General features: G+C 55.6%; 93 protein-coding genes, 1 tRNA gene and 1 pseudogene. 38 read left to right on the top strand and 57 right to left on the bottom strand.

Annotated elements, in window-relative coordinates:
* Window positions 1-216 precede the first annotated feature (216 nt).
* Window positions 217-990 (top strand): 1-(5-phosphoribosyl)-5-[(5-phosphoribosylamino)methylideneamino]imidazole-4-carboxamide isomerase, encoded by a 774-nt coding sequence (gene hisA, locus LEP6406_RS0204085; protein ID WP_008309558.1) that lies wholly within the window; start codon window positions 217-219, stop codon window positions 988-990.
* Between the two features lie 331 nt (window positions 991-1,321).
* On the opposite strand, the gene LEP6406_RS0204080 is transcribed toward hisA, so the two are convergent.
* From LEP6406_RS0204080 to LEP6406_RS0204070, 3 genes and pseudogenes are all read right to left on the bottom strand, one after another.
* Window positions 1,322-2,503: a D-Ala-D-Ala carboxypeptidase family metallohydrolase gene (locus LEP6406_RS0204080; protein WP_036029237.1), complete on the bottom strand. Its 1,182-nt coding sequence runs from the start codon at window positions 2,501-2,503 to the stop codon at window positions 1,322-1,324.
* A 284-nt stretch (window positions 2,504-2,787) separates the two neighbouring features.
* Window positions 2,788-3,126: pseudogene (locus LEP6406_RS26500) on the bottom strand (DUF1818 family protein); the annotation flags it as partial.
* Window positions 3,127-3,156: 30 nt separating this feature from the next.
* Window positions 3,157-3,384, bottom strand: a complete 228-nt coding sequence (locus LEP6406_RS0204070) for a DNA-directed RNA polymerase subunit omega (protein WP_202807566.1) — start codon at window positions 3,382-3,384, stop codon at window positions 3,157-3,159.
* A gap of 357 nt (window positions 3,385-3,741) precedes the next feature.
* On the opposite strand from LEP6406_RS0204070, the gene LEP6406_RS0204065 reads away from it, so the two are divergent.
* Window positions 3,742-4,434 carry a GDSL-type esterase/lipase family protein gene (locus tag LEP6406_RS0204065; RefSeq protein ID WP_036028143.1) on the top strand — a complete coding sequence of 231 codons (693 nt, stop codon included), beginning with the start codon at window positions 3,742-3,744 and terminating at the stop codon, window positions 4,432-4,434.
* A 3-nt stretch (window positions 4,435-4,437) separates the two neighbouring features.
* Here the strand turns inward: LEP6406_RS0204065 and thiL are convergent, their stop codons facing one another.
* Entirely contained in the window at window positions 4,438-5,439 is a 1,002-nt protein-coding gene (thiL, locus tag LEP6406_RS0204060) for a thiamine-phosphate kinase (RefSeq protein ID WP_008309569.1), read from the bottom strand.
* A 9-nt stretch (window positions 5,440-5,448) separates the two neighbouring features.
* Window positions 5,449-6,579, bottom strand: a complete 1,131-nt coding sequence (locus LEP6406_RS0204055; protein ID WP_008309571.1) for a peptidylprolyl isomerase — start codon at window positions 6,577-6,579, stop codon at window positions 5,449-5,451.
* A 244-nt stretch (window positions 6,580-6,823) separates the two neighbouring features.
* On the opposite strand from LEP6406_RS0204055, the gene efp reads away from it, so the two are divergent.
* Together efp and accB are read left to right on the top strand one after the other, a co-directional pair.
* Window positions 6,824-7,381 carry an elongation factor P gene (gene efp / locus LEP6406_RS0204050; protein WP_008309572.1) on the top strand — a complete coding sequence of 186 codons (558 nt, stop codon included), beginning with the start codon at window positions 6,824-6,826 and terminating at the stop codon, window positions 7,379-7,381.
* A gap of 108 nt (window positions 7,382-7,489) precedes the next feature.
* Window positions 7,490-7,969, top strand: coding sequence for an acetyl-CoA carboxylase biotin carboxyl carrier protein (gene accB / locus LEP6406_RS0204045; protein ID WP_008309574.1), 480 nt, complete (start codon window positions 7,490-7,492; stop codon window positions 7,967-7,969).
* Between the two features lie 327 nt (window positions 7,970-8,296).
* Here the strand turns inward: accB and LEP6406_RS0204040 are convergent, their stop codons facing one another.
* The 4 genes from LEP6406_RS0204040 to LEP6406_RS0204025 all read right to left on the bottom strand — a co-directional run bounded on the left by LEP6406_RS0204040 (window position 8,297) and on the right by LEP6406_RS0204025 (window position 10,419).
* On the bottom strand, window positions 8,297-8,761 hold the full coding sequence (locus tag LEP6406_RS0204040; RefSeq protein WP_008310383.1) for a GNAT family N-acetyltransferase: 465 nt from the start codon (window positions 8,759-8,761) through the stop codon (window positions 8,297-8,299).
* 121 nt (window positions 8,762-8,882) lie between these two features.
* Window positions 8,883-9,206 carry a DUF190 domain-containing protein gene (locus tag LEP6406_RS0204035; protein WP_008310384.1) on the bottom strand — a complete coding sequence of 108 codons (324 nt, stop codon included), beginning with the start codon at window positions 9,204-9,206 and terminating at the stop codon, window positions 8,883-8,885.
* A 155-nt stretch (window positions 9,207-9,361) separates the two neighbouring features.
* Complete coding sequence (locus LEP6406_RS0204030; protein ID WP_008310387.1) at window positions 9,362-9,691, bottom strand: AzlD domain-containing protein; 330 nt, start codon at window positions 9,689-9,691, stop codon at window positions 9,362-9,364.
* A complete protein-coding gene (locus tag LEP6406_RS0204025) occupies window positions 9,688-10,419 on the bottom strand; it encodes an AzlC family ABC transporter permease (protein ID WP_008310389.1) in 732 nt (243 codons plus the stop codon). The genes LEP6406_RS0204030 and LEP6406_RS0204025 overlap by 4 nt, the downstream gene beginning before the upstream one ends.
* A 303-nt stretch (window positions 10,420-10,722) precedes the next feature.
* On the opposite strand from LEP6406_RS0204025, the gene LEP6406_RS0204020 reads away from it, so the two are divergent.
* The gene (locus LEP6406_RS0204020; protein WP_008310392.1) at window positions 10,723-13,389 is read left to right on the top strand and encodes a DUF3536 domain-containing protein; all 2,667 of its coding nucleotides are present in this window, start codon (window positions 10,723-10,725) and stop codon (window positions 13,387-13,389) included.
* Between the two features lie 573 nt (window positions 13,390-13,962).
* On the opposite strand, the gene LEP6406_RS0204015 is transcribed toward LEP6406_RS0204020, so the two are convergent.
* From LEP6406_RS0204015 to LEP6406_RS0203995, 5 genes are all read right to left on the bottom strand, one after another.
* On the bottom strand, window positions 13,963-14,199 hold the full coding sequence (locus LEP6406_RS0204015) for a helix-turn-helix domain-containing protein (protein ID WP_008310394.1): 237 nt from the start codon (window positions 14,197-14,199) through the stop codon (window positions 13,963-13,965).
* A gap of 48 nt (window positions 14,200-14,247) precedes the next feature.
* Window positions 14,248-14,769 carry a 2TM domain-containing protein gene (locus LEP6406_RS0204010; protein ID WP_008310395.1) on the bottom strand — a complete coding sequence of 174 codons (522 nt, stop codon included), beginning with the start codon at window positions 14,767-14,769 and terminating at the stop codon, window positions 14,248-14,250.
* Window positions 14,770-14,939: 170 nt separating this feature from the next.
* Window positions 14,940-16,004, bottom strand: a complete 1,065-nt coding sequence (gene dusB, locus LEP6406_RS0204005) for a tRNA dihydrouridine synthase DusB (protein ID WP_051463613.1) — start codon at window positions 16,002-16,004, stop codon at window positions 14,940-14,942.
* Between the two features lie 37 nt (window positions 16,005-16,041).
* On the bottom strand, window positions 16,042-18,495 hold the full coding sequence (locus LEP6406_RS29935) for a diguanylate cyclase domain-containing protein (RefSeq protein ID WP_008310400.1): 2,454 nt from the start codon (window positions 18,493-18,495) through the stop codon (window positions 16,042-16,044).
* A gap of 126 nt (window positions 18,496-18,621) precedes the next feature.
* Window positions 18,622-20,133 carry an adenylate/guanylate cyclase domain-containing protein gene (locus LEP6406_RS0203995; RefSeq protein WP_008310402.1) on the bottom strand — a complete coding sequence of 504 codons (1,512 nt, stop codon included), beginning with the start codon at window positions 20,131-20,133 and terminating at the stop codon, window positions 18,622-18,624.
* Between the two features lie 111 nt (window positions 20,134-20,244).
* Between LEP6406_RS0203995 and LEP6406_RS0203990 the strand changes: the two genes are divergently transcribed.
* Window positions 20,245-20,850: a ParA family protein gene (locus LEP6406_RS0203990; protein WP_008310404.1), complete on the top strand. Its 606-nt coding sequence runs from the start codon at window positions 20,245-20,247 to the stop codon at window positions 20,848-20,850.
* On the opposite strand, the gene LEP6406_RS0203985 is transcribed toward LEP6406_RS0203990, so the two are convergent.
* From LEP6406_RS0203985 to LEP6406_RS0203970, 4 genes are read right to left on the bottom strand one after another with little or no spacing between them, the layout of a single operon-like run.
* Window positions 20,847-21,131 carry a DUF3288 family protein gene (locus tag LEP6406_RS0203985; RefSeq protein WP_008310406.1) on the bottom strand — a complete coding sequence of 95 codons (285 nt, stop codon included), beginning with the start codon at window positions 21,129-21,131 and terminating at the stop codon, window positions 20,847-20,849. The two genes, LEP6406_RS0203990 and LEP6406_RS0203985, sit on opposite strands and share 4 nt — an antisense overlap.
* Before the next feature lie 49 nt (window positions 21,132-21,180).
* The gene (locus tag LEP6406_RS0203980) at window positions 21,181-22,026 is read right to left on the bottom strand and encodes a class I SAM-dependent methyltransferase (protein WP_008310407.1); all 846 of its coding nucleotides are present in this window, start codon (window positions 22,024-22,026) and stop codon (window positions 21,181-21,183) included.
* Window positions 22,027-22,042: 16 nt separating this feature from the next.
* Window positions 22,043-22,669 carry an ExbD/TolR family protein gene (locus LEP6406_RS0203975; RefSeq protein WP_008310408.1) on the bottom strand — a complete coding sequence of 209 codons (627 nt, stop codon included), beginning with the start codon at window positions 22,667-22,669 and terminating at the stop codon, window positions 22,043-22,045.
* Window positions 22,666-23,346 (bottom strand): MotA/TolQ/ExbB proton channel family protein, encoded by a 681-nt coding sequence (locus tag LEP6406_RS0203970; RefSeq protein WP_008310409.1) that lies wholly within the window; start codon window positions 23,344-23,346, stop codon window positions 22,666-22,668. Before LEP6406_RS0203970 ends, LEP6406_RS0203975 begins: the two co-directional genes overlap by 4 nt.
* 358 nt (window positions 23,347-23,704) lie before the next feature.
* Between LEP6406_RS0203970 and LEP6406_RS34660 the strand changes: the two genes are divergently transcribed.
* Window positions 23,705-23,872, top strand: a complete 168-nt coding sequence (locus LEP6406_RS34660) for a hypothetical protein (RefSeq protein ID WP_263971125.1) — start codon at window positions 23,705-23,707, stop codon at window positions 23,870-23,872.
* A gap of 24 nt (window positions 23,873-23,896) precedes the next feature.
* On the opposite strand, the gene LEP6406_RS0203960 is transcribed toward LEP6406_RS34660, so the two are convergent.
* From LEP6406_RS0203960 to rlmD, 4 genes are all read right to left on the bottom strand, one after another.
* Window positions 23,897-25,486 (bottom strand): glycoside hydrolase family 57 protein, encoded by a 1,590-nt coding sequence (locus LEP6406_RS0203960; protein WP_008310411.1) that lies wholly within the window; start codon window positions 25,484-25,486, stop codon window positions 23,897-23,899.
* Between the two features lie 560 nt (window positions 25,487-26,046).
* A complete protein-coding gene (lpxD, locus tag LEP6406_RS0203950; protein WP_008311031.1) occupies window positions 26,047-27,102 on the bottom strand; it encodes a UDP-3-O-(3-hydroxymyristoyl)glucosamine N-acyltransferase in 1,056 nt (351 codons plus the stop codon).
* Window positions 27,103-27,201: 99 nt separating this feature from the next.
* Window positions 27,202-28,281 (bottom strand): UDP-3-O-(3-hydroxymyristoyl)glucosamine N-acyltransferase, encoded by a 1,080-nt coding sequence (gene lpxD, locus LEP6406_RS0203945; protein ID WP_008311029.1) that lies wholly within the window; start codon window positions 28,279-28,281, stop codon window positions 27,202-27,204.
* Window positions 28,282-28,307: 26 nt separating this feature from the next.
* On the bottom strand, window positions 28,308-29,675 hold the full coding sequence (rlmD, locus tag LEP6406_RS0203940; RefSeq protein ID WP_008311026.1) for a 23S rRNA (uracil(1939)-C(5))-methyltransferase RlmD: 1,368 nt from the start codon (window positions 29,673-29,675) through the stop codon (window positions 28,308-28,310).
* 476 nt (window positions 29,676-30,151) lie between these two features.
* Between rlmD and LEP6406_RS0203935 the strand changes: the two genes are divergently transcribed.
* Window positions 30,152-31,285, top strand: coding sequence for a PP2C family protein-serine/threonine phosphatase (locus LEP6406_RS0203935; RefSeq protein ID WP_027268823.1), 1,134 nt, complete (start codon window positions 30,152-30,154; stop codon window positions 31,283-31,285).
* A gap of 115 nt (window positions 31,286-31,400) precedes the next feature.
* Here the strand turns inward: LEP6406_RS0203935 and LEP6406_RS0203930 are convergent, their stop codons facing one another.
* The 6 genes from LEP6406_RS0203930 to LEP6406_RS0203905 form a co-directional block, all read right to left on the bottom strand.
* Window positions 31,401-31,736, bottom strand: a complete 336-nt coding sequence (locus tag LEP6406_RS0203930; RefSeq protein ID WP_008311021.1) for an STAS domain-containing protein — start codon at window positions 31,734-31,736, stop codon at window positions 31,401-31,403.
* 316 nt (window positions 31,737-32,052) lie between these two features.
* Window positions 32,053-33,765, bottom strand: a complete 1,713-nt coding sequence (locus tag LEP6406_RS0203925; RefSeq protein WP_008311018.1) for a DUF3352 domain-containing protein — start codon at window positions 33,763-33,765, stop codon at window positions 32,053-32,055.
* Between the two features lie 101 nt (window positions 33,766-33,866).
* Entirely contained in the window at window positions 33,867-34,469 is a 603-nt protein-coding gene (lexA, locus tag LEP6406_RS0203920) for a transcriptional repressor LexA (protein WP_008311016.1), read from the bottom strand.
* Between the two features lie 288 nt (window positions 34,470-34,757).
* Entirely contained in the window at window positions 34,758-35,876 is a 1,119-nt protein-coding gene (gene rpoD, locus LEP6406_RS0203915; protein ID WP_008311014.1) for an RNA polymerase sigma factor RpoD, read from the bottom strand.
* A gap of 570 nt (window positions 35,877-36,446) precedes the next feature.
* The gene (gene mtnB / locus LEP6406_RS0203910; RefSeq protein WP_008311013.1) at window positions 36,447-37,067 is read right to left on the bottom strand and encodes a methylthioribulose 1-phosphate dehydratase; all 621 of its coding nucleotides are present in this window, start codon (window positions 37,065-37,067) and stop codon (window positions 36,447-36,449) included.
* Between the two features lie 29 nt (window positions 37,068-37,096).
* Window positions 37,097-37,618, bottom strand: coding sequence for a hypothetical protein (locus LEP6406_RS0203905; protein ID WP_008311010.1), 522 nt, complete (start codon window positions 37,616-37,618; stop codon window positions 37,097-37,099).
* 292 nt (window positions 37,619-37,910) lie between these two features.
* Between LEP6406_RS0203905 and LEP6406_RS0203900 the strand changes: the two genes are divergently transcribed.
* Complete coding sequence (locus tag LEP6406_RS0203900; protein ID WP_008311008.1) at window positions 37,911-39,623, top strand: ABC-ATPase domain-containing protein; 1,713 nt, start codon at window positions 37,911-37,913, stop codon at window positions 39,621-39,623.
* 12 nt (window positions 39,624-39,635) lie between these two features.
* On the opposite strand, the gene LEP6406_RS0203895 is transcribed toward LEP6406_RS0203900, so the two are convergent.
* Both LEP6406_RS0203895 and LEP6406_RS26485 read right to left on the bottom strand, forming a co-directional pair.
* Window positions 39,636-40,247 carry a DUF3318 domain-containing protein gene (locus tag LEP6406_RS0203895; protein ID WP_304607861.1) on the bottom strand — a complete coding sequence of 204 codons (612 nt, stop codon included), beginning with the start codon at window positions 40,245-40,247 and terminating at the stop codon, window positions 39,636-39,638.
* 213 nt (window positions 40,248-40,460) lie between these two features.
* On the bottom strand, window positions 40,461-41,525 hold the full coding sequence (locus LEP6406_RS26485; RefSeq protein WP_051463612.1) for a GGDEF domain-containing protein: 1,065 nt from the start codon (window positions 41,523-41,525) through the stop codon (window positions 40,461-40,463).
* Between the two features lie 694 nt (window positions 41,526-42,219).
* On the opposite strand from LEP6406_RS26485, the gene alaS reads away from it, so the two are divergent.
* Window positions 42,220-44,859, top strand: a complete 2,640-nt coding sequence (alaS, locus tag LEP6406_RS0203885) for an alanine--tRNA ligase (RefSeq protein WP_008311001.1) — start codon at window positions 42,220-42,222, stop codon at window positions 44,857-44,859.
* A gap of 295 nt (window positions 44,860-45,154) precedes the next feature.
* On the opposite strand, the gene LEP6406_RS0203880 is transcribed toward alaS, so the two are convergent.
* Both LEP6406_RS0203880 and LEP6406_RS0203875 read right to left on the bottom strand, forming a co-directional pair.
* Window positions 45,155-45,760, bottom strand: a complete 606-nt coding sequence (locus tag LEP6406_RS0203880) for a transposase (protein WP_027268821.1) — start codon at window positions 45,758-45,760, stop codon at window positions 45,155-45,157.
* A 17-nt stretch (window positions 45,761-45,777) separates the two neighbouring features.
* Entirely contained in the window at window positions 45,778-46,356 is a 579-nt protein-coding gene (locus LEP6406_RS0203875) for a helix-turn-helix domain-containing protein (RefSeq protein WP_027268720.1), read from the bottom strand.
* A 454-nt stretch (window positions 46,357-46,810) separates the two neighbouring features.
* Between LEP6406_RS0203875 and LEP6406_RS0203870 the strand changes: the two genes are divergently transcribed.
* Window positions 46,811-47,764 (top strand): RNA polymerase sigma factor, RpoD/SigA family, encoded by a 954-nt coding sequence (locus tag LEP6406_RS0203870; RefSeq protein WP_008313776.1) that lies wholly within the window; start codon window positions 46,811-46,813, stop codon window positions 47,762-47,764.
* A 181-nt stretch (window positions 47,765-47,945) separates the two neighbouring features.
* On the opposite strand, the gene LEP6406_RS32615 is transcribed toward LEP6406_RS0203870, so the two are convergent.
* From LEP6406_RS32615 to LEP6406_RS0203855, 3 genes are all read right to left on the bottom strand, one after another.
* Complete coding sequence (locus LEP6406_RS32615) at window positions 47,946-48,086, bottom strand: hypothetical protein (RefSeq protein ID WP_008313777.1); 141 nt, start codon at window positions 48,084-48,086, stop codon at window positions 47,946-47,948.
* 199 nt (window positions 48,087-48,285) lie between these two features.
* Complete coding sequence (gene dnaK, locus LEP6406_RS0203860) at window positions 48,286-50,187, bottom strand: molecular chaperone DnaK (RefSeq protein ID WP_008313778.1); 1,902 nt, start codon at window positions 50,185-50,187, stop codon at window positions 48,286-48,288.
* A gap of 246 nt (window positions 50,188-50,433) precedes the next feature.
* Window positions 50,434-51,897, bottom strand: coding sequence for a glycosyltransferase family 2 protein (locus tag LEP6406_RS0203855; protein ID WP_008313779.1), 1,464 nt, complete (start codon window positions 51,895-51,897; stop codon window positions 50,434-50,436).
* 1,479 nt (window positions 51,898-53,376) lie between these two features.
* Here LEP6406_RS0203855 and LEP6406_RS0203850 point away from each other — a divergent pair.
* Entirely contained in the window at window positions 53,377-54,525 is a 1,149-nt protein-coding gene (locus LEP6406_RS0203850) for a hypothetical protein (RefSeq protein WP_263971237.1), read from the top strand.
* A 15-nt stretch (window positions 54,526-54,540) separates the two neighbouring features.
* On the opposite strand, the gene LEP6406_RS0203845 is transcribed toward LEP6406_RS0203850, so the two are convergent.
* Window positions 54,541-54,612, bottom strand: a tRNA-Met gene (locus tag LEP6406_RS0203845).
* A gap of 249 nt (window positions 54,613-54,861) precedes the next feature.
* Here LEP6406_RS0203845 and LEP6406_RS0203840 point away from each other — a divergent pair.
* Window positions 54,862-56,466 (top strand): DEAD/DEAH box helicase, encoded by a 1,605-nt coding sequence (locus tag LEP6406_RS0203840; RefSeq protein WP_008313781.1) that lies wholly within the window; start codon window positions 54,862-54,864, stop codon window positions 56,464-56,466.
* Between the two features lie 26 nt (window positions 56,467-56,492).
* On the opposite strand, the gene LEP6406_RS0203835 is transcribed toward LEP6406_RS0203840, so the two are convergent.
* Window positions 56,493-57,929 carry an FAD-binding domain-containing protein gene (locus LEP6406_RS0203835; protein WP_008313788.1) on the bottom strand — a complete coding sequence of 479 codons (1,437 nt, stop codon included), beginning with the start codon at window positions 57,927-57,929 and terminating at the stop codon, window positions 56,493-56,495.
* 304 nt (window positions 57,930-58,233) lie between these two features.
* On the opposite strand from LEP6406_RS0203835, the gene LEP6406_RS33295 reads away from it, so the two are divergent.
* The gene (locus LEP6406_RS33295) at window positions 58,234-58,422 is read left to right on the top strand and encodes a DUF4278 domain-containing protein (protein WP_008313791.1); all 189 of its coding nucleotides are present in this window, start codon (window positions 58,234-58,236) and stop codon (window positions 58,420-58,422) included.
* A 206-nt stretch (window positions 58,423-58,628) separates the two neighbouring features.
* Here LEP6406_RS33295 and LEP6406_RS0203825 read toward each other — a convergent pair whose 3' ends face one another.
* Both LEP6406_RS0203825 and thrC read right to left on the bottom strand, forming a co-directional pair.
* Window positions 58,629-58,904, bottom strand: a complete 276-nt coding sequence (locus tag LEP6406_RS0203825) for a ubiquitin-like small modifier protein 1 (protein ID WP_008313792.1) — start codon at window positions 58,902-58,904, stop codon at window positions 58,629-58,631.
* A 40-nt stretch (window positions 58,905-58,944) separates the two neighbouring features.
* The gene (gene thrC / locus LEP6406_RS0203820; RefSeq protein WP_008313794.1) at window positions 58,945-60,264 is read right to left on the bottom strand and encodes a threonine synthase; all 1,320 of its coding nucleotides are present in this window, start codon (window positions 60,262-60,264) and stop codon (window positions 58,945-58,947) included.
* 174 nt (window positions 60,265-60,438) lie between these two features.
* Here thrC and LEP6406_RS32610 point away from each other — a divergent pair, with 174 nt between their 5' ends.
* The 5 genes from LEP6406_RS32610 (at window position 60,439) to LEP6406_RS0203795 (ending at window position 64,696) form a co-directional block, all read left to right on the top strand.
* Window positions 60,439-60,606: a hypothetical protein gene (locus LEP6406_RS32610; RefSeq protein WP_155834624.1), complete on the top strand. Its 168-nt coding sequence runs from the start codon at window positions 60,439-60,441 to the stop codon at window positions 60,604-60,606.
* 243 nt (window positions 60,607-60,849) lie between these two features.
* Entirely contained in the window at window positions 60,850-61,521 is a 672-nt protein-coding gene (gene ntcA, locus LEP6406_RS0203810) for a global nitrogen regulator NtcA (RefSeq protein ID WP_008313797.1), read from the top strand.
* 329 nt (window positions 61,522-61,850) lie between these two features.
* A complete protein-coding gene (locus LEP6406_RS0203805) occupies window positions 61,851-63,248 on the top strand; it encodes a DUF3084 domain-containing protein (RefSeq protein WP_008313799.1) in 1,398 nt (465 codons plus the stop codon).
* A gap of 443 nt (window positions 63,249-63,691) precedes the next feature.
* Window positions 63,692-64,093, top strand: coding sequence for a PadR family transcriptional regulator (locus LEP6406_RS0203800; protein WP_008313801.1), 402 nt, complete (start codon window positions 63,692-63,694; stop codon window positions 64,091-64,093).
* Between the two features lie 60 nt (window positions 64,094-64,153).
* Window positions 64,154-64,696: a cofactor assembly of complex C subunit B gene (locus LEP6406_RS0203795; protein WP_008313802.1), complete on the top strand. Its 543-nt coding sequence runs from the start codon at window positions 64,154-64,156 to the stop codon at window positions 64,694-64,696.
* Window positions 64,697-64,742: 46 nt separating this feature from the next.
* Here LEP6406_RS0203795 and LEP6406_RS0203790 read toward each other — a convergent pair whose 3' ends face one another.
* A complete protein-coding gene (locus LEP6406_RS0203790; protein WP_008313803.1) occupies window positions 64,743-65,060 on the bottom strand; it encodes a DUF3155 domain-containing protein in 318 nt (105 codons plus the stop codon).
* Window positions 65,061-65,345: 285 nt separating this feature from the next.
* Between LEP6406_RS0203790 and LEP6406_RS26480 the strand changes: the two genes are divergently transcribed.
* Entirely contained in the window at window positions 65,346-66,815 is a 1,470-nt protein-coding gene (locus LEP6406_RS26480; protein WP_008313804.1) for a sensor histidine kinase, read from the top strand.
* 35 nt (window positions 66,816-66,850) lie between these two features.
* Here the strand turns inward: LEP6406_RS26480 and LEP6406_RS0203780 are convergent, their stop codons facing one another.
* From LEP6406_RS0203780 to LEP6406_RS0203760, 5 genes are all read right to left on the bottom strand, one after another.
* Entirely contained in the window at window positions 66,851-67,594 is a 744-nt protein-coding gene (locus LEP6406_RS0203780; protein WP_155834623.1) for a hypothetical protein, read from the bottom strand.
* A 249-nt stretch (window positions 67,595-67,843) separates the two neighbouring features.
* Window positions 67,844-69,316 carry a hypothetical protein gene (locus LEP6406_RS0203775; protein ID WP_008313806.1) on the bottom strand — a complete coding sequence of 491 codons (1,473 nt, stop codon included), beginning with the start codon at window positions 69,314-69,316 and terminating at the stop codon, window positions 67,844-67,846.
* A 163-nt stretch (window positions 69,317-69,479) separates the two neighbouring features.
* A complete protein-coding gene (locus LEP6406_RS0203770; protein WP_008313807.1) occupies window positions 69,480-69,926 on the bottom strand; it encodes a ferredoxin in 447 nt (148 codons plus the stop codon).
* A gap of 21 nt (window positions 69,927-69,947) precedes the next feature.
* On the bottom strand, window positions 69,948-70,340 hold the full coding sequence (locus tag LEP6406_RS0203765; protein ID WP_008313808.1) for a DUF1257 domain-containing protein: 393 nt from the start codon (window positions 70,338-70,340) through the stop codon (window positions 69,948-69,950).
* Window positions 70,341-70,366: 26 nt separating this feature from the next.
* Window positions 70,367-70,585 (bottom strand): DUF2997 domain-containing protein, encoded by a 219-nt coding sequence (locus tag LEP6406_RS0203760; RefSeq protein ID WP_008313812.1) that lies wholly within the window; start codon window positions 70,583-70,585, stop codon window positions 70,367-70,369.
* Window positions 70,586-71,094: 509 nt separating this feature from the next.
* Here LEP6406_RS0203760 and LEP6406_RS0203755 point away from each other — a divergent pair.
* Together LEP6406_RS0203755 and LEP6406_RS0203750 are read left to right on the top strand one after the other, a co-directional pair.
* Window positions 71,095-72,132, top strand: coding sequence for a (S)-8-amino-7-oxononanoate synthase BioU (locus tag LEP6406_RS0203755; RefSeq protein WP_008313814.1), 1,038 nt, complete (start codon window positions 71,095-71,097; stop codon window positions 72,130-72,132).
* 58 nt (window positions 72,133-72,190) lie between these two features.
* Window positions 72,191-72,646, top strand: a complete 456-nt coding sequence (locus LEP6406_RS0203750; RefSeq protein WP_008313816.1) for a nitrate reductase associated protein — start codon at window positions 72,191-72,193, stop codon at window positions 72,644-72,646.
* 89 nt (window positions 72,647-72,735) lie between these two features.
* Here the strand turns inward: LEP6406_RS0203750 and LEP6406_RS0203745 are convergent, their stop codons facing one another.
* Window positions 72,736-74,013, bottom strand: a complete 1,278-nt coding sequence (locus tag LEP6406_RS0203745) for a cyclic nucleotide-binding domain-containing protein (RefSeq protein WP_008313818.1) — start codon at window positions 74,011-74,013, stop codon at window positions 72,736-72,738.
* A gap of 269 nt (window positions 74,014-74,282) precedes the next feature.
* Here LEP6406_RS0203745 and LEP6406_RS0203735 point away from each other — a divergent pair, with 269 nt between their 5' ends.
* Entirely contained in the window at window positions 74,283-74,849 is a 567-nt protein-coding gene (locus LEP6406_RS0203735) for a hypothetical protein (protein WP_008313822.1), read from the top strand.
* Window positions 74,850-74,887: 38 nt separating this feature from the next.
* Here LEP6406_RS0203735 and gatC read toward each other — a convergent pair whose 3' ends face one another.
* From gatC to psb30, 4 genes are all read right to left on the bottom strand, one after another.
* Window positions 74,888-75,178 (bottom strand): Asp-tRNA(Asn)/Glu-tRNA(Gln) amidotransferase subunit GatC, encoded by a 291-nt coding sequence (gatC, locus tag LEP6406_RS0203730; protein WP_008313824.1) that lies wholly within the window; start codon window positions 75,176-75,178, stop codon window positions 74,888-74,890.
* 199 nt (window positions 75,179-75,377) lie between these two features.
* The gene (locus LEP6406_RS0203725; RefSeq protein WP_008313827.1) at window positions 75,378-75,899 is read right to left on the bottom strand and encodes a photosystem I assembly protein Ycf3; all 522 of its coding nucleotides are present in this window, start codon (window positions 75,897-75,899) and stop codon (window positions 75,378-75,380) included.
* Between the two features lie 97 nt (window positions 75,900-75,996).
* On the bottom strand, window positions 75,997-76,458 hold the full coding sequence (locus LEP6406_RS0203720) for a hypothetical protein (RefSeq protein ID WP_008313829.1): 462 nt from the start codon (window positions 76,456-76,458) through the stop codon (window positions 75,997-75,999).
* Between the two features lie 147 nt (window positions 76,459-76,605).
* Window positions 76,606-76,737, bottom strand: a complete 132-nt coding sequence (gene psb30 / locus LEP6406_RS0203715) for a photosystem II reaction center protein Ycf12/Psb30 (protein WP_008313832.1) — start codon at window positions 76,735-76,737, stop codon at window positions 76,606-76,608.
* Window positions 76,738-76,890: 153 nt separating this feature from the next.
* Here psb30 and LEP6406_RS26475 point away from each other — a divergent pair, with 153 nt between their 5' ends.
* From LEP6406_RS26475 to LEP6406_RS0203700, 3 genes are read left to right on the top strand one after another with little or no spacing between them, the layout of a single operon-like run.
* A complete protein-coding gene (locus LEP6406_RS26475) occupies window positions 76,891-77,325 on the top strand; it encodes a YkgJ family cysteine cluster protein (RefSeq protein WP_008313840.1) in 435 nt (144 codons plus the stop codon).
* Window positions 77,326-77,384: 59 nt separating this feature from the next.
* A complete protein-coding gene (locus LEP6406_RS26470; RefSeq protein ID WP_071992193.1) occupies window positions 77,385-77,831 on the top strand; it encodes a TMEM165/GDT1 family protein in 447 nt (148 codons plus the stop codon).
* A gap of 4 nt (window positions 77,832-77,835) precedes the next feature.
* Window positions 77,836-78,147: a TMEM165/GDT1 family protein gene (locus LEP6406_RS0203700; protein WP_008313846.1), complete on the top strand. Its 312-nt coding sequence runs from the start codon at window positions 77,836-77,838 to the stop codon at window positions 78,145-78,147.
* A 128-nt stretch (window positions 78,148-78,275) separates the two neighbouring features.
* Here the strand turns inward: LEP6406_RS0203700 and LEP6406_RS26465 are convergent, their stop codons facing one another.
* Window positions 78,276-80,003, bottom strand: coding sequence for a mechanosensitive ion channel family protein (locus LEP6406_RS26465; protein WP_008313848.1), 1,728 nt, complete (start codon window positions 80,001-80,003; stop codon window positions 78,276-78,278).
* Between the two features lie 418 nt (window positions 80,004-80,421).
* Here LEP6406_RS26465 and LEP6406_RS0203690 point away from each other — a divergent pair, with 418 nt between their 5' ends.
* Window positions 80,422-81,657, top strand: coding sequence for an ISL3 family transposase (locus tag LEP6406_RS0203690; RefSeq protein WP_027268755.1), 1,236 nt, complete (start codon window positions 80,422-80,424; stop codon window positions 81,655-81,657).
* Window positions 81,658-81,712: 55 nt separating this feature from the next.
* Here the strand turns inward: LEP6406_RS0203690 and LEP6406_RS0203685 are convergent, their stop codons facing one another.
* Window positions 81,713-83,080, bottom strand: coding sequence for a four-carbon acid sugar kinase family protein (locus LEP6406_RS0203685; RefSeq protein ID WP_027268816.1), 1,368 nt, complete (start codon window positions 83,078-83,080; stop codon window positions 81,713-81,715).
* Between the two features lie 35 nt (window positions 83,081-83,115).
* On the opposite strand from LEP6406_RS0203685, the gene LEP6406_RS0203680 reads away from it, so the two are divergent.
* The 5 genes from LEP6406_RS0203680 (at window position 83,116) to LEP6406_RS0203660 (ending at window position 86,202) form a co-directional block, all read left to right on the top strand.
* Window positions 83,116-84,006: an ion transporter gene (locus tag LEP6406_RS0203680; protein ID WP_008310912.1), complete on the top strand. Its 891-nt coding sequence runs from the start codon at window positions 83,116-83,118 to the stop codon at window positions 84,004-84,006.
* Window positions 84,007-84,226: 220 nt separating this feature from the next.
* Entirely contained in the window at window positions 84,227-84,823 is a 597-nt protein-coding gene (locus LEP6406_RS0203675) for a biotin transporter BioY (RefSeq protein WP_008310910.1), read from the top strand.
* Between the two features lie 20 nt (window positions 84,824-84,843).
* Window positions 84,844-85,344 carry a signal peptidase II gene (gene lspA, locus LEP6406_RS0203670; protein WP_008310908.1) on the top strand — a complete coding sequence of 167 codons (501 nt, stop codon included), beginning with the start codon at window positions 84,844-84,846 and terminating at the stop codon, window positions 85,342-85,344.
* A 178-nt stretch (window positions 85,345-85,522) separates the two neighbouring features.
* The gene (gene ureA, locus LEP6406_RS0203665) at window positions 85,523-85,825 is read left to right on the top strand and encodes an urease subunit gamma (protein WP_008310906.1); all 303 of its coding nucleotides are present in this window, start codon (window positions 85,523-85,525) and stop codon (window positions 85,823-85,825) included.
* Window positions 85,826-85,890: 65 nt separating this feature from the next.
* Window positions 85,891-86,202: an urease subunit beta gene (locus tag LEP6406_RS0203660; RefSeq protein ID WP_008310905.1), complete on the top strand. Its 312-nt coding sequence runs from the start codon at window positions 85,891-85,893 to the stop codon at window positions 86,200-86,202.
* A 66-nt stretch (window positions 86,203-86,268) separates the two neighbouring features.
* On the opposite strand, the gene LEP6406_RS0203655 is transcribed toward LEP6406_RS0203660, so the two are convergent.
* Both LEP6406_RS0203655 and grxC read right to left on the bottom strand, forming a co-directional pair.
* Window positions 86,269-87,453 carry a GNAT family N-acetyltransferase gene (locus LEP6406_RS0203655; protein ID WP_008310903.1) on the bottom strand — a complete coding sequence of 395 codons (1,185 nt, stop codon included), beginning with the start codon at window positions 87,451-87,453 and terminating at the stop codon, window positions 86,269-86,271.
* 814 nt (window positions 87,454-88,267) lie between these two features.
* Entirely contained in the window at window positions 88,268-88,540 is a 273-nt protein-coding gene (gene grxC, locus LEP6406_RS0203650) for a glutaredoxin 3 (protein ID WP_008310899.1), read from the bottom strand.
* Between the two features lie 160 nt (window positions 88,541-88,700).
* Here grxC and LEP6406_RS0203645 point away from each other — a divergent pair, with 160 nt between their 5' ends.
* The 4 genes from LEP6406_RS0203645 (at window position 88,701) to arsJ (ending at window position 94,249) form a co-directional block, all read left to right on the top strand.
* Window positions 88,701-89,474, top strand: coding sequence for a phosphonate ABC transporter ATP-binding protein (locus LEP6406_RS0203645; RefSeq protein WP_263971124.1), 774 nt, complete (start codon window positions 88,701-88,703; stop codon window positions 89,472-89,474).
* Between the two features lie 157 nt (window positions 89,475-89,631).
* A complete protein-coding gene (locus LEP6406_RS0203640) occupies window positions 89,632-91,290 on the top strand; it encodes a PhnE/PtxC family ABC transporter permease (protein ID WP_008310895.1) in 1,659 nt (552 codons plus the stop codon).
* A gap of 239 nt (window positions 91,291-91,529) precedes the next feature.
* The gene (locus tag LEP6406_RS0203635) at window positions 91,530-92,540 is read left to right on the top strand and encodes an ArsJ-associated glyceraldehyde-3-phosphate dehydrogenase (RefSeq protein WP_008310892.1); all 1,011 of its coding nucleotides are present in this window, start codon (window positions 91,530-91,532) and stop codon (window positions 92,538-92,540) included.
* Window positions 92,541-92,998: 458 nt separating this feature from the next.
* Window positions 92,999-94,249, top strand: a complete 1,251-nt coding sequence (gene arsJ, locus LEP6406_RS0203630; RefSeq protein ID WP_008310889.1) for an organoarsenical effux MFS transporter ArsJ — start codon at window positions 92,999-93,001, stop codon at window positions 94,247-94,249.
* Here arsJ and LEP6406_RS0203625 read toward each other — a convergent pair.
* The gene (locus LEP6406_RS0203625) at window positions 94,246-97,524 is read right to left on the bottom strand and encodes a DEAD/DEAH box helicase (RefSeq protein WP_008310887.1); all 3,279 of its coding nucleotides are present in this window, start codon (window positions 97,522-97,524) and stop codon (window positions 94,246-94,248) included. The two genes, arsJ and LEP6406_RS0203625, sit on opposite strands and share 4 nt — an antisense overlap.
* A 71-nt stretch (window positions 97,525-97,595) precedes the next feature.
* Between LEP6406_RS0203625 and LEP6406_RS0203620 the strand changes: the two genes are divergently transcribed.
* Both LEP6406_RS0203620 and LEP6406_RS0203615 read left to right on the top strand, forming a co-directional pair.
* Window positions 97,596-98,165, top strand: a complete 570-nt coding sequence (locus tag LEP6406_RS0203620) for a GNAT family N-acetyltransferase (RefSeq protein ID WP_008310885.1) — start codon at window positions 97,596-97,598, stop codon at window positions 98,163-98,165.
* Between the two features lie 11 nt (window positions 98,166-98,176).
* Window positions 98,177-99,910, top strand: coding sequence for an RluA family pseudouridine synthase (locus tag LEP6406_RS0203615; protein WP_008310883.1), 1,734 nt, complete (start codon window positions 98,177-98,179; stop codon window positions 99,908-99,910).
* Between the two features lie 315 nt (window positions 99,911-100,225).
* Here the strand turns inward: LEP6406_RS0203615 and LEP6406_RS0203610 are convergent, their stop codons facing one another.
* Entirely contained in the window at window positions 100,226-100,510 is a 285-nt protein-coding gene (locus LEP6406_RS0203610; protein ID WP_008310882.1) for a DUF427 domain-containing protein, read from the bottom strand.
* Window positions 100,511-100,901: 391 nt separating this feature from the next.
* Window positions 100,902-104,255, bottom strand: a 3,354-nt coding sequence (gene cobN, locus LEP6406_RS33760) for a cobaltochelatase subunit CobN (RefSeq protein ID WP_051463610.1), incomplete at its 5' end; no start/stop codon positions are given.

Here is a 104,255-nt window from a genome sequence, read left to right as displayed (position 1 = left end):
GAGGGGGTGTGGGGGTGGGTAATAGGAATTAAGTTTTGAATTTTGAATTTTGAATGTCCGGTAGGGGCGCGGTTTCCGCGCCCAATGCAGGATGTCGCCGTGGGGGCGTGGTTTCCCTGTCCGATGCAGGATGTTGGGGTGGGGGCGCGGTTTCCGCGCCCAATGCAGGATCCGCGCCCAATGCAGGATGTCGCTTTGGAGGAGAAATTTTGAACTATGGAAATCATCCCGGCTATTGATCTACTAGAGGGTCGCTGTGTGCGGCTCTATCAGGGTGACTATGACCAGTCCCAGGTGTACAACGAAAATCCGGTGGAGGTGGCGCGGCAGTGGGCCGACCAGGGGGCGACGCGGCTGCATCTGGTGGATTTAGATGGCGCTAAGGCGGGGAAGCCGGAAAATGGGCGGGCGATCGAGGCCATCGCTCGGGCCGTGGATATTCCCATTGAGGTGGGGGGCGGACTGCGCGATCGCGATCGCGTTTCTGCCCTATTTGATCTGGGGGTGCGCTACGCCATTCTGGGCACCGCAGCGGTGGAAAATCCTGACTTGGTGAGTGAGCTGAGCACTGAGTTTCCAGGGCGAATCATCGTGGGCATTGATGCTCGTGATGGCTGGGTGGCCACCCGAGGCTGGCTGGAAACCTCCCAGGTGCAGGCGGTTGCCCTGGCGCAGGATATGGCCCAGCGGGGAGCCGCCGCCATCATTTACACCGACATCCAGCGGGACGGCACCCTGCAAGGGCCAAATCTCCCGGCTCTGCGAGAATTGGCCCAGGCCATTGAGATCCCGGTGATCGCCTCTGGGGGCGTTAGTTCCGTGGTGGATGTGCTGAGCCTCCTAGCCCTGGCTCCGGTGGGGGTCAGTGGCGTCATCATCGGTAAGGCGCTCTACACGGGAGATATTGTGCTGAAGGAGGCGATCCGCGCCGCTGGCCCCGGTCGCTGGCAGGATGTGCCTCCGACCTTGGGCCAGTCTACCTTTGGTTAATCTGGTTAATCGTTAACCTGACCTCAACCTGGGGTTGGGGCCATTCAACCTTGGGTGAAATTATGGGCTATGGAGAACTGGGCTTAACCTGAGTTCGACAAGGAGTAGAGGGCTAAAAAACGTCAATTCGGTATCAGCGCTGTCACCCCGCCGGGAGTTCAAAATTCCCGGCTAACAGGCTCTAGTCCATTTTTAATGGCCATTAAAAATGAACTGGGAGCTGGGCTGGAGATAGGGGGGCAAGTCCGTTTTAACGGACTTCTGCCCATCCGCCAAGGCAATTTATTCCCTGGCGGATGGGCAGCGAAGCTTAAGTCGAACTCAGGTGGGCTTAGAAGCCGTAGGACCAGCGGGCACGGTAGCCCCGAGAATCGATGTGGGTGAAGACCGTAGCACTGGCTAAGCCGCCCTTGCTGCCCCACCAGCGGTCTAGCTCCGCGAACACGTCGTAGGGGTGATAGCCCCCAATCACAAAGTCCACCGCATCCCCCACGATGTGTCGGGAGGCGCTGGCTCCCCCCACCCTGGCATTGGTGGCGGGATCGCGATACCACGAGTTGACCCGCACGGGGCGATTGCCGAAAATCTTGCGGATTTCCTCCATGGCCTTGGCAATCCGCAGCATTCCGTAGACTACATCGGCACTGACGGGAATGCGGCTGCCGCCATGGGTGGCCTCCCCCCAGGTGAAGCGTCCTCCGGTTAGGATCGGATTATTGGTGTAATACACCCCGGAGAACCCAGGAAACCGCAGGGCTTTGCCGGGATCTGTCGGCTGGGCCGGATTGGTGTCCTTGGGCTTGTTATTGGTTTCCGTCCCGTCAATTTGAATATCGGGGCCAAAGGCATACCAGGTATTGCGCTTATCGGGACCGAGGAAGGCTCCAGACAGAGCCACCCGGACGTGGTTGCCCTCTGACTGACTGTAGGATTGCAGTTCAAAGGTGGTCTTGTTGCGGACAAATATTTTCTCGTTGTCCGCAAGTTGACTAGAGAGGACGGGCTTGCCCTTAAACAGGGTGTCGCTGATCACCCGCAGGTCAATCTTTTGGCCATCGATCTTGATGTCGGGATTGTAGGCGTACCAGGTATTGCGGTTTTGGGGACCGAGGAAGGCATTTGCGATCGCAACCCGCACATGGTTACCGTCGGCGGGCAAAAAGGATTGCACCTCAAACTGGGTCCCGTTTTTCACAAAAACCTTTTCCTCATCCGCCAGTTCACTAGAGAGGACAGGGCGCAGCTTAAACAGGGTGTCACTGGTCACGGTTAGTTTCACCGGAGAGCCGGTTACCTGGAGGTCTGGCTTGTAGGCATACCAGGTAAAGGTAGGGGGATTGCCTAGAACCGCATTGGCCAGTTCTAGCTGGAGGTGATTACCTTCCACTTCGGTGTAGAACTCAATCTCAAACTCCGTCCCATTTTTGACAAAAACCTTTTCCGCCTCACTCAGCTCACTAGAGAGCTTGGGGGCCAGTTTGAAAAGTGTGTCGCTGGTGACTTTGATGCGCATGGTGATAATGCATCCCCCTGTGAGGAATCGGTACTGCCCCTTGCCCACAGACAATGAATCTTCCAGGTTGAAACCTAGGGGCCAATGTACCGCTGATTATGCCCTATACCCTTTGGGATGACGTAATTTTCTTAAAAGACTTTATCCCAAGAAATCCTAGGGCGTGTGGAAAAGTAACGGGGAAACCCTTGCGGGGTAGGCATGATCACGCCCGCCCTACTGAATCAAGCTAGGGGCTGTAACCACCCCATAACCAGGAATCTGGCTTTGATTGTCCATAGCCCCTAGAAGACCTGCAAACTGGGAATGGCCTGCAAGAGCCCCGGCACCGCAGCCGGGAACCAAGTCCCTTCTCCTCGTCGCCCCGTCAGGAGAATCAACCGCAAACCATAGGACTGAGGATAACCCTCCACTTCTAGCCACAGATGGGCACTCTCTGCTTCGCAGGTAATGCGCTCTTCTGCCATCAGTTCCGTCGCCATGGTTTCCATGGTGGCGGCTAGTTGTAACCCTAGACGACAGAAATCTTGAAATTCCGCAGAACTTAGCTCCAGTGCCCAATGTTCTCCTGCTACTAGGCCCGGAAAGTCAGTGGCGTCTGGGTTCCAACCCAGACGCCACCCAGACCCTTCTTTAAGATGACGAACCGTGGCCTATTCCCCCAGAATTTCGGGCTGGGTCAGCTCGTCGGACATTTCGATGATGGCCCGCAAAACGGGCTTCATGCGGGATTCATCTAGGGATTCAAAGTCTTCGTAGCGCCGCCGCTGGGCACGATTGGCGACCTGCACCGTGATCCGATACCGATTGGAGGCGGCCTGCACTAAATCTTCGGTGCGTCGCATCAATTGCTGGTTGTCAAAGGGGGAGAAGGGCTGCAACATACTACTCACTTTTCCGGACTGGCCGGAATCTTGGAAAACCAGACGCAAAAGTCGTCTGTCTCTAAGCATAGCAGTCGAGTTGGGGGGGCACCTCAGGGACTGTCCACTCCCTCACCTCCTCTGGCCCCAGTACTGATCAGAATGGGGAACATCTCGACCTGTACGAAACCTGTAAGAAACCTGTACGAATCTACCTGCACGAAAATTTAGAAGTCTTACCTCAAGTAAAAAATTGAAAAGCATCCTTGGGAGTGATACAGTCCCATGCAGATACCTCCCTGTAACGACACCAAGGCTCCGCAGCAGTCTGACTTGCTCAGATCCGTTTGCGATAGAGCCCCTATCGAGTCTTCTATGGCGGCTACCCTTTCCCATCCTCAAGTCTCTTCTCCTCAGGTTGCGATCGCGCAGCCCCGGCGCATTGTCGCCATTGGCGACAGCCTGATCTACGGCTACGGCGATCCAGAGGGGGGGGGTTGGGTAGAGCGACTGCGCCGCCGTTGGTTTTGCCCTGAGACCCCCGGCCACGTTCTCTATAACCTGGGGGTACGGGGAGACGGCGTGCAGCGGGTGAGTCAGCGCCTGAATTATGAATTCTCTCGTCGGGGAGAACTACGGAATCGCCTCCCTGACCTCGTTATCCTCTCGGTGGGGGTCAATGACTCTGCCCGCGTGGGTAAGCCGAATGGTCGTCACCATACTGATTTTGCAGTTTTTCAAGCCCAGATGGCAGACCTGCTAGACCAAGCTCAGGATCTGGGGCCAGTACTCTTTGTGGGCATGGTGCCAGTGCTGCCGGAGCGGATGCCCTTTGCCGAAGTGCTGTACTACAACCACACTGATCAAGGGCGCTATCGGGATATCACCGCCGCTGCCTGTGATCAGCGCCAGATTCCCTACCTGGATGTGCTGGATCTCTGGCTGGGTCGGGGGGATGCCTGGTGGCGACCGCGCCTCTCTGGCGATGGCCTACACCCCAATGTGGAGGGCTACCGCGCCCTGTTGGAAGACATTACCCAATGGTCTGCCTTTCAACACCTGCTGTAGGACTTAAAAATGGCGGAAACTGTTTTCCCAGGGCAGGGGCTGGCCATCCCCATCCTCCGCCTGCTCCAGTAGAATCACCCCCTCACCAGCCTCTACGGTGCCGATGATCGCGGCTTCAGGGCCAAGGGACTGGGTGAGAGCTAAGGCAATCTCCGGCGGCAGAGCCAGCACCAGCTCGAAGTCTTCTCCCCCGTACAGGGTCCAGTCCAAGGCCGTTTCGGGACCGACCCAGGACAATAAGCCTGGGGGAAAGGGCAAGTGCGATCGCACCAAGCGTGCCCCCACCCCACTGGCCTGACACAGGTGCAACACCGCATTGGCCAGCCCATCACTGCTGTCCATCGCCGCCACCGGCAGCGCTGTCCCCTTTCCAGAGGGAAAACAGTGGTGCAGGGCGGCCACAGCATCAAAGCGGGGCCGGGGGCGCTGGTGGGACCGGATAAAGCGATCCCGCATTCCCGATACCAGCCCCACCCCCGATTCAGGTTGGAGCAACAGTTCCAAACCCGCCCGCGAGGCTCCATGGGCACCCGTGGCGACGATTACCTGCCCCGGCTGTGCGCGATCGCGGTACAGCATCCGGGCAGGATCCCCTTGCCCCAGAGCGGTGATGGCCAGAGACACCTGGGAAGATCGCACCACATCCCCCCCCAGAATGTCACCCCCATAGTCCCCTAAACAGGCCAGCATACCTCGGTACACCGCCTCCACCCAGGCCACGGCCACCGTTCCCGGCAGGGCCAAGCCCACAGTAATCCCCAGAGGCACCGCCCCCATCGCCGCTAGGTCCGATAAATTCGCCGCCACCGCCCGCCAACCCACATCCTCCGGTGCAGTAGTGCGATCGCTAAAATGCACCCCCTCCACCAAGACATCAGTGGTCACCACCAAACTTGCCTCGGGCCGGGGCAACACCGCCCCATCATCCCCAATGCCCTGGCAAAAGGGCTGGAGCCGCCGAAGCAACTCCAGTTCCCCAATATCCCCAACGGTTTCCAACACCATGCCCTAGGGCTACACCCCTTGGGGTTGCACCAGGTTTTCTAACCCTGTCACCACACGGGCCGACTCAATTGAATCCTCCTGGCTTAGCTTCTCCAGTACCTCCTTGCCCTCCACCACATAGCCAAATACGGCATAGCGGCCATCCAGCAGGTTTAACCCAGCAGGGGTCAGCTCCGGCTCAAAGAGGAAGAAGAAAAACTGGGAAGAGCCACCATTGGGCTCACTCTCAGGTCGCGCCATACCCAGGGCACCAAAGGCAGAGAAGGGCAGCACAGGCTGTTCCAAATAGCGGCCCAAAGACTCCAAGGTGTTGCCATAGACGGGTTCGGTCTCCCCTTTGACCAAAATCTCTAGAGGAATAGAACGGTATTCACCAGTTTTGGGATCGATGAACCCCTCGTCTGGTCCCACCGGATCCCCGGTTTGCAGCACATAATTGTCTTCGGCTCGGATGAAGGGCAGGTGGTCATAGAAGCCGCGCTGCACTAAATCCACAAAGTTACCCGCAGTGACGGGGGCACTGTAGCCATCCACGATGGCGGTGACCGTACCCTTTGTGGTTTCAAAGGCCACGGTGGCTCGACCCTTGAGTTGGGGCAGCATGCTATATTCCGCTGGCACCTCAAAGGGAAACTCCGCCACCATTAACGCCTCTAAAGATCCAATGGTCTGGAGTAAAGATTTCCGCAACCGCTGTACTGCTGACTTATCGCGATTTTCGATAGCCTCAAACATGGGGATCAATCCAGCCTGGAGATCGTCCAGAAGAGTGCTGGCGCGATCTCGATCCGCAGCGGATACCGTGTCTAAAATGGCCTCCCGGCGACGGCTTAGCAGCCGATCCACCTTTTGCACATCTCCCCGCATCGGTGCCCAGCGTTTGCTGCGGAGCCACTGGGACAATCCCTCCAGATCTTCCTGGATTTTGCGCAGGTCTTTACTGTCAATGGGCAGGGAATAACGCAGCAGGGCTTGGCCGTCAGTAATGGCATTGCCGGGGGGCAGGTAGGCCACAAGGGCCTGATCTAGGGTGGTGGCCCCAGCGGTCCCAGGATGGATTCCGACCTCTCCGGCGATGAGGCCCAGCCAGAGGAGGGTGGCGAGGAGGGGAGGGGTCAGCCAGTGCTTGAGTAGTTGCATGGGGGTGAATATCGGTGAATATTATCGATGGGGACAGCGATGCCCACGGCATCCTGCCGCTTTGATCTTGCCATAGGGCGGTTCATCTCCATAGGGCAGGTGAGATTCCGGCGAGGTGGGTAACTGATTATGGGGGTGGAATAACTGCCGATCAAACGTGGGGAAATTCCGACTGGGCGGTAAAATGAATTGCCGATTATGCAGATAATTTGCCGATTATGCAAACCTTTAAGTATCCAGGGCCATGATTTCCAGTAATGACTTTAGAACCGGCGTCACTATTGAGTTGGACGGATCGGTGTGGCGGGTTGTGGAATTCTTGCACGTCAAACCGGGTAAGGGCTCTGCCTTTGTCCGCACCAAGCTCAAAAATGCTCAAAATGGCAGCGTTGTAGAGCGGACCTTCCGGGCTGGGGAATCAGTGCCCCAGGCCACCCTGGAGAAGCGAAATATGCAGCACACCTACCGAGAGGGTGAGGATCTGGTGTTTATGGACATGGAGACCTATGAAGAGGTCCGCATGGTCAGCAGCCAGATCGGCGATCGCGTCAAGTACCTCAAGGAAGAGATGGAGGTCAGCGTGGTGTCCTGGGATGGCCGAATTCTAGATGTGGAGCTGCCCAACACGATTGTTCTGGAGGTGACGGAAACCGATCCCGGCGTGAAGGGAGACACTGCTACCGGGGGCACGAAGCCCGCCATTGTGGAGACGGGAGCCCAAGTGATGGTGCCCTTATTTATTGCTCAGGGTGAGCGCATCAAAATTGATACTCGAACTGACTCCTATATGGGGCGCGAATAGGGGAGTCGGGAATAGGGGTTACGAATCATTTTTGGGTGGGTGTCGCCCCAAAGCGCCCCTGGGAAAGAAAGGTGGCAATCACCGCTGTGTTGGTAGGGAGTGGATTTGGTGGAACTCAATTTTCAGGAGCTACGGGAGCTGGTTGCGGCACTGAACCAGACCGACATTTCAGAGCTGATCCTCAAAAGTGCAGAGTTTGAACTAACACTGCGGAAGCCGGGATCGGTTCCGCTGGCGACGGCGGCTCCCATGTCCTCAGCGGCTCCTAGCCCTGCTCCCGCTGCCCCACCCCCACCAGCGGTGGAGCCCGTCTCACCACCACCGTCGTTGGTGGTGGACAGCAGCTTGATAGACATTACCTCGCCGATGGTGGGCACTTTCTATCGCTCCCCTGGGCCAGATGAGTCTCCCTATGTGGAGGTTGGCGATCGCATCCAGACGGGGCAAACGGTCTGCATTATTGAGGCGATGAAGCTGATGAATGAGCTGGAGGCGGAGGTCTCGGGTGAGGTGATGGAAATTTTGGTGGAAAATGGCCAGCCTGTCGAGTTTGGCCAGCCCCTCCTGCGACTCCGCGCTAGCAAGTAGGCCACAGATAATTCTGTTGAGTTAAATCCTGTGATGGCTGCTAGGGACTAGTGCTGCTTGGCGGAAATAAGCTTACGATTCTGCCGCACTAGTACTCTGCGGCGCAAGTCCTGTAACCATTTCCCCTAGGCGTTGCCTTTCTGCGGTGCATTGCTTCGCGTGGGCGAAGCCGCGCCTTAGCGCTATGCACCCTACGAAACCCTGAAAATCAAACTTGTGCTCTATCAGCCCAATATTTTCCGGTCCCCTCTCCCCGTGGGAGAGGGCTAGGGTGAGGGGCCGAGGTTTGCCACGATAGAACGGTTAGGCTATTTACGCCGCCCAGTACTAGAGCTTTTTTGTCATAAATACACTATTCGGGTCGTCAATGTAGTCTGCGAAAGGGCCTCGGTACTGGAACCCATAGCGAAGGTACAAAGCTCGGGCCGGAGCAAACTCTGCTTGAGCCCCTGTTTCTAAATGCAGGTGATGGTACCTCCGCTGTTGGGCTGTGGTAATGATGTGGTTCAGAATTTTCGAGGCTACCCCCCTACCACGATGGGCCTTGGCAGTACGCATAGATTTGATTTCACCACTGCTTGCATCCAGTTCCTTCAGTGCCCCGCACCCGAGTAATTCATCGCCTGCCCAAGCCGACCAGAAGGTAATATTGCGCGATCGCAATGCCTCTAAGTCAAGGGCATGAACGCTTTCCGGCGGTGTAATCTCCTTCATATCTTCGAGGTGCTCCCGAAGAAAGTCAGTAATCTTGCTACCCGTTAGATCATCTTCGCGAATCTGCAATCGGCTCATCTCCTTAACATCGCCAGGAAATTCCAATTGATCCTGTAGCGGTTTTCACTCGGGCTAAGGACAGGCAAGGGGCTTAAGCCCCTTGTTCACCTAGGGAACCGCTATATCCTCGGGCGGCGGCTTACACCGTCGGGTATTGGGCCATTTCCATATCCTCCAGGGTGACAATGCAGGTCTTGAGCATTTCCGACTGGTCCGCTAGAAAGCCCTCCACCGATGCCTCTTGCCCCAGTAGGCGCACCTCAATGGGGAGATCCGAGGGGAAAGCCATACGATTAGCGGTGGGGATCGCCAGTTGGGGGCCAAAGCCCTCCATGCTTTTAAAGGCCATGGCGCTGTAGATGCCTTGCTCTAGGGCCGTGGCGATAACCGCCTCGTGCAGCGGTCGCGTTCCCCAGCGGCTGGCTTCACTGGTATAGATGCTGAGTTTTTTCCAGGTCGTCATAGCCGTGTGTGATCTTTTGATCTCTCTGTAGATTTGATCTCTGAAAATGAGTCGGTCTGCTGGAGTTTTACCGCAAGATGTGGTCGGATAAACCGATGGTGTATTAACTCATTACCCATCGGTTTGTCTCTTGACATTTTCCCTTAGCTTTGCCGCTAGGGGAGTAAACTTTGCCCCAGCCAGAAAACCCCCATGCCGATGGCGATGGTGAACAATAGATTTTGACGCCAGAGGCCCATTGCGATCGCAGCTAATGCCCCTAACAACCGAGGATTGAGGGGGCTGATCCATAGATCCCCATCCACCACTACGACAGCGGGAACTGCGATCGCCGTTAGCACCGCCGGAGGCACGTACTGGAGCGCCTGGAGCAACCGGGGTGGCAGGGTAAGACGACCGCTGACGGCGAGGAGCGGATAACGGATCAAAAAGGTAATCAGGGCCATAGCGGCGATCAGTCCCGTTTCTGCCAGAGGAGAAATCATGACTGCGGTCCTGGATGGGGCCAGCGGCTCTCTGCCGCCATGCCTGCACCAATCCCCGCGATCGCGGCTACCATCAGCCCCAATTGGTGGGGCAACCCTTGCGCCAGGAGTGCCGTTCCCCCTGCCACTACGCAGGTCAAGACCATGGGGCGGTTGATCAGGTAGGGCAGCACCATACCAATGAAAGTTACCACCATGGCAAAGTCTAGCCCCCAGGCCGCTGCGTTGGGAATGTGTTGCCCTACCGTTAGCCCCAATAGGGTGCAGAGTTGCCAGTTTCCATACATAGACAGAGCCGAACCCAAGTGGTACCAATGTTTGTAGGGGGTCTCATCGATCTGACGATACCGGCGGATGACCACCATAAAGGTTTCATCGGTAAGCCAAAACCCTAACGCTGCCTTCCACCCCTGGGGCAATTGCTTTACATAGGGTACTAGCCCCACTGCATAGAGCAGATGACGCAAGTTCACCACAAAGGTGGTGAGTACAATCACCAGAATCGGTGTTCCGGCACTCAGCAGCCCTAGGGCAATGAATTGCGATGATCCCGCAAAGACCATGGCAGAAAGTGCGATCGCACCGCCAAAGGAAAACCCACTACTTTGGGCCAGGGTGCCAAAGATGAGGCCAAAGGGGATGGCCCCCACAATCAGGGGCAGGGTATCCCGCGCTCCCAGGTAAAACTCTTGCCAGGGCGATCGCCCCGACTCCGCTACTACTGTCATATCCCGCCTGTCCCTAGGGATTGAATTCTGGAATTTTGGGCGTCTTCTATATATCTTGATATTTTGGATAGATCTGACTTGGGCAGATCTGAATCTTTCGCCAAGTTTTCATACATTTCCCCCGCCTTCTTCTACATTTATGAACCTAAAAATGGGGATCACGCTAGGATGCCTAAGCCAGGTTATGGTGATCTTTAGGCAAATTGTCCTGATTGCCAACGATAATCCCTGCCCCGACCCAGTCCAGACGTTAGATTCCGGTTCTGACTGGTGATCCCTCGCCGACATTCTTCGTCATTTTTTATGCACCCATCCTCCCTGCGGTCCCAGACCGTTGAGTCCCTGAGGGCGATTTCCACTCACCCCAGTCGCCCTTCCGCTTGTAGTACGGGGGTGTCAGTGTGCATCCACGGCCACTTTTATCAGCCCCCGCGCGAAAATCCCTATCTGGGCACTATCGAGCGGCAGCCCAGCGCCAACCCCTTCCACGATTGGAATGAGCGCATCCATGGCGAATGTTATCGCCCCAATGCCTTTGCCCGCGTTCTCAACCATCGGGGCGAAGTGATCGACATTGTCAATAACTACGCCTACATCAGCTTCAACATTGGCGCGACCCTCTTTCGTTGGCTAGAACGTCACGATCCCGAAACCTACCAGCGCATCCTCGAAGCAGATCGCCAAAGTTGCGATCGCTTAGATGGCCATGGCAATGCCATTGCCCAAGCCTACAACCACATCATCCTGCCCCTCGCCAACGAGCGAGACAAGCGCACCCAGCTCCGCTGGGGCAAGGCAGACTTTGTCTCGCGATTTGGCCGAGAGCCAGAGGGCATCTGGCTGGCGGAAACCGCCATTGACTACCCCACCCTCGAAGCCCTGGCAGATGAAGGGTTTAAATTCACCATCTTAGCTCCCTCCCAAGCCCAGCGCTGTCGGCCCATTGCTCCTGGAGATCAGGGCGAAAACCCCTGGCATGAAGTCGGTGGGGGCCAGATTGATCCCACCCGGCCCTACCGCTGTTTCTTACCCAGTCGCCACCCAGACGGATCCCAACGCTACGTGGATCTGTTTTTCTACGATGGCCCCATTTCCCGAGACATGGGCTTCAACGATGTGCTGAGCGCATCGGAGCACTTTACCGGACGCCTAGGTCAGGCGGTGCGGGGAGATCATCGCCCCAGTCAGCTTATTGCCGTGGCCACCGATGGCGAAACCTTTGGCCACCATCGGGGAGGGGCAGAAAAAACCCTGGCCTATGCGGTGACCCAGTCCTTTCCTCGGCAGGGCTGGACCGTAACCAATTTCTCCCATTACCTCCACTGCCATCCCCCCGACTGGGAGGTAGTCCTCAAACCCGTCACTGCCTGGAGTTGCTCCCATGGGGTCGATCGCTGGCAGGATGACTGCGGCTGCGGTGGGGGTGGGATCTGGCACCAGCGCTGGCGGCGACCTCTACGGAATGCCCTAGACTGGCTGCGAGATCAGGTAATAGAGGTTTTTGAAACCCTTGGCCCTCAGTTTTTTGCTGATCCCTGGGCCGCACGGGATGCCTATGTGCAGGTGATTAGCGATCGCAGCGAAGCTAGTGTAAAACGCTTCTTTTCCGTCCACCAGAGCCGCAAGCTGACCCGAAGCGATCGCGTTGATGCCCTACGGCTGCTGGAAATGCAGTACCATGCCCTGCTCATGTACACGAGCTGCGGCTGGTTTTTTGAAGAGATCTCTCGCCCCGAGGGAACTCAAATTTTGCGCTATGCCGCTCGGGCGATGGAACTGGCGGGAGAAGTTGCCGGGGTTGAACTAGAGTCCACCTTCATTCAGAAACTGGAACAAGCCCCCAGCAACGTTCCTGAATTTGGCACCGGGGCCGGGATTTATCGCCAGTTGGTAATCCCCTCCCAGGTCAGTCTGGAGCAGGTGGCGGCCCACTATGCCATGGGGTCTCTGTTTACCACCTTCCATCGGGAGCAGTCCCTCTATTGCTACACCGTCCACCAGCAGGACTACCAGATCCAGCGCATGGGCTCCCTGAGTTTGGTGGTTGGCCAGGTGCAGATTACTTCCACGGTGACGGGGGAAAACACAGAACTCAGCTTCGCGGTACTCCACCTCGGGGGCTGGGATTTCCACTGTTGCATTCAAACTTTCCGCCGCCGACTGGCCTACCAGCGGGCTAAGGAGGCGGTGTTTGCTGCTATGACCCAGGCCAGTGCGGCCCAAACCATGTTGGCTATTAGCCGCGAGTTTGGGGAGCGAGCTTATAGTCTGCAAACCTTGCTGGCGGAGGAACGCCACCGGATTATGCAGGTTTTGAGCCAGGATACCCTCCAACGCCTAGACCAGCTCTATACCCAGGTCTACCGCGACAACTATGGTCTGCTGCGGGCCTTTCATCGTGATGGCATTGCGGTACCAATGGAGCTCCAGATGGCGGCTCAGGTTGCCATCGGTCACCGCGCTCTAGAGCGGCTTCGGGCTTTAGAACGAGACACCAGTGATCTCGATGTGCCGCCCCTGCACAAGGGGCTGAATCATCTCGCTGAACTGGAGGCCATCGCCCAGGAGGCTCGTCAGCTCAACTGTCCCCTGTCCCTTCCCGATGCTCCTGGTATTCTGGAACCCTTGATTCGCCGCGCCCTGTGGCAGGTTCTCACCCACCCCAATCTGGATACCCTTGCTGCTGATAGTGAGTGGATTGGTCGTCTGATTGGCCTCAGTACTGACCTAGGGCTGAACCTATCTCTAGCTCAGGTTCAGGAGCTCTACTGGCGACAGATTCACCCATGGCTAGCGCTGTTGGATACACTGGAGCCTGCTCAGGCTGTCCAAGCCATGAAGCCCCTAGCTAAGTTGGGAGAACAGTTGGCTATCGATATCCCGGCGTTATTGCAGGCAAATCTGCGATGTTTAGAGACCGGCCTAAATGGGCTATTGCACCCGGCTCTAGCCTCAGTATCGACAGGTTAAAATCCCTGCCCTAAAACCCGCTAAGGGACTCGCAGGAAAATAACTCCCTATCCGTAGGGGGTGGAGTGTTGGGGTGTTGGGGGAGTTTTGAATTAAATATTCCGTAGGGGCAATCCCTTGCCTGTCCTGTTCGCGTAGCGGCTCCGGAGGAGCAACGAAGCCGAAGGGTGGTTGCCCTTGTTGTCGGGTGACCCGTGGTGAGGGTGTGAGGTGTTGGGGTAAATCCCGTAGGGGCGGGTTTAGCTCGTGTCTACTGGGAAATCCCAAATGGGAGGCTCAAAAACCGCCCTACCCAGTGACGGGTGACCGATATTAATCTGGATCCGTAGGGGCAATCCCTTGCCTGTCCTAAGCGGGTCGTATAGCCCTTCGGGCATGGCTCACGCTAGGGCGGAGCCTGCCCGGAGGGAATAGGATGGTTGCCCTTGTTACCAGGTAACCCGTGGTGGCGTGGATAGCCTAACGGCATTCAAGAAAGGCGTTGGTGAAGCCACTCCCAGGAAGTTAGCCTGCCCGTTGGCGATGAGCCTGCCTAATGACAGGCTTCCCTCTGTTTCTTCCGTAGCCCCTAGACTACAGCTCATTCAAGATAGGGATTAGATAGAGGGCAATAAAGGCTTTAGCGGCGCTGGGGTCCAATTGGTTGAGCCCCCGCACGATTTCCACGATAGTTTCTCCGGTGGGATCCACTAATTCATGGACCCAGCGGTAGACTACAGTTCGCTCCATGCCCATTGTGACCGCCAGTTTGTTCTGGCTGAGGGCATAGGTATCTAGGGTTTCTTTGAGCGCACGGCCAGCTCTGCCCATAGGGTGCAGGGAAAAGGGGAATTGGGAAAGTCCCTTAACGGTAAACCCTCAGGTACCCAGGAGCCAATCAATGGCCCGTCGAAAGGATCGCTTGAGCTGTTGCTGGCGTCGCCATTTTTCAAATTCTTCGGCGTAACGATAGTCCGTTGGGCGAAAGGTATGCCAACCGTGAAGCGCGATCGCAAGTCCCCAGATCAGTGCTAAATACAGGGACCAAGATAGCCGATCAGCCGCCATATAGTTCAGTGCCATGGCAAAGCCATTGACCACGGTGTAGCGAATCAGGTGGTGTTGAAACCGCTGCTGTCGAAATTGGTCAAAGACCTGTCGCTCTGCCTGCTCCACTTGGCGCACCTGCCATTCTTGTTCCGCAGCAGCCAAGGTGTCCGAGGAAATACCCAGTTCTGCCGCGATTTCCAGCAGTTGTCCCCGACTCATCTCGCCACTCTCCGTTTCTCGGGCGATGGCTAGTTGCAAAATCGCCTGGGCATCTTCTGCCCCGTAGAGATCACACCTATCCTCAAACAGCGCGTCGGACGGCATTTCAGTCATGACTGGCGTTGGCGACATGCAGTGCTCAAACCTTCTCTATCTCTAAGTTATAGAAAATTTTTGCCTACTCCGCCCTGTTATTTTGCATTGCTTGATAAAAATAATTCCGTGGCATCAGCGCCCTCATCCCCTCCTGGTCTCCTCCTAAATTGACCGTGGATCCTGCATTGGACACGGAAACCGCGCCCTTACCCCATCACCCTAATATTAGGGTCACCCGCCCACCGGGCAACGGTTTCGCCGAGGGACTCTAAATGTGCGATCGCACTTTGCAGCAGTGCCTCCCCCTCTGCGACGGATTCAATGCGGCACAGTTGATCCCGCAGGGCGGCGGCACCAGAGAATCCAGTGGCGTACCAGGTCATGTGTTTACGGGCTTGGCAGATGCCACGATAGCCCTTGTACTCGGCGATTCCTCGTAGATGGTCCTGGGCGCATAGGAGCCGATCGATCAGCGTGGCCTGGGGAGTGCGCTGTCCGGTTTTGAGAAAATGATCGATTTCTCCCACCAGAAAGGGATTGCCCAGAGTTCCCCTGGAGCACATGACGCCATCGGCTCCAGTTTGCTCTAGGCAGGCCACCGCTGTGTCAATGGAAGTAATATCTCCATTGGCGATGACGGGAATGGAGAGGGCTGCCTTGACGCGGGCAATCCAGTCCCAGCGGGCAGGTCCGGTGTAGCCCTGAGCGCGGGTACGGGCGTGGAGAGTCAGCATTTGGGCTCCAGCGGCCTCCATGCGGCGGGCAAACTCCACCGCGTTGATGTGGTCGTCGTCCCAGCCGATACGGGTTTTGACGGAGACGGGTACCGCTACTGCGGCGACTACCGCCGCCACGATCGCCTCAGCGGTGGCGGGATCCTTCAGCAGCGAAGAGCCGCCCCCCTTGCGGGTGATTTTGTTGACGGGACAGCCCATATTGAGGTCAATGGTGTCGGCCCCTTCTGCCACCGCCCGCTGCGCCGCCACCGCCAGAAAGTCAGGGCGGCAGTCAAAGAGTTGAATACTGATGGGATGTTCCCCTGGATCTACTGCCATGATCTGGGGCAGGGTATCTACATGGCACACCCCCGCCGCGTGGACCATCTCGGTGTACAACATGGCGGTGGGGGCATAGCGGCGCACCAGTCGCCGAAAGACAAGGTCTGTTACGCCGGAGAGCGGAGACTGGAACACCCGACTGTGGAGGGTGACCGTTCCAACTTGGAGTGGTTCCACAAGACGGGTCTGGAGTAGGGGGGAAAGCGTTGTCATAGGACTATCCAGTATCCCATTCCGCCAGCCTGTTTCCCTATTCCCTGTCCTTGGCTTGGGCATCTAGAGCCTCCTTCGACTGGGTAGATAGGGTGACAAATTGATTGCGCCCCTGATCTTTAGCGACATAGAGGGCCGCATCAGCATGGGTAATCAGGGTTACGGGGCTACTCTTGAGGTCAGGTACTAGGGTGGCAACCCCTAGACTGAGGCTGAGGTGAGGGCTAATGGGGGAATCGGGATGGGGCAGGGCCGCAGTTGCGATCGCAGTTTGCACCTGCTCCGCCAAATAGCACGCCCCTTCATTGGGGGTATGGGGCAAGATCAAGGCAAACTCTTCCCCACCATAGCGGGCCACCAGATCGGCGGGACGATTGATCACCTCGGTCAAAATCTGGGCCACCTGTTTAAGGCAATCATCTCCCTTGAGATGTCCCCAGCAATCGTTATAGCGCTTGAAATAGTCCACATCACAGAGCACCAAACTTAGAGGCTGTTGCTCTCGCCGCTGCTGCGCCCAGATATAGGCTAAATAGTCATCAAAGCGACGACGATTAGCCACCTGGGTAAGGCCATCCAAATTAGCCAACCGCTCCAGAGTGCGATTGGCGTCTCGGACCTGCTGGTATAACTCCGCCTGTCGTAGGGCCACCGCCAACTGATCCGCTACCTCCCGCAGCAGCAACTTATCATCATCGTTCCAATGGCGTGGGCCATCACACTGCTGAACGCATAGGATTCCCTGGGCCTTGCCCTCTGAGCGAATGGCAATCGACAGCATCGCCTCAATGGCACAGACCTTAGCCAGGGGCCGCATAGACTCCATCAGGGGGTGATCCTGAACCGACCCCACCGCTATAGGCTCATTACCACTAAGAATCGCCAAAGCATGAGGATTTCCCTGGAGCGGGATCTGCCTTACCGCTAAGGGCGGCACCCCTGGTGCACTGGCTACGACGTTGTGCTGGAAGTATTCGTCCGTTTCTTGACACAGCACAATCAAAGCCCGACTGCTATTGAAGGCAGTTTGTATAGCCTGAGCGGTGTGCTGCAAAATTAATTCTGGATCCAGACTTTCACGCACAGCATCAAGAATCTGGTTGAGCAGCACCTCTCGGGAGGCTTGACGAGATAACTGTTCATAGAGTTGAGCCCGCTGGAGAGCCACCGCCAACTGGGCTGCAAGCTGCTGCATCAGCTCTTTAACCCAAGTGCCCCAGGGGTGGGGGCCATCGCAGTGGTGGGCAATCAGTAGCCCCCAAAGCTTTCGTCCTGTTTCAGGACGCTGTAAAAGGATTGGGACAATCAACTTGGCCCGGACCTGAAAGCGCCTCAGCATTTTGAGATAACAGGGTTTTAGATGACTGGCTTCAACATCGCCTAGTCCCTGGATCCGTCCGTTTAGGTAGGGCAAGTGCCATTTGTGTTCAAAGCAGGGGTCATGGATGACCTCGCCCAGAATAGAGAGTTCAGGCCGAATGATAGATTCAGCAGTGATTTCGCCGCTCCAGTCTTGGTTAAAGCGGTACACCACTACCCGATCCACCTGCACGAGTCGTCGCACCCCTTCCACAGCAGCCTCTAAGATGTCCTGAACATGAAGAGACTGGTGAATAGTCTCGGTGATGCTAGCCAATAGTCGCTCCCGACCCGCCTGACGGGTCGCGTTGAACTCCAGACTCCGCTGCTGGGTTATGTCCCGAATGACCGCCAGCACTTCCTTGTCCCCAAAGGCGGTGAGGCGAGCTTCCTGGTGCCGGATCTGTCCCTGGTCGGCATTGATGTAGTCAATCGTGACCACAGCCCCCGTAGTCAGGGCCTCGTCCACAGCTGACACCACCATGTCATGGGCGGTAAAGGGCCAGGGTGGGTCTAAGACTGTCGGTTCACTGGGTTCACTGGGTTCACTGGGTTCACTGGATAGAGCGGTTGGGGCCGCAGGCAGGCTGTTGTCGGCCCAGGAATCTCCCAGAATTGTGCCATCGGGCCACAAATGGAGGATGCGATCCGGAATGGCCCGGAGGATAGTAGTGAGGGTTTGGTTTTGGCGGGCTAAGGTAGCCTCAATCTCTTGCCGTTCGGTGATTTCCTGTTGGAGCGATCGCTGCTGGCGCAAAATCTGTTCTTGATGGCGAATGCGGGCCAGAACCTCTGTGGCGGCAAAGGGCTTGGTGATGTAATCACTGCCGCCAGCTTGGAATGCCTGGAGCTTACCCTGAACATCATCGAGGGCACTCAGAAAAAGAACGGGAATGCCGCTATGGAAAGGGTCGGCCTTAAGCTTGCGGCAGAGTTCATAGCCATCCATGCCCGCCATGGAAATATCCAGCAAGATTAGATCAGGGGATTCTACCGCCACGGTATCGAGGGCTGTTTGGCCGCTAAGAGCCTTACGCACACGGTAGCCCTGTCCGGTTAAGAGTGCCGACAGTGTGCGGAGGTTGTCGAGTTGATCATCAACGATCAGGATAGTAAAGGGGGCAGAGGTCATTACCTAGAATGCAATGCATAGTCAACTAAATCAGGACTTCTGTAGAACCCCGTATGAAGCGCCACTGGGTCTCTAGAATACGCGATCGCAACCCTTCAGACCCCTGGGTACCTGTCCTGAAGAGGGTCAGCGGCGACCCACTAACCAGTAGGTTTCAACCAATCCCCCTCCCTTTACAGATATTGTCCCCCGAGATTCAAAAATAAACCGCTGTTTGAGACGGTTGTATACCGCCGTGGTAACTTGGATCCGGCCTGCTTCCCCCGTCGTTTCCATCCGGCTGGCCATATTCACCGTATCGCCCCAGAGATCATAGGCAAACTTCCGCATCCCAATCACTCCGGCTATAACCGGGCCGAGGTTAATACCAATCCGCAGCCGAAAGGGAGTGCCGTCAGGGCGGATAAAGTGCTCCATCGCCTGCTGCATGTCTAGAGCCATTAACGCCACCGCATCGGCATGGTCGGGGATCATCACGGGTAGCCCCCCCGCCGCCATATAGGCATCGCCAATAGTTTTGATTTTCTCAAGCTGATAGCGCTCCGCAAGGCGATCGAAGGTAGAAAACACGTGATTTAAAAGACTGACGAGTTCCTTAGGCTGCATCTGTCCCGAGGCAGCAGTAAACTCTACCAGATCAGCAAACAGCACCGTCACATCATCAAAACTTTCAGCAATAGTGCGAGTTCCCGACTTCAGGCGCTGGGCAATCTGATAGGGCAGAATATTCACCAGCAGGCGATCCGCCTGTTGGCGCTGCTGGCGCAGTTCCATGTCAATCAGTCGTCGCTCAGTGATGTCATGGACAATTCCCTCGTAGTACAAAAATTTGTTTTCAGCATCACTAACCTCACGAATGGTTTCGCTGACCCAGATGTGACTACCGTCCCGGCGCACCATCTCTGACTCGGCACCGACAATCTTGCTGAACTGCTGGAGATATACCATCAGTTCCTCACGGCGTTTGGGCTGGGCATAGAGTTGGCGGCCTACATCGGTGACAGCAGCAATCATCTCCTCCGGAGAGTCATAGCCAAAGATTTGGGCCAGAGCCGGGTTTACCCGCAGATAACGCCCCGCTTCAGTAGTTTGAAAGATACCTTCATTGGCGTTTTCAAAGATACTGCGATATTTCTCCTCTGCCTGTCGCAGAGCCTGTTCTATCTGCTTGCGTTCACGCACCTCCTGGAGCAGCATGGCGTTTTGCTGACTCATGTGCTGCCGCCGCCGATAGAGGATGAGCTGGTGATTGACCCGAGCAATTAACTCAGAGGGGTGGCAGGGCCAGTAGAGGTATTCGTTAGCTCCGGCTTCAAAGGCGTGGGCTGCTTCGGTCCCGTCAGGATCGGTCCCACTGCCAAGGATCAGGATCGGAACATCTTTCACCCGACGTACAGCTTTGAGACGATGACACAGATCAAAACTGTTGACCTCTGGCAGTTGGGCGGATAGCAGAACCAAATCTGCTCCACCGTCCTGAAGCAGATCTTGCAGGTGATGGGCAGAGGCGGGGACAATGACGTGGTCGAGATCGCGCAACACCTCAGTTAGAGTCGCTACGATATCCCCATCGCCATGGACAATGAGCAAGGTACTGGGGGACTGGGGCAATCTGTAGGTGTTGGCAGCCGTAGCCATAACGTCACTAAATTTGAGAGGGGTTGAAACCTTACCTTCCCCCTGCCGAGGGGAGCACGGGCAAATCCGGAACGATCATGGTCATTGTGCCCCCATTTCCCACTTCAAGTCATGATTATTACCGTTGCCAGCTTTAAGGGGGGGGTGGGTAAAACCACAACAGCAATTCATCTTGCCGCCTTTTTGCAGGGGCAGGCCAAAACTCTGTTGATTGATGCAGACCCCAATCGGTCGGCCCTCAGTTGGGCGCAGCGCGGGGAGTTACCGTTTCCCGTAGTAGATGAGTGGCAGGTGGATCAGCTTCATAACCATTATCACCATGTTGTGATTGATACCCAAGCTCGTCCCACCCAAGCGGATCTGGCCACATTAGTAAGCCACTGTCATCTGCTCGTCTTACCCACAACGCCCGATATCTTAGCCCTAGATGCTTTAGTGCTAACGGTAAACCATCTCCAGCAGTTGCCCGCACCCCAATACCAAATTCTGTTGACCGCGATTCCTCCCCATCCCAGTCGGGCCGGAGATGAGGTGCGATCGCTGTTGCAGTCGGCCCATTTGCCGACCTTTGCCCGAGGCATTCGCCGATATGCTGCGTTTCAGAAGGCAGCCCAAGCTGGCGTTCCCGTCTACGGCATACAGGATCCAAAGGCGGAGGCAGCTTGGCAAGACTACAAAGCCGTAGGACAAGAAATTCTGACCCGGCTGCATCCCTAGCTCCAATCCTCACGATTGCGCCCCAGATTTTGGTATACCGTTCCCGTCTGGTGGATGACCTGGGTCTTGGCGTAAAGTTCCGCCTCGGTCAAGCCCCAGAGGTTCAAAACCTTTTGTAGATCTGTTTGAATGTCGCGGGCTCCAGGAAAGGCTTTATAGCGAATCAGTAGTCGGCCCAATTCCGCTAGGGCGTGGTCACTCGGTTCCCCCGCCATAATCTGGTTTACCGTAGTCCGGTCCTTTGCGTATTGGGGATGTTGTTGATCCTTGAGGTCTGCCATAGGAGAGGGTAATGGTTAAATCGATAAATGACCATCCTGCCTTCAAGAATCAAGTCAGATTGCTATAGGACAGAATGACATAACGAACAAGCCCCATACGACTCAAGACAGCTAACCCTGCCGTTGCAGATTGAGAGGAGGCGTCAACGTTCTTCATCAACTGATTAACAACGGGATAGGTCGGCAGGGTATTGCGCGTAATGTCTTCTATTTGTCGTTGCTCAAACCCCATTGATACTGACAGTTGGGCGTATTGAGAAAAGGTCCAAAAATTGATGGGGGGATTGCGCTCTGCGGTGAACTCTCCATAGGCTTTGGTGACAAGGCGGTTGGTGAAACCTTCGCATTGCTTCCACAGCGGGCCAAACCAGTTGGGGAGTAAAAAGTCGCAGAGTATGAAGGTTCCCTCTGGTGCCAGCACTCGCTTCACTTCCGAGAAGAATCGCTCTCGGCTGGGGAAGGCAAAGATGCATTCTACTGCCAGTACTATATCGAATACGTCATCAGCAAAGGGGAGAGCACAGGCATCTCCGACAATGAATTCAATTTGATTGCCCCCTTGAGGGACGACCCGAGTTTTGGCCCGTTCAATTTGCTCGCTATTGATGTTAATCCCCGTCAACTGCAAATTCTGATAGCTGGAATTTAGGAGAGCAATGGTGCCCCCAAAGCCACATCCTGCATCCAGAATCCTGAGACCATCTTTCAGGTTGGCATGGCTCAGGAGTTGGCGTGATAGACGTTCTGCGGCTTCAGAAAAATCCTTTAAGGAGCCGTCGGCTCGGATTGAGTCAGGCCAAAATCCCCAGTGGATATGTTCGCCAAATGCCTCTAGGGCTTGGGTATCGTTATTGGCGAACAAGGTCGGTAAATCGTCAAAGTAGGGGCGACTCATGGGGGCTTTGTCCGTCCTAAGGGGTTTGGCTGGGGGCGGGGAAGGGCAGATCGAGGGCGGGATCTTGGAAATTTTCAGGGGCAAAGGGATCGAACTCCTCCGAGCCGGGAGCCGGGAAACCCGGTTGAGGCAGCAGGGGATCGTTCTGTCCGGGGAGGGGCAGATCAAAGCCATCCTCCGGGAATGCCTGGGAATTATCGGGGGACGTGTCCGGCAAGGTCGCCAGGGCTACCCGATTGCCCCCCACTGATCGCAGTAGATCCAGGACCGACACCACATCTTCATAGCGGGCATCCCGAGAGGCATAGAGCACAATTAGTCCCTCTGGATAGCTCTGCTGATGCTGTTGGAGTACATCGTAGAGCAGATCTAGGGTGACGGGCTGCTGATCCAAATACACCTGACCAATGGCATCAACGCTGACATAAAGGCGATCGCGCAGAGCTGCCTCCGTTCCCAAGCCCTGACCGGGCAGCGGTGTTCCCGTGCTGGCATTGGGCAGATCGAGGTCAATAGCCTGCTGCCGGGTCAAACCCACCGCCGCCAGGATAAAGAAGGTCAGAATACAGAAAATAACGTCAATCAGGGGCAGAATTTCAATGTGAACATCCTGGGATGGATTTTCTAACAGGTCAATTTTCATGGCGTTTCCAACGGTTTGGCCGTAGCCGATAGGGGCACAGCATCTTTATCTGAGCGATTGGCCCAGGCTTGGCGATATAGCAACTCTAGCTCACTACCCGACTGCCGAAAGACCTTGGCCTGCCCAAAGACAAATCCTTGGAAAAGCCGAAAGAAGGCCAAGCCGACAATGGCAATCACCAGCCCCGCCGCTGTACTGATCAGGGCTTCCCCGATGCCCAGAGCCGTGCCAGCGGCGGCATCGCTGCCTAGATCGCTAAGCTGGATCGATCCTAGGGAATTGATCAGACCCAAGACGGTGCCCAGCAGTCCCAGCAGGGGAGATAGAGCAATCACCGCTTCTAGCACCTTTTCCCCCCGGCGCATAGTGGCTAGTTCTTCGTTGGCAGCGGTCTCTAGGGCAAGGCGAAACACCTCGGGATCGGGGGTCTCTAGTTTCAGGGCAGCCTGCAAAAAACGACCCATGGGCAAGCTGTTGGCGCGTTGGGCAATCTCAGCGGCGGCAGACCATTCCCGACGGGCTGCTTCGATCACGCGCCCCGCCACTTCCCGCTCTCGGGTCAGAATGCGTGACCAAAACCAGATGCGCTCGATGATGGTGCCAAAGGCCAGCACCGACAGCAGCAATAGCGGCCACATGGCGATGCCACCACGAGCAAACAGCTCAGTTATATTCACAAACCATCTCCTGACGAGGGATCCACAAAGCTGCCCAAGGGCTCGGACAGCCTGATCTGCTAGCAAACTCGTCGAGCCTGCAAACAGAGCATTCCAATTCTAGAGAGTCAAGTGCATTATCGACAGGTTCCCAACCGTTTGCCCTCACCCAAAACCAGCACAATAGTGTGAATCAGGAGGTTATTAACGATGAAACTTACAGGACTTTGGCACATCTACGAAATGGACATGCGGGACGAAGACTATCTCCACATGGAGGTACAGGCATACATCCAGATCAAAGAGTCTGGATCAGGAGAGTTTCAGTTCGGCCTCGTAACTGGCTACATAGATGGGGACTGGGTGAGATGGGGACTGGGTGACCGATGGGGAAGCAGAGCGGTTGGACTTTCCTTGGGAAGGCAGTGACGAATGTGACGAGGCTTCTGGTCGGGGATGGCTTCAATTGGAAGATGAGAATCACCTGAAAGGGGCGATTCAGATCCATCATGGCGATCGCTCTACGCTCCTAGCCAAGCGAGCATAGGGCGTATCATCCATTGGCGACGAACTAAAGGGGCCGGTAGACCCGGTAGTTGATGTTGGGGAAGATATTGTCGATCGCTTCCACCTTAGTCAACCAGCCGGAGTCAATTTTGCCCTGGGGAATCTCTTCCCAGAGTTTGTTGAAGCGCATTAGGTGCGATCGCGTCCGCCGCACCGCATAGGGCACCATCGTCCCCGTCCGCATGATGAAGGCCCAGTCAGAGGATTGGGCCAGCAGCACCTCCCGCGCCGCCTGGTTCAGCGCCCGCCATTCCAGCTCGTCAGCGGGTTCCCGCTTGGCCAGATCAATCATCCGCTCCGCCGCCTTATGCAAATGGGGATACACCCAGGCATTGGTCTCATTCAACCAGTATTCATGGAAGCCCTTGAAGCCCCAACTGGACTGAGAGGGCTTGGCCACCTGCTGGGTGGGATTAATCCGAAGATAATCCGCCAGGTGGGTCATGTCGTAGGTGTTCTGGTCATACCAGCTCTTGCGGAATAGGTAGTCCAGAAACCAAGGGCCTTCGTACCACCAGTGACCAAAAAGTTCTGCATCGTAGGGGGAAACAATGATGGGGGGGCGATGCATAATGCCGTGGAGATGCTCCACCTGGCGCTCCCGGTTGAACATAAAGTTGTCGGCATGTTCCGCCGCCTTTTCCCGCGCCCAGTAGGGGTCGTACCAGTCCTTATCGGACAGTCCCAGCCCCTTGCCGGTGATCTTGTGGTACTTGATGCCCACATTCTTCCGCTGGCCGTTGGGCATGATGTAGGGCTTGATGTACTCATACTCCGCATCCCAACCCAGGTCGCGGTAGAACTCCCGGTATTCCGAGGCCCCAGGGTAGCCCACCTGGGAAGACCACACCTGCTGGGAGGACTCGTGATCTCGCCCAAAGGCCGCGACTCCCGTTTCTGTATAAATGGGGGCATAGGAGCCAAAGCGGGGCCGGGGACGAGCGTAGAGAATACCGTGGCCATCGGTGAGGAAGTAGCGCAGTCCGGCATCCGCCAGCATCCGCTCTAGCCCTTCGTAGTAGGCACACTCCGGTAGCCAAATGCCGTTAGGGGCACGACCAAAGTTCTCTTCGTAGCTCTCACAGGCGACCTGAATCTGTGCCCACACCGCCTGGGGGTACATCTTCATCAGGGGCAGGTAGCCGTGGGTGGCCCCGCAGGTGATGATTTCCAGGTTATTACTGTCCTGGAACTGCTTGAAGGCTTTAACCAAGTCGCGATCGTACTTTTCCCAGACCTGGCGCACATGGTTGAACTCCTGGGCGTAGTGCTCCGCCAAGTAGCGCAGGTGACCATTGTGGATGTGGCGGTCCACCTCCATTTCCGTGAGTTCTTCCAACTGGGCCAGGTGATCGTCGTAGCGATCCTGGAGTAGGGGATCCCGCAGCATCGACACTAGGGGCGGTGTCATGCTCATGGTCATTTTGAAGTCAATACCGTCCCGTTTTAACCCCTCGAACATAGTGATCAGGGGAACGTAGGTTTCTGTAATCGCCTCAAATAGCCACTCTTCCTCCAGCACAAAGTCACTTTCGGGGTGGCGAACGTAGGGTAGATGGGCGTGCAGAACCAGGGCCAGATATCCGGTGCTCATGATGGGTCGCGGGGAGGCTATAAAGAACGGGACTTGGAGGCAGGGAGAGTCGAAAGACGTTGCACAAATTGTAAAGCAGAACCGTGATCCCCTTGATGGGGTGTTGGGGAGTGATGGGGTATTGGGGTATTGGGGTATTGGGGTATTGGGGTAAATCCCGTAGGGGCGGGTTTAGCTCGGATCTAATGGGGAATCCGGGATGGGAGGCTCAAAACCCGCCCTGCTGTCGCCGGGTGACCCGGATTGGGGAGTGGGGGAGTGGTTTCCGCGCCCAATGCAGGGGGTGACAGGGTGATTGGGTATGGATGTTGCCAAACCGTAGGGGCAATCCCTTGCCTGTCCTGAGCGAAGCCGAAGGGTGGTTGCCCTTGTGCCGGATGATCCGGTGTTGGGGGGTGTTGGGGAGTGATGGGGTAAATCCCGTAGGGGCGGGTTTAGCTCGTGTCTACTGGGAAATCCCAAATGGGAGGCGCAAAACCCGCCCTGCCCCGTGCCGGGTCATCTAGTCGTTTCGTTTTGAATTGAATATTCCGTACGGGCGCGGAAACTGTACCCCATGCTTATTTATCAATGTCCTGTCGAGTTCCTGCTGCCTTCTGAAGCTTTCGCAGCCCTTGGTACATGTCGGGTAGACGGTTGTAAATGGCGGTGGCCTTGAGAAAAAGCTTGTGGGGGATGGCGGGGATGCCGGTGACGATTGCGCCGGGGGAAACAGAACTGTGGACGCCTGCCTTGGCGGTTGCGATCGCACCATCACCGATTTCCACATGGTCTACGATGCCAACCTGTCCCGCGAGGATCACCCGATGGCCGATTTTGACGCCCCCGGCCATGCCTACCTGGGCCGCGATCGCGCAATTTTCGCCAATCTTGCTACCGTGGGCGATCTGTACTAAGTTGTCAATCTTAGTGTTGCGACCAATCTGGGTGGTGCCCAGGGCGGGGCGGTCCACAGCAGTATTGCAACCAATTTCCACTCCGGCGGCGAGAACGACCCGACCCGACTGGGGCATTTTAAGCCAGCCGTCGGGGATGGGGACAAAGCCAAAGCCTTCGGAGCCAATCACCGCACCGCTGTGGATGATGCAGTCTGGGCCGATTTCGCTGCGCTCGTGGATGACGCAGTTGGCATGGAGAACCGTGCGATCGCCGATGGTCGCGCCGGGATAGATCACCACATTGGGGTAAATGCATACCCCAGCCCCCACCTTCACCCCCGGCCCAACCACCACATTTGGCCCCACCGCTACATCCGGGGCAAGGTGGGCAGTGGGGTGGATCGTTGCCGTTGGAGCAATTCCTGCCTCCGGCTGGCAGGGGCAATAAAAGCAGTTAATAGCCCAGGCCAACACCACACGGGGTTCCTTCACTGCCATCCAGGCCAAACCGCGATCGCACGCTTGGGTTTGGAGCTTGGCATTCAGGGGCAAAATCAGGGCACTGGCGGCGGTAGTGGCGATGTGGTGCCCATACCGCTCCCCCTCGATGTAACTCAGGGTCTGGGGTAGGGTTTCTTCAATGGCGGAAAGTCCAGTTAGATCCGGATCCGTAGCCACAGAGACCTCATAGCTTCCTATTTCCCCCGCCAGCCGTTGCACCAACTCGCTAAACTTCATGACGGAACGTCCTCGGATTGGCTGCCTCCAAACTCCAGCAGTCCTGAAGGCTGATTGCCTTGACTGCCCATCGCCGCCGCCCTAGTCCTGGTGAAATGCTCATGACACCTCCGACTGGGAAGATTCCAACCGCTGTTGCAGGTCCGCAACCTGGCGCTGGAGATCCCGAAGAGTGCGCTGCATATCCGGCAGACGGTTATAGATGGCGGAAGATTTGAGAAAGATACGGTAGGGGGAAGCTGGGTTACCCATAACCACAGATCCAGGAGCCACCTGGCCATGGAGCCCCGCCTTAGCCCCGGCCTGGACATCAGCCCCAATCTGGGTCTGATTTGCAGCCCCCACCTGACCCCCTAGGATAGCCCGATCCCCCACCTGCACCTGCCCCGCTAGCCCCACCTGGGCCGCCATAACGCAGCTCTTGCCCACCTGGCAGTTGTGGGCAATATGGACCAAATTGTCCAACTTGGTATTGGCCCCAATACGGGTTTCCCCCACCGTAGGTCGATCGATAGTGGTGTTACAGCCCACCTCAACTCCATCCTCTAGAACTGCAAAGCCAGACTGCTGAATTTTCTCCCAGGCTCCATTGGTAAAGGTAAAGCCAAACCCTTCAGCCCCAATAACCGCCCCACTATGGATAACGCAGTCCACACCGATCTGGGTGCGTTCATGGAGGACACAGTTAGCGTGGAGCACCGTGCGATCGCCCACCACCACATCGGGATAGATCACCACATTGGGATGGACACACACCCCAGCCCCTAGGGTGACATTGGGTTGAATCACTACATGGGCTCCGATGGAAACCTGATCCCCTAGGTGAACGCTGGGATCAATCACCGCCGTGGGATGAATTCCCGGCTGGGGTTGGAAAGGCTGGTAAAAAATTGAGATCGCGCGGGCAAAGGCCAAACGTGGGTCCGTACTACTGAGCCAGGGTAACCCCCGCTCCGTGGCCTGGGCCTGGAGAACTGCATCCTGGGGCAAGATCACCGCACTGGCACCAGTCGTGGCCAGATAGGTCGCAAACTTTCCCCCCTCGATATAGCTCAGGGTTCCAGGCTCCGCCGAATGGATAGCTGCAACCCCCGTCAGGTCGGGATCATCACCGCTGTCGCTGCTCAAGCTGGACTGCACAGGTAACCCAAGACGGGCAGCGATCTGACTAAACTTCATGGGAAAAGCAGCAGGGAATTTTCATCCTACGCTACCAGAAACGCGACACACTCCACATGGGCAGTGTGGGGAAAGAAATCCGCAGGCTGTACCCGACTCAGGTGATAGCCGCCCCCGCACAGTTGCTTCAAATCCCGCGCCAAGGTAGCTGGGTTGCAACTCATATAGACAATGTGCTGGGGCCGTAGCGTTAGGAGGGCCTCCAAAACTCCTGCCTCACAGCCTTTGCGAGGCGGGTCAAGCACCACCACATCAGGTTGCTCTCCCCCCAGGATTTTCGTTACCCGAGGGAGCAGCGTGGCCACAGTTCCCACCTGAAAGCTGATGTTTTCAATGCCGTTAAGCTGGGCATTTTCCGACGCCACCTCCACGGCCTCCGCCTGCATCTCTAGCCCCAGGCAATAACCCACCCGCCGCGCTAGAGGCAGAGTCAGCGTACCAATGCCACAATAGGCATCCACCACAGTTTCCCGCCCCTGGAGCTTGAGATGGTCCAAGATACACCGCACCAGCAGTTCTGCCTGCTCTGTATGCACCTGAAAGAAGGTGGTGGGATAGATGTGGAAGCGCAGCCCCGCAAACCGTTCCTCCAGAAAGGGCCGCCCCACTACGTACTGGGTTTCCGGACCGAAGATGGCGTTGGTTTGATCGGGATTGCGGTTGACACAAACCCCCGCCAGAGCGGGATAGCGCTCCTTCCACTCGGCGGCAACCTGCTCCAGATTGGGCAAATCCCAGGTGGTGCTCACTAGCGTTAGCAGAATCTCCCCCGTGCGCCGTCCCACCCGCAGCACCAAGTGGCGCAGGAGACCGCTATGGGTGGTCTCGTCGTAAATGGGCCAGCCCTGGGTTTGAATATCCTGCTTCACCTCCGCCAGCAGGGGATCCAATCGATCGTCCTGGACCGGACATTGGTTTAAGTTGACAATCTGGTGGGTGCCCTTGCGGTAGTATCCCGCCTTGACCGTGCCCTCCGCCGAGACCCCCAGAGGATAGGTCGCCTTGTTGCGATAGCTGAGGGGATTCTCAGCGGCGAGAATGGGATCTAGCTTCACATCTGAAAAGCCGCCGACGCGCTGGAGTGCCTCCATGACTTGGTGTTCCTTGGCTGTCAGTTGGGCTTCATAGGTCAGGGTCTGCCACTGACAGCCACCACACTTGTCCGCCACGATACAGGGGGGCCGCACGCGATCGCGCCCCGGCTCCCGTACCTCCAGCAGTTTCCCGCGCCCAAAGGTGGGTTTGACAAATACCAACCGTGCCTGAATGTGATCACCCGGAACCGTATCCGGCACAAACACCACCCGGTTCTCCCAGCGCCCCACGCCATCCCCGCTGCTGCTGAGACCAGTGATGGTCAATTCTAGGGTTTCTCCCTGTTGCCAGAGGGTCATAGCAAGTCTCCTGAGCACATGGTGAAAATCGGGGATTTCTAAAATAACCCCAGGAATTTCTAGATCGTCCCAGGAACTAGGGGCTGTGGACAATCAAAGCCAGATTCCTTGCTATGGAGCGGTTACAGCCCCTAGCTTGATTAATTAGGGCGGGCGTGGTGATGCCTATCCCTATCCCGCAAGGGTTTCCCCGTTAACTGTCCGCACGCCCTAGACAGCGTAGCTCTAAACCCCCCAAAGGGCTAGTCGGATCAGGGCAAAAGGCTGACCATGTCTGCACGCCTGTCTGAAACCAAGATATAACTGCAAAAGGCTACCGAGTATACCGAGTAGGGCAAACTGGGATCGGCAACGCCATGCCCCCTAGACTGTCCCAGTCCAACCAGAAGGGGCTCTGGCCCCCTACGCTAAAGGACATGGTGACCGTTACAACAGCCAATACCACGACTCCGGGGCGCTTACTTCTACATCGGAATATGACCCAAATTCTTGTGATCGGGGCAGATCAGACCAGCCGCCAAATACTCCAGCGAGTGCTAGAGGGCGAAGGCTATGACCTAGGCTGGGCAGCGGATGGAGCCACTGCCCTAGAAAAGCTAGCCCAGAATCAACCCGCCATGGTCATCTGCGATTGGGATCTACCGGGAGACCATACTGGCCTCAGCATTTGTCAGCACATCCACGGTACTCCGGCCCTATCCACAACCCTCTGCCTGATGCTGGCGACGCGCCGGAGCAGTGCTAAGCGCATTGAAGCCCTAGAGATGGGGGCCGATGATCTGCTTATCAAGCCCGTAGACCCGGCGGAAATTAAGGCGCGGGTGCGGGCGGGCATCCGGATGTGGCAGTTGACCCGCGATCTCCAAAAGCAAAAGCATCTCCTAGAAGCGGAATTGTCAGAGGCGGAAGCCTATGTACGATCCCTATTGCCCGTGGATCTAACCGAGCATGTCACCATCCGCTCCCGATTCATTCCCTCTCGCTTACTAGGGGGGGATTGCTACGACTACTACTGGCTCGATCCCGATTATCTGGTCATTTACCTGCTGGATGTCTCCGGTCATGGTCTGGGCTCCGCCCTCCTATCCACATCGGTCCTGAATGTATTGCGATCGCAATCCCTGCCCGATGTGAACTTTTACCGCCCTGAAAAGGTTCTCAAAGCCCTGAACGAGACCTTTCAGATGAACGATCAGAACGAAAAATACTTCACCATCTGGTACGGTGTCTACAACCGTGCCAACCAGCAACTCCTCTACGCCAGTGCTGGCCATCCCCCCGCTGTCCTCGTGTCAGAGGCCGTTCCTGGCAACGTCACTATTGAACGCCTCCGCACCGCTGGAATGCCCATCGGTATGCTCCCCGACGCTACCTACACCTGGCAGCGCTGCCAGGTCCCCCCCAATAGCCGCCTCTACGTTTTCAGCGATGGCATCTACGAGATCCTTCAGGCAGACCAAACCCTGTTGGGCCTAGATTCCTTCGTAGATATCCTGGCCCAAATGACGCCCCAGCGCACCGTCGATGATATTTTGCAGCAGGTGGGGGGCTATAACCAGCAAGGCACCTTTGCCGATGATCTCTCCCTGCTAGAAGTCTGCCTCAACTAGCCCCCTTGCTCCCCTGACATGAGCGGGATCTGGTTTCAGGACCGGAGCCCACAATGCAGCTCCCCCAAGCCACCAGACAACCTACTGGAGGAGAATTTGGCTATCTCTGGAAAGGTTAGAGACTTCTGGGCGACTGGGCGACTTTGTTCTCAAAGGCTGTGCGATCGGGCAATACTTCAAACACCCGATCCATGCTGGTGAGTTCAAACAGCATTCGCACCTGGTCGTTAATGGAGCACACATACATCTCCTTTTGGGCAGCCCGCACCTTTTTCAAGACCATAACCAAGGCCCCCAACCCAGAACTATCGACAAAGGAAATATCCTTAAGGTCAATCAGCAAGGTATTGGTCCCAGTGGCTAGAGCTTCATCCACCTGTGCTCTAAAGGCATCGGCTTGAGTGCTGTCGAGAATACCAGCAGGTTCTATGATCTTGACGCTCGAATCCATAATGTCCTCAATGAATTAAACGCTTAGGGCAGGTGACCGGCCCAGATTCAGAAGGATCCAGCTCAGGTGGGTTCAGCTACAGGCCGGTGCTGACACTGACCTGTAGCTGGAACTGGTTGCCTTAGAACTGGCCAGAGACAAAAGCGTGAATCAGTTCCATCAACCCCTGGGGTCCAAACCAGGGAATCAGGTCTCAGATTAAATATTCCCAAGAGCCTACCCATAGATTTGGTCCTGTTGGCCTGAACTTAGCTTCAACACTGTAAAGTACATCGCCTTATCCCCCAAATCGGGGGGGTTTTAGATAGCCTTGGGGTCAGGGAGCAGATAGGGCAATGTCCACCTGGACGCGCTGCATTGTATTGCTCCCAGACTCCGTACGCACTAAAATCGGCCCCACATAGGCGGTGACGGGTTCCGCTACCTGATCTAGCAACCGCAGCCAGGGCCATTGGGCTAAAAGATAGGGTCGCAATCGAGGCCAGTTGAGATAGATCAGGGGAGAACCGTGAGATCGCGACTCAGGCTGCCACAAAGGATCCCTCTGCTGGGGGTTCATAGCGGGAACCGTGAGTACCGATCCCATCGTGGGAGCCTGGAGAGACTGCTGGAGTGCTGCCAAAGAAGTGGCAAATAGCTCATAGCCCTGAACTTGGGTATGGACCGCCACGATATCAGCTTGCACCCGTAGGGCGGCGGCGCTGCCAGGGGCAATGGACAGTTGAGTCCAGGCTGTGACGGGCTGTTTCCCCAGCATGAGCCGACCGACCCCCCAGCCCCGCTGTTGAGCCAAGTTATCCAACTGAGCAACGGCCCTAGAATCGGAGCCCTGTTGAGAAACAAAAATCCAATCCTGTTGCTCCGCAAGCCAACCCAGGGCATAGGTACCGGGGGCCTGAGCCCAGAGATTGGGCACCGCCTGGGGAAGCACCGCAGCCCCTAGGGCAAGGTGCTCCCCTAGGGGCTGCCAAGTCGAGGCGAGACCGTAACCCCCCACATTCGCCATCACCCCCTGCCAGAATTGGGGCAAATTACCCCCTCCCAGAGCCAGCACCGATTGGGCTGGGAGCCAAGCCATCGCTGCTGTTGCCCCAGGAGTCGGCCCTTCCACCTGAGCAAATTCAGCACCGGGGCGGGGAACCAGAGCAGTATCCGCAATCAACCCCGTTTTGCTGGCTCGCCAAGATAGGAAGAACCGTTGGAGTTGAGTTCCTGCACCAAGGTCAGCGGGACTCAAGGGTGGATCAAGGCCCAGCCAGTCTAGGGTGGCGGGCAGCGTGCCATACATCCAGCCGATCCGCCCTGGGGGGAGGTCGGCGATCAGGCGGCGGTAGGTAACCTCCTGGGCCAAGCTAATATCGGGGGCCTGAAAGGTAGCGATGGCCTGCCGCAGCACCTGGGGATCGTTAGCCATCAGAATATAGCGATCCCCCACCACCGTAGAAGCAAGGGGGCGGAAGTCACGGGTGGCAGGATCCTGGGATTGAGAGCGATTGTAGATTAGGGTCAGGCCCGATAGGGGCTCAAAGACCAACTCCTCCCCTGCGATCGCGCGCTGCTGCCAAAAAAAATGCACTGCCTCCCGTGCCGCGAGTCCTTTGCGACTGGTAAGCACCAACAAATATCCGGGCTGCTGCCCATTCTCCGGGGTTTTGTCCAGATCTGCCGATGTGACGGCAAAGGTAATTTCGTCCCCCAACCAAGGGCGTAAATCCGTCTCGTAGTCAAGGCCGCTGACCCGCTGTAGCCCCGCTTGCAGGGTCTGCCAGTCTCGCCGCGACTGAAACCGTCGGTCTGCGGGCGTCAACACTTGCCGTAGTTTCCAAAGGCGATCGGGGCGAGCCAAGAGGGACACCATCAGGGGAGACTGACGGGGTACAAACTGGGCTGCGAAGGGGGCCGGCTGTCCGCCCTGGGCCAAAAGCGCCATCGGATTATTTGCGGTCAGGTTCCAAAAGCCAACGCCCCCCAGCACCAGCAGGGCACCTGCGATCGCGGCCAGTCCCGTGAGGAATGCTCGAAACTTCATCCACCCAATCCTCAGCCCCCAATGTTTTTCCTAGGAAAGACATTGATCCGGCTCCCAACAACAGGATTAGTGTATTACTCCGACGGGGACGCCGGTTGACCCTAATCGAAATAGCCCCGCCACACGGCCACTAAACGACCCTGCACATCCACCTGAGTAGCGGGGAACTCCTGTACGGGATAGGCCGGATTAGCAGGGATCAGACGAATTTGGTTGTCGTTGCGATGGAAATATTTCAGTGTGGTACCATCCTCGACGCGGGCGGCGACGATAGTGCCTTCCCGAATGGACTGGGGATCTTTGACCGGACGCATGATGACGATGTCACCATCCTGAATCATGGCTCCCACCATGCTGTCTCCCGTCACTTGGAGGGCATAGTCGCCCGCCTTAATGGGTACCCCTGCCATATCCAGGCGATCTACGTTGTCGGTGAAGACGGCATTCACATAGCCCGCCGCAATGGTGCCGTAGATGGGGACACCTTGGGTGCTTTGCAAAATGCGGATGGTACGGGCTTGACCCTCGCTCCAATCGATGTAGCCCTTTTTCCGCAGATGATCGAGGCGGCTCTGAATCGGAGCGGGGGACTTCAGCCCCATGGCTCGCATCATCTGCCGAATGGAAGGGGAGTGCTGGTGTTCGCGAATGTAGTCCACCAGCCAATCGTAAAGCTCCTGCTGGGCATCGGTGAGGGCTTCCATCGCAGTTACGTCCGAGAAATGTTTATCAGAACAATTGTACTCGCAACTGGTACACCTGTCCACTATTTGTCGGGCTATAACTTGTGAAAATATGTAAAAAAAGAACGCTCCAGTTTCCTGGGAAACCAGAGCGTTTCTAGGAGTCTAGGGGTATCAACTCAAAGCGGGACAAATCTCTTGGGGAAGGGTTAGGAGTTAGGAGCCAGAATCTAGGAGAGTACTGGATTCTGACTCCTGACTCCTGAATTCTTCGGAACCAATATTGTCTCGGCTTACGTTGATACCCCCTTAGCGGATATATTCCTTGAGGATACTGTTGCGGTTGGGGTGACGAAGTTTGCGCAGGGCCTTAGCCTCAATTTGGCGAATGCGTTCGCGGGTAACGTTGAAAATCTGGCCAATTTCCTCCAAGGTTTTCATGCGGCCATCATCTAGACCGTAGCGCAGCCGCAGCACGTCCCTTTCTCGGGCGCTGAGGGTGCCTAGAACGCTCTCTAGGTCTTCCCGTAGAAGGCTTTTGGACACTTCATCTTCAGGGGTCTCCCCATCGGATTCAATAAAGTCTCCGAGGCGAGAGTCCTCTTCTTTACCGATTGGGGTCTCTAGGGAGATGGGCAATTGGGCCGACTTGGCAATAAATCGAAGTTTCTCGATGGTCATTTCCATGCGAGTGGCGATTTCTTCTTCCGTCGGCTTGCGTCCCATTTCTTGGGACAGGAGCTTGGTGGTTTTCTTGATACGAGAGATGGTTTCGTAGAGGTGCACCGGGAGGCGAATGGTGCGGGACTGATCTGCGATCGCACGGGTAATGGCCTGACGAATCCACCAAGTAGCGTAGGTAGAGAACTTATAGCCCTTTTCGTGGTCAAACTTTTCCGCTGCCCGAATCAGACCCAAGCTACCTTCCTGAATCAAATCCTGAAAGGATAGCCCTCGGTTCATGTACTTCTTAGCAATGGAGACCACTAGACGCAGGTTGGACTGCACCATCTTGTCCTTAGCGCGGCGACCAATGTGGAGGCGGCGCTGAAACTTCGGCAGGGGCATGTCCACCGCTTCGGCCCATTCCGCATCTTGGGGATCCCGCTGAAGAGTTTCCGCCAGTTGGTCATAAACCCGCTCTAGCTCTAGCAGGTCGGCAATTTTTCGGGCTAGCTCGATCTCTTCTTCAGCGCGCAAGAGGCGAATGCGGCCAATTTCCTGGAGATAGAGGCGAATGGAATCTTCGGTGTAGTGCTTCTTTTTAGTCTGGGTACGGCGTCGAGATGTCTTGCCCTTACCAGCCTTTTCTGGCGCTTCTTCTTCAATGGTGCCAGCAATAATCGGTTCGGCATCGGCACCAATCAGCATATCAAGATCGGCCTCCGCTGGCTTAATGGTGGTGAGCAATTCATTCGCTTGAGTCATGCCGCGTTCCTCGTGCTCCTTCGTGATTCCTGAGTCGTAAAGGTCCTTCAGCTTAGCACTCCCAAATTTTGACGGGCCACTGTTGCCAGGGCAAGTCAAGAAACAAGCGTAAACTCAGCAAAGCGTCAATCCTGTAAATAACGCTGGCCGAGAAAAATATCTGAGCTAAGCCGAAAACTCTAAAAATTAAGCCGAACTGTGCCTGTCTCCTGTCGCAGATAAACACCCTGTGTCAGATGAGGTTGAGCAGCTTTGGCTGGACCTCCACGATTGTAGCCGTTCCTCCTAGATAGGTACCAGTCCTCAAGAGCATCATCAGCCCCCTTTAGACCCTAAAGAGGTGGGGTTTTGCAAAGTTCATTTGTACTGTTTCGGGGCCTTCGATTTTCGCCCCAAGCCTTGAAAGCATTGTGATTTCGAGCACATCTTCCTGGGGACCAGATCACCATCTAACGTCTCGTGGCGGACTGTATATTTTGTGTAACTTATAACAAATGTTAAGTCCCATCAAAAAGAGTCATCGGACTGGGCTTAAGCGGGGGCTGAAAACCGACTGATGGAAACCTGCTCTTAGTGAATGAGGGTCAGCTTGCGGTAAGTCAGTTCCAAGAGAAATTCGAGGATTTCGAGGTGGCGACGGGCTTGGAACAGGGTTTTACCCCAGGTGTAGAGGCCGTGGCCTGCCAGCAGGATGCCATAGGGCGGTGTCGGCTGTTGTAGTAAGGCACGTACAGTTTGGCTGATCTCTGCCATATCTTGACTATTGGGCACAATCGGGAGCGCTACCGTGATGTTGTGGGTGGTAACACCCTCTAGGCCCTTAAGCATTTCATAGCCCGCGATCGCAATCTCACCTTGGGGCGCATAGTGCATCGACAGCAGGGTGTTAAAGACTGAGTGGGTATGGAGGACGGCCCCGGCCCCCCTTTCCTTAACAATAGCCAGGTGGAGTAAGGTTTCTGCCGAAGCTTTACCCGAGCCCCCGATAACTTGGGCCTGGGCATCCACCTCAATCAGATCTTGGGGCTGCACCAGTCCTTTATCTACGCCGCTGGGGGCCATGAGCAACCGTAGGGGATATCGTCCTAGGACGGCACTGAAGTTGCCGCCTGTGCCCGTGGCCCAGCCCCGTCGGTGGATGTCTTGAATAACCCAACTGAGGGCAATGCGGGGATCGGGGTTGTGGAGCATAGGGAGTCGATTGCCAGATTGGGGCAGTCCTAGCGGGGTAGGATGGCCTGACAGGTGGCCAGAACCTCATGGTCTAGGTTGCTGAGGGTGTTGATGGCGTGGAAGCCATCTAGGGTAAGGGTAGGAGCCCCACCGCCCACTGCCGCGATCGCACTTTCGCCGCTAAAGGCGAGGGCGTAGTCGTAGGCGGTTTGATCATAGCTGTTGATGATAGTGGCGGTGAGGGTGGTGGCCCTCACCTGACCGTGAAAGCAGTCGAAGGAGGAGGCGGGCATGTAGAAGGCTCCCGTCGCCTGTCCATTTTTCACCTGCATCACAATATAAGTGGAGCCGTGCTGTCCCGCTTCTGGCGCTTCACCATAGAGGTAGGTGCCATCCGCCAGGATTGAAGGGGATGCTGAGGTTTGAGCCACTGCGCTGGAGGTGATAGGGCCAGTCGCCAACAGCCCAAGACCCAGGGCCAGGAGTGCTAGGGGGCGCTTCAGTCGGGCTAGAACGGGGGTGACCAAGGGACGGGAAGCCAAGGGGGAGTGGGGGACAGGGCACAGCATGAGGAGGGCTTCGGAGGGGGACGTTATTAATATCAACCCCTACCCCGGATTTTCCAGTGATGGACCGGAATTTCCCCTATGATCTTTTCTCCGATTCCCTGTGATCTAGATCAGGGTATGGGGGTGAGGGAGTGAGGGGAGCCCCAGCCTACGCTCACCCCCATACCGTAGGCTGGGTCCATTGACCCAGTTAGAGGGATACCGCCTTATGTCAGCTGGGTCGGCGTACCTGGACCCAGCCTACGCTGGGTTCTCTAGTTGTTGATTTTTGTGTTGATTTTTGAGTACTGCTTTGACTCTATTGTCCCAAGACCAACTCCGAAGCCTTCTGCTGGGCCTCGATGGCCAAAGCTACAAAGCTTACAAGTCTCTTCAGGGAGCCTACGACTGCGGCGACTTTACCCTATATCTGGACTATATCCAGGGGGATCCCTTCGCTGCCCCCAGTCAGGCACGGGTCTGGATTCCCCAGTCAGTGGCCCAGTTTCCGACAGATCTGTACCGTAACTCCAGTCGGGCCGTAGCGCTGGCGGACTATCTCACCCGCCAGTTTTATCAGGCGACCCGAGGACCATCCCCTCGACGGGGATCGGGCAAAAGTGGCCTGATTGAAATCGTCCGGCCTTCTCAAGCGGTGCTGGGCCGCAGTGCTGCCCAGGTATCAGAGGCGGGGGTAGAACTCCGTTTCACCGTGGGGCTCCCGGCCTTTGGTCGCCGCATTGTAGGCAGGCAGGCGGCGGAACTGTTGGGGGAAGATGTGCCCGACATCGTGCTGGCCACGGCCTGTTATGGCAGTCTATCTGCATCGGAAATTGAGCGCCATGTCACCGTGATCGAGGATGGGGATTGGTTGCGATCGCACCTAGAAACTTTAGGGCTGGTGGCCTTTGTGGCGGATGGGGCGATTTTACCCCGCCGCAGTGGGGTGGATGAGCGGCCCCTACTAGAAGCGGCAACACCCTTCCAGTCACCGGAGTCGCTGCGAGTGATGGTGGACCTGCCCAACGGTGGGCGTATCACCGGCATGGGTATCCCCCAAGGCATTACGTTAATTGTCGGCGGTGGCTACCACGGCAAGTCTACGCTGCTAAAGGCACTGGAGATGGGGATTTACAACCATATCCCAGGGGATGGCCGGGAGTATGTAGTGGCGGATCCCAGTGCCTTTAAGGTGCGGGCGGAGGATGGTCGCAGTGTTACTGGCGTGGATATCTCCCCCTTTATCAATCACTTGCCCCAGGGTAAATCCACCTGCGCCTTTTCCACCTCCAATGCCAGCGGTAGTACGTCCCAAGCGGCCAACATTATGGAAGCGCTAGAGGTCGGGGCCAAGGTGTTACTGGTGGATGAAGATACATCGGCGACGAATTTCATGATTCGCGATCGCCGGATGCAGGCGTTGATTGCCAAGGATCGGGAGCCCATTACCCCCTTTGTAGACAAGGTTCGGCAATTGTGGGGGGATCACGGCGTCTCTACCGTTCTGGTGATGGGGGGCAGCGGTGATTACTTTGATATGGCGGATACGGTCATCGCCCTAGATAGCTACGTGCCCCAGGACGTTACGGCCCAAGCCCAAGCCATTGCAGCCAAATATCGCACCGACCGTGCGACCGAAGGCGGGCTGCACTTTGGCCGTCTCACCCCCCGTCGTATCCGACCCCAGGGTATCGACCCCAGTCAGGGCAAACGGGACGTGAAGTTAAAGGTCCGCTCTACCGATGAGATTCGCTTTGGCACGGAGGAGATTGACCTGTCGGCGGTGGAGCAATTGGTGGAACCGGGACAGGCGCGCGCGATCGCGGTGGCCATTGTCCATGCCCAGCGCCATTACCTCGACGGCCAGAAACCACTGGCAGGAGTTCTAGACGCGGTACTGGCCGATCTAAAAACCCAGGGACTAGATTGCCTAGATGATCGGCGGCGAGGGGATCTGGTCTACTTCCGTGCCCTAGAACTGGCAGCGGCCCTCAATCGATTGAGGACGCTTCAGGTCGTGATTTAGGTTGGAAATCTCTTAGTAGGCAGGCCGGGGCTCACTACTCCGGACTCGGTCCTTAGCTTTGGCGGCGCTCTTTTTTAGAGCGTCTAGACGCTTAATATATTGATCCCGCTTGCGCTTCTTGGGGGTCTGCTCGATGAGGGTCTTGAGGGCACTGCCCAAACTCTTATAGGCATTGGGCAGGGTATAGCCAAAGCGAGTTGCGATCGCGATTGCCCGTTCGTCGGCGTCAATATCTTCCACCAGGGTCTTTTGGGGATTGTTGCGGCGATAGAGTCGCCAGCCAGAGAAGCTACAGAGGGCCAGGGCCAAGATCAACAGCAGCCCATCTTGGACCCAGAGTTCCCCAATAGCACCCCCCAGACCAATGGCCAGAGCCGCCATTTCCCATCCATCACGGGGGATCGTGTCGTTTTGAATACGGCCCACCTCATGCCAGAACATCAGGTTGCGCTGGTCGAGAGCCAAGCCTTCCCACTTTGCCAAGTCAACCTGAATTTCCACCTGATCCTTACCCAGTTCTTCACTCGTGATCAGGGGCGGCGTCACATCCGTAGCCGCTTCTACCGTTACCCAACTCTGGAGTTCCGGTGGCAACAGGCTCCGCAGGCGGCGCAGTTCTCCCATATCGGCACGGACGGTGGAAGTAGCGTAGGAGGTCATGGACTTTCAGTTCGTACAAGGGCTTGGGCTCAGACAGAAGTCGTTTAGGCAACCCCTGTTTGAAATTATTGACATCTTAGCCTATGGCGGGGAGTGGGGGAGTGATGGGGTGTATAGCCTAACGGCATTCAAGAAAGGCGTTGGCGAAGCCACTCCCAGGGAGTTAGCCTGCCCGTATCACCCACTGACAACCCGATTTCGCCCCCCGTTTTTAGCCTTCAGTAGATGGCTATCGGCTCGGGCTAGGAGTTTTCTGCCCTTTCCATCATCAGTGGGCAGAAGGGTGCCCACCCCCACGCTAACGGTGAGGGCTAGATCCTGGGTGCCATCAATGATGAAGGGCACATCTCCAATCAGGCGGCGGAGGCGCTCCCCTGCCCGTTCTCCCTCTGCCAGGTTGGCAGATTGCAGCAGTACTACAAATTCTTCCCCACCGTAGCGAAAGGGGGTTTCGTAAAAGCGCATATTGTGGCGCAGGCGATCCGAAAACATCTCCAGCACCTGATCCCCGACTAAATGACCATAGCGGTCGTTGATGGTTTTGAAATAGTCGATGTCCAGAATCAGCAAGCTCAAGGCATCCCCCTGAGCGCGAGCAGCCTCAATCTGGCGGGGCATTTCCCAGTCGAAGGCGCGACGATTGCCTAATTTAGTGAGGGCATCGACAAGGGCGATCGCAGAGAGAAGATCATTGGTCTGGGAGAGTTCTCGGTAGGCCCGTACCCGGTCTTCCCCCACCTTGAGATAGGCGTGGAACAGTTCTTCTAGGGCATCGGCAACGCCCGCTTGCGTACCCTGGGACGCGGATTGTGCGGATTGTGATGTAGGGCCAGGTTCTGCATATTTATCCCCTAGAAGGGGATACCAAAGGTAGCTATCGGCTCCGCTGGCGAGGGACTTGGCAATTTGGCGGGCCTGATATTGGAGGAGCGCTTGGGGCGAGGGTGCCGCACCCAAGTCCGAATCATCTATGAGGATGCAATACATTCTCAAGGGGGAATGATAGCGGTGCAGGGCATGGCACAACTCCCAGTTGGCCGGATCACGGGCTTCCAGCAAAACTAGATCGGGTTGATGCCTAGTGGCCAAGGAGACGGCGGTGGCGGCGTCCTCTGCCTGCCATCGTGTTCTGCTAGCCAAACCTTGTACCCTCTGGAGCAGGCGATCACAGAAGGGCTTAGCCCCGACAATTAAGACCGATGCATCCATGAACTGAAGCGATTGGTTGACTTGGGCGAACACATACCATTCACTGCGGCCCTTAGGGTGTGGTGGCGTCTCTTAATGACGACTTCGCAGGATAGCCTAGCACTGTGATCTCGGACCTATCCCAGAGTGGAAATACCCCAGCTCAACCACGCAGAAGCGGCCAAGGAGAGTCCTCTAGTTCCAGGGTCCATTACGGTGAAGGCGAGGGAAATGTCCCTGATCAGCAGCGAATTAGGCTCCAATAGCGGATATTCGGGAATATGCAATATCTAAGAAGCGGGTTTGCCCCATATTGGCATCACTAACGACGTTCATTACAGCTTTGATTGTCCCAGGGAGAACCCGGAATGGCTATGGTAATGACCCAAAATAGGCCGATTCTTAGGGAATATTTGGGTAATTGACTCTGAGAGGGGCTAGAGTACAAACTCCCGAATACAAGTGAATGTACGATTCAGGCGATGAATTTGGATCAGGCTAGGTCTACTGGGGGCGGCGACCCTACATAGCCACTGTAGCGAAGTCAGCACTTGCCGGGAAAATTTGCTAGAGTAGCCCGCCTAGAGTGCCACGAGAGGGGCAACTATCCTTCACAATAGGAGGGTAAGGGCATCTCCTTCAGGGTACGGCGCTAGATTTTCCGCCAGTACGGTTTTCCAGTTCGTTGATCCAGTTCGTTGATCCAGCTCCTTGATCCTGTCCTTTGACCGTTCCTAGTTGAGTCCCCATGGTATCCTCCCCCTCTTCTGCCGTCGTCACCAGCGGAGCTGCAATTCGCCAAGCCTTCCTAGAGTTCTATGCTGCGAAGGGGCACCGGATTGAGCCTAGTGCCTCCTTGGTGCCTGAGGATCCCACGGTATTATTGACCATCGCGGGGATGCTGCCCTTCAAACCTATTTTTCTGGGGCAGCGCCCTGCCCCTAGCCCGCGCGCCACAACCTCTCAAAAGTGTATTCGCACTAATGACATCGAGAATGTGGGGCGCACCGCCCGTCACCACACCTTTTTTGAGATGCTGGGCAACTTTAGCTTCGGCGACTATTTCAAAAAAGATGCGATCGCATGGGCCTGGGAACTGTCCACCGAGGTCTACAAGTTGCCGCCGGAACGGTTGGTGGTCAGTGTCTTTCGAGATGACGACGATGCCTTTGCCCTCTGGCGCGACCACGTGGGCATCCCTCCCCACCGCATTATCCGCATGGGGGAAGAGGATAACTTTTGGGCCTCTGGCCCCACGGGACCCTGTGGCCCCTGCTCCGAGATTTACTACGACTTCCACCCCGAGTTGGGGGATGATCACCTGGATCTGGAGGACGACAGCCGCTTCATCGAGTTCTACAACCTGGTGTTCATGCAGTACAACCGGGACACAGAGGGCCACCTCACCCCGTTGCAAAACCAGAATATTGACACGGGCATGGGTCTGGAGCGCATGGCCCAGATTCTCCAGCGGGTACCCAATAACTACGAGACGGATCTGATCTTCCCCATCATCGAGACGGCGGCACAGTTGGCGGGGCTGAATTATTACCAGAGTGACGAGAAAACTCAGGTTTCCCTGAAGGTGATTGGGGATCACGTGCGGGCGGTGATCCACATGGTTGCCGATGGCATCACCGCCTCCAATGGGGGCCGGGGCTACGTACTGCGGCGGCTGATCCGACGGGTGGTGCGCCATGGGCGACTGCTGGGAATCGAAGGAGCCTTCATTAGTCGGGTGGCCGCAGCAGCGATCCAGCTCTCGGAAACCGCCTTCCCCAATGTGCGGGAACGGGAAGGGGCAATTACAGCGGAACTGGATCGGGAAGAGGCCCGGTTCCTGGAAACCCTGGAGCGGGGGGAAAAGCTGCTAACGGAAATTCTGGCCCAGGCCCAGGGGCAAATTTCCGGGGCCGATGCCTTTGTCCTCTACGACACCTATGGCTTTCCCTTGGAATTGACCCAGGAGATCGCCGAGGAGCAGGGGTTGACGGTGGATGAGGCGGGCTTTGCGGTGTCTATGGCGGAGCAGCGTCAACGCTCTAAGGACGCCCACGAAACCATTGACCTGACCGCCCAAGGCAGTTTGGACCGGCTAGCGGATGCTATTCATCCCACGGAATTTATTGGGTATGATGCAGCGGTGGGAACCAGTGCTGTGGCGGCGCTGATGGTAAATGGGGTAGGTCGGGAAACGGTCCCGGCGGGAACTGAAGTCCAAGTGGTGCTGGCGGAAACCCCATTTTATGGAGAGTCCGGGGGCCAGGTAGGCGATCGTGGTTACTTGGCGGGGGAAGATTTTGTCATTCGTGTGGAGGATGTGCAAAAGGAATCTGGTTTCTTCCTCCATCGAGGTCGGGTGGAGCGGGGCACTGCCACGGTGGGGGCTCAAGTTACCGCCCAGATTGACCGAGCCTGTCGGCGGCGGGTAATGGCGAACCACACCGCCACCCATCTGCTCCAAGCGGCGCTGAAAAAACGGGTCTCTGACGACATCTCCCAGGCGGGTTCTCTAGTGGATTTTGATCGCCTGCGGTTTGACTTCAACTGTCCCCGTGCCCTGACACCAGAGGAGGTGCAGCAGGTGGAGGAGCAGGTCAATACCTGGATTGCCGAAAGCCATGGTGCTGAAGTTGCGGTGATGCCCATTGAGGCCGCAAAGGCCAAGGGCGCGATCGCAATGTTTGGCGAAAAATACGGCGCTGAAGTCCGGGTAATCGACTTCCCCGGCGTCTCTATGGAGCTGTGTGGCGGTACCCATGTCGGAAACACCGCCGAGATTGGTCTGTTCAAGATCATCTCAGAAACCGGCGTGGCTTCAGGGATTCGCCGCATTGAGGCCGTAGCTGGACCCGCCGTACTGGCCTACCTGAATGTGCGCGATGCCGTAGTCCGAGACCTTGCAGAACGGTTCAAGGTGCAGCCGGAGGAACTCCCTGACCGGGTCACTGCGCTCCAAAATAACCTCAAAACTGCTCAGAAGGAACTCGACACCCTACGGGCTGAACTGGCGGTAGTCAAATCTGACCAATTGCTGGATCAGGCCGACACCATTGGCGGCGTCAAGGTTCTGGTCGCAGAACTTGAGGGCGTCAGCGCCGATGCCCTCAAGACCGCCGCCGAACGCCTCCTGCAAAAGCTGGAGGATGGAGCCGTAGTTCTGGGCTCTAGCCCCGAAGCGGGCAAGGTCAGCCTTGTCGCCGCCTTTGGCCCCACGGCCCTGGCCAAAAAACTTCAAGCAGGTAAGTTCATCGGTGGTATTGCCCAACTCTGTGGCGGCGGCGGCGGCGGTCGGCCCAATTTGGCCCAGGCTGGGGGTCGCGATCCCGAGAAGCTACCGGAGGCTTTGGCAACAGCTCAGCAACAGCTTCAAGCCGCCCTTGGGTAAGCTCGTGGCTCGATTAGTTAGAGAAACGTGCCCACAACAACTACGTGCCCACAACAACTTAGTAGAGATCAAATAACGTGGGATAGCCGTCCCGGCTATCCACAGTCAGGCATCTTACCTGACCCACAAGAATTGCACCTTCAAGGATTCGGCATCTTAGTACTTGACGGCATAAATGACTTGACCATTTAGTGGAGCAGGAGCCCTTGTGAGACAAGGAATTCCTTTTCATCCTTTTGCCTTCTTACTTGTGCCTTTACGTACTAGTACTGCTTGGCGGAAGTGGCCAAGGCATTTATGCGACCAAGGGCTTACCCGTGTAGTTCCACTTGAAGGGCTTAGCCATGGTGCGATTGAAGTAATCGACAAACGCTAAAATCTTCGCCTTGAGTTGGGCTTGACTGGTAAAACTCGAACGTCGGAGTAGCTTACGTACCAGGATGGAGAACCCAAGCTCAATTTGATTGAGCCAGGAGCAATGCTTGGGGGTGAAGTGAACGACCAGTCGATGGCTGGGGTCGCTCAAGAACGCCGCTCGGGTCGCCATAGACAGGAGAATGCCCGTCTTCCCTTTCTGGCCCAGATGAATCGGTTTTTCCTCGCGTTCCGCCACCAGTCGGACGAGAGATTCCGATTGATGAGTGTTGAGGCAATCCATGACCAGATGAATCTTGGAGGCATCTGGAACTTGGGCCAGTAAGGCTCTGAGGTGACTCTCGAGGTCTTGCTCGGTGCGGGTGTCTCCCACGGTGGCCTGATCCACCTGTCCGGTAGCGACATTGAATGAGGCAATCAGGGTTTGAGTGCCATGGCGAATATACTCAAACTCAATGCGGGTACAGCGTCCCGGCTTCATGGCGATGTCAGGCATCGTCCGTTCCAGAGCCTGGATTCCCGTCATCTCATCCAGGCTGAAGGTCAGCTCGCCGTGTTCGGCACGAGTGGCAGCCTGTTCGTAGACCTGGCAAATGTCTTTGACTTTGTCCTCGAAGTTAGGGTCGGGGGGGGGGAGAGCCAGTAACGGCTCTGGTGGGGTTTGAGGTCAGCCTCGGCCAACAGTCGGCCCACATGACGGGGACTGATACTCTCGACAATTCCCTGCTTGCTCAGTTCATCGGCCAGTTCTCCAGGGGTCCAATGACTGATGGGGCGGCCATACTGCTCGGGCGGTGCACAAGCTAGGGCATAGAGTTGCGTGATTTGTTCGAGGCTAAAGGTAGCCGGAGCCCCGGGACGAGGGACATCCTGTAGGCGCTCTTCCACAGCGACCTGTTGTTGACTCAACTCCAGCCAACGCCCCCGCCAGCGGCGACTCATCTCTTTGCTGACCCCCAAGTCTCGGGCGATTTCGCCATGGCCTTTGCCCTCATCAGCTGTGAGGATAATCTTGGCGCGCAAAGCGAGCTGCTGTGACGTCCGCTGACGTCGAATCAATTGCTCTAAGTCGCTCCGCTCCGTTTCGCTCAAAGTGAGCCTGGCGGCAGTCAGTCTAGCCATTGTAGAAAAGTCCTCTTTACCCTACCTCTCAATGGTAAGGTCATTTCAGCCACCCAGTACTAGGTACTGGCGCAAGGTCATTTTGTCTTAGGGGAGGGCCTGAAAGCGCTCACCCCTAGGGCGATGCATTCTTTAAGATTTCAGGGCATATTATTAATATTCGTTACACTAGCCCTAGGAGTCCTTCTGGAATTTCTCAGGTTTTTGTTGCTAAGGATGCAGTTGTTTAACCCTAAACTCATTATCCTACGGACACTTAGACCGACTGAACTCCCTCATTAGGGGGAGAAGGGGAATCAAAAATAATTGTGAGCATTCCTCTCATAAATGTTACGATAGTTAATATAGAAGCAGTGAAGTCCTCTTCGCGACAAATTAGGGGCCTATCTCTGCTGTTCCCGACATACTGGCATCGTTCAGATGCATCCCCGGCGTTATTAGTGGCCTTTTACCCATGAAAACGATTCAGAATACCGATTTAGTTCGGACCTATCTCAAGGAGATAGGTCGGGTGCCTCTCTTAACCCATGAAGAAGAAATTGTGTTGGGCAAACAGGTCCAACATTTGAGCCTTTTAGAGAAGCGGCGAGAGGCGTTAACCGAAGAGCTAGATCGTACGCCCACTCAGGCTGAGTGGGCGGCGGCGGTAAATCTCTCGGAAGGGCAACTGCTCACTATTGTTCGGGCAGGCGACACCGCCAAGCGCAGAATGGTGGAAGCGAACCTACGACTGGTGGTGTCCGTCGCCAAAAAATATATCAAGCGTAATGTGGATCTCCTGGACCTAATCCAGGAGGGAACTATTGGTATGCAGCGGGGGGTGGAAAAGTTTGACCCTACTAAGGGCTATCGCTTCTCGACCTATGCCTACTGGTGGATTCGACAGGCCATCACCCGTGCGATCGCAGAAAAGAGCCGCACCATTCGCCTGCCTATCCACATCACGGAAAAGCTCAACAAAATCAAGAAAGCCCAGCGCCAACTCTCTCAACAGTATGGCCGCGCCGCCACAGTGATGGAGTTGGCCGCAGAACTGGAACTAACCCCCAAGCAGGTGCGGGATTATCTGGAGAAGGCGCGGCAGCCCCTGTCCTTGGATCTGCGAGTGGGAGACAACCAAGACACCGAGTTAAGCGAACTGCTAGAGGATGAAGGCCCTTCCCCCGAGGAATTTGCTACCCAGGCGGCTCTGCGTCGCGATTTAGACCGCCTGATGGGCGATTTGACTCCCCAGCAGCAGCAGGTTCTACGTCTCCGATTTGGCCTCACGGATGGTCAAACTCTGACCCTAGCCAAAATTGGGGAAATGCTTAGTATCAGCCGGGAGCGGGTGCGTCAGATTGAGCGGGAAGCCCTGACGAAGCTGCGGAAGCGCCGGGGTGATATGCAGGAATATCTAGCTAGCTAGCTCTCTAGCTAGAGGCGCTTAACCAAAATCCCGGTGCTGGCGACGGTCAGGCGAGCCTATGCAGACTTCTGTTCTGTATAGGCTCGAAGCTATGCCCGAATTGTGTGGCCTGCCGCCATCTCCCAAGTACCTGCCTCTGGTCAAGGTAGACCAGTTCCCTTCTAGGAGCCTGGACCGCAGGTCAGGGGTACCATTGGGGAAACTGGGCCATGCGATCGCGCAATTCTTCTGCCTGAGCTTCCCCACTGCATAGCAGCCAGACCAAAATCAGCAGCGATAGCCAGATTAGGTTGCGACGGAGCTGTTTAGGGAAATGTGGCATAGATGAATTGAGAAAGGAATCACGAATTCTAGGCCACCCTTGTTTTACAGTTGTTCCCTTCCCTCTGTCATCCCTGCCTGAGGCATAAAAAAACGGATGGCAGTTGCCATCCGCCCTTGCTAGCCGGAGCAAGTCTATAAAACTAGGTTCAGAAACCTGAATTCGGGGGAAATAGCAGCGCTATCTCCCCCGGTTAGGTCTACTTAGACTCAGGCTCAGTGAACTCAGCGTCAATCACGTCATCTCCTGTGCCCCCGCCCCCACCATCACTAGCATCACCGGCAGCAGCTTCTGCACCCCCGGTCTGCTGGTAAAGGTTGGCGCTGATGGCGTAAAGCGTCTGCTGAAGTTCCGTGGTCAGAGACTTCATTTGGTCGTAGTCCTCGGCGGCCACAGCATCCTTCAGCGCCTTGATTTGACCTTCGATCTTGGTCTTATCATCAGCAGGCACCTTGTCGCCTAGTTCCGTGACTTGCTTCTCAGCTTGGTACGCCAGGGAATCTGCCTGATTTTTCAGATCGATTTTCTCACGGCGCTCTTGGTCAGCAGTCGCATTAGCCTCCGCATCCCTGACCATGCGTTCCACCTCGCGCTCATCCAGGGTAGACGCCCCAGTGATGCTGATGGACTGTTCCTTGCCCGTGCCCTTATCCTTGGCAGTGACATTAAGGATGCCGTTGGCGTCGATGTCAAAGATGACCTCGATTTGGGGGACACCTCGGGGCGCTGGGGGAATGCCATCTAGGCGGAAGGTTCCCAAGCTCTTGTTGTCATTGGACATTTCCCGCTCACCCTGGAGCACGTGAATTTCCACATTGGTCTGGCCATCCACGGCGGTGGAGAAGGTTTCAGACTTTTTGGTAGGGACGGTGGTGTTGCGGGGAATCAGCTTAGTCATGACACCGCCCAGGGTTTCCACACCAAGGGACAAGGGTGTTACGTCTAGCAGCAAGATGTCCTTGACTTCTCCAGCCAGGACGCCCCCTTGGATAGCGGCCCCTACCGCCACCACTTCATCGGGGTTAACGGTCTGATTGGGGGCTTTACCCAGAACCTTTTGCACCAGTTCCTGTACTGCCGGAATTCGGGTGGAACCTCCCACTAGGACGATCTCGTCGATAGCGGTTTTATTAAGCTTGGCATCCTTGAGGGCTTGCTCTACGGGAATACGGCTGCGGTCGATTAGATCCGCCACAAGCTCTTCAAATTTGCCTCGGGTCAACACCATTTCCAGGTGCTTAGGACCGTCCTGGGTCGCCGTGATGAAGGGCAGGTTGATTTCTGCTTGGGTAGTGCTGGACAGCTCAATCTTGGCTTTCTCCGCAGCTTCCGTGAGGCGCTGGAGGGCCTGCTTGTCCTTGCGGAGGTCAATACCCTCCGTTTTTTGGAACTCAGCAGCTAGATAGTCCACGATCTTCTTGTCGAAGTCGTCACCGCCAAGGTGGGTATCGCCAGAAGTGGCCAGCACTTCAAACACACCTTCACCCACCTCTAGGATGGACACGTCAAAGGTACCGCCGCCAAGGTCAAAGACCAGGATGGTTTCGTTGCTCTTTTTATCAAGACCGTAGGCCAAGGAGGCGGCGGTGGGCTCGTTGATGATCCGCAGGACCTCTAGGCCCGCAATCTTCCCGGCATCCTTGGTGGCTTGCCGTTGGGAGTCGTTAAAGTAGGCGGGGACGGTGATGACGGCTTGGGTCACAGTTTCACCCAGGTACTTGCTAGCATCATCTGCTAGTTTCCGTAGCACTTGGGCCGAGATTTCTTCGGGAGCAAACTGCTTGCCCGCTTGGGGACAATCCAGTTTGACGTTGTTGCCCACATTCAACACGTTGTAGGCGACTTCAGTGGATTCATTACTGACTTCGTCGTAGCGACGACCGATGAAGCGCTTGACGGAATAAAAGGTGTTCTCGGTATTCATAACCGCGCCGCGCTTGGCGATTTGACCCACGAGACGGTCACCATTTTTGGCATAGGCCACTACCGATGGCGTCGTGCGGAATCCTTCCGCATTCGCAATCACGGTGGGCTTGCCCCCTTCCATAACGGCCACCACTGAGTTGGTGGTGCCTAGGTCTATACCAACGACTTTACCCATAGCTTTTCGTGCTCCGGCTTAACAGCTATCTCTATAGTGCGGGGCAGCTTCGATTCTCTGAAGGGGGGGATACCGAACCTGAAGGGGTTGGAAAACAGGCTGATGGGCCGATTTGGGGGCACAGAGGGAAGTTGGCAGCGACCATCTTCCCTCTGTCGGAAGCAATTCAGACACGATTCAGAACCAAACCGGCCTATCCCTTCCTCAGAAGCGTCTCTAGCATCGAGACTCGCTTGGCGTTTGGCATTACAACTTGGCGGTGGAAACGGGTACTGGGCGGGCAAGTCGCCGACGGGAACCTAAAGCCGGACTCCGGGGGGTGATCCACCAAGTATTGTTGCCCCGCAGATAGTCATATAGCCCAACAATCGCGATCGCATTTTTTAGCGTAATGAGGGGAATCAACATCAGAGCATGCTTGATATGGCTCAGCAGCGGATACTGCAACGCCGCCACCCGAGCAGTTACCCAACTCTTATAGGCTATTGCCGACAGCCCCAGGCAGGTTACAAACCACAGATAGGGATCATGGGTGCCTGCCCAACTCCCCTGAAATAGGAGCACACTCAGCAAAACTGGAAAAACTTGCACAGCCATGATCGGATAGAACTGACAGCCGTAGAGTAAACAGGTCCAGTACAGCTTTTGCAACACCGTAAATTTTGGGAAACCCCAGATAAAGCGTTGGTATTTGAAGCTCACCTCAATCCAACCCTGTGCCCATCGTTTGCGCTGATACCAAAAAGATAGGAGATCCGTGGGAGCCAGTTCGGAGGTAACAATACTACGATCGTGAAGGATGCGATAGCCCCGCGACAGAGTGCGTAGCGTAGCATCAATATCCTCCGTCAACATGCGGGCGTCAAAACAAACCTGCTGGAGGACCGTAGTCCGCCAATAGCCATTGGAACCCGCAAAAATGCTAGTGTCCGTCAAAAAAGATACGGCGGAATGGCTAATGCCATAAATGCTCTCAAACTCGATCGCAATCGTCTCCGTCAGCCAATTATGATCATAATTACGGACCACATTTCGCCCCTGGACGACATCATAATTCTGCCCTAACCAATGCCAAGCCCGAAGGAAACAGTCCGCAGGGGGATGATGGTCGGCATCTAGAACACAGGTGACCTCACCCGTCACAATTTCCAACGCTGCATTTAGGTTTTCCGCCTTGGAACGACTGTCCTTGACCCGCAGTAACTGCAACTCGGGATGCTGTCGCGCTAGGGCTTGCAACGCTGACTCCACGGGTAGATCCATCGGCGTATTATAGGCCAGAATCACCTCTAGCCCTGCCTTAGGACGATGTATATGCTCCAAAATATGGATTAGGGTTTCCAGGATAATATCTTGCTCGTTGGGCAAATAAGCCACCACTAAAAAAGAGCAGCGTGGCAAAGGAAGCAGGGGAGCAGGAATCCTAGCACCACCCACCCCTAGGCCCACCTTAAAGGCATCCCATTGCTGATCTATAAACCCTTTGGAAAACCTTTTAGGATGACTCGAAAATCGACGAAACAGGGCTACCGTAGACTCCAAAATCAAAACGAAAGCACTGATCAAGTAGAGGGTTGAAATAGTACGGTGAAGACCCTGTATAGAATATCCGTTAGACTGTAACGCTAGCAGTAATGCCGTCGGAATGAAAATGAGAAGAGAATGGGTCAAAAGTACTTTTCTGATTTCGACAGACCAGCTTCTATTCATGTTTTTGTTTCTGAGTCGTTGATTTATTTCTGAAGCAAGAAGGACTTAGAAGGTGAAGAATAGGCTTTAGAATCTAGCCAGTTAGCATGGATTTTACAGAGTAAGTCTTCATCAAGATCACCTTAAAAGATCCAGCTTCACCTGAAAGCAGAAACGTGAGTTTAAGAGTTTCAGCCTCTTGAAATGCGCTATAGCAATCCGAATTGATTCTTGAAGGCAGGACGGGCATCCTGCACGAGCAGGCGAGACGCCTACACTACTAACTTTCACAATTCACGGAAAATCGCTATACAAGGCAATTAATCAAGGAGTCTTGAATTGTGTGCTGAGCGCACAGCCCTCGGGTATGGCTACGTTAATTCCACAACAATCCCACCTATGTCTCGATTTTTTATACCCAGCTACTGAACTATGGCTTGTAGATCCAAGAGGGTGTCTTAAACCCTGGATTTGCCTGGGAGTGGGACTACAGCCTAGCTAAATCACTGTCGGAGAGAGACGCCCTTAACAAAACAAAAAAAAGAGAATAGCTCCCATCTCTCCCTCGAAATTCCATGAGGACTGAGCAAGGATTTATTCTTCACCCAAAACAACTTCAATCAGTTTGGCTGGTTTCCCGACAAAGATCCTGTCCTAAATTGACCAGAGAATCGGAGATTTAGCCGACGTGTTGCTCCTAGAACCCTCGCTTTGTGCCCTATAGATAAGAAAAACTGAACAGATCCCTATCCGCTCATCCTTAGCCCGAAAAATGGCTATCCGCTAATCTAAATGGATTTCCATATAAGAGCAAGATAGTAGTCCATAATTGACCTATACCAAGGCTTTCCCTCCTCAAGAACCCAGCCTTCCGCCCCTTGAGACCAGACTTTAGTGCTTCCCTACAAGCTGTTCCCAGAGGTGGATCACCGCCAATTCTTGACCGCTAACGTGGGTTGGTCACCTTGACCACCCAAAGCAGGAAGATAGCCATCTTGACCGCCGAAGGCAGACAGTCGGGATAGGCATGGCCCCACCGTTTATCTTTGTCCACCGTAGGGAAGCAGAATGTCTGTGCCTCCAGGGAAGAGGGGGCGTAGCCATCCTAGCCGTGAATCGGCCCCTAGCACACTGAGCTGGAGATTGGTGTACTGAGGGCTGACACCCGATATTTTGACTCCAAGGTATATCAGGGAGATCAGAGTCAGGGCTATCTTACTTAGAGGGTGTCCGAAAAGGGTGGTTGCCTACGAAAGAATCAGAGTTATGAGCACTGGCGCATGACGAAAGAATAAGGGTTTCAGCACCCATACTCGACTTCTCAGGCATCCCCTTAGGGGCACTTCAATTAATTCACCCTAGCCTTTCTGGATTCTCTTTCCTTTTCAAACCACTTTCCACTTCATCCATATGTTGAACCGATTGCGTCGATATATAGCTCGTTTTTTCAGAAGAGCTAGAACCATCAACAATGAACCCCTAAACCGGGTTAGTTTGACAGTGATCATCCTGATCGATATTTTCATATTGGTCAATGTATTTACAGGGCTCCATGACATCAGCGCTTGGCATCTGAGTCCGTCCCAAGCCTATCCCTGCTATAGCGAATGGAGCCAATACCGCACTCAGACCGACCCGGCCAAGGACTATAATCTACTCCGACCCATCGCATCCTATGATGCGGCGATCCAGCCCGGTTTTCAGGAAAACCATACTCAGTTAGAGGTTGGACACCTTGGAGAAGTGTCGGAAACCTGTCTTAAATATGCCGAATATCAGGACCAAATTGCCACTCCTGAAAATCAACAAATCATTAGAACCTTAGACCAAAAATATGGTGAAATTGTTCAGCTTGAAAATGCCAATAGTGCCATTCGCTCTGAATATGACTCCACGCTTTTGGAAGAGTTGGCGGGACAGCCCCGTGATCAGTCCATTAATACGGTAGATGCATCCCAGGCTAGGCAAACCCTGGACCGTAACCTAGAAAACATTGCCCAACTCCAACAGGAGATGGCCGCCCTCCGCAGCGAGTTGGTAGAGCAGCCGACTAGTCAAGCTTTTCTTGCCTTTGTTCAGGATGAGGGGCAATTTCAAGCGGTCGAAGCGGGCTACGATCGCGCAGCCTTTTGGTATCCCAGCATTCAACTTTCGCTGCAAGGGGCGTTTTTGCTGCCGTTGATTGTGTTGGCAACGGCGCTCCATGGCTATGCCGATCGGCGACGTTATGGATTGCTGGCGTTGATGAGTTGGCACCTGTTGGCCATTTTCTTCATCCCGCTGGTATTCAAAATCTTTGAATTCTTGCAGGTGGGAGTTTTATTTGAGCTGATTTTCTCAATCATCAGTGCCCTGTTGGGGGGACTCCTGTTTCTGGTCAGCTATGTCTATATCTTGCTAATTCCTCTGGTGGGATTTGGAATTATCAAGTTTTGCCAACAGGTTATTTTCAATCCTCGGGTTCAGGCGGCAAATCGGGTACAAAACTCTCGCTGCATTCGCTGCGCCAAGAAAATCCGTCACGGTGAGGCTCACTGTCCCCACTGTGGCTATGAGCAGCACCGGGATTGTCCCCACTGCCATAGGGCCACTTATAAGTATCTGCCCTACTGCATCCACTGTGGAGAATCTCAGTTGGGTCGGACTTAGAAGGATTGGAAATAATGGCTCAGGCGTGATTTGAACACGCGACCAAGGGCTTATGAGTCCCCTGCTCTACCACTGAGCTACTGAGCCACCCAGGTCAGAAAAACTGACATTGATTAGCCTAGCATAGGACTGAGACAACGCTAAAGATGGACTTTGGATTTCCCTGAGGATTCTGGGAACCTCATTCCTGGGGGAGGCCAGTCTCACTGGGTAGACCAGGGGAATGGGTTTAGTACCGATATATTATTGAAGTGCGATCGCGATCCCTCTGCCCCTATTGCCCGTTCCCCGTATTGCCCGTTCCCCGTATTGCCCGTTCCCCGTATTGCCCGATCTATGTCTGCCCGTTCCCCAGTTCCTCAGCTTCGCCCCTACCAAGTCGAGTTGATCAACGATCTCTATCGTCAACTCAACGCCGGACATCGAAAAATCGCCATCATTGCCGGCACCGGGGCGGGCAAGACCGTCATTAGTGGGCAGATCTGTGCCCATGCGGAGGCGTCGGGGAAGCGGTTGATGTTTCTGGTTCACCTGGATGTGTTGGTGGGGCAAACCCACGAAAAGATGAAGGCGTTTGGCCTCCATTGTGGCTTTATTAAGGCAGGGTGGGAGGAGGATCAAACGGCTCCGATTCAAATTGCCAGTGTACAAACCATGGCCCAGCGCAAATGGTGGCGGACATGGCCTGCGGATGTGATTTTCTACGATGAGGCCCATACCACCCTGTTTAGCCGAATTGGCAAGGCAGTACTCTACAAAACCCATCCGGAAGCGGTCCACCTGGCGATGACGGCTACTCCAGAACGGCTGGGCAAGGATCAGTTGGGGGAGCATTTGGATACCCTGGTGGCGTCTCCGGTGCCCAGTGACCTCCAGGCTATGGGCTTTTTGGCCCAGATGAAATATTTCAGTATGCCGCCGGATGGGGTGGCGGATCTCAAGGAAGTCAAGACGGTGCGGGGGGACTATGACGAAGCGGGGTTGAAAAATGCCTGCGATCGCCCTGAATTAGTGGCTCGGATTGTCCAGGAATGGCAGCGCTTAGTGCGGGGGAAGCGGACTATCGCGTTCTGCGTAGACATTGATCATGCTCGCCATGTGGCGGAGGCGTTTCGGCAGGCGGGAATTGCCGCTGATACCGTCGAAGGCGGCACTCCGATTAAGGAGCGCCAGCGCATGTATCTGGACTTGCGGGAGGAGCGAATTTTGGTTCTCACCTCCTGCAATGTGATCAGTATTGGTTTTGATGAGCCTTCTGTGGAGGTGGGACTACTGTTGCGCCCGACCCAATCCAGCGCTCTACATTTTCAGCAGGTGGGGCGGGTGATGCGGATTTCGCCGCAAACGGGTAAGCAGTACGGCATTATTTTGGACCAGGCGGGGAACCTGGAGCGCCTGGGCTTTCCTGAAGATGTGGAGGAATATCACCTGCCCATGCGGAAGGAGGGCAGCGGTGGTGGTAAGCCACCGCCGATGAAAGCCTGTCCCCAATGCGGGCGTATGGTCTATGCCTTTTTTGTGAAATGTCCTGACTGCAATCACCAGTGGGTGTCGGAGCGGCCCCTTAATCTGGAGGACATGGTGGAGATCTATTCTCGGGACCAGGCCCACCAGATTAAGGATATTCCGACCCTAATCGAAATTTTCCATGGTCATCGGCGGCGGGTGTTTAAGAGTGGCTATGCTTTAACGCTGGCAGATCATCATTTTTTTGAGCATACGGGGCGATCACCTCGACGAGAGTGGGGCTTAGGATCTATTTTTGGCTCCCGCTCCACATGGGAACAGCGACAAGCGTTTTTGGAGTATCTCCATCGCAGTGCCCGCCGTATTGGAAAGCGGGGGGACTGGATTATGGCGGAGTTTGAGCGGGAGTTTGGTCCCGGTACCTGGGAACCGATGGCGCAACGACAGGCTCAGATAGGTCGCGATCGCAAATAATCCTCTCCCCACACCCCCACTCCCCATCATCCCTTCTGCCCCTTGTACTTTTCCTTGAACAACGCCTGTTGGCGCTTGTGATCCACGATGGGGGCAGGATAGCCCGTCTGCTGTCGGGAAAGAGGGGAGAGAACGCCGCTGACCAGTTCTCCGGTGTCGAGGTGACGGATCTCCGGGAGCCACTGGCGAATATATTCCGCTTCTGGGTCGAATTTCTTGGCTTGACTCGCGGGATTAAAAATTCGCAGGGGCTTAGGATCCATACCACTGGAGGCGCTCCACTGCCAGCCACCGTTGTTGGCGGAGAGATCGCCGTCCACCAAGGTTTGCATGAAATACTTCTCTCCCCACCGCCAGTCGATAATCAGGTCTTTGGTCAGGAAGCTGGCAACAATCATACGGCAGCGATTGTGCATCCAGCCCGTTTCGTTGAGCTGACGCATGGCAGCATCCACGATGGGGTAGCCCGTGCGCCCTGCACACCAAGCTTGAAACTGGGCTTCATCATTAACCCAGGGAAAATTCTGCCACTGGGGGCGATAGGGGCCTGTAGCCAACTGGGGAAAGAAATACATGACATGTTGGTAAAACTCCCGCCATGCCAGTTCTTGCTGCCAAGTGGTCACGCTCTGGCGGGTCTCGTCGCTACGGCAACGCTCCATCGCTTCCGCAGCAGCGGCCCAGACAGTACGAATGCCGATCACACCAAATTTCAAAGCGGCACTGAGGCGAGAGGTGCCGAGGGCAAAGGGGAAATTTCGCTGCTCATCGTAGGCTCCAATGGCCTGGTCTTGGCTACAAAATGCCTCAAGCTGCTGGAGAGCTGCGCCTTCCCCCGGTTCCACGGGCAGGGGTTGATCCCAGCTAAACCCCAGGTCAGTAGTACTGGGTAAGGGCATCGCTCCGGCGGCGTTAGCCCGTTCCCGTTCCGCTGGAGACAGACCCTCGAAATTGGTCGGTTCGAGTTCCGGCGGTGCCTTCGCCTGGGTGCACCAGTTGCGCCAAAAGGGTCCATAGACGGTGTAGGGGGAACCAGTCCCCGTCAGGACTGCCCCCGGCGCACAGAGCAGTTGATCCCAAAAGGTCGTTTTAATTTCAATGCCCTGCTCCTTGCAGGCGGCGGCCACGTGGGTATCGCGATCGCGGGCATAGGGCTCCACATCCCGATTCCAGTAGAGGGCAGTAACAGCAATGACCTGGGCCAGATTGGGTAGAACTTGGGCTGGCGACCCCTGAAGTATCAACAACTCTCCACCAGCAGCAGCATAGCGGCCTTGCAATGCTGCCAGACAGTTCATTAGATAGGCGACCCGAACGGGGGCCACATCATCCCGGTGCAGGATGCCTGGATCTAGGCAAAAGACTCCGGTGACCTGTGGTGACCTTGCTCGGGCAGCGGCTAGCCCCAAATTATCGTGGAGTCGGAGATCCCGCCGATGCCAAAACAAAATGCGATCGCCCACCGTTAATCTCCTGGAATGCCTTGGCAAAGATGCAGGCTTCAGTATACCGAGGCTCTTGATACCGAAGCTTGGGGCGCAATGGTCAGAAACCGGCCCAAAGAGACCAAGACGATCCTACGGGCAGAGTCCAAACTGTCAATCACCCCACAACTGTAAAGAAACACTTATGATTTACCCAATCTTCGGCAAGGCACAATCAAAAACATTAAACTGTATATATAGACACAGTTTAGTCGGGCTTTACAGGTCGCTTCAACTGTTTCAGCCTTGCCAACAGCACATTTTCCTTTGGAGGACTCTTTCCATGAAACTCTTCTACCGTGGCCATCAATACGAAACCAATCCTCCCCACCTCGAAGCGGATGCAGTTGAAGAAATTGGCACCTATCGCGGTGCTCCCTTCAAGCGCAATCACTTCCCCGCTGTCCAAAACCGCAGCCATGGCCAAGTACAGCTCACCTATCGCGGTGTGAAGTACTCTCAGGATGTCTAGAATGCCTGGACTCCGCCGAGGCTTTTCCCTGGAATCTTGTGTTCCTGCGTGACCCGAAAAATCCCCGCTACTCAAAGCTGAGTAGCGGGGATTTTTATCTATCTCGTAGCAATACGGGGCTGTAAGCCCGATCCAGCTCCCTTTTGTAGGGTCTTTTGGAGCAAACCATTGGTCCCAAAGACCCTAGGGACAAGTTACGCCCCGGCTCAGCCCCCAGCTACTGCAGGGACAATACTGACCTCATCCCCATCCTGTAGGGGGGTCTGTCTGCCGTTGAGAAAGCGGATATCTTCACTGTTGACATAGAAATTCACAAAGCGCCGTAGTTCTCCCTCGTCATCGCAGAGACGCTTTTTGATGCCGGGGTATTGCTGGTCAAGAGCGGCCAGGAGATCGGTGATAGTGCCGCCGTCACAGTCGATGGTGGCCTGATTGTTCGTGAACTTTTGCAGGGGAGTAGGAATAAGAACCTTAACGCTCATGGGAATTGATGAATCGACGGTATATCGACAAATTAAGTTGTTAGACGGAAACCTGCTGCCAATCCAGCCGTTCTAGGGTGCGGGCTCGCTCCAGAGCCCGCTCGAAGTTCTCCAGATTGGGCTCAATGGTGAGGGGCTCGCCCACGTAGCCCTGCACGGCTTCTTGGGTCTTGAGACCATTGCCAGTGATGTAGACGACAGTAGTTTCATCGGGGTTGATCTTGCCAGCTTCCACCAGCTTCTTCAGTACCGCAATGGTGGTGCCGCCAGCAGTTTCGGTGAAAATACCCTCGGTCTCTGCCAGCAGTTTGATGCCATCCACAATTTCTGCATCGGTGACCGACTCAATGTTGCCATTAGTCTTGCGGGCCACATCTAGGGCATAGACACCATCGGCAGGGTTACCGATGGCGATGGATTTAGCAATGGTGCTGGGTTTGACGGGGGTAATAAAGTCCCGACCTTCTTTGAAAGCTTGGGCAATGGGGGAACAGCCCTCGGCCTGGGCTCCACTAAAGCGCACGGGTTTGTCGTCCACCAAGCCCACTTTGATGAATTCCTGGAAGCCCTTATGGATCTTGGTGAAGAGGGAACCGGAGGCCAAGGGGGCGACGATATGGTCGGGCAGTTGCCAGCCCAGTTGCTCTGCCACTTCATACCCTAAGGTCTTAGAGCCCTCGGAGTAGTAGGGCCGCAGGTTGATGTTGACAAAGCCCCAGCCGTGGGTGTTGGCCACTTCAGAGCAGAGGCGATTGACTTGGTCGTAGTTGCCCTTAACTGCCATCACGGTTGGGGCATAGATCAGGGTACCCATGACCTTGCCTGCCTCTAGGTCAGAGGGGATGAAGACACAGCAATCGAGACCGGCATGGGCTGCGATCGCGGCAGTAGAGTTAGCCAAGTTTCCGGTACTGGCACAGGACACCGTAGTGAAACCCAGTTCTTGGGCTTTGGTCAAGGCCACAGAAACGACCCGATCCTTGAAACTCAAGGTGGGCATATTCACCGCATCATTCTTGATATAGAGAGACTTTAGCCCCAGGCGACGGGCTAGACGATTGGACTTCACCAGGGGAGTCATCCCCGTACCGACATCAATGGGGTTATCGGTAGAAACGGGCAGAAAAGCTTTGTAGCGCCAGATGGACTTCGGCCCCGCTTCAATAGTGGCCCGTGTCACCTGACGACGAATGGCGTCGTAATCGTAGGCCACTTCCAAAGGCCCAAAGCACACATCTTCACAGACATGCTTGGCACCCAAATCGTAGGTTTCACCGCATTCTTTACATCGCAACGCTGTAAAGGTCTTCTCAGCGGAGGCCGTCTGGGTTTGCTGGATTCGATCAATCGCCTGGGTCATGGGTTTTGAGGGCCTAAGTCGCCAATAGGAGGAGGGAGAGCATTACCTTCCCGATTGCTGACGAGATACTAACACGGTCCTTTCTGTAGCGTCAAACAATCCCGACTTTTTTGGTCGGGATTGAGTGGTGTGAGGATGATGGGGTGTGAGGGTGATGGGGTGGGCGGTAGGGGCGTGGTTTCCGCGCCCAATGCAGGAAGTGACCGGGATGGGGTAGGGGCGCGGTTTCCGCGCCCAATGCAGGATGCTGCCGTAGAGGTGCGGGGCTTCGTGCCCAATGCAGGACTGTTTCTGGTGCCCTGGCTCTGCCTGGGTATCTCTACAGAGATCCTCCAGAAGTAGCAAAAATGGTCGAAATCACGCCACTTCTCAAGAGCTTTGCCGTTACTATGTATTAACCGATACAAAAAATGGCTGCGGAGTCGCGTTAATTGGTCTATGCCAGTTTCTGTAAGGGTTTAGGCGCGTTGTTCCATGGATTTGGCTAAAGCTGTTTAGGGACTCTTCCCAAGTAGAGTCGATATACTTGGAGCGACTTCTCCAGTACACCCGCAGCCCCCAGGCGCAATATATAAGCGTGGATGAATGGTGGTGACCCAGGATAGACCCTTAGCCAATGCATTTCGGCAACTCGCCAGCGGCTCGTTTCCGCCCGTGGTGGAAACCTATGAGCGCGGTAAAACGATCTTCTTCCCAGGAGATCCGGCGGAGCGAGTCTACTTTTTGCTCAAGGGAGCAATTAAGCTTTCGCGAGTCTATGAGGCAGGTGAAGAAATTACAGTTGCTCTGCTGCGAGAAAACAGCGTCTTTGGAGTGTTATCTCTCATCACAGGTCACCGTTCTGACCGCTTCTACCATGCAGTGGCTTTTACCCCGGTGGAACTGCTGTCCATGCCCATTGACCAGGTGGAGCAGGCACTAGAGGAAAATCCCACCCTGTCTATGGTGATGTTGCAGGGGTTATCTTCCCGGATTCTGCAAACAGAGATGATGATTGAGACCCTAGCCCATCGGGATATGGGATCGCGATTGGTGAGCTTTTTGCTGATTCTCTGTCGGGACTTTGGCGTGCCCAGTGCTGATGGCATCACGATTGACTTGAAGTTGTCCCACCAAGCGATCGCAGAGGCGATCGGTTCTACCCGAGTCACGGTGACCCGTCTGCTAGGGGATCTGCGTCAGGACGGGATGATTTCCATCAATAAGAAAAAAATTACGGTTCACGACCCTGTTAACCTTAGCCAGCAGTTTACCTAATTCGAAGCGTCTGGGGTCGAGCGGGCTGGAATCGAAGAGCACTGGCGTAAGGCTGGCGGACAATGCCTACCCTAAGAGATCAGAACTGCTTTCGTAACCGCCATCCTGCATTGGGTTCTAAAATCTGGGATTCCATAGCGCGGCCATCCTGCGGTGCATTGCTTCGCGTTTCGTAAGCGATATAAAAGGCGAAGCCATGCCTTAGCGCTATGCACCCTACGGAACCCTAAAAATCAAACTTGACCCTGCACTAGGTTTCCAATAATGCAACCTAATTCTGCTGACCTTGGGGGAGTGCAGTAGAGTGGTTCAGAACGACAGGTAGTGGCATGACCACAGGCTTTGTCCTGATTTTTGCAGTCTTAGTCTTGGGGGGGGCCATCGCCACCCTCGGAGATCGCATTGGCATGAAGGTGGGTAAGGCGCGATTGAGCCTGTTCAACCTACGCCCCCGCCAAACGGCCACCGTTGTCAGCGTTCTGACGGGTACCCTGATCTCCGCGTCCACTCTGGGTTTACTGTTTGCCGTCAGCCGTCAGCTACGCACGGGGGTGTTTCAGCTAGAGCGAATTCAGGCTGATTTAGTCCAGGCTGAGGCCAGTTTGGTCACCGCCCAAGACCAACGAACTCAGATTGAAGCTGAACTCAGTGATTCTCGACGGCAGCAGTCCCAGGCCCAACGGCGATTGAGGGACATTAACGAATCTCTGCAAGGGGCGGTGGCTCGTCAACAGGAAACGGAGGAGGAACTGCTAAATACCCAGGAGCAACTGGAGCAACGTCAGCAACTCCTGGAGCAGTCCAAGGATCAGCTTATCCAAACGCGCCGCCAACTGGATATAGTTTCGCGACAATCCAGCATCCTTCAGGGGGAAATTAGTCGTCTCCAGACGGATCGGGATACCCAGATTGCTCAGCGTGATCGCGAAATTGCAGAGCGCCAACAACGTCTTGGTCAACTCCAAGAACAACAGAACCTATTAGAAGCGGATGTGGCCCGCTTGGAGCGCCAGTTTACCGGGCTTTTTCGGGGCAATGTAGCCGTGAGCCGCAATGAAGCCCTCGTATTTGGCCTTGTGCGCGTCGGCAATGTCCGCGAGGCTCAGGAAGCCGTGAATCAACTGCTACTGGATGCCAACCTTAAAGCGTTACAGGAGATTGCTCCCGGCACCGATATCAACCGACAGGTTCTCCTAATCTCGCGAGAAGAGGTAGAACGCTTGGTGTTGCGTATCAGTGATCGCCAGGAATACGTGGTCCGTCTGCTATCTGCGGCCAATTACATCATTGGCGAGCCCTGTGTGGTTGCTGCGGATGAACCTTGTGTGCAGGTCTTTGTCGATGTGTCAGTCAATCGACTGATCTATACCCCAGGAGAGCGGCTGGCGGCGGTCAACGCGGATGTTCCCAATCTCACTAACCAGGGGCTCGTAGAGCAAATTAACCTGCTGGTGGCGTCGCTTCAGTTTCGTGCTCGCCAGGAAGGGGTAGTGGCAGATACCCTGCAAATTGCCGATGGCCGGGGAGAGACCCTCCGCGACTTCATTCAAGTATTGCGGGCCATCAACCAGCCGGTGGAAATTTGGGCAATTGCCGCTAATCCCATCTATACAGCGGGACCGTTCCGTGTGGAACTGGTGGCTGTGCGCGAGGGCCGCATTCTGGCCCAAACCCTGATGACTCCGGTTCCCGGCTCAGGACAACCTCTCCCCCGTGACAATCGCTAGTGGAGTAGCTGCCTAAGTTACGTAATAAATCGCAATCTTTATTCTCAGACCTAAATTTGCCCTAACATCTTGACCCATGGATACTTACAGCGGCTTCAGCGCCTATCTACACCATTTTCTCTGGTCGCTTTAATTTAATAATGTCTAAAAAAATTTGCAGATAGTTACTATCCGACCGCTGACTGATCAGACCGGAAACAGGTGTGTTTAGAATTAACCTACCCAGCGGGGGAAATATCTTGGGAGGGCAGGCGAAAGCACTGCGCTAACCGGGACAGTCTCCGTTTTAGGGGCAGACAGTCAGATCCCTGACGCTTTGTGTTGATCCCTGCCGCCTTGCCATCATGATCCTAGCTCGAAGGCTTTCCCTAGCCCTCGTAACGAGAGATGGGTTGTAGGTCCAGGTGCAGCGACAGGGCGTCCCCTCATTTAGGAGAAATCCGATGAAATTCCAGGATATCTATCAGTTCTTTGAAGATCCACCTCCGATGTATCTCAATAAAGAACTGGCCGTTTGCTACGTCCTGGCTGTCTTGTTACAACAGGATTCCTACGGCACAGCTCTGATTCAGAGACTGACCCAGGTTTACACGGACTATCGTCTCTCCGATACGGTTCTCTATAGCGCCCTGAAATTCCTAGAGGATCAAAACGCGATCGATGGCTACTGGAAAAAGGTAGAAGGTCGGGGCCGTCCCCGTCGTATGTATCGCCTCAATTCTGATTGGCGGATGCAGGCAGAGGAACTGGCGGAATTGTGGCGGAATTACATGGGAGATCGCGGAGCCGCTAGTGTCCCTTCTCCTACCCCAACCACCCAACCTGCCCTGATGACCCATTCCTGACCCTCCATCTGGGGATCCCAGCATCTGATAGCATCAACAGAGCATGTGCTGGGGCAAGGTATGGATCCGGTATTATCGTCTATCTTCTTTTTAACCCTACTGCTGGCAGTAGGGTTAGGTTTCTTTTTGCGGGCTTCCACCAAGGACCGCACTGAACAAGCTGAGTTTTTGACCCCCTGGGATCAGGCAGTCTTACTGGAGAAACTTAAGCAGTATTTTGCTGCCCGATCCTACCAAGTGACGGTGGTAGATCCAGATCAGGGCCGCATTAGCCTAGTTGGAATTGTCCAGGCCAGTTGGGTCTTAGCGGCATTCCTCTCCCTCTTGGCAGCCATTGGTTTGGGCTCCATTGCCCTTGTCTTAGCCCTGACCTTCCCCCAAGGTGGCTGGGGATTTGCCGGCTTAGTTTTACTCTCTCCCTTGGTCGGTCTCTTTTACTGGCGGGGGGCTACGCGACCAGAGACCGTGTCTTTCCAGATGACAGCCCTGGAGGATGCAGCCTTGGAAGCGGAAACCCGTTTATGGATCTCTGCCCATCGTGATGAAATGGCTACCCTTCAATCACAGCTCGGGCTTAAACGCACAGAAGCAGAGTTAGAGTAACTCTGCTTCTGAAGCTGCCGTCGAACGGTATTCACAGTAGGCAGGACTAGCTATTCGCTAGACCCACAACTTCTTCCTCTTCCTCGGTCAAAAGAGCTCGTAAACTCGGGAAGAGAAAATGGTTCTCTTCCACGTACTGGGCTCCAAACAGTCCTTTCTCGGCCCAAAAATAGCGATCAGTGGTGTGCTCGTTTCGCTTTACTAGCAGTAGGGCGGGCGGAGCGATGCCCTCAGTCTGAATAAAGTTCCGAGCAGCCGTTACGGGCTTTTCCTGCCCACTCTCGATACTATACTGGGGGACACACTCCAGAATGCGACGTCCTTCAAGGCGACGACGGCTCTTGCGTTTGCGTCTGCGTGCCAACCTGACAACCTCCTTTTATTTGATATAGCTTGTAATGTAGTGGTGGTTACAAAATTGCTTAACCCAGCAAAGTATATCCGCTGAAAATCAAAATTTCAACTTGTCTTAAAATTACCGATACAACCGGAAAGAGCGCATTTATCCCCTAAAAAGGGATAAATGCTGGAAAAAGCCCCCGATCAGGGGTGTCAAGATCGATAAAGTTTCGTAATCATAGCCCTATATCCTGTCCCCATCTTCCTTTGTCATCAATACGGTTTTGATGGCCGTGCCTAGGGTTTGATCATGCTGATGTCTGCTAGTCCTGAATTTGTCACCCTCTGTCAGTCCCAAGTCATGCTTACGGGGCAGAGTTTGGGCGCGAGTTCAACGGCGGTCTATCTGGCGGAAAATTGGCGAGATCAAGCTTTGCCTGAACTGATCCCCGTGGCTACCTATCCGGCCCAAGGAATTTGGTCTCCCTCGGATACGGCGGCTACTGCGATGTTGCCCCATATGCTGCCTGCTCAGGGGGTGGCACTGACGGAATTGCCGGGTATGGAGTCGTCGGCCTTGCGGGGTAGTCTATCTTCAGAATCGGCTACAGAGGCTAGGGAAGCCCTATCAGAGGATCTTGATGGTGCTGAGATGGGTAACGATAGGGGGGCAGATGTCGGGGATGATCGTGTCGTTATTCCCCTGGTCCATGAGAGTTTGGTGATGGGGGTGTTGGTAAGCTGGCGTAGTGATCGCCCCTGGAAAGTGACAGAACGCCATCAACTTGAACGGGTTGCCCATACCCTGGCGTTGGCCTGTGTGCTCGATCAACGGGGGCAGTGGATCCAGGCTCAACTTCATGAGCATCGGCGAGATCAAGCCCAGCAGTCGGAACGGTTACACGACCTACTGCACCAGGTTCGTAATCCCCTCACTGCGCTAAAAACCTTTGGCAAGCTCTTGACCAAGCGGCTGGAGCCCAGTGATAAAAATCATCCTCTTGCCGCTGGGATTGTGCGAGAGAGCGATCGCATGACCGATCTGCTGGGCTACTTTGACCAGGTTTTGCAACGGCGGGATGCGCGCTTGACGGCGGTGACCCTGCCGCCGTTGCTTCCCCCTGCTGCTGACTCGGGATCGGCAGCCTCGGTGGCGCTACATCGGGACTGGGATCTCGCTTTTAACTCGACGGAGTTACCCAGGGCTGGGTTCGGAGGGCCTCTAGCCATTCAGCCCTGCCTCCTGGGGAACCTGCTGCCTGCCCTTTTGGCCTCTGTCCCGACTCTGGCGGTGGAATCTCAGATCCAGTTCCAGGTGGTGATCCCCGAAAATCTGGCGGTGATTTCTGCCGATCCCATGGCTTTGCGGGAGGTGGTGATGACCCTGTTGGAAAATGCTTTCAAATACTGCCCTGTGGGGTCTTTGGTGTGGGTGGAGGCGGGTGTCAAGCCGCCTGTGGGAAATCACGATACTGGCGGGGCTGCTCGTTTCTACCAGGGGTTATTGGTGGGGGATACGGGACCGGGTATTCCTGTTGTGGATCAACCCCGTATATTTGAGCGTCAATATCGTGGTATTCAGGCCCAGGGGACAATCCCAGGGACTGGGCTGGGACTGGCAATTGTGCAGGAATTGGTGCAGCGCATGGGGGGCTGGGTGGATGTGTACAGCCCCCTCTCTACTTGGCCTGGTTCCCTCTGTTTGCCTCTGCCGTCGGGAGCCTGCGATCGCGGCACCTTGTTCGCTGTTTGGCTGCCCCTAGCAGACGCTTCTGCCTAGTCCTGGGCGACAGAAAAGGATCTACCAGTGTCCCACTAGTCGTAGTAGCGCAACCATTTTGCCTGAACACGATTATTCACTAGCTCAACGTAGGCGTAATATGCCCCGCTGGGTACCTGCCACCGCATCACCTGGATGCCACCGGAGGATTCATCCACCTCCCCAGGACTTCGCAGAATCTCGCGAACCTCATCCAGGGACATACCAACCTCTACTTGGAGATAGGGATCATAGGATCTGGTCTCAAATACGCAGAGCGTTTCATCGCGCCATTCTGACCGTGGCTGATCAAAAATGGGTTCGCCACCCAGCGATCGCCATTCAAGGTTTTCTGCCTGCATGACAAGATACAGATCGTTGGTATTCCAAATGCCTAGATGTAGGCGTTCAGAATCATCCGCTGAACCCGTCAGCGACACTTGCAATACGGTGCGGCTGATAGTCGGTTGATTCGGAACACTAATATCTGGCTCCATCATGACGATGGTGTAGTCATCAAAGGGCGATACGGCATCTGGGTAGGCGCTGGGAATGCAGTATAGGGACTGGGCCGTGGCCACGTCTCCCGTCTGGAGAGCGGTGAGGTAGGCATCAGCCAACTGATCCTTGGTCTCCCTTGCTGTGCCAAGATCTGTTCCATGACTTGGGGCGGTGAGGTAGGCATCGGCCAACTGATCCTTGGTCACCACATCAGATTCACAGCCTACTAGCAGACCCAAAAGAGCGATCGCCCCTCCAGCCAACGGTGGGCGAATTTGCTGAAACCAATGAGAGTTCATGGCATCGTTGTACTCCATGACCAACAGTACTGCTTGGCGGAAGTAGCCCTGCCAGTGTCGCCCAGGCTAGACTCCCGGTGGTTAAAACCGCTGCGATACAACCAAAGTCGGCCTGCGCTGACTGACTAACCCGCGTTAGCGAAGCGGTTCGTAGAATTGGCGGGTTATAACCCTTGGGGTATGCTGCGCTAGTGGCTGTCTAGGCGCGGTTTTAACCGCCTTTATAGCGTTACGCTGCGCTTTAGCTTTTTAGCTTTTAGACTCCGGTGCGCGCCCACTGGCTTTGACACTCACTACCTTTTTGAGCAGATCAAACCAGAAACTTGCCCCCATGGAAATGGCGACAGCGGTGATCAACCATCCCAAGACCCGACGGGGAATTGGAAATGTCCAGAACGCCTCTGCTGCCTCCTGTTGCTCCAGAATCTCTGACTGGTACCCCAGGGGAATCGGCACTGTTCCCAGGGCATTATCCATTGTGGCTCTCAATTCCGCCAGTTCTGCGGGCAAGGCGTCGGGGCTACTGGCGGAGAACTGCTCCGCAGACTGGGCGATGGCTTGACGCAGGATGGGGTCGGTGGCAAGGCGATTTACCATGTGGATGGAGTCGGCATTAAATGCGATCGCAATCCCAAAACCAATGATGAGACCTACCGCTTTAGCATTGCGGCGATAGACCCCGCCTGCCCGTTCCATGGCCCGGTCAAACCAAGACTCCACCGCCTGAGTAAGTTGGCTGACATCATCTTCGAGATCCGTAACCCGAGTTTGAACCTGTTGAGCCATCATCTCCAAACTGCTGCGGACACTGGTGGGCAAAGGCTGCGTTTTCAATCGGTCGAGCACCGCTTTCGCCAGCCCCCCTTCCCGTTTCCCCAGGTTCAGCAACTCTTGGTAGATCGCGCTGTTGTCGTCCAGTACCGTGATCAACTCCGACAAACTAGGCTGTAATTTCCGCAGAAGAGCGATGCGATCTAACTCGCTGTAGATCACATTCCGCTTCAAATATTGCAGCCGCCGCATGAAGGTTTCCGTCAGGTGATGGTTGTCGGGGAGAACATCCTGGGCAATGACCCGAAACTCCTCCAAGCGTTCTAGGAGGCGATCGAGAGTTTCCGCCAGATTGGTCCGCCGTTCTTGAAAATCCTGGGTAATCTGGCCTAAGGACTGCTCTAACTGACGGACTTCACTGTTGAGTAAAAACTCATTGGCTGTACTAGCACGGAGATCATTAACAATATGATTGACTGGTAACATCAGCCGCTCTTCAATAAATCTCCTCAGCCGGGAATCCACCACTAGCGTCCGAATGGAGTCTAATTGCAGGTTTTCCAACAGGGTTTGGGCAAAGGCTGGGGCCGGAATGTAGGATGGGCCACTGTGCGCCTCGCCAAAAATGTTGCGGGTACGGGTCAACAAGCGGTATAGGCGACCCAGGGTATGGTTAAACACCCGAAAGACCCGGCCAATGGGGCCAGTGGCCTCTTGATTAAGGCTGCGAATTAAGGGACTGCTGTAGAGATAATTGGCTAGGGCCGTCGCATCGGTTTCCTCTGCGGTTTCATTGCCCGATAGCAACACCTCAATGGAACGCTTGAGGTGTTCGGCCCGCCACTGTAACAGGGCACCCATAATCTCTTGGATTTCGCTGGCAAGGAGACTCAGGGTGAGGTAGATAAAAATCAGCCCGAGCGCGACTTCTAAAATAAGGGGCAGGGACATGGATCTGGTTCAAGCTCAAGGGAGAACAGCACATTCAACCCACTTGGGCAGGATCCAAGGGGGCCAAAGGCGCACCCAAATCCTTTCCACCCCAAGCGGTCATGCAATCATAAACGCCCTAGGGCAAAGCGCTCCATCGGAAACCAGAAACCTGAATGAAACGCTAGGATTTGCGACTCTGGCGTAATTGACGCCGGCGACGGGCAGCCGCCATGGTTTTATCCACAGGGAAACCGGCCACAGGAATTACTTGATGCTTTCGTTCCGCCTCTAGTCGCCGTAGTTCCGTATAGTCCACCCAATGGATACAGTCCACCGGACAGGTATCAATGGCTTCCTGCACTAACTCTTCGGGATCCCCATCCTGACGAATTGCCCGAGCCCGTCCATAATCTGGCTCAATGTAAAACGTATTGCGAGCCACGTGGGCACAGTGAGTGCAGCCAATACAGGTTAGCTCATCTACGTAGACCCCCCTTTGACGCAGGGTACCCCCCAGTTCTGGCTCTAAGCCACTGCGGTTAGGGAGGTCTCGTAACTCTCCGCCTAATTCAGGCTCTAGTCCTGACGGCGTTGATTCAACTTGGGTCGGGTCAAGGTCCTGGGCCATTGTGAGCCCCTCTACAAAGGTCTATGAGCCCCAGCGCTGGACTACCAGGCGAATTGCGCCATCTTCGGTGGTCTGCTGCTCGGCGATTTGGAAGCCCTGTTGAGCTGTAGTGGCCATAACGGTGTGGAGGGCATAACGCTGACTCACCTGATTCAGGAAGCCATCTACGGAGAGGGGCTGTTGCCAATATTGAAGGTCAGCGACAAGTTCATACTCTTGGGTAGCAGGATTCAATCGAAAGCCAACGTCATAACCGTTGTCTTGCTCGATTACCACTGCGGCGGTCTGAACTTGTCCTTGATAGCCCCGAACAGCACAGGGGCCAGCTTTCCACTCTGTGCCCAGATCGGAAAGAGCTGCCTCTAGAGAGGCTAAATCGCGAATTTTAGTGCGAATCTGGCTAAAGTGTGACATGTTAATCCCGTATTAATGAACATCAACTAAGTCCAGTTGCTATAGGAAACCGTCGCCTCAGCAGCGGTTTCAGCGGCGAGGGGCTGGATCTGCTGGTAATAGTCGGCGGTAGCTTCACGGCTGACAACAGATCCCAGTTTCGCTTCGATGGCAGCGGTCACCTCTTCACAAGAGCGGCCTACGACACCTGTCACCATTTCCTTCACACGACCGTCGGGGTAGATGATGAATTCTAGGGTTTCCATGGGTGCAAAGATTCATGGTTTTGAGGGCATTGCTTCCCGAAGGGAGCTGCAGACAAGGTTCTGAGTTTTATTTCTCAACCAGAGTGTGGTGTGGAGGGATTGGACGCTGGAGTCGTTTAGATTTAGATCTAGATACCCAACTTAATCTTATCTATCAAAACAAGAACTTGATTAACCCAGCCATAGCAAAAGTTAATGCAGATTATTGATGTCAGAAGTACCTACGTCAATTAATGCTTAGTGTCGCGTAGATATCCCAAAACCGTCAAGTTGAGTCCAGGGACCAGAATTCCAGGCGTCTGGGCTGGAGAGGTGGGGCCAGGTTGAAATCTCTCTAGGAACCTGGATCCTTGTAATGTGCAATTCTTGTGGGTGAGGCCAGATGCCTGACCGTGGACAGCCGGAACGGCTATCCGACGTTATTTGATCTCTACTCCTTAGCCTGTGGGCAAATCCGCTAGATAATAGGAGGTCTGGTAAAACAACGCAGGAGTTAAGCAGGAGTTGTCATGGATTTACAACCGATAGGCCAATCAGTAGTGCACGGGCGGATACAGCCGTCTGCCCCCATCGCAGTGGGAATTCTTGGGTTTGGGGGATTGGGCCAAGCGGCGGCTCAGGTGCTGGCCACTAAGGGAGAGATGCGTCTAGTGGCGGCGGCGGATAAGCAGGGCTATGCCTATAATCCGGCGGGGCTAGAGGGGATAACCTGTGCGGCGGTTTATCAGCGTCAGGGATCTGTGGGTTACCTTGATCCGGGAGGAACCCTCAGCCAGGAGAGTATTGGGGATCTGATTGCCGAGGCTACCCAGGTTCAGGGCTACTTTCTAGCTCTGCCTAATCTGCCCAATAGCTTTATGGCTGCTGTGGTGGATCAGTTTATTGCGGCTGGCTGGCGGGGAGTGCTGGTGGATGCCCTTAAGCGCACAAGTGCCATGGAGCAAATCTGGGCACGCCGGGAGGCGCTTCAGGCGGCGGGGATCACCTACCTGACGGGTTGCGGTGCGACACCGGGGCTGTTGACGGCGGCGGCGGTGGTGGCGGCCCAGAGCTATGCGGATATCCACAGTATAAAAATCACTTTCGGGGTGGGTATTGCCAACTGGGAAGCCTACCGAGCCACCATTCGCGAAGATATTGCCCATCTGCCCGGTTACGACGTAGATACGGCCCGAGCCATGACCGATGCAGAGGTGGCAGCTCTGCTGGATCTCACCCAGGGGGTCTTGACTTTGGAAGATATGGAGCACGCCGATGACTTCATGCTGGAGTTGGCGGGAATCTGCGATCGCGATCGCGTTACCGTCGGTGGCGTTGTTGATACACGCAACCCCAAGAAACCCCTGAGTACCAATGTGCAGGTTACGGGGCGAACCTTTGAGGGTAAAATTTCCACCCACACCTTTACCCTTGGGGATGAAACCAGCATGGCGGCTAATGTTTGCGGTCCTGCTTTTGGTTACCTCAAGGCGGGGGCCAAGCTACACCAGCGGGGGCTGTACGGCTTCTATACAGCGGCGGATGTGATGCCCCAATTTGTCCGATAGATCTTCCCCTAGCTCTCGCTAATAGAGCCCGATAGAGCCCGGTAGTCCCTAGGGAACCATGACCGCATCCCCCTTCTTTCAATTTGAGGCAGATTTTGTCCAGAGCCTGCGCTGCATTCCCATGCGGGTGCGGTTTAAGCTCGATACCTGCGGCGTAAAGCTGAAGCTGCACCATTGGCATCAGTTCACGGCAGCAGAACGGCGATCGCTGGTGGATTTGCCCTGCGGCGAAGGAGATTCGATCCAGTCCTATCGGGACTATCTTCAGGGGTTAGTCATTCACTATGACGGCACCGCCGCCCAGGACTTGCTCCTGGATCCTGAGCCACCTTGGCTGAGGTCCGATCTACCTAACGCCGTCCAAGCCCAAGCTGAGACGCTAGGAATCACCCTGAGCGCTGCCCAATGGCAGGCTCTATCTCCCCTCCAGCGCTTTGCCTTGCTCAAACTCAGCCGCCCTGGCCACGAAAACCATAACTTTTTGCCTGCTTTGAGGGAGTTTGGTCTAGCGTAAATCATCCCAATTGCGCCCAATGCTGCCGTGCTCTGTCTGTTGGTCCGATTTCTGTTGATGCAATTTGGGGTATCACCGAGGCAATAGGGTTAGAGGGACAGGGTCACCATCCAGAAGCCGACGAGGAAACCTGCGATGGTGGAGAAGGTGACTGACCCACCCCCAAGTTCATAGGCTTCGGGCATCATTGTGCTAGAGAGCATAGCCAAAATTGCGCCTCCCGCTAGGGATTGAGTCGCGCCCACTACCCAGGGATTGGCGTAGGTGGTCAGGGCACTCCCCACCATGGCAATGAGGCCACTGAGGAGGACAACTCCGCCCCAGAGGGTGATGATGCGCTGGGCCGAGGTACCCGCTTGTTTCATGCCAATGGAACTGGACAGAGCTTCGGGAAAATTCGAGATAAAGACGGCCATCAGAAAGGAACTGCTGATGTGGCCAATGCCCGCATTCAGACCGATAACCAGCGCTTCTGGGATATTGTCGATCAGCGTACCCACGAGGATGGCTATTGGGGCAGAGCTTTTGGCTAACTGCTGAATTTGCTGCTCCGAGAGGGGAAAATCTACCTCAACGCTGTCCAGAACCCTTTGACGCCAGTGCTCGTCCGATTCTTCCCGCAGTTTTGCCCGATTTTGAGTGGTTTCCCGCAGCCGCCGCGCCAGGATTCGACTAAGGCCACTGGCCAAGTGGGGGGAGCGCGTGAGCATCGCGTCGAAATCCATCTTGTCCAGCTCATAAAGTGCCATGGGTGTCCGGGCAATCACCGTGGCGGAGCGTTCTTCCCCGGTCAACAGCGCCATTTCACCAAACATTTCTCCTGCCCCCAGCAGTGCCATAAACTGCTCACCCTTGTAGATCTCTGCCTCCCCGTCAACGATGACGAACATGGCGTCACCGGGAGCCCCTTCTTGGCAGAGCAGGGTACCCGGTTCTACATTCAACGGCTTGAGCAGGGGAATGATGGCCTGAACCTCCGAGGGAGAGAGATTGTGGAGCATCTCTACATGGGTCAGGCGGTTTAGAACCTCTGAAGTTTCTTCCTGACGATTTTGGTACAGAAAGCGACGGGAGGCAGAGGGGTGGCGGATAAAGCCGCCGTGGTCGTCGATGTATTTGATCACCAAGGTGAACAAAGTTCCCCCCATGGCAAACCCTGTCAAAATGGGCCAAAACCCACTGGACTCATAAACGGGTTGGGTAATGTCAAAGGCGATCGCTGACAGCAAGGTACCACTGCCAAAGGCCATAATGGCGGCAGAAAAAACCCGTCCAGGCTGCCAATAGACTCCAACCAGAGCACCAATCAACAGACTGGAGGCCCCTAAGATTCCTTGTAATAGTGCGTCTAGGGATATAGATGGCATAATGCATCAGCATACGATGAAAACCTGGAATTCGCTTGGTGGAGTGGGCCTTTCAGCCAAGTTTTTCCATTGCAGTAGCAAGCCATGATCCCTCTCATGGGGCTTGATTTTGAGGTTGCTGATGGGGGTATGGGTGTCACCCATCCAGACATTGTGGTGCTGATGGGTATACTCTTAACTAAGATTATGGGTTTTGTTTCCGTTTGGGTAGATGCCCTGGGGACATTGCCCAATGGCTACAAGCTTGCGAGTTGTTTCCATCGATTTATATGGCTTCTACTCCCCGACGCCACCGCCGACGTTTGTCGTTGAGGCAGCGTTTTCAATCTCAATTAGCGCTTCCTGACAGTCTTCCTTGGGGCTGGATTTTCGCCACCGCCTTTCTCTACGCCGTGGCGGGGCTGATCATGGCCTCCTTTCCTGCCCCCTACTGGATTTGGAATCTTGCCCTGGGTGGGGTGATTGCCCAAGCCTTAGCCTTAGCAGGTCCTAGAGCCTTGTCGCGATTTGGTTGGTGGAGTTCTAATCTTATGGCGCTGCTGTCCATTCTGGGAACTGGGGCTATCGTGGTGGCCTTGGCTATTTCCCTAAACTATGTCGGCACTGACAATTTGGATGAGATTGTGCCGAGGGAAGCGGCTGCCGAAGTGGTCAAAATGAGCCTGATGGCGGTCGTGACCGCTGCTGTGGGGGGCATTATCGGTGCTGAGACAGGAGATCGGCTGTTGTCTTTCTTTAATCGCTTGCAAACTTCGTTGATCTTGGCGGCAGTCTGTATTCTGGGTCTAGGCATTGGCGGATTGATTGGGGTTGTTGCTGTGGTTGGGGTGGCCTAGTCCCAGTCCCTTTGCATTTGTCCCCCTCCTCTCTTCACCTATTCGTTGCCAAGGATTTTGGGTACCTTGAAGTAGTTTGCTTCTCGATCAGGCGCATTCTCTAGGAGAGATTCGCGATCGCGAAATGACTCCAACTCATCAGGTCGAGTAATGTTGCGGGTTTCAATGGCCCTTGTTGTGGGGGGAACATCGGTGGTGTCCAGCTCGCTCAACTGCTCTACATAATCCAGGATGCTGTTGAGCTGAGTTGTGAATTGGGCTTCTTCGATGGTGGTCAGATCAAGGCGGGCTAGACTGGCCACCTTGCGAACTTGGTCGAGATCGATCATTGGTATTTAGGGAATAGTGAATGGTTGTAAACCATGCTGCTGTCCAAAGGTCTCATTAACTGGTGGGCAATGCCTAATTCACTCCAGTTAATGAATAATGGTGGGCAATGCCGACCCTAGGAGAGGGGAGGGCTACTACGGGATACAGCTACGGGAGGGCTCTTGGCGATCCGAAGAGGCTTATGTCAGTGCCGTTAATCTAGAAGTAGGTATCTACCTTCATGCGGCCTGTGTTTTTGAGCCAGTTTTGAGCTTCGATATAGTTGTTGGGAGCAACGTTGATGGCCTCCATCCAGTACCGAGCTGCTTCGTCAAAGAGGTCTTCCGCCGCTTGATGGTCTCCGGATGCTTCCGCCTGTTCCCCCTGATAGTGGTAGATTACCGCCATGTTATTCAGGGCTTGGCACATGCGGGGGTTGAGTTCTAGGGCTTCTTGATACCGGGCCATGGCCTTTTCATGTTCACCATTGCTGGCATGGATCAGCCCCATGTTATAGAGCACATAGCTCTTGTCGTAGGGATCTTCCTCTAGTTGCAGCGCCTCTTCGTAGTTCTGCATGGCCTCGGCATATTCCCCATCGGCTTGGGCAGACATACCATCTCGGTAATAGGCAAAAGCTTCCTTAGCCTTCTGGTTGGTGGGCAGCATTGTGAGGATCATGTCTGCCATCACCGTGAAGGTTTTGTCGATGAAGTTATCGTTTCGCTGGGTTCTGGGCATGACCAAAGGGGCTCGGAGTGAGCAGTGTGACCGTTCTTACTGTAGCGCCTTGGGCGGCGCAGGTAGCGCTAGTGTGGACAAGAATGTTCGGAACTGGCTACGTCTGACCTGAGGATAGGGAATCCATCGCTACGAGTTGGCGATGAAGGAAGACCACGAGATCCGCTACGGTGTCGAAGTGGGATTCGTCAAACTCGTCTGCCATGTCGATATGGAAGGTGTCGCCAAAGTCCTGACAGAATTGATGGGGCCAGTCGAACCAGCAGACCAAGGGCAGGTGTAAATCTTGGATCAGGCGATCCCTGGGACGAATGCACCCTACTGCCAGACCAGAGTGGATACCAAGCTGGTCATAGACGAACTGAAGCAGCGACTCCGGCGGGACTTGCGATTCCGAAGAAAATTTCGGATCCGCAAAGGTCTGGATCCAGTCCTCTAGGCTCAGTTCAAGGCGTGATCGCCGGAGCTGGACATTGATGCGATGCCGAAGCCCTTGATCAGGGCTGAGATCTCTATAGGTGCGTAGACTCAGGAGCCAATTGGTAAATGCTCTCCACATACCATCACAGCAGGTACGCCTGTTAAGCGGTTTTCTCAAGTGTGCCCACAGATGCCCATCGGACTTGATGCCGCCATAAAAAAAGGTAGGGTACTGACGAATCAGCACCCTACCTTTTCTAAATCTGACCTGTAAAACTAGGGGGGGCTACAGGTCGCCACCCCGAGCTGCTAACAAGAACACGATCACGGGTCCAGCAATGACGATCATGGCTAGCATGGTGAGCTGGGCAATCAGCTCAAAGTTAATGCCACTCAAGAAGCCGCTCAAAAATTCCATGGATCCTCCCAATGTACGCGGAGCCACCCGCTCTGAACTCTCAGCTTATTGCGGTATTTTATCCGGTACTCGGATCACAAATTAAATTAAGTTTACAAAATTCTAAGGAATTTTCCCCTGTCCCCTGTTCCCTGCCCTCTAGAAACGACCCCCATGAGCCATTGGCACTGTATTCAGAGCTGCGGAGCTTGTTGCCATCTGGATCCTAGCGATCGCCCCGACTTGGACCAATATCTATCTCCGGAGGATTTAGCTCACTACCTCAGCCTAGTGGGCGCTGATGGCTGGTGCATTCATTTCGACGCTGACCAACGCCGCTGTGGCATTTATGAGGATCGGCCCTGGTTTTGTCGGGTCCAAGCGGACACCTTTAACGCCCTCTATGGCATTACCCCTGCCGATCTCGACGAGTTTGCCATTGCCTGCTGCCAGACTCAGATTGCTGAGGTCTATGGGGAGGGCAGCGATGAGATGGAGCGTTTTGAGGTCGCTATTGAGGGCACGATTGCCGACCGGATTGATGGCACGGTTTCGGGCACCATTGCCAGGGTGCCCAAAACTCTTGATAATGAAAGCAATATGAAATGAGTCAGGGTCTCCCTGGTCCTTGTCCTGTCCAATTTAATGCCCTGCTGTAACGACCCACTGTGACCATAACCGTTGATATCCCGACCGTTGATACCCCGACCCCCCAGTCCTCTGACCCGGTAATGGCTGCCCAGCCGCAGCCGCAGGATGTTGCCCTGAATCAAGTTGCTCTGAATCAAGCAGAAGTCCGCGATGGTCAGAGACCGGCCCAAAGGGGCCATCGCGGTGGTTTCTGGCGGGTACTGGCTACAACCTTTGTCACGATTTTTCTGGCAGAACTGGGGGATAAAACCCAGGTGGCGACGCTGCTCATGAGTGCGGAGTCGGGGCAACCTTGGGTGGTGTTTTTGGGGGCCGGTAGCGCCCTAGTGACCACAAGCTTGGTGGGGATACTGGTGGGTCGCTGGCTATCGCGCCGGGTGCCTCCCCGCACTCTGGATACCGCTGCTGGGACTATCTTGCTGGTGATTACGCTGTGGCTGTTATGGGATGTGATGGCGCTGTAGAACTATGGATTGGCAACTGTTGGGCTTGACCTTTGTGGCGGTATTTCTCTCGGAGTTGGGGGATAAAAGCCAGCTTGCTGCGATCGCGCTGGGGGGCAGTTCTAAGCATCCTCGGGCGGTATTCCTAGGGACTGCCGCTGCTCTGCTGCTGGCCAGTTTGCTGGGGGCACTCCTGGGGGATGGCACAGCTCAAGTTTTACCCACGCGACTGGTCAAGGGGCTGGCTGCCGTAGGGTTTGCCCTGATGGCGGTGCGTCTGCTGTGGGCAGGAGAAACCCCAGCAGGCTTTGGGAAAGCATCGGATCAGTTAGATTGATTTCATAACTGACGCCCTATTTATTCGTAGATTCTTAGGATGCGTATAGCAGTCCTACGTGAATTGTGAAAATTCGTAGTTCAGGCGTCTCGCCTGCACCGGCAAGATGTCCGTCCTGCCTTCAGGAATCAAAGCGGATCGCTATAGTGTTTTGGGGTTGTGGCAGCCACGAAAAAATTAGGTACGACTAAGTTAATGCTCTCTGCGATACAGGCATCTTGAACATGCTTGAGCACGTGGGACTTAATCCACCAATCCTTTTCAGGCTCGTTAGTATATATCCTGAGGCTGTAAATCGCACAGGACTCTTCATGTTTTTCATGGAGCACGTAGGAAGCGGGATCAGTCATGACGTGTTCCGAAGATTGGGCTGCTTTGAGAAGAATGTCGTAGACCTTTTGCCAGGGCACATCGTAGCTAAAGCCAAACTGCATCAGAATGATTGGTGGCGGGCTTGATTCACCAATTTTTTGCCCGCCTTTGCGGAAATTCGTCACGTGACTGCTCAACACTTCGGAGTTGGGAATGCTGACGTAGCAATGTTCCCAGGTCAAAATCCGGATTACCAGCATCCCCTTTTCAATTACCGTGCCGCCAACGCCGCCAATTTCCACCTCGTCCCCGATCCGAAAAGCGCGCGTGTAGGTCAACAAAATACCGGCGATAAGGTTTGCGATCGCAGAACTCGAACCCAGGGATATGAGAATACCCAAAAAAATTGAAATTCCCTGGAATGCATCGCTGTTGGCCCCAGGCAGATACGGGAAAGCAATCACGCCCGCCAAGGCAAAGGTCAAAATTTGAATAATTCTTGAGGTGGGAACCGCCCATTCCTGATCAAAACCGGGGACGGAGATTTCGCCCTGTTCTATTTCCTCAAACACGAAACGGATTATTTTCAGAATATAAAGGGTGATTATGACTAAAAAAACCAAGAAAATAAGCTTTGGAATATAGCCAATCACCCCCTGCAAAATCTGGCCGATGGTCGAGGTAACTGGCCGAAAAATCCCCTGGGCTGCCAAGCGAGTTTGAGGAAAAAAGGTGAGAACAGTTTTGAGGTAAATTGAGGCCAGAATGAAAAACAAAAAATAGCGAAATAGCTTTGAAATTAGCAGTAAGCTCTTGTTGATTTGTGCTGCATTGACAATTTCGCGTCTACCAATTTGAATAGTGCGAATACGATGGCTAGCCTTTGTGTTAAACCAGTTGCATCCGAACCAAAACAGCCGATTAATAACCAAGATTAAGCTCAACAATCCTAGGGTCGCTGCACCTGCCTTGACAAAGCCAATCAGCATCGAGCGAGGTGAGTAAAGCTCACGATACCCAGCAACACCCTGGGAAATTTTGTCTAAATAGAGCTGGGCCAAGACGGATTGATCTTCCCCTGCGGCTTGGGCATCGGCTTTGTATATGCTCATCAGCGGTGTATCTTCAGCCCTGATTTCTACCGTCTGACCATCAGGGAATTCTTTAAGATTGAGACTGTCTAGGGTGCGTGAGCGATCACGGGCAAAGTTCTGAATATCTTCCGAGATTTTTGCGGCTCTCTCGGAGCGATTCATGGGGCCAGCAGGAGACCCAATCAGAAAAAGGGTTTTGTCTCCTAAGACAACGCGATCGCCATTAGGGTAGGTTGTTTCAGGCGCAGAAATTTCTGAGGCGTTCTCTCCTTCAGTTTGAGAAAGCTGCGCCTGGGTAACAGAAACCGACCAAACAGACGACTTTGGCGACGTCTCAGAGCTGGCTACAGATAACGGTATAAGGTTCAACCCTAGGGTTAAGCAACAGCCCCAAAAAAGGCCAAGTGTACATCTTTGCCAAGGCTTGAGCCGATTAAATAGATTTACCATTGAGATCTCGTTATGGCGCTATACAACAATGGGAGCATCCAACTTCCGTGAGTCCACTCGCAGAGAAGCCGCTCCCCTTCTCCCAAAAAGTGAGAAGGGATATAGCCTGACGGCATTCAAGAAAGGCGGATGTAGAGCTTGCTATTTCCGCAGGGTGGGCGATGAATTTGCAACAGTGTGATGCTCCCTACAACAATTCCCATATCCGTTCGTTCTGCCAAGAAAATCTACGGTTGACTTCTGTATTAAAGAATGTAACAAGAAAGTCTGGCTCTTCCGGTCTGGCTATGGACAAAGGGCTACTGAGCAGGGGAAATGGAGAGAGAAATAAACGCTAGAAAGGCGTGAAGTGTTTGATATACAAGGGATTGGCTAGAATTAAAGGGTGAGAGAAAGTCGCCATATATGGGTGAGCGCCATGATCACAGAATCTGACGCGAGGCAATTGACAGAGCTACTGGGTCTTCCTGAGACAAAAGTAGAGGATATGACAATGATAGATGGGGTGGGGCTATTTTTTGTAATTAGCCCCACCCGCCGAGATGCAGAGTGTCCCCGGTGTGGGAAGCGAAGTCGTCATTTGCATGAGAATCATCGGTATAACATTGAGGATTTGCCGTGGAATCAACAGCCCGTAGTGTTGCGAGTCAATCGCCGCCAGTTTTGGTGCCAGGAATGTGGACAAGTGTTTAGCGAAGAACTGGCCTTTGTTAAGAAAAGGCGGTTGTATACGCAGCGGCTAGCGAAGCAGATTGTCGGCCAAGTGTTAGGGAGTAGCATTCACAGTGTGGCGGCTCGGACAGGGCTGAGTGACGAGCAGATTGAGACGATGATAAAGGATGCCGGAAAGGCGTATTTACCCGAGAGCCCAGAACCGATTAGATATCTCGGGATAGACGAGATAGCGGTCGTCAAAGGTCAGGGTAACTATTATGGGGTGCTAGTGAACCTAGAGACGCACCAGCCGATCACCCTTCTACCCTCACGAACACAAGAGGGATTGCGCCAAGTCCTTAGCCAATGGGGACCAGAGGTGCTTGAGGGGATTGAAGGGGTGAGCATAGACCTGTGGAAGCCCTACCAAAGTTTGGTAAAAGAGATGATGCCGAATGCGACCATTGTCGCGGATAGATTCCATGTCACCAAACTCGTCAATGAGGAGTTAGATAACGAACGGAAAGCGGAGAAGAGAGCGGCCAAGAAGATCGCAAAAAAGGCTGAGAGGGAGCGCGTCATAGAGGGTCTTAATGGCAGTAAGTATGCGTTACTAAAGAACGAAGGGAATTTGAATGAGAAACAGAAGAAGAAGCTCATAGAAGTGAGCGAAGTATCCCCTAAATTAGCAACGATGCATCGATTGAAAGAAGAGTTCAGAGAAATCTTTGAATCCTTCGAGAATTGGGCAGAAGGGACGTTAAAGTTACTGGACTGGATGGCGGATTCATCGACATTTTTCAATCAGAGTTGTGGCACGATTAAACGATGGTTTGATGAGGTGACATCATACTTTGAACTGAGAATAACTAATGGGGTTGTGGAGGGAATAAATAACAAGCTTAAGTTGATCAAGAGATTAGGTTATGGCTTTGGCAATTTTGACAATTTCAAGTTAAGAGCTTTGTTGCCGTGGGTATTTCCTTTTGAAACACCATAGCCAGACCGGAAGAGCCGAAAGTCTTTGATGGAGAAATTTGGGGGGATTTGGGCGATTAAGCTGCCGCGCCTTGAAAGCGGCGATAGGCGAGGGCGAGGGCGTCAGCATCCCCCACATTACCGGGGAAAAGAACGACGGGAAGATCGGGGAAGGTGGGGTGATCGGTGGGGGTGCAGACGACGGAGCAACCGGGAATGATCTGTCCCAGCAGGCGGGCGGTGCGAAGGGCAAGACCGCTGCTGAGGGTGTCGTTAGAGGTGATGCCGCCTTTGCTGATTAAGAAACCGATGGTGGCGGGTAAGCCCCGCTCAATATCCATGAGCAATTCCGACACCTGCTGGCCAAAGGCGAGGCGAGTGGCAATGTTGTCGAAGGTGAGTTCCTGACGACTGGTGTAGATCACTGGGGTTTGGCCCCCACGATGGGCGGCGTGGGCCTGCTCTAGGACGGTGGTGAGCAGGTGTGATGGTCCTGCTCCGGTTGACCGTCGTGTTTCTGGAGCAGGCTCTTGGGCTAATTGGGCAATGTCTACCTCAATGCCCACGGTGCCCGGTTCTTCCAGCAACACCGCCAACTGTTGGGTCGTTTTTTGCACATGGGAGCCCACCAATACCGCCCCTGGCTTTCCCCCCCGGACGTACTGGGCCATGGCTACCGGAGCCACGGGCTGGGGGGGCAGTGCTGCCAGGGCTGTGAGGAGGCTGGCGGCACTGCGAAACAGGAAGCGTTTACCCTGGGCCGCAGCCCAGATCACATCCTGGGCAAAGTGGTCCAAATCGGCCTGGGTTTCGCCATCTACAACGGCGCAGGTATTGTTCTGGAGAGATTGGACGCGATCGCGGCTCCCCTGCCGGATTTGGTCTAGGGTGAACCGCTCCACCGCAGCAGCGGGAATGTGGCCCTGGGTTTTCTCCGCCACGTAGTCGGGGAGGTAGCTGTGGCTGTAGCCAAAGACGGAATCACGGGCAAACTCTGTTTCATGGGCGGGGACAGGGCTGCCCTCCTGCATGACGTAGTGCACGCTGTCACGGGTGATGCGGCCCCCTTCAAAAAAGGCGGGCACCAGAAAATGGGCGTCAAAGGGTCCCAGTTCCGCTGCGATCGCATCGGTTTCTACGGGATAATGGCCCCGTAACGTCGAGTCGGAGCGACTTACTACCAAAAAGTCCTGAATTCCGGCTTGGGGGAGTGCCTGCTTCAAATTACGACAGACCGTGCGGGTGATGGCTTCGGCCTCGGCTGGGGGCAGGGCGCGGGTATTGGTCAAGATGAACACAATGGGAGCGCGATCTTGCAAGCCCATCACCAGGGTCTCCACATCCCACTGCATCAGCAGCAGGCAGCTATGGACTGTTTGGGATCCGGTGGGGTCATCATCCAGCACAATAATCTTGGGCGCAGTAATTTCGGACTCAGCGGCCATAGCTCTCTCCAGCACCAACCCCGCCATTATCCCCCATGTCCCTGAAGCAGCGCCTTGCCGCCTATTTAGACGATACGAATACGGAGACGGGAGCCTGGGTAACCGTTGCGATCGCGCTACTCATTCTCCTGTCAGCGGCCATTTTTGTCGTAGAGACCTATCCCCTCAGCGATCGCCTGGATCCTGTGCTGATAGGGCTAGACCGGGTGATTTTGGCCCTGTTCACCGTGGAATATGGGCTGCGGCTGTGGAGTGCAGAAAAGCGTTGGGAATATGCCCTCAGTCCCTATGGCCTGGTAGATCTGCTGGCAATTTCGCCTTTTTTGCTGGGTTTTTTGGACCTACGGTTTTTGCGGCTGCTGCGGTGGCTGCGGATCCTGAGACTGACAAGGTTATTGGGGGAGCGGGCCTTGATTGGGCGGGTCACCGCCGCCGATACCCTGGCAGTGACTCGCATTCTCTTTACCCTCTTTGCCCTGATTTTTATCTACGCCGGGGTCATCTTTCAAATTGAGCAGCGCTTTAACCCAACCACCTTCAACACCTTCCTAGATGCGATCTACTTTGCGGTGGTCACCATGACCACCGTGGGCTTTGGTGACATCGCCCCCGTATCGGAGGCGGGGCGCTGGTTCACGGTGCTGATGATTTTGACGGGGATTACGCTGATTCCCACCCAACTCAGCTATCTGATCCGCAGTGTGATGAAGGTAGCCCAGGCCCAGGAGGTGACTTGTCTCCACTGTGGTTGGCGGGTCCATGACAGCGACGCCCACTTTTGTAAACGCTGTGGGACGCCGCTACCGCCGCCAGCGCCCCCATCCTCCTCCGCTATGGCTGCTGAGTTCAGGGCAGCGGATACGTCTCCGACAGCTACCCTGCCCATGGCACCGCGATCGCCTTCGGAACTCGCCTCGCCCCCTTAGCCTCTAGACGTAGCCCACTCGATGCCGCTAGAAGCGTGCTGAGCTAGCCTATGTCCCTCGGGGACTGTAGCGTCTTGTTCTGCCCCGAGAGGGGGTTACAAAATGGATGCTTGTAGCAGTCTTCTCCTAATCGCGCTGGTGACTGCTATACAATGGGCCTCTGATTTAAGTCGGACAGCACCTTTGCTGTCTTAGGCTAAGACCGATAGAGGGCTGAAGGGTGTTTTCGCCGTTGGAGCTATTGTGGGCCTTGATTGGCCTGGTTCTCACCATTGGAGCTACGTGGCTAGAAGCCTTTGTCACCAATGCTCCCTGGGATTGGGGGACGACGGGGATTCAGGTCTATTCTCTCCAAGTAAGTTTTCAGGTGGGGGCGGTGCTATTGACCGGGTGCTTGGGGGGCAAAAATGCCGCTGCCTTGGCCCAAATCGCCTACCTCACGCTGGGCTTGGTACTGTTTCAGGTGTTTGGTCTGCCCCTGTTTACCCAGGGGGGGGGGCTGGGGTATGTGCGGGAACCCAGCTTTGGCTATTTAGTGGGCTTTATTCCGGCGGGATGGGTCTGCGGCTATCTGGCCTTTCGGGAACCCCCTAAACTAGAGGGGTTGGCCTACAGTAGCCTCTGCGGTTTGGGCCTCATCCACGGTTGCGGCTTGATCTACCTAGCGATTGCATCCCTTGGGGGTTGGCTGGTGGTCTCACAGTCCTGGGCTTCTCTGGCCTGGATCTATTCCCTGGCGTTGCTGCCGGGGCAATTGATTATGGTGTGTGCCGTTTCGGTGGTGGCCTTTATCCTGCGCCGCCTTTTATTTTATTAGGACACTGTTATTAGGGCATTATGCGGTTAAGAAACCAACTGTTTTGGGTGGCTGCGATCGCGGGTCTGGTGCTGGATCAACTGACCAAATTTTGGGTAGTCCAAACCTTCGAGTTGACGGTGCCCCCAGAAACCCTGCCCCTGTGGCCGGGGGTGTTTCACTTGACCTACGTCACCAACAGCGGTGCTGCCTTTAGCCTCTTTAGCGATAACGGGGAGTGGCTGCGCTGGCTCTCCCTTCTCGCTAGCCTGGGGTTAATTGCTCTGGGCACCCTAGCGGCCCTACCCAACCGCTGGGAACAGGCGGGCTATGGGTTTATCCTCAGCGGTGCGGCGGGCAACGGTATTGATCGCTTTCTGGCGGGAGAGGTGGTGGATTTTCTGGACTTTCGCCTGATTCAGTTTCCCATTTTCAATGTGGCGGATGTGTGCATCAACATTGGCATTGTTTGTCTCATCATTGCCGCCTTTCGCCCCCCTGCCAATGGCAACAGCAAGACTGCCAAAAAGTTACAGTCTTGAGGGCGGGGGTGAGAATTCAAAACTCAACATTCTGCTACCCCACAGCCCGGAGACCATCGGGACTGCCCCAGAGGAGTAAACTTAAGGGCGGGGGAAACGTAAAAATCGGTTAATTTTGGACAGTCTGCCCCCTGATCTGGCCCTATTGTCTAGGCTGACGTAATCTGCCTGTATCTCTATGCAACTGTCGCCCCAGGAGAAAGACAAGCTGCTGATTTTCACCGCTGCCCTAGTGGCAGAGCGGCGCAAGGATAGGGGGGTCAAGCTCAACTACCCCGAGGCGGTGGCCTATATCTCAGCGGCGATTCTAGAAGGAGCGCGAGAAGGGCGCACCGTGGCGGATCTAATGCACTATGGCACGACCCTGCTGACGCGGGAGGAGGTGATGGATGGCATCGCTGAAATGGTGGACGAGGTACAGGTGGAAGCCACCTTCCCCGATGGGACGAAACTGGTCACCGTCCACAATCCCATTTCCTAACCCCCACTCCGCCTTCCTATCCCGGTCACCCCATCACCCCCCCACCCCATCACTCCCCCACCCCTATGACCCCTGGTGAACTACTACCCGCTGAAGGTGAAATTGAACTTAACGCTGGCCGGGAAACCGTGACGCTGACGGTGGCGAATACGGGCGATCGCCCAATCCAAGTGGGTTCCCACTTTCATTTCTTTGAGGTGAATACGGCCCTGAGTTTTGAGCGAGATCGCGCCCGAGGGATGCGTCTCGATATTCCCGCTGGCACTGCTGTGCGCTTTGAGCCCGGAGATGAGCGCGATGTGACGCTGGTACCCTTTGTGGGCGATCGTCAGGTCTACGGTCTCAACGCTCTGATCAATGGTCCCCTGGATGGCTAATCGCGATCGCGATTAGCCTCACCTTTCTTCTGCATTTAGCGCCGCAACTTCAAAGTTGCGGTTGGGTTAGCCCTCTTGCGGGAGTTGCTTGAAGGGCAGGTCGGCGTTGATAGCGTCGATCTCCTGCTGCTCTAGGGTGTTGATCTCTTCGATGTAGTTGACCAAAATCGTCTGTAGGCGGCTGTTGTAAAAGCGGTGCAGGCTGTAGTTGGGGGTGGCGGGAAATCCGCGCCGTTTTTTGTGACGGCCCCCGGCTCCGGGATCAAAGTATTGAATGCCCTGATTAATAGCCCATTCAATCGGGCCGTAGTAGCAGGCATTGAAATGGAGATGGTTGTATTCCTCTAGGCTGCCCCAGTAGCGGCCATAGAGGCGGTTGCCTTTGCGGAGACAGAATGACATGCCGATAGGCGTGTCATTGTCCTCGGCGTAGGCCGCGAAAAATACAAGGCGCTGGGCATAGTCGGGATGGAGTTGTTCAAAAAAATTGCGGGTCAGGTATTTGCTGCCCCACCAGCCAAATTTGTCGCAGGTGTCGCTATAGAAGTTGTACATCCGGCTACACAGAGCGCGGTGGATGTCTTCCCCTGCGATCGCATCAATGCGTAACCCTGATGTTTCTAGGGATTTGCGCTCGCGCTTGATGTTGCGGCGTTGGTTAGCATTGAATCGTCCCAGGTAGTCGTCAAAGGTTTGATAGCCTTCATTGCGCCAGATATAGCTGTGGTGCAGCCAGTGATGGAAGCCTGCCCGTTCCATCATGGCTCGCCAGTCGGGGTCTACATAGAGAAAGTGACACCCAGAAATGCTGTTGCGATCGCAGAATTGATCAATCGCCCCCACCATAATCGCCGTCAGGGTTTCCTCATCCTCCTCTGGCGAGACGAGAAAACGGTACCCCTCCGCCGGCGTAAAGGGGGACATCCCCAGCAACTTGGGATAATAGTCAATTCCCAATCGCTGCGACAACTCGGCCCACTGCTGATCAAAAACAAATTCTCCGTAGCTGTGACCCTTTAGATACAAGGGCGCAGCCCCTACTAGCAAGCCATCGCGCCAGATCGTCAGGTGGTTGGGTAGCCACCCGGCATTGGCCACTGCACTGCCAGACTGCTCCAACGTATGCAACCAAGTCCATTCTAAAAAAGGTGTTTCTAGCGGCAGCGCTAGGGCATCCCAAGCCGTTTGAGGAATCTCCTGGATCTTGCGCATCCAGGCAATTGTGTACTGAGATTGGGGAGGATGAACCATTAAACCTCTGATTTTGCCCTAATTGTACTAGTGGGTCATTTGCTTTGAATGTAGCCATTAACTTACTGACCTAAGCCACTGCTATAGCGATCCTGCATGAGCTTTGAGCAAGCGTTTTGTTCCGTGGGTTACGCTTCGCTTCACCCACGCTACGAAGATCTTCAAAAATCAAATAGGATTGCTGTGCCACAAACTTTAGGAGCGTTCAGGAAATGGTCATGTTCATTCCGAATGACCCACGAGTGGTCTGTCAAGACTCAAACTTAGGGTTATCCCTGTTTGTACGCGGCATTTGTAGCGCGGCCATTCTACAGTGCATTACTTCGCGTTTCGCAAGCGACATAAAAGGCGAAGCCACGCCTTAGGGTTATGCACCCTACGAGAACCCTAAAATAAAAATTGAGCTTGACGCTGTACACCGTAGCCCCCATGGGGGCTACGGTGTACACATAACTCACTGTTTGAGGTGAATCCCGGCCTGCCCCCCTCTAGTCCTCCCCCTCGTAAAGGGGGAGGACTAGGGTTTCCCCCCTTCATAAACCGAAGACTTATAGCGATCCTGCATGATCTTTGAGCAAGCATCTACGTGGATTACGCTTCACCCACGCCACGAAGGTCTTCAAAAATCAAATAGGATGACCATAGGTACAAGCGGTGACTTAATCCCCCCTTGGAAAGGGGGGAGACCGGAATCTATTTAGTTAGTACTCTGCGGCGTAAAGACTCTGGCCGTTCCATCGTGGCACACGTCAGCTCCTCACCTTCAGGGTTTGGGCCTACCCAGATCCGACGCAGGTATTGAGCTGGAATCCTCTTAGACCGATGTCATCTCTAGTAGGGGATCCAAGCTTCCCTGGCGATCTAGGGCGTGGATATCATCGCAGCCGCCGATGTAGGCGTCGTTAATGAAGATCTGGGGTAGGGAACGAGGCCCTTGAGTACGTTGTGCCATCTGCGATCGCGCGGCTTCATCCCCATCGATGCAATATTCGGTATATTGCGCCCCCTTGCGGTCGAGGAGGGCCTTGGCTCGGATGCAGAAGGGGCAGCGGCTCCAGGTATAGATTTCAATTTTGGGTGATGACATAGGCCCTCAACATTGTTAAGAAATGCTTCAATGTTTATTCTAGCGTTCTCCTTTGATTACTTCAGAGATCACAGCGGTCTGTACGGTCTCCTGTCTCTATATGCCGTCAGCGTGTGTTGACAAACTAGAGGGTTGAGTCAGATTGTTGAGTAATTTTTGAGTGGAAGTTTTGAACGAGCCGGAGACGGTAATGGGACAGCCCGTGTTTGAGTTGCAACGGGCGAGTCGGTGGTTTGGCGCTTTACCGGCACTGGAAAACCTGTCTCTGACGATCCAAGCGGGGGAGCGGGTAGCGCTGCTGGGGCCGAGCGGCGCTGGCAAAAGTACTCTGCTGAGTCTGCTAAATGGCTCCCTGGCTCCCTCTAGCGGATCGGTGCGGGTGCTGGGGCAAGACCTGGGCTACCTCAGCCCTCGCCACCTGCGACGGGTGCAGCGACAGGTGGGCATGGTCTACCAGCAGCACCATTTAGTGACAAATTTGTCCGTTATCCACAATGTGAATGCGGGGCATCTGGGGCGCTGGTCACCCCTGCGGGCTGCTTGGTCTCTAGTGTGGCCCCAAGCGGTACCTGTTGCCGCTGCTGCTTTGGCCCAGGTGGGCATTCCCGAAAAGCTCTATGCCCGTACCGATCGCCTCTCGGGGGGCCAACAACAGCGGGTGGCCCTAGCACGGGTGTTGGTGCAAGATCCGGTGGCCATTCTGGCGGATGAGCCCATTGCCAGTGTGGATCCGGCCCGTTCCCTAGATTTAATGGATCTGCTGCGAGATCTCTGTACCCAAACGGGCAAGACGCTGGTGGTGAGTCTCCATGAGGTGGCCTTTGCCCAGAGTCACTGCGATCGCATTATTGGTCTACGCCAAGGACAGGTGCTCTTTGATGTCCCCACGGCTGCTGTTACCACTGACTGGGTAGAAGCCCTGTATCGTTTCTAAAGGTCAACTTTCAGGATTAACTTTCAGGATTAACTTTCCAGGACCAGCAATTTCAAGGACAACCAGGAGAACCCCGATCAACGGACAGGCATTAGATCCAGCTAAACTGCCCCAGCCCCCCAGCCATTGGGACCGACGGATCGCAGGGATTGTGACGGTGGGTGCGATCGCTGCCAGCCTGTACGGAGCAGGGGTAGGGCGTCAGGAGGTGATCAACTGGGGTGGGCTGCCCCTGATTGCCACCTTTTTTCGCGCTAGTCTCACCCCGGATCTGGGGCGTGATTTTTTGCAAATTATCCTCCGGGCGACCGGGGTCACCTTCGCCTACGGCGTGTGCGGCACAGTGCTGAGTTTGCTCCTGGGATTTATTGGGGGTATTGCCGCCTCGGAGATGTGGTGGCGGACCCTATGGCCCCGTCGCCCCTGGCTGGGGCGACCTCTGTGGGTGATGGTGCGAGGGCTGTTGGCGGTGCCCAGGGCTATTCACGAGCTGATCTGGGGGTTGATTTTTGTCAATTTGATTGGGCTGGATCCCCTAGTGGCGGTGATTGCGATCGCGGTTCCCTTTGGAGCCATCGTCGCCAAGGTGTTTTCAGAAATTCTGGATGAAACCCCGTCGGAACCCTTGCAAGCCCTAGTGGGAGCGGGGGTGCCCCCCCTGATGGCTTTCCTTTATGGCCTCCTCCCCCAAGCTTTGCCCAATCTGATCTCCTACAGTTTCTATCGCTTTGAATGTGCCCTGCGATCGGCAGCAGTGCTGGGAATCATTGGGGCGGGGGGATTGGGATACGAGATTTTTCTGAGTCTGCAATCCCTGCGCTATGAGCAACTTTGGACCGCTTTTTATGCCCTGATTTTGCTGAATGGGGCAGTGGATGCTTGGAGTGGCTGGGTACGGCGACAGATGGGCTTTACCAGTCGCCTGGATATTAATGCGGGCGGTGCCCCATCCCAAGGGAGCAGATCCCCCACGGCCATGGCCCGGTACCTAATGCCCTTGTCTTTAGTAGCAGGTGCGATCGCGATTCCCCTTTGCTTCGCCAGCTTGGATCTGGGCTGGCAGTCCCTCTGGGCTGCCCCCACCTGGGCACGATTGGGGGAACTGGTGCAGTCCAGCCGCCCCAAACCCCTGACAGGGGAGCAGATAGGAACATTGGCATCTTTGGCGGGGCAAACAGTAGCAATGGCCATCTTAGCCATCACCCTGGCGGGCATAGGCGGCATCATCGCCGCCTTCCCCGCCGCCCAAAATATCTGGATGCCGGGGGGACTGCTGCGCCCCATTGGCCAGCGCCTTGAAGCCAATGACAGGACGGGGAATCGCGGCTGGGGAGCTGGATTAGCCCTAGTGCTAAGTCGGTTACTTCTCCTGGTGAGTCGGGCGGTCCCCGCCCCAATCTGGGCACTGGTGTGTCTCTACGGCCTGTTCCCCGGTTTGCTACCCGGCGCGATCGCCCTAGCCCTCCACAACTTTGGCATTCTGGGGCGGCTGATGGCAGAGGTGAATGAAAACCTAGACGATCGCCCCGTCCGTGCCCTACGTGCCCTGGGCTCCCCCAGTTCCTTAGTGCTGCTCTACGGCCTCCTACCCCAAACCCTGGGCCGCTTTCTGGCCTACATTCTCTACCGCTGGGAGGTCTGTATGCGGGAGACCGTGATCGTGGGGTTGGTGGGGGCAGGCGGTCTAGGCCGACTGATGACGGAGCAGATCAGCAGCTTCGACTACCAGGGCCTGACAGTGACGTTGGGCGTGTTTGTGGTCCTGACCTTTGGGGTTGATTTGATCAGCACTCGACTGCGCAGCGTTCTACATTGAGAGCTTGGCTACATTTTCAATATATTTTGATTAGTATCCCCTGCAAAATGGCTCTTTGAGGGGTGAGCTGACTACTGAAGTTAATCAGTATTGCCTATAAAATCCTTGAAATAATAAGGAAAATGCGCTTCCGCCAATGTCATCCACACGACAGTTGGAGGAGATCAGGTTGAATCAATCTTGCTTGATGTGCTACTAATGCCCATAGGGTAAATCAGTCTTCACATCGGAATAACGCCATGGCAAGAGTTGCAATCAACGGATTTGGCCGCATCGGGCGGCTCGTGCTGCGGGCCGCCTGGGGATGGCCAGAGCTGGAATTTGCCCACGTTAACGAGGTGAAAGGAGGCAGTACCGCCGCTGCCCATCTGCTCAAGTTTGACTCGGTCCATGGCCGCTGGGCTGCCGAGGTAGATGCGATCGCAGATGACAAGATCCACATCGACGGCACCCCCCTCAGCTTTAGTGAGTTCAAAACCCCAGGGGAAGTCCCCTGGGGAGACCTAGGCATCGATATTGTCCTGGAATGTTCCGGTAAGTTCCGCACCCTAGACACCCTAGAACCCTACTTTCAACGGGGAGCCAAGAAGGTGATCGTGGCGGCTCCGGTGAAGGAAGCCAGTGCCCTAAATGTGGTTTACGGCATCAATGATCATCTCTACAATCCAGCAGAACATCGAGTCCTCACCGCCGCCTCCTGCACCACCAACTGCCTCGCCCCGGTAGTAAAGGTGATCCAAGAGGAACTGGGCATCCGCCACGGCATGATCACCACCATCCATGACCATACCAACACCCAAACCATCGTGGATGCCCCCCACAAGGATCTGCGGCGAGCTAGGGCCACCACCCTATCCCTAATCCCCACCACCACCGGCTCTGCCACCGCCATTACCCTGATCTACCCCGAACTCAAGGGCAAGCTCAATGGTCTAGCAGTGCGGGTGCCCCTGCTCAATGCCTCCCTCACCGACTGCGTCTTTGAAGTAGCCCGTCCGACAACGGTGGAAGAGGTAAACCAGTTGCTCAAGACCGCCGCTGAGGGAGAACTGAAAGGCATCCTCGGCTACGAAGAGCGGCCCCTCGTCTCCATCGACTACAAGGATGATCCCCGCTCTTCCATTGTCGATGCCCTGTCCACCATGGTGGTAGACGACACCCAGGTAAAAATCCTGGCCTGGTATGACAACGAATGGGGCTACTCCAACCGCATGGCGGAATTGACCCGCAAAGTGGCCTTGAGTTTGTAGTGAAGGGTGAAGGGTGAAGGGTGAAGGGTGAAGGGTGAAGGGTACAAGGGTGAAGGGTGAGTTTGTAGTGGTACGACACAGCTAATTTGATGCATTAGAAAAACGCTGAAATTCTTGGATTACCTGAATTACGCCGAAAATCTAATGCACTATTTTAGCTGTGTCGTACCAGTAGGATGCGTTAGGCGAATGCCGTAACGCATCAGCCGTAGGGTTGCTACTGTCCACCAGCCTTGCGATCGCCTCACGCACCCAAAGGAGGCAGAGCCTCCGCAAGCGGTACCCAGGCAGAGCCAGAGCACCAGAAAAATTCCTGCCACCTGCCACCTGTCACCCCCTGCATTGGGCGCGGAAACCGCGCCCCTACGGACAATTCAAAATTCAAACAAAATTCCTGTCACCTGTCACCTATAACCTGTCACCTACCCCACTCCCCCACTCCCCCACTCCCCCACCCCATGACCTCCGCCGCTGCTCAACAGTCCAACTTCAAAAACTACATCCTGATTACCGCTGCCTATTGGGGGTTTACCCTCACCGACGGGGCGATTCGGATGTTGGTATTGCTCCATTTCAATGCCCTGGGCTACACCCCCTTTCAGATCGCCATGCTGTTCCTCTTCTACGAGGTATTCGGGGTAGTCACTAACTTCCTAGCGGGATGGATTGGCTCCCAGATGGGGCTGCGCCTCACCCTCTATGGCGGCATTGGTCTGCAAGTGTTTGCCCTAGTGATGCTGGGGCTACTGAACCAAGGCTGGCCCGTGCTGGGACAGGTGGTCTACGTCATGGTGGCTCAAGCCTTTGCGGGCATTGCCAAGGACTTGACCAAGATGAGTTCCAAGAGTGCCATCCGCCTCGTGGTGCCTAAGGAAGCGGAGTCGCGCCTATTCAAGTGGGTAGCGGTGTTGACAGGGTCAAAGAATGCCCTCAAGGGCGTGGGCTTTTTCCTAGGGGCCGCACTGCTGGGCTGGCTGGGCTACCGTAATGCGCTGTTTGTTCAAGCAGCAGCTCTGTTTGTCATTTTGCTGACGGGGCGGTTTCTCCCCGCCGATATGGGCAAGATTGGCAAAAAGGTGCGCTTTCGCCAGTTGTTTTCCAAAAGCCGCGAAATCAATATCCTCTCTGCGGCCCGTTTCTTTCTCTTTGGCTCACGAGATGTGTGGTTTGTGGTGGCGTTGCCCGTCTTTCTCTATGACGCTGAGGTGGGTTTGGGTTGGAACTTCTGGCAGGTGGGCTCCTACATGGCCTGCTGGGTGATTGGTTATGGCATTGTCCAGTTCTTTGCGCCCCAGTTATTGAAGAAGAAGGGGCAGCCTAGGATTGCGCCCAAGGCGAGAACGATTCAGTTCTGGACTTTCGCCCTAACGGGGATTCCTGCCGCGATCGCGCTAGCGTTCCGCGCTGGCGTTCCCCCGGAATATGTGATCACCGGGGGACTCATTATCTTTGGCATCATCTTTGCCTTTAACTCAGCGGTGCATTCTTACCTGGTATTGGCCTACACCGAGGATCAGGATGTAGCGCTGAATGTAGGCTTTTACTACATGGCCAACTCCGGCGGACGCCTCCTGGGTACGGTAATGTCGGGGCTCATCTACCAGTTCTATGGGCTACCGGGCTGTCTATGGTTTTCCACCCTGCTGATTTTGGCTGCGGGGATATTCTCCATGAAGCTGCCGGATCCCAAGGGCGGAAGTGCGATTTAGTCAACCTCATCAATGATGGCGTTGCGATCTAGCAGTAGCAGGTTGCGGAGCTGGTCCGTATCCAGTTCTGTGAGCCATTGTTCTCCAGCTCCCACCACCTGCTCTGAGAGTGCCCGTTTAGACTCGATCATGTCGTGGATACGTTCCTCCAGGGTGCCATTGCAGACAAACTTGTGAACCTGGACATTGCGGGTCTGGCCAATGCGGAAGGCGCGGTCGGTGGCTTGATTTTCCACGGCGGGGTTCCACCAGCGGTCGAAATGGAAAACGTGGTTGGCGCGGGTCAGGTTGAGACCGACGCCGCCCGCCTTTAGGGACAGGATAAACAGGCGGGGTCCACTGGGATCTTGCTGGAAGCGATCTACCATGGCTTCCCGCTGGTTTTTGGTGGTGCTGCCGTAGAGAAAGAGGGTTTCCTGTTTGAAGGTGCGCTCTAGGTGGGCCTGGAGATATTTCCCCCATTCTGCAAACTGGGTGAAGATTAGGGCGCGATCGCCCTCATCCAGGAGTTCCTCCACCATGGCATCAAAGCGCTGGAGTTTGCCCGAGCGGTGAGCCTGGAGTCCGTTCTCATCCGAACCTAGAAAATGGGCAGGATGGTTGCAGATTTGCTTCAGCTTCGTCAGCAAGCCCAAAATCATGCCCCGCCGCTGCACCCCTTCTGCCGCGTCGATCGCCGCCAGAGCCTTGTCCACTGCTCCCTGATAAAGTTGGGCCTGCTCTGCGGAAAGGCCGCAGAAGATGGTCATTTCCTGCTTTTCGGGCAAGTCTTGGATGATGGACCGATCGGTTTTCAATCGCCGCAGGATGAAGGGCTGCACCAGCGATCGCAGCGTTTTCAACGAAGCTGTATCGCCATAGCGCTCGATGGGGGTGGCAAACCGCCGCTGAAAGAAATTCTTCGGCCCCAGGTAGCCCGGATTGAGGAAATCCATAATGGACCAGAGTTCCGCCAGTCGGTTTTCTACGGGCGTCCCCGTTAGGGCAATGCGAAACTGGGCCTCCAATTGCCGCACCGCCCGAGACTGCTTGGCCTCGGGATTTTTAATATTCTGGGCCTCATCGAGAACTAGTCCCTGCCATTCCACGCGCTCCAGATCCTTCAAATCTCGCTGGACTAGGGCATAGCTGGTGAGGACGACGCTGGCGGACTTGGCCTTGCGGGCAAAGGCAGCTCCGTGGGCGCGACTGTCGCCATGGTGCAGTAACACTTTGAGGGCGGGGGCAAACTTGCGAATCTCCCTCTCCCAGTTCCCCAGTACCGAGGTGGGACAGACCAGCAGGGTTGGTCCTTCTAGCAGGTCTTGTTGTCGCAGGTGGAGTAAAAAGGCGATGAACTGGATGGTTTTCCCCAAACCCATATCGTCGGCGAGGCAGGCTCCCAGACCCCACTGTTCCAGAAAGGACAGCCATGAGACGCCTCGGGCTTGGTAGGGGCGCAGGGTGCCTTGGAATCCCTCGGGCTCCTGCAAGGGTTGGAGGGTTTGGTTTCCCTGGGTTAGGGTGCTGATTAAATCCTGGAGCACGCCGGAGGCTTCAAAGCTGACCACGGGCAGGCGATCGATCACCTGAGTATCTCCGGTACTCATCCGCAGGGCATCTTCCACACTGAGGGCGATGGGGTCTTGGCGCTTTTTGAAGAATTCGCGGGCAGAGCGGATATCTTGGGGACGCATTTCTACCCACTGGCCGTTGATTTCCACTAAGGGCATTTCTAGGGATACAAGTTTCTCAAAGTCCTTTTGGGAGAGGGTTTTTCCGGCGATGGACAGTTCCCATTTCACATTCAGCAGGCTTTTGAGGCCCAGGCGTTGACGCTGTTGGCGACTGGGGGCTTCTGCCTCTAGGCGAATGCCTAGGCGACTATTGCCCTCTTGGTTCTGGGGGTTGAGGCCGGGGGGCAGGACCACGCCAAAGCCGCTGTCTTGCAGACGTGGGGCGCTGATCTTGAGAAAAACGTAGGTCTGGGCAGGATCCAGGGGACAGGCACTGGGGCGTTCCCGTTGCAGACTGTCCCGCACCGGATCGCAGAGGCGGGCGGCCCGTCCTAGACCCGCTAGCAGGGTTTCTTGGGGGGCGGTGATGGTGTAGCCCGCAATCACCGCCTGCTCGACGGGGTATTGCCACAGGGTTGCGGCGGGGATTAGGGGGGTACCCCCTTCGCGGTGTTGCAGGTGGTATACCAACTGCCAATCGGCACCTTCTTCGGGGGGGGGGGTGAGGACAAAGCAGAGGCGAAATTGCTGGGTGTCAGCGTCTCCGGTTTGCAGGGGAGCGGTCCAGGTGTGGAGGGCATCCCGTAAGCGGCCCGCTGCGATGGTCCTAGCGGGCTGATCGAGGGGGGAGGCAACACTACTTGCGATCCCGCCGCCGTCGATTCCTTCGAGTTTTCCACTGGCACTGCTGAGGGCCTGCAACCATTCCCGCACGGGTAGATCGGGGCTGAGTACGTCGCTGCCGGCTCCGATGGATGGACTTTGACTACGGACCTGGGCATCTACAATCGCGCCGAGGAAGTTCTGGAGTAGGGCTTCGGAATCCTCGGGTTGATCGACCCGCAGGGCGATGGGAGCATCTCGGCGGGTTTTCTCTGGGGTTTGGTAGGTGCGGCAGGCTAGGGGCATGGCGGCTTTGAATTGCCGCAAGCGTTGGGTGTCGGTGTCGCTATCGAGGAGGACCTGCCAGCGGGCATAGGTGGCTTTGCGGGTAATGACGACGCTGGGGAGGTATTTACTGCGGGCGAGGAGATCGAGTCCCCAGCGAGCGATTTGGGACCAGTAGCGTAGGTCGGGACCGAGATCGACGCCTGCCACTTGACTGGGGCCGAGGGGCAACTGTTGCAAAAAGGTGGCGGCTTCGCTGGGGGTGAGCCAGAGACCGCTGACCTGCCAAGGATAGAGGGTGATCTCCCCTGGGCTCTGGGGGGAGGTGGCGGCAAGGTCGGTGGTCCAGTTTGTGGCGGAATGCTGGGGTAGGCAATGGGTCTCTGTCAAGGCTGTGGGGAGGGACAGCCAGCGACTCCAGGACCGTTCATGGCTGGGGCTGTTATTATCCCCCCGGTTTTTGCTCCCCTTGGTCTTACCTACGAGGGCAATTTTGGGAATGCCACCAACCCTATGGAGGCATTCCACCAAATCCGCGATCGCAATGGCGAAGGGATGGTCATGGACCGTGAACTCTGGAGCTAGGGCGTCTGGATCGAGGCGTTGCCAGGTTTCTCCCCAGAGAAAGAAACGTTGCTCTGCCGTCAACCAGCTACCGTGTAGGATTGCCATGCAATACTAATTAATCGCGTTAATGAATTAACAATATCTGTGTTTGCAGTCTGTGCCCATGGAGGGTGTCTATGCAACTCCCTATAACCCGTCAACTGAAGGACGCTACCTGGGTGGAACTGGATCGAATGCAGTCAGGGGAAGAGGAGATAGTGCGATCGCACTTCAATGCCATCATTGCCGAGGGGATGACCTATCCCCAGGCAGGTCCCCTATCCCCGGAGGAATTTGCCGACTATTGGCTAAAGGGGGAGGCGTTTGTGGCGCGGGGCTGCCCCTCCACCTTGGGTACGGAGGCAAAACCGGCCAAAATTGTCGGCGCATTCTATATCAAGCCCAATTTTCCAGGGCGTTGCGGGCACATCTGCAACGCTGGCTTCATTGTACCCCCTGAGTCTCGGGGTCAAGGACTGGGCCGTATTATGGGAGAAACCATGGTAGCTTTAGCGCGGGATCTGGGCTATCGAGCAGTAATGTACAATCTGGTGTTTGAAACCAACACACCTTCCCTCAAAATCTGGAATACCCTGGGATTCCGGGAAATTGGCCGCATTCCCGCCGCTGCCCATCTGCCCGATGGCCGCTATGTGGACGCCATTATGTTGTACAAGTCTTTGCTTAAAGATATAGAACTGGAATAGAACTGGCAGCGATGGTCCCCACCTACCACTACGAAGGGCGCTGTCCCCGTACGGGGAAATGGCTGAGATTACCCCGTACGCCGGAGGTGGAGGCGATCGCCCGTCAATTGATGACGGAGCTACAGCAGGACGCCACCTTTTACGCCGAGGGCAAAATGTACGGTGTCCTCTTGGCCCAAACCTCAGCGGGAGAAACCTTGGTACTGCGGGCTTTTTCGGGTCTGCTGCATGGGGTAGCAGAGCGGTCGGGATGGGTATCGCCAATTCCGGGACGGGCACAGGTGGCCTGGGTTGAAGCCCGGACCCTGGCCCAGTTAGCCGATATCAAAGCAGAACTGATCACCCTGGGAGCACTGCCAGAGCGGGCTCAACTGGTGGCATTGCAGGCCCACTATAGGCAACAGTTGGCAGATCTCGCCCCTGTCCATCGCCAGCGGAAATGCGATCGCGCCCAACACCGTCAGCAGGCCCAAGCCACCTTGGGGGGAGATGCCCTGACGACCGTCTTGGGGGAGTTGGATCGCCAGAGTCAGCAGGATGGTATGGCGCGGCGACGGCTGAAGCGCGACCGGGATACTGCGATCGCACCGCTGCAAACCGCCGTTACCCAAGCTGATGAGCGCATCCAAACCCTGAAGCGTCAGCGCCGCGACCTCTCTTGCCAACTCCAGCGACACATGCACGGGATCTATCGTCTCACCAACTTTGCCGGAGATTCCACCGTCCTTCAAACCCTGGCCCCCAGCGGCCTGCCCACGGGCACTGGAGACTGCGCCGCCCCCAAACTCCTCCATGCCGCTGCCAGTCAAGGACTCCACCCCATTGCCCTAGCGGAGTTTTGGTGGGGGCCACCCCAGGGGGACAAACAGCCGGGACAATTCTACGAAGCCTGCCGCGATCGCTGTCAGCCAATCATGGGTTTCTTGCTCTCCGGCCTAGCGCCTCCAGAGGCCCAGATAGGTTTTGCGCCCCAGGATGCCCCGCTACTGAACAGGACAGATTTTGCCCCCCTACCCCCCCTCTACACCGACCCCCACCTAATCGCCATCGCCAAACCTCCCGGTCTCCTCTCTGTCCCTGGGCGCACAGGAAATCGTCAGGATAGTGTCTTGAGTCGGCTGCGGTGTCAGTTGCCCCCAGGGGAAGAACTCTTCCCCGTGCATCGTCTGGATCAGGACACCTCGGGGGTGTTGCTATTGGCGCGATCGCGACAGGTGTTGATTGCGCTTCAAACTCAGTTTCAACAGCACCAGGTTCACAAGCGATACTGTGCCCTGTTGATGGGGCAGTTGACGGGACCGTTGAACTGCGATGGGCAAAGGCCGGTCGGAGATCATCGCGGCACGCTGGACCTCCCCCTCTGGGCCAATCCTGCCACCCGTCCCCGCCAACAGGTGTGCTGGCAGCGGGGTAAACCCAGCCTCACCCACTACCGCATACTGGCGGGCAATCGCACCACCACCCTAGTGGAATTCCAGCCCATTACTGGGCGCACCCATCAACTGCGGGTCCATGCCGCCCATCCCCAGGGGTTGAATGCGCCGATTGTGGGCGATCGTCTCTATGGCGGTAGCAGCAGGGGCGACGGCAACGAGGCTAGAAACAGTAACGGGGGAGGGACGGCGGATCGACTCCATCTCCACGCGACTCACCTCACCCTCACCCATCCCATCACCGGCAACCCCCTAGAACTGGTGAGCCCCAGTCCATTCCCCAGCTCCGACCTACAGCAGGGCGGGTTTTGAGCCTCCCGTCCCGGATTCCCCAACAGATACGAGCCAAACCCGCCCCTACGGGATTTACCTCAAATACCCCAATACCCCCGCACCCCAATACCGATCACCCGGCGACTGGGCAGGGCGGGTTTTGAGTCTCCCATCCTGAATTACCCGGTACATCCGAGCCAAACCCGCCCCTACGGAGACATCCTGTATTGGGCGCGGCATCTCTGCGGTGCATTGCTTCGCGTGGGCGAAGCCGCGCCTTAGCGCTATGCACCCTACGGGAAATTCAAAATTCAAAACTTAAAATTCCTGTCACCCCCACTCCCCCACCTTTAACTAGGCCGACACCGTCACACCGCGCCAGAAGGCTACATAGTCCTTGATTTTCTTGGCCGCATCCTTGGGTTCGGGATAGTACCAGGCGGCGTCAGGATTGGTTTCCCCATTCACCGCCAGGGTGTAGTAGCTGGCGGTACCTTTCCAGCCACACACCGTATGGGTCTGGCTGGGCTGAAAATATTCCGAGTGAATCGCATCGGGGGGAAAGTAGTAGTTGCCTTCAACCTGTTCACAGCGATCGCTTTCCGCCACGGTCACCCCGTTCCATACTGCCTTAGCCATAGCTCACCTCTGGTTCTGTGTTGGGGAAAACTGGTCTTTCCCTACAGCATAAAGGGGGCGAAGGACTTGAGCTAGGGGCTGTGGACAATCTAAGGCAGATTCCTAGTTATGGGGCGGTTACAGCCCCTAGTACTGGGCGGCGTAAATACTCTGACCGTTTCATCGTGGCACACCTCGGCCCCTCACCGTTCGGCTGAGCGTTCGACTGAGCTCACGCCGAAGTCTCACGCCGAAGCCCTAGCCCTCTCCCAAGGGGAGAGGGAACCGGAAAATGTTGGGCTGGTGCGACAATAATGGGCTGATTTACGCCCTGCGGTACTAGCTTGATGCCGTAGGGTGGGCGTGGTCATGCCTACCCCGCAAGGGTTTCCTCGTTGATTGTCCATACGCCCTAGGACTGTCGAGTTTCCAGGTCTGCCTCGGCTTCATGGGCGATGGCTCGCAAGGTATCCAATAAATCCTCCGAAACCTGCTGCCATAATCCCCGTTGATGGGCCTCCAGCAGGCGTTCCGCCATATCTCGCAGTGCCCAGGGGTTCGCTTGGCGCACAAATTCCTGCACTGGGGGATCTAAGAGATAGGCTTCCGCCACCCCGGTGTACATGTGGTCCGCGACACAGTGGGCGGTGGCATCGTAGGCAAAGAGGTAATCCACTGTGGCCGCCATTTCAAAGGCTCCCTTATAGCCGTGGCGCATTACCCCGGCAATCCATTTGGGGTTGACCACGCGGGAGCGATAGACGCGGGTGATTTCCTCCGTCAGCGATCGCACTTTGGGATTCTCCACCACCGCATTGTCCCCAAAGTAGGTGGTGGGCTGTTGGCCTGATACCGTCCGCACCGCCGCCGTGAGTCCCCCCTGGAACTGGTAGTAGTCGTCGGAGTCCAGCAGGTCATGTTCTCGGTTGTCCTGGTTGTGGAGCACCACCTGCATCTGGGCCAAACGGGCGGAGAAGGCTTCTGGGGCGGCGGCACTGGTGCCTTGGACACCGTAGGCGTAGCTGCTCCAGTTGATATAGGCGCGGGCTAGATCCCTGTCGTCCTGCCAATTTTGGGCTTCGATCAATCCTTGTAACCCCGCCCCGTAGGCTCCCGGTTTAGAGCCAAAGACGCGATAGCGCGATCGCAACTCCGCCGTTGCCAAATCCAATCCTTGAGCCTGTCCCTGGGCCGTTTCTTGACGCACCCTGACCGCCAGGGGATTCTCCTCCGGGGGTTCCTCCAAATCCGCCACCGCCATCACGGCCTGATTGAAGAGATCAATCAAGTTGGGGAAGGCATCTCGAAAGAAGCCAGAAATCCGCAGGGTGACATCTACCCGAGGCCGCCCCAGGAGGGAGACGGGCAGAATCTCGAAATCCACCACCCGTCGGCTAGGGCCATCCCACACCGGGCGCACCCCCAGCAAGGCCAGGGCTTCCGCCAGGTCATCGCCCCCCGTTCGCATGGTGGCGGTGCCCCATAGAGACAGCCCCAGGGCGGTGGGATATTCGCCCTGTTCTTGGGTATAGCGCTCTACTACGACCTCCGCTGCCTTCCGTCCCACGTCCCAGGCGCTCTCGGTGGGGATGGCACGAATGTCTACGGAGTAGAAGTTGCGCCCGGTGGGCAGGACATCGGGACGATTGCGGGTAGGGGCTCCGGCGGGGCCGCTGGGGACATAGTGGCCCCCTAGCCCCTTCAGTAGGTTGCCGATTTCCTGGGGGGTGGCCTGGAGGGCGGGCAAGAGGGTCTGGCGGATCCAGGCCAGTTCTTGTGCGATCGCGGGGGTTTCCACCGTCCTACGGATATGGGGTGCTAGTAGGGTGGGTGCAGTGTCAACGGAACCCAACCCAGGGGGCTGCTGTTGGGTTCCACTCCGTTCCACCCCACCTACGGGATGTGTCGGTTGTTGGTCTGGAGGGGACACAGTAGGGTGGGCACTGCCCACCAAATCCGTCGCACCCCCCATTCCTGCTTCTCCCTCAGCCTGAAGCAACTCTGCCACTATTCCTGCTGCCCGCCCCTCCAACAAGGCCACAACATCCCCAGCAGTGCGGCACCCTTGCAAGCCATCGGGCCAAGCCTCCCGCTGTTCAGGCTCAAACGGAGATCCCAAATCCACCGTGAGGGGATCCAGGTCTAACCCTAAATCCTGGGCGATGGCGCGGGTTAACCCCACCCGATCGCGGCTGGGATGACGTGCGATCGCAATGATCAAATCCCGCAATTGCTGTCCCGTGGGGCATTGACCAAAGATGTGGAGTCCATCGCGGATTTGGGCTTCTTTGAGGTCGCAGAGGTAGCCGTCTAGTTGGGGCAGCAGGGTTTGCAGATCGGGTTTCTTCCCCCTGCTGCCGGAGCCCTCACCCCTGCCCCTCTCCCACGGGGAGAGGGGTTCTGAGGTAGGGACGAACGGCTGTTCGCCCTGCTGCGGGATCAACGGCTGTTCGCCTTGCTGCGGGATCAGGGCGAGATCTTCCGCGAGGTGGGTGTCGGCGAGGAGGGTGAGGATGCGATCGCGGATCACCGGCAGGCGAGTGGGGTCCAAACTTTGGGCTTCGTAATACTCATCCACCAGCCCCTCTAGGGCTTGCAGGGGACCGTAGAGTTCTGCCCGTGTTAGGGGTGGGGTGAGGTGGTCCAGGATTACCGCTTGGGCACGGCGTTTGGCCTGAGCCCCCTCCCCCGGATCATTGACAATGAAGGGATAGAAATGGGGCATCGGCCCCAGAGCAATTTCGGGATAGCAGGTGGCGGCTAGGCCCACCCCCTTCCCCGGTAGCCATTCCAAATTGCCGTGTTTGCCCACATGGACGATGGCCTGGGCCGAGAAGGACTGCCGCAGCCAGAGGTAAAAGGCCAGGTAGGCGTGGGTGGGCTCCAGATCCGGGGCGTGGTAGTTCAAACTGGGGTCGCGATCGTAGCCCCGACTGGGCTGGACACCGACAAAGATGTGACCCAGTTGCAAGCCCGCGATGGGAAAGGCCAAGGGCACAGGAGGCTGGGGAGAATCGGCCCAAAGCTGGGCCAGTTCTGCCTCGGGGGTGCCCCAGCGGGTCTCTAGGGCGACGCGAACCGTTTCCGGCAGGGTGTCATACCAGCGCTGGTAGTCGGCTAGGGGCAAAGTTTGCCCCACCGGGCGCAGACCATAGGATTCGGAGTCGTTGGTGCGTCCCGCCGTCAACCGCTGAATCAACTCATCCCCGGTGTTAGGAATCTCAGCCACGGTGTAGCCCGCCTGGGCTAGGGCCTGCAAAATCTCGACACAGCTCTGGGGCGTATCCAACCCCACCCCATTGGCCAAACGGCCATCCCGGTTGGGATAGTTGGCCAAAATCAGCGCCACCCGCCGCTCGGAGGCCGGAGTGCGGCGCAGATCCACCCAGCGGGCAGCGAGATCGGCAACGAATTGAATGCGATCGTCCACGGGGGCATAGGTGACCACATCCATCTCTAGGGCAGCACTGCGCTGCTGACTGGTTTTGAAGGACACGGCACGGGTGATGATGCGGCCATCCACCTCCGGCAGGGCCACATTCATGGCGATGTCGCGGGGCATCAATCCCATGGGGTGCTGTTGCCAAGCCGCCTCGGTGCCACCGCTGAGGATGACCTGGAGTACGGGCACGTCCAGCGCCTCCCATAGATCTAGGCGGGGGGTGGCTCCGTCGAGTTTGGCGAGGGAGAAGCTGGTGGTGTTGAGGAGGAGGAGGGTGGGGGTATTGGGGTATTGGGGTATTGGGGGGTGGGGGTATGGGGGTGG

Source organism: Leptolyngbya sp. PCC 6406, from assembly GCF_000332095.2.
GTDB lineage: Bacteria > Cyanobacteriota > Cyanobacteriia > Phormidesmidales > Phormidesmidaceae > PCC-6406.
This window is presented reverse-complemented; position numbering and strand designations above follow the sequence as displayed.

Bases quoted from the DNA above. Each gene is read 5' to 3' on its own strand.
- LEP6406_RS0203930 (WP_008311021.1), bottom strand. From the start codon at position 31,736: ATGGATTCGAGCGTCAAGATCATAGAACCTGCTGGTATTCTCGACAGC.
- LEP6406_RS0203805 (WP_008313799.1), top strand. From the start codon at position 61,851: ATGACCACAGGCTTTGTCCTGATTTTTGCAGTCTTAGTCTTGGGGGGG.
- dusB (WP_051463613.1), bottom strand. From the start codon at position 16,004: ATGACAACGCTTTCCCCCCTACTCCAGACCCGTCTTGTGGAACCACTC.
- LEP6406_RS0203690 (WP_027268755.1), top strand. From the start codon at position 80,422: ATGATCACAGAATCTGACGCGAGGCAATTGACAGAGCTACTGGGTCTT.
- lexA (WP_008311016.1), bottom strand. From the start codon at position 34,469: ATGGAAGCCCTCACCGATGCCCAGCAGGAGCTTTACGATTGGCTGGTG.
- LEP6406_RS0204040 (WP_008310383.1), bottom strand. From the start codon at position 8,761: ATGAGCCGATTGCAGATTCGCGAAGATGATCTAACGGGTAGCAAGATT.
- mtnB (WP_008311013.1), bottom strand. From the start codon at position 37,067: ATGCTCCACAACCCCGATCCCCGCATTGCCCTCAGTTGGGTTATTCAA.
- LEP6406_RS29935 (WP_008310400.1), bottom strand. From the start codon at position 18,495: ATGACCTCTGCCCCCTTTACTATCCTGATCGTTGATGATCAACTCGAC.
- LEP6406_RS26475 (WP_008313840.1), top strand. From the start codon at position 76,891: ATGAGCCATTGGCACTGTATTCAGAGCTGCGGAGCTTGTTGCCATCTG.
- thiL (WP_008309569.1), bottom strand. From the start codon at position 5,439: ATGGTGTTGGAAACCGTTGGGGATATTGGGGAACTGGAGTTGCTTCGG.
- lpxD (WP_008311031.1), bottom strand. From the start codon at position 27,102: ATGAAGTTTAGCGAGTTGGTGCAACGGCTGGCGGGGGAAATAGGAAGC.
- ureA (WP_008310906.1), top strand. From the start codon at position 85,523: ATGCAACTGTCGCCCCAGGAGAAAGACAAGCTGCTGATTTTCACCGCT.
- psb30 (WP_008313832.1), bottom strand. From the start codon at position 76,737: ATGGAATTTTTGAGCGGCTTCTTGAGTGGCATTAACTTTGAGCTGATT.
- LEP6406_RS0203625 (WP_008310887.1), bottom strand. From the start codon at position 97,524: ATGGCAATCCTACACGGTAGCTGGTTGACGGCAGAGCAACGTTTCTTT.
- LEP6406_RS0203875 (WP_027268720.1), bottom strand. From the start codon at position 46,356: ATGGCTAGACTGACTGCCGCCAGGCTCACTTTGAGCGAAACGGAGCGG.
- LEP6406_RS0203825 (WP_008313792.1), bottom strand. From the start codon at position 58,904: ATGAGCGTTAAGGTTCTTATTCCTACTCCCCTGCAAAAGTTCACGAAC.
- LEP6406_RS0203655 (WP_008310903.1), bottom strand. From the start codon at position 87,453: ATGGTTCATCCTCCCCAATCTCAGTACACAATTGCCTGGATGCGCAAG.
- LEP6406_RS0203935 (WP_027268823.1), top strand. From the start codon at position 30,152: ATGACCCAAATTCTTGTGATCGGGGCAGATCAGACCAGCCGCCAAATA.
- thrC (WP_008313794.1), bottom strand. From the start codon at position 60,264: ATGACCCAGGCGATTGATCGAATCCAGCAAACCCAGACGGCCTCCGCT.
- LEP6406_RS0203660 (WP_008310905.1), top strand. From the start codon at position 85,891: ATGACCCCTGGTGAACTACTACCCGCTGAAGGTGAAATTGAACTTAAC.
- LEP6406_RS0203960 (WP_008310411.1), bottom strand. From the start codon at position 25,486: ATGAGCACCGGATATCTGGCCCTGGTTCTGCACGCCCATCTACCCTAC.
- LEP6406_RS0204080 (WP_036029237.1), bottom strand. From the start codon at position 2,503: ATGCGCATCAAAGTCACCAGCGACACACTTTTCAAACTGGCCCCCAAG.
- LEP6406_RS26480 (WP_008313804.1), top strand. From the start codon at position 65,346: ATGCTGATGTCTGCTAGTCCTGAATTTGTCACCCTCTGTCAGTCCCAA.
- LEP6406_RS32615 (WP_008313777.1), bottom strand. From the start codon at position 48,086: ATGCCACATTTCCCTAAACAGCTCCGTCGCAACCTAATCTGGCTATCG.
- LEP6406_RS0203800 (WP_008313801.1), top strand. From the start codon at position 63,692: ATGAAATTCCAGGATATCTATCAGTTCTTTGAAGATCCACCTCCGATG.
- LEP6406_RS0203760 (WP_008313812.1), bottom strand. From the start codon at position 70,585: ATGGAAACCCTAGAATTCATCATCTACCCCGACGGTCGTGTGAAGGAA.
- LEP6406_RS0203870 (WP_008313776.1), top strand. From the start codon at position 46,811: ATGAAAACGATTCAGAATACCGATTTAGTTCGGACCTATCTCAAGGAG.
- LEP6406_RS0203990 (WP_008310404.1), top strand. From the start codon at position 20,245: ATGATTATTACCGTTGCCAGCTTTAAGGGGGGGGTGGGTAAAACCACA.
- LEP6406_RS0203985 (WP_008310406.1), bottom strand. From the start codon at position 21,131: ATGGCAGACCTCAAGGATCAACAACATCCCCAATACGCAAAGGACCGG.
- arsJ (WP_008310889.1), top strand. From the start codon at position 92,999: ATGACCTCCGCCGCTGCTCAACAGTCCAACTTCAAAAACTACATCCTG.
- LEP6406_RS0203980 (WP_008310407.1), bottom strand. From the start codon at position 22,026: ATGAGTCGCCCCTACTTTGACGATTTACCGACCTTGTTCGCCAATAAC.
- LEP6406_RS0203770 (WP_008313807.1), bottom strand. From the start codon at position 69,926: ATGGCCCAGGACCTTGACCCGACCCAAGTTGAATCAACGCCGTCAGGA.
- dnaK (WP_008313778.1), bottom strand. From the start codon at position 50,187: ATGGGTAAAGTCGTTGGTATAGACCTAGGCACCACCAACTCAGTGGTG.
- LEP6406_RS0203780 (WP_155834623.1), bottom strand. From the start codon at position 67,594: ATGAACTCTCATTGGTTTCAGCAAATTCGCCCACCGTTGGCTGGAGGG.
- LEP6406_RS26465 (WP_008313848.1), bottom strand. From the start codon at position 80,003: ATGGTAAATCTATTTAATCGGCTCAAGCCTTGGCAAAGATGTACACTT.
- LEP6406_RS0203880 (WP_027268821.1), bottom strand. From the start codon at position 45,760: ATGACGGGAATCCAGGCTCTGGAACGGACGATGCCTGACATCGCCATG.
- efp (WP_008309572.1), top strand. From the start codon at position 6,824: ATGATTTCCAGTAATGACTTTAGAACCGGCGTCACTATTGAGTTGGAC.
- LEP6406_RS0203615 (WP_008310883.1), top strand. From the start codon at position 98,177: ATGGTCCCCACCTACCACTACGAAGGGCGCTGTCCCCGTACGGGGAAA.
- LEP6406_RS0203750 (WP_008313816.1), top strand. From the start codon at position 72,191: ATGACCGCATCCCCCTTCTTTCAATTTGAGGCAGATTTTGTCCAGAGC.
- LEP6406_RS0203995 (WP_008310402.1), bottom strand. From the start codon at position 20,133: ATGGCTACGGCTGCCAACACCTACAGATTGCCCCAGTCCCCCAGTACC.
- LEP6406_RS0204055 (WP_008309571.1), bottom strand. From the start codon at position 6,579: ATGCAACTACTCAAGCACTGGCTGACCCCTCCCCTCCTCGCCACCCTC.
- LEP6406_RS0203905 (WP_008311010.1), bottom strand. From the start codon at position 37,618: ATGCTGTGCCCTGTCCCCCACTCCCCCTTGGCTTCCCGTCCCTTGGTC.
- LEP6406_RS0204025 (WP_008310389.1), bottom strand. From the start codon at position 10,419: ATGACAGTAGTAGCGGAGTCGGGGCGATCGCCCTGGCAAGAGTTTTAC.
- LEP6406_RS0203635 (WP_008310892.1), top strand. From the start codon at position 91,530: ATGGCAAGAGTTGCAATCAACGGATTTGGCCGCATCGGGCGGCTCGTG.
- hisA (WP_008309558.1), top strand. From the start codon at position 217: ATGGAAATCATCCCGGCTATTGATCTACTAGAGGGTCGCTGTGTGCGG.
- LEP6406_RS0203840 (WP_008313781.1), top strand. From the start codon at position 54,862: ATGTCTGCCCGTTCCCCAGTTCCTCAGCTTCGCCCCTACCAAGTCGAG.
- LEP6406_RS0203795 (WP_008313802.1), top strand. From the start codon at position 64,154: ATGGATCCGGTATTATCGTCTATCTTCTTTTTAACCCTACTGCTGGCA.
- LEP6406_RS0203685 (WP_027268816.1), bottom strand. From the start codon at position 83,080: ATGGCCGCTGAGTCCGAAATTACTGCGCCCAAGATTATTGTGCTGGAT.
- LEP6406_RS0204015 (WP_008310394.1), bottom strand. From the start codon at position 14,199: ATGGGCAGAGCTGGCCGTGCGCTCAAAGAAACCCTAGATACCTATGCC.
- LEP6406_RS0203620 (WP_008310885.1), top strand. From the start codon at position 97,596: ATGCAACTCCCTATAACCCGTCAACTGAAGGACGCTACCTGGGTGGAA.
- LEP6406_RS0203775 (WP_008313806.1), bottom strand. From the start codon at position 69,316: ATGTCCCTGCCCCTTATTTTAGAAGTCGCGCTCGGGCTGATTTTTATC.
- LEP6406_RS0203855 (WP_008313779.1), bottom strand. From the start codon at position 51,897: ATGAATAGAAGCTGGTCTGTCGAAATCAGAAAAGTACTTTTGACCCAT.
- LEP6406_RS0204020 (WP_008310392.1), top strand. From the start codon at position 10,723: ATGCACCCATCCTCCCTGCGGTCCCAGACCGTTGAGTCCCTGAGGGCG.
- lpxD (WP_008311029.1), bottom strand. From the start codon at position 28,281: ATGAAGTTTAGTCAGATCGCTGCCCGTCTTGGGTTACCTGTGCAGTCC.
- LEP6406_RS0203680 (WP_008310912.1), top strand. From the start codon at position 83,116: ATGTCCCTGAAGCAGCGCCTTGCCGCCTATTTAGACGATACGAATACG.
- gatC (WP_008313824.1), bottom strand. From the start codon at position 75,178: ATGATCGATCTCGACCAAGTTCGCAAGGTGGCCAGTCTAGCCCGCCTT.
- LEP6406_RS0204030 (WP_008310387.1), bottom strand. From the start codon at position 9,691: ATGATTTCTCCTCTGGCAGAAACGGGACTGATCGCCGCTATGGCCCTG.
- LEP6406_RS0204035 (WP_008310384.1), bottom strand. From the start codon at position 9,206: ATGACGACCTGGAAAAAACTCAGCATCTATACCAGTGAAGCCAGCCGC.
- LEP6406_RS0204010 (WP_008310395.1), bottom strand. From the start codon at position 14,769: ATGTCGCCAACGCCAGTCATGACTGAAATGCCGTCCGACGCGCTGTTT.
- LEP6406_RS0203700 (WP_008313846.1), top strand. From the start codon at position 77,836: ATGGATTGGCAACTGTTGGGCTTGACCTTTGTGGCGGTATTTCTCTCG.
- LEP6406_RS0203735 (WP_008313822.1), top strand. From the start codon at position 74,283: ATGGCTTCTACTCCCCGACGCCACCGCCGACGTTTGTCGTTGAGGCAG.
- LEP6406_RS0203755 (WP_008313814.1), top strand. From the start codon at position 71,095: ATGGATTTACAACCGATAGGCCAATCAGTAGTGCACGGGCGGATACAG.
- LEP6406_RS0203925 (WP_008311018.1), bottom strand. From the start codon at position 33,765: ATGAAGTTTCGAGCATTCCTCACGGGACTGGCCGCGATCGCAGGTGCC.
- LEP6406_RS0203895 (WP_304607861.1), bottom strand. From the start codon at position 40,247: ATGGGAGAACTGCGCCGCCTGCGGAGCCTGTTGCCACCGGAACTCCAG.
- rpoD (WP_008311014.1), bottom strand. From the start codon at position 35,876: ATGACTCAAGCGAATGAATTGCTCACCACCATTAAGCCAGCGGAGGCC.
- rlmD (WP_008311026.1), bottom strand. From the start codon at position 29,675: ATGACCCTCTGGCAACAGGGAGAAACCCTAGAATTGACCATCACTGGT.
- grxC (WP_008310899.1), bottom strand. From the start codon at position 88,540: ATGTCATCACCCAAAATTGAAATCTATACCTGGAGCCGCTGCCCCTTC.
- LEP6406_RS0203765 (WP_008313808.1), bottom strand. From the start codon at position 70,340: ATGTCACACTTTAGCCAGATTCGCACTAAAATTCGCGATTTAGCCTCT.
- LEP6406_RS33295 (WP_008313791.1), top strand. From the start codon at position 58,234: ATGAAACTCTTCTACCGTGGCCATCAATACGAAACCAATCCTCCCCAC.
- lspA (WP_008310908.1), top strand. From the start codon at position 84,844: ATGCGGTTAAGAAACCAACTGTTTTGGGTGGCTGCGATCGCGGGTCTG.
- LEP6406_RS0203720 (WP_008313829.1), bottom strand. From the start codon at position 76,458: ATGTGGAGAGCATTTACCAATTGGCTCCTGAGTCTACGCACCTATAGA.
- LEP6406_RS0203975 (WP_008310408.1), bottom strand. From the start codon at position 22,669: ATGAAAATTGACCTGTTAGAAAATCCATCCCAGGATGTTCACATTGAA.
- LEP6406_RS0203610 (WP_008310882.1), bottom strand. From the start codon at position 100,510: ATGGCTAAGGCAGTATGGAACGGGGTGACCGTGGCGGAAAGCGATCGC.
- ntcA (WP_008313797.1), top strand. From the start codon at position 60,850: ATGGTGGTGACCCAGGATAGACCCTTAGCCAATGCATTTCGGCAACTC.
- LEP6406_RS0203745 (WP_008313818.1), bottom strand. From the start codon at position 74,013: ATGCCATCTATATCCCTAGACGCACTATTACAAGGAATCTTAGGGGCC.
- alaS (WP_008311001.1), top strand. From the start codon at position 42,220: ATGGTATCCTCCCCCTCTTCTGCCGTCGTCACCAGCGGAGCTGCAATT.
- LEP6406_RS0204065 (WP_036028143.1), top strand. From the start codon at position 3,742: ATGGCGGCTACCCTTTCCCATCCTCAAGTCTCTTCTCCTCAGGTTGCG.
- LEP6406_RS0203725 (WP_008313827.1), bottom strand. From the start codon at position 75,899: ATGCCCAGAACCCAGCGAAACGATAACTTCATCGACAAAACCTTCACG.